The sequence below is a fragment of the Thioalkalivibrio sp. AKL19 genome (assembly GCF_000420165.1).
Lineage (GTDB): Bacteria > Pseudomonadota > Gammaproteobacteria > Ectothiorhodospirales > Ectothiorhodospiraceae > Thioalkalivibrio.
On the sequence record NZ_ATUK01000013.1, the window covers coordinates 227,914 to 323,374 of the forward strand.

Annotated in this window: 80 protein-coding genes, 1 tRNA gene, 1 other RNA gene and 3 pseudogenes (1 of these 85 cut by a window edge); 24 read left to right on the forward strand and 61 right to left on the reverse strand. The window is 65.9% G+C overall.

Annotated features, from left to right (window positions below; translation table 11 throughout):
* Together F817_RS0109275 and F817_RS0109280 are read right to left on the reverse strand one after the other, a co-directional pair.
* Positions 1–266 carry the start of an ABC transporter ATP-binding protein gene (locus F817_RS0109275; RefSeq protein ID WP_024327387.1) on the reverse strand. Its footprint begins 454 nt before the window's first position, so only the first 266 of its 720 coding nucleotides appear in the window; the start codon lies at positions 264–266; the stop codon falls past the left edge of the window.
* Positions 259–1,509: a lipoprotein-releasing ABC transporter permease subunit gene (locus F817_RS0109280; RefSeq protein ID WP_024327388.1), complete on the reverse strand. Its 1,251-nt coding sequence runs from the start codon at positions 1,507–1,509 to the stop codon at positions 259–261. Before F817_RS0109280 ends, F817_RS0109275 begins: the two co-directional genes overlap by 8 nt.
* A gap of 120 nt (positions 1,510–1,629) precedes the next feature.
* Here F817_RS0109280 and F817_RS0109285 point away from each other — a divergent pair, with 120 nt between their 5' ends.
* The 5 genes from F817_RS0109285 to F817_RS0109305 all read left to right on the forward strand — a co-directional run bounded on the left by F817_RS0109285 (position 1,630) and on the right by F817_RS0109305 (position 8,450).
* Positions 1,630–1,995, forward strand: a complete 366-nt coding sequence (locus F817_RS0109285) for a hypothetical protein (RefSeq protein WP_051132339.1) — start codon at positions 1,630–1,632, stop codon at positions 1,993–1,995.
* Entirely contained in the window at positions 1,992–3,065 is a 1,074-nt protein-coding gene (locus F817_RS0109290; RefSeq protein ID WP_024327390.1) for an agmatine/peptidylarginine deiminase, read from the forward strand. Before F817_RS0109285 ends, F817_RS0109290 begins: the two co-directional genes overlap by 4 nt.
* Before the next feature lie 21 nt (positions 3,066–3,086).
* The gene (locus F817_RS0109295; RefSeq protein ID WP_024327391.1) at positions 3,087–3,983 is read left to right on the forward strand and encodes a carbon-nitrogen hydrolase; all 897 of its coding nucleotides are present in this window, start codon (positions 3,087–3,089) and stop codon (positions 3,981–3,983) included.
* A gap of 318 nt (positions 3,984–4,301) precedes the next feature.
* Complete coding sequence (gene mfd / locus F817_RS0109300; RefSeq protein ID WP_024327392.1) at positions 4,302–7,772, forward strand: transcription-repair coupling factor; 3,471 nt, start codon at positions 4,302–4,304, stop codon at positions 7,770–7,772.
* Entirely contained in the window at positions 7,773–8,450 is a 678-nt protein-coding gene (locus F817_RS0109305; protein ID WP_024327393.1) for a CsiV family protein, read from the forward strand.
* 27 nt (positions 8,451–8,477) lie between these two features.
* Here F817_RS0109305 and F817_RS0109310 read toward each other — a convergent pair whose 3' ends face one another.
* From F817_RS0109310 to F817_RS0109320, 3 genes are read right to left on the reverse strand one after another with little or no spacing between them, the layout of a single operon-like run.
* Positions 8,478–9,443, reverse strand: a complete 966-nt coding sequence (locus tag F817_RS0109310; RefSeq protein ID WP_024327394.1) for a S49 family peptidase — start codon at positions 9,441–9,443, stop codon at positions 8,478–8,480.
* Between the two features lie 13 nt (positions 9,444–9,456).
* Positions 9,457–10,152, reverse strand: a complete 696-nt coding sequence (locus tag F817_RS0109315) for an HAD family hydrolase (RefSeq protein WP_024327395.1) — start codon at positions 10,150–10,152, stop codon at positions 9,457–9,459.
* Positions 10,149–11,129, reverse strand: a complete 981-nt coding sequence (locus tag F817_RS0109320) for an RluA family pseudouridine synthase (RefSeq protein WP_024327396.1) — start codon at positions 11,127–11,129, stop codon at positions 10,149–10,151. Before F817_RS0109320 ends, F817_RS0109315 begins: the two co-directional genes overlap by 4 nt.
* 435 nt (positions 11,130–11,564) lie before the next feature.
* Between F817_RS0109320 and F817_RS0109325 the strand changes: the two genes are divergently transcribed.
* Entirely contained in the window at positions 11,565–14,558 is a 2,994-nt protein-coding gene (locus F817_RS0109325) for an Rne/Rng family ribonuclease (protein WP_024327397.1), read from the forward strand.
* A gap of 197 nt (positions 14,559–14,755) precedes the next feature.
* Here F817_RS0109325 and F817_RS0109330 read toward each other — a convergent pair whose 3' ends face one another.
* Entirely contained in the window at positions 14,756–15,247 is a 492-nt protein-coding gene (locus F817_RS0109330; protein ID WP_024327398.1) for a low molecular weight protein-tyrosine-phosphatase, read from the reverse strand.
* 117 nt (positions 15,248–15,364) lie between these two features.
* Between F817_RS0109330 and F817_RS0109335 the strand changes: the two genes are divergently transcribed.
* Both F817_RS0109335 and F817_RS0109340 read left to right on the forward strand, forming a co-directional pair.
* A complete protein-coding gene (locus F817_RS0109335; RefSeq protein WP_024327399.1) occupies positions 15,365–16,630 on the forward strand; it encodes a flagellar hook-length control protein FliK in 1,266 nt (421 codons plus the stop codon).
* 4 nt (positions 16,631–16,634) lie between these two features.
* Positions 16,635–17,006, forward strand: coding sequence for an EscU/YscU/HrcU family type III secretion system export apparatus switch protein (locus F817_RS0109340; protein ID WP_024327400.1), 372 nt, complete (start codon positions 16,635–16,637; stop codon positions 17,004–17,006).
* Here F817_RS0109340 and F817_RS0109345 read toward each other — a convergent pair.
* The 34 genes and pseudogenes from F817_RS0109345 to purL form a co-directional block, all read right to left on the reverse strand.
* Positions 17,001–17,426 carry a DUF2802 domain-containing protein gene (locus F817_RS0109345; protein ID WP_024327401.1) on the reverse strand — a complete coding sequence of 142 codons (426 nt, stop codon included), beginning with the start codon at positions 17,424–17,426 and terminating at the stop codon, positions 17,001–17,003. The genes F817_RS0109340 and F817_RS0109345 overlap by 6 nt on opposite strands.
* Positions 17,427–17,594: 168 nt before the next feature.
* Positions 17,595–17,780 carry a hypothetical protein gene (locus tag F817_RS0109350; RefSeq protein ID WP_024327402.1) on the reverse strand — a complete coding sequence of 62 codons (186 nt, stop codon included), beginning with the start codon at positions 17,778–17,780 and terminating at the stop codon, positions 17,595–17,597.
* A 353-nt stretch (positions 17,781–18,133) separates the two neighbouring features.
* Positions 18,134–18,592, reverse strand: coding sequence for a chemotaxis protein CheW (locus F817_RS0109355; protein WP_018866270.1), 459 nt, complete (start codon positions 18,590–18,592; stop codon positions 18,134–18,136).
* 127 nt (positions 18,593–18,719) lie between these two features.
* A complete protein-coding gene (locus F817_RS0109360) occupies positions 18,720–19,424 on the reverse strand; it encodes a chemotaxis protein CheW (protein ID WP_024327404.1) in 705 nt (234 codons plus the stop codon).
* Positions 19,421–20,221: a ParA family protein gene (locus tag F817_RS0109365; protein ID WP_024327405.1), complete on the reverse strand. Its 801-nt coding sequence runs from the start codon at positions 20,219–20,221 to the stop codon at positions 19,421–19,423. The genes F817_RS0109360 and F817_RS0109365 overlap by 4 nt, the downstream gene beginning before the upstream one ends.
* A complete protein-coding gene (motD, locus tag F817_RS0109370; RefSeq protein ID WP_024327406.1) occupies positions 20,218–21,120 on the reverse strand; it encodes a flagellar motor protein MotD in 903 nt (300 codons plus the stop codon). Before motD ends, F817_RS0109365 begins: the two co-directional genes overlap by 4 nt.
* Before the next feature lie 7 nt (positions 21,121–21,127).
* Positions 21,128–21,871, reverse strand: coding sequence for a flagellar motor protein (locus F817_RS0109375; RefSeq protein WP_024327407.1), 744 nt, complete (start codon positions 21,869–21,871; stop codon positions 21,128–21,130).
* Position 21,872: 1 nt separating this feature from the next.
* The gene (locus F817_RS0109380) at positions 21,873–22,988 is read right to left on the reverse strand and encodes a chemotaxis response regulator protein-glutamate methylesterase (RefSeq protein WP_024327408.1); all 1,116 of its coding nucleotides are present in this window, start codon (positions 22,986–22,988) and stop codon (positions 21,873–21,875) included.
* A 2-nt stretch (positions 22,989–22,990) separates the two neighbouring features.
* Entirely contained in the window at positions 22,991–25,108 is a 2,118-nt protein-coding gene (locus F817_RS0109385) for a chemotaxis protein CheA (protein WP_024327409.1), read from the reverse strand.
* A 44-nt stretch (positions 25,109–25,152) separates the two neighbouring features.
* Positions 25,153–25,929, reverse strand: coding sequence for a protein phosphatase CheZ (locus F817_RS0109390; RefSeq protein ID WP_024327410.1), 777 nt, complete (start codon positions 25,927–25,929; stop codon positions 25,153–25,155).
* Positions 25,930–26,024: 95 nt separating this feature from the next.
* Entirely contained in the window at positions 26,025–26,405 is a 381-nt protein-coding gene (cheY, locus tag F817_RS0109395) for a chemotaxis response regulator CheY (protein ID WP_017942246.1), read from the reverse strand.
* A gap of 41 nt (positions 26,406–26,446) precedes the next feature.
* Entirely contained in the window at positions 26,447–27,214 is a 768-nt protein-coding gene (locus F817_RS0109400; protein WP_024327411.1) for an RNA polymerase sigma factor FliA, read from the reverse strand.
* On the reverse strand, positions 27,211–28,035 hold the full coding sequence (locus F817_RS0109405) for a MinD/ParA family protein (RefSeq protein ID WP_029681084.1): 825 nt from the start codon (positions 28,033–28,035) through the stop codon (positions 27,211–27,213). Before F817_RS0109405 ends, F817_RS0109400 begins: the two co-directional genes overlap by 4 nt.
* 168 nt (positions 28,036–28,203) lie before the next feature.
* Positions 28,204–29,311, reverse strand: a pseudogene (gene flhF, locus F817_RS0109410) (flagellar biosynthesis protein FlhF); the annotation flags it as partial.
* Between the two features lie 48 nt (positions 29,312–29,359).
* Positions 29,360–31,462: a flagellar biosynthesis protein FlhA gene (gene flhA, locus F817_RS0109415; protein ID WP_024327414.1), complete on the reverse strand. Its 2,103-nt coding sequence runs from the start codon at positions 31,460–31,462 to the stop codon at positions 29,360–29,362.
* A complete protein-coding gene (gene flhB, locus F817_RS0109420; protein WP_024327415.1) occupies positions 31,462–32,613 on the reverse strand; it encodes a flagellar biosynthesis protein FlhB in 1,152 nt (383 codons plus the stop codon). The genes flhA and flhB overlap by 1 nt, the downstream gene beginning before the upstream one ends.
* A 1-nt stretch (position 32,614) precedes the next feature.
* Positions 32,615–33,388: a flagellar biosynthetic protein FliR gene (gene fliR, locus F817_RS0109425; RefSeq protein WP_024327416.1), complete on the reverse strand. Its 774-nt coding sequence runs from the start codon at positions 33,386–33,388 to the stop codon at positions 32,615–32,617.
* 3 nt (positions 33,389–33,391) lie between these two features.
* A complete protein-coding gene (gene fliQ / locus F817_RS0109430; RefSeq protein WP_024327417.1) occupies positions 33,392–33,661 on the reverse strand; it encodes a flagellar biosynthesis protein FliQ in 270 nt (89 codons plus the stop codon).
* Between the two features lie 9 nt (positions 33,662–33,670).
* Positions 33,671–34,423: a flagellar type III secretion system pore protein FliP gene (gene fliP / locus F817_RS0109435; RefSeq protein WP_024327418.1), complete on the reverse strand. Its 753-nt coding sequence runs from the start codon at positions 34,421–34,423 to the stop codon at positions 33,671–33,673.
* A complete protein-coding gene (gene fliO / locus F817_RS0109440; protein ID WP_024327419.1) occupies positions 34,423–34,866 on the reverse strand; it encodes a flagellar biosynthetic protein FliO in 444 nt (147 codons plus the stop codon). Before fliO ends, fliP begins: the two co-directional genes overlap by 1 nt.
* A gap of 2 nt (positions 34,867–34,868) precedes the next feature.
* Positions 34,869–35,453: a flagellar motor switch protein FliN gene (gene fliN / locus F817_RS0109445; RefSeq protein ID WP_024327420.1), complete on the reverse strand. Its 585-nt coding sequence runs from the start codon at positions 35,451–35,453 to the stop codon at positions 34,869–34,871.
* An 11-nt stretch (positions 35,454–35,464) separates the two neighbouring features.
* On the reverse strand, positions 35,465–36,439 hold the full coding sequence (gene fliM / locus F817_RS0109450) for a flagellar motor switch protein FliM (RefSeq protein ID WP_024327421.1): 975 nt from the start codon (positions 36,437–36,439) through the stop codon (positions 35,465–35,467).
* A 10-nt stretch (positions 36,440–36,449) separates the two neighbouring features.
* Complete coding sequence (gene fliL, locus F817_RS0109455) at positions 36,450–36,947, reverse strand: flagellar basal body-associated protein FliL (RefSeq protein WP_024327422.1); 498 nt, start codon at positions 36,945–36,947, stop codon at positions 36,450–36,452.
* Between the two features lie 311 nt (positions 36,948–37,258).
* On the reverse strand, positions 37,259–38,356 hold the full coding sequence (locus F817_RS0109460; protein ID WP_024327423.1) for a flagellar hook-length control protein FliK: 1,098 nt from the start codon (positions 38,354–38,356) through the stop codon (positions 37,259–37,261).
* Between the two features lie 64 nt (positions 38,357–38,420).
* Positions 38,421–38,867: a flagellar export protein FliJ gene (fliJ, locus tag F817_RS0109465; protein WP_024327424.1), complete on the reverse strand. Its 447-nt coding sequence runs from the start codon at positions 38,865–38,867 to the stop codon at positions 38,421–38,423.
* On the reverse strand, positions 38,864–40,243 hold the full coding sequence (locus F817_RS0109470; protein WP_024327425.1) for a FliI/YscN family ATPase: 1,380 nt from the start codon (positions 40,241–40,243) through the stop codon (positions 38,864–38,866). Before F817_RS0109470 ends, fliJ begins: the two co-directional genes overlap by 4 nt.
* Complete coding sequence (locus F817_RS0109475; protein ID WP_024327426.1) at positions 40,240–40,962, reverse strand: FliH/SctL family protein; 723 nt, start codon at positions 40,960–40,962, stop codon at positions 40,240–40,242. The genes F817_RS0109470 and F817_RS0109475 overlap by 4 nt, the downstream gene beginning before the upstream one ends.
* On the reverse strand, positions 40,959–41,969 hold the full coding sequence (fliG, locus tag F817_RS0109480) for a flagellar motor switch protein FliG (RefSeq protein WP_024327427.1): 1,011 nt from the start codon (positions 41,967–41,969) through the stop codon (positions 40,959–40,961). The genes F817_RS0109475 and fliG overlap by 4 nt, the downstream gene beginning before the upstream one ends.
* Complete coding sequence (gene fliF / locus F817_RS0109485) at positions 41,959–43,629, reverse strand: flagellar basal-body MS-ring/collar protein FliF (protein WP_024327428.1); 1,671 nt, start codon at positions 43,627–43,629, stop codon at positions 41,959–41,961. Before fliF ends, fliG begins: the two co-directional genes overlap by 11 nt.
* A gap of 32 nt (positions 43,630–43,661) precedes the next feature.
* A complete protein-coding gene (fliE, locus tag F817_RS0109490) occupies positions 43,662–44,000 on the reverse strand; it encodes a flagellar hook-basal body complex protein FliE (protein ID WP_024327429.1) in 339 nt (112 codons plus the stop codon).
* 113 nt (positions 44,001–44,113) lie between these two features.
* Positions 44,114–45,484, reverse strand: coding sequence for a sigma-54-dependent Fis family transcriptional regulator (locus F817_RS0109495; protein ID WP_024327430.1), 1,371 nt, complete (start codon positions 45,482–45,484; stop codon positions 44,114–44,116).
* 200 nt (positions 45,485–45,684) lie between these two features.
* Positions 45,685–47,061 carry a sigma-54-dependent Fis family transcriptional regulator gene (locus F817_RS0109500; RefSeq protein ID WP_024327431.1) on the reverse strand — a complete coding sequence of 459 codons (1,377 nt, stop codon included), beginning with the start codon at positions 47,059–47,061 and terminating at the stop codon, positions 45,685–45,687.
* A 79-nt stretch (positions 47,062–47,140) separates the two neighbouring features.
* Complete coding sequence (locus F817_RS0109505) at positions 47,141–47,677, reverse strand: PilZ domain-containing protein (RefSeq protein WP_024327432.1); 537 nt, start codon at positions 47,675–47,677, stop codon at positions 47,141–47,143.
* Positions 47,678–47,743: 66 nt separating this feature from the next.
* Entirely contained in the window at positions 47,744–51,619 is a 3,876-nt protein-coding gene (gene purL / locus F817_RS0109510; RefSeq protein ID WP_024327433.1) for a phosphoribosylformylglycinamidine synthase, read from the reverse strand.
* A gap of 357 nt (positions 51,620–51,976) precedes the next feature.
* Between purL and ssrA the strand changes: the two genes are divergently transcribed.
* Positions 51,977–52,337, forward strand: a transfer-messenger RNA (tmRNA) gene (gene ssrA, locus F817_RS14250).
* 58 nt (positions 52,338–52,395) lie between these two features.
* Entirely contained in the window at positions 52,396–52,815 is a 420-nt protein-coding gene (locus tag F817_RS0109515; RefSeq protein ID WP_024327434.1) for a secondary thiamine-phosphate synthase enzyme YjbQ, read from the forward strand.
* A gap of 216 nt (positions 52,816–53,031) precedes the next feature.
* Here the strand turns inward: F817_RS0109515 and F817_RS0109520 are convergent, their stop codons facing one another.
* The 11 genes from F817_RS0109520 to cfa form a co-directional block, all read right to left on the reverse strand.
* Positions 53,032–54,441, reverse strand: coding sequence for a magnesium transporter (locus tag F817_RS0109520; RefSeq protein WP_024327435.1), 1,410 nt, complete (start codon positions 54,439–54,441; stop codon positions 53,032–53,034).
* 331 nt (positions 54,442–54,772) lie between these two features.
* Positions 54,773–55,849, reverse strand: a complete 1,077-nt coding sequence (rlmM, locus tag F817_RS0109525; protein ID WP_024327436.1) for a 23S rRNA (cytidine(2498)-2'-O)-methyltransferase RlmM — start codon at positions 55,847–55,849, stop codon at positions 54,773–54,775.
* A gap of 104 nt (positions 55,850–55,953) precedes the next feature.
* Positions 55,954–57,687 (reverse strand): thiosulfohydrolase SoxB, encoded by a 1,734-nt coding sequence (gene soxB, locus F817_RS0109530; protein WP_024327437.1) that lies wholly within the window; start codon positions 57,685–57,687, stop codon positions 55,954–55,956.
* Positions 57,688–58,148: 461 nt separating this feature from the next.
* On the reverse strand, positions 58,149–59,153 hold the full coding sequence (locus tag F817_RS0109535) for a class I fructose-bisphosphate aldolase (protein WP_024327438.1): 1,005 nt from the start codon (positions 59,151–59,153) through the stop codon (positions 58,149–58,151).
* Between the two features lie 162 nt (positions 59,154–59,315).
* Positions 59,316–60,512 carry an NAD(P)/FAD-dependent oxidoreductase gene (locus tag F817_RS0109540; RefSeq protein WP_024327439.1) on the reverse strand — a complete coding sequence of 399 codons (1,197 nt, stop codon included), beginning with the start codon at positions 60,510–60,512 and terminating at the stop codon, positions 59,316–59,318.
* Between the two features lie 55 nt (positions 60,513–60,567).
* Positions 60,568–61,125, reverse strand: a complete 558-nt coding sequence (locus tag F817_RS0109545; RefSeq protein WP_024327440.1) for an RDD family protein — start codon at positions 61,123–61,125, stop codon at positions 60,568–60,570.
* A gap of 22 nt (positions 61,126–61,147) precedes the next feature.
* Entirely contained in the window at positions 61,148–61,627 is a 480-nt protein-coding gene (locus F817_RS0109550; protein WP_024327441.1) for an SgcJ/EcaC family oxidoreductase, read from the reverse strand.
* 153 nt (positions 61,628–61,780) lie between these two features.
* Positions 61,781–63,343: a phospholipase D family protein gene (locus F817_RS0109555; RefSeq protein ID WP_024327442.1), complete on the reverse strand. Its 1,563-nt coding sequence runs from the start codon at positions 63,341–63,343 to the stop codon at positions 61,781–61,783.
* Between the two features lie 153 nt (positions 63,344–63,496).
* Positions 63,497–63,573 (reverse strand) — tRNA-Val (locus tag F817_RS0109560).
* A 212-nt stretch (positions 63,574–63,785) separates the two neighbouring features.
* Entirely contained in the window at positions 63,786–65,123 is a 1,338-nt protein-coding gene (locus tag F817_RS0109565; protein ID WP_024327443.1) for an FAD-binding oxidoreductase, read from the reverse strand.
* Positions 65,120–66,250 carry a cyclopropane fatty acyl phospholipid synthase gene (gene cfa / locus F817_RS0109570; RefSeq protein WP_029681085.1) on the reverse strand — a complete coding sequence of 377 codons (1,131 nt, stop codon included), beginning with the start codon at positions 66,248–66,250 and terminating at the stop codon, positions 65,120–65,122. Before cfa ends, F817_RS0109565 begins: the two co-directional genes overlap by 4 nt.
* A gap of 326 nt (positions 66,251–66,576) precedes the next feature.
* Between cfa and F817_RS0109575 the strand changes: the two genes are divergently transcribed.
* The gene (locus F817_RS0109575) at positions 66,577–66,945 is read left to right on the forward strand and encodes a nucleotide pyrophosphohydrolase (RefSeq protein ID WP_024327445.1); all 369 of its coding nucleotides are present in this window, start codon (positions 66,577–66,579) and stop codon (positions 66,943–66,945) included.
* 63 nt (positions 66,946–67,008) lie between these two features.
* Here the strand turns inward: F817_RS0109575 and F817_RS0109580 are convergent, their stop codons facing one another.
* Positions 67,009–69,417, reverse strand: a complete 2,409-nt coding sequence (locus F817_RS0109580; RefSeq protein ID WP_024327446.1) for a DNA/RNA helicase domain-containing protein — start codon at positions 69,415–69,417, stop codon at positions 67,009–67,011.
* A 391-nt stretch (positions 69,418–69,808) separates the two neighbouring features.
* Here F817_RS0109580 and F817_RS0109585 point away from each other — a divergent pair, with 391 nt between their 5' ends.
* The 3 genes and pseudogenes from F817_RS0109585 (at position 69,809) to F817_RS0109595 (ending at position 72,214) form a co-directional block, all read left to right on the forward strand.
* Positions 69,809–70,273 carry a hypothetical protein gene (locus F817_RS0109585; protein ID WP_029681086.1) on the forward strand — a complete coding sequence of 155 codons (465 nt, stop codon included), beginning with the start codon at positions 69,809–69,811 and terminating at the stop codon, positions 70,271–70,273.
* Positions 70,274–70,371: 98 nt separating this feature from the next.
* Positions 70,372–70,888, forward strand: a pseudogene (locus F817_RS13785) (class I SAM-dependent DNA methyltransferase); the annotation flags it as partial.
* Between the two features lie 789 nt (positions 70,889–71,677).
* Entirely contained in the window at positions 71,678–72,214 is a 537-nt protein-coding gene (locus tag F817_RS0109595) for a GNAT family N-acetyltransferase (protein WP_024327448.1), read from the forward strand.
* Between the two features lie 191 nt (positions 72,215–72,405).
* Here the strand turns inward: F817_RS0109595 and F817_RS0109600 are convergent, their stop codons facing one another.
* The 3 genes from F817_RS0109600 to F817_RS0109610 form a co-directional block, all read right to left on the reverse strand.
* Positions 72,406–73,098, reverse strand: coding sequence for a transposase (locus tag F817_RS0109600; RefSeq protein ID WP_024327449.1), 693 nt, complete (start codon positions 73,096–73,098; stop codon positions 72,406–72,408).
* An 89-nt stretch (positions 73,099–73,187) separates the two neighbouring features.
* Complete coding sequence (locus F817_RS14260; RefSeq protein WP_081644481.1) at positions 73,188–73,457, reverse strand: Txe/YoeB family addiction module toxin; 270 nt, start codon at positions 73,455–73,457, stop codon at positions 73,188–73,190.
* Positions 73,432–73,710 (reverse strand): type II toxin-antitoxin system Phd/YefM family antitoxin, encoded by a 279-nt coding sequence (locus F817_RS0109610; protein ID WP_024327451.1) that lies wholly within the window; start codon positions 73,708–73,710, stop codon positions 73,432–73,434. Before F817_RS0109610 ends, F817_RS14260 begins: the two co-directional genes overlap by 26 nt.
* A gap of 458 nt (positions 73,711–74,168) precedes the next feature.
* On the opposite strand from F817_RS0109610, the gene F817_RS13790 reads away from it, so the two are divergent.
* The 3 genes from F817_RS13790 to F817_RS0109625 all read left to right on the forward strand — a co-directional run bounded on the left by F817_RS13790 (position 74,169) and on the right by F817_RS0109625 (position 78,114).
* Positions 74,169–75,527 carry a DUF2254 domain-containing protein gene (locus F817_RS13790; RefSeq protein ID WP_051132340.1) on the forward strand — a complete coding sequence of 453 codons (1,359 nt, stop codon included), beginning with the start codon at positions 74,169–74,171 and terminating at the stop codon, positions 75,525–75,527.
* A 338-nt stretch (positions 75,528–75,865) separates the two neighbouring features.
* Complete coding sequence (locus tag F817_RS0109620) at positions 75,866–77,059, forward strand: diguanylate cyclase domain-containing protein (RefSeq protein ID WP_024327452.1); 1,194 nt, start codon at positions 75,866–75,868, stop codon at positions 77,057–77,059.
* A 590-nt stretch (positions 77,060–77,649) separates the two neighbouring features.
* Positions 77,650–78,114: a HEAT repeat domain-containing protein gene (locus F817_RS0109625; RefSeq protein ID WP_024327453.1), complete on the forward strand. Its 465-nt coding sequence runs from the start codon at positions 77,650–77,652 to the stop codon at positions 78,112–78,114.
* Here the strand turns inward: F817_RS0109625 and F817_RS14840 are convergent.
* Positions 78,111–78,293: pseudogene (locus F817_RS14840) on the reverse strand (helix-turn-helix domain-containing protein); the annotation flags it as partial. The gene F817_RS0109625 and the pseudogene F817_RS14840 sit on opposite strands and share 4 nt — an antisense overlap.
* 140 nt (positions 78,294–78,433) lie before the next feature.
* On the opposite strand from F817_RS14840, the gene F817_RS0109630 reads away from it, so the two are divergent.
* From F817_RS0109630 to F817_RS0109650, 5 genes are all read left to right on the forward strand, one after another.
* Positions 78,434–80,395, forward strand: a complete 1,962-nt coding sequence (locus F817_RS0109630; RefSeq protein ID WP_024327454.1) for an HD domain-containing phosphohydrolase — start codon at positions 78,434–78,436, stop codon at positions 80,393–80,395.
* A 145-nt stretch (positions 80,396–80,540) separates the two neighbouring features.
* Positions 80,541–83,036, forward strand: a complete 2,496-nt coding sequence (locus F817_RS0109635; RefSeq protein ID WP_024327455.1) for a PAS domain S-box protein — start codon at positions 80,541–80,543, stop codon at positions 83,034–83,036.
* A gap of 716 nt (positions 83,037–83,752) precedes the next feature.
* A complete protein-coding gene (locus F817_RS0109640) occupies positions 83,753–84,628 on the forward strand; it encodes a matrixin family metalloprotease (protein ID WP_231369402.1) in 876 nt (291 codons plus the stop codon).
* A 321-nt stretch (positions 84,629–84,949) separates the two neighbouring features.
* Positions 84,950–85,930: a sensor domain-containing diguanylate cyclase gene (locus tag F817_RS0109645; RefSeq protein WP_024327457.1), complete on the forward strand. Its 981-nt coding sequence runs from the start codon at positions 84,950–84,952 to the stop codon at positions 85,928–85,930.
* 540 nt (positions 85,931–86,470) lie between these two features.
* Entirely contained in the window at positions 86,471–87,709 is a 1,239-nt protein-coding gene (locus tag F817_RS0109650) for an MFS transporter (RefSeq protein WP_024327458.1), read from the forward strand.
* A gap of 194 nt (positions 87,710–87,903) precedes the next feature.
* On the opposite strand, the gene F817_RS0109655 is transcribed toward F817_RS0109650, so the two are convergent.
* Entirely contained in the window at positions 87,904–88,470 is a 567-nt protein-coding gene (locus F817_RS0109655; protein ID WP_029681087.1) for a DUF99 family protein, read from the reverse strand.
* A gap of 268 nt (positions 88,471–88,738) precedes the next feature.
* Here F817_RS0109655 and F817_RS0109660 point away from each other — a divergent pair, with 268 nt between their 5' ends.
* Positions 88,739–89,641, forward strand: coding sequence for a complex I NDUFA9 subunit family protein (locus F817_RS0109660; protein WP_024327460.1), 903 nt, complete (start codon positions 88,739–88,741; stop codon positions 89,639–89,641).
* 148 nt (positions 89,642–89,789) lie between these two features.
* Here the strand turns inward: F817_RS0109660 and F817_RS0109665 are convergent, their stop codons facing one another.
* The 4 genes from F817_RS0109665 to F817_RS0109680 all read right to left on the reverse strand — a co-directional run bounded on the left by F817_RS0109665 (position 89,790) and on the right by F817_RS0109680 (position 94,611).
* Positions 89,790–90,137, reverse strand: coding sequence for a hypothetical protein (locus F817_RS0109665; protein ID WP_024327461.1), 348 nt, complete (start codon positions 90,135–90,137; stop codon positions 89,790–89,792).
* A gap of 118 nt (positions 90,138–90,255) precedes the next feature.
* A complete protein-coding gene (locus tag F817_RS0109670) occupies positions 90,256–90,927 on the reverse strand; it encodes an SOS response-associated peptidase (RefSeq protein ID WP_024327462.1) in 672 nt (223 codons plus the stop codon).
* An 11-nt stretch (positions 90,928–90,938) separates the two neighbouring features.
* Positions 90,939–92,189: a ribonuclease H-like domain-containing protein gene (locus F817_RS0109675; protein WP_024327463.1), complete on the reverse strand. Its 1,251-nt coding sequence runs from the start codon at positions 92,187–92,189 to the stop codon at positions 90,939–90,941.
* A complete protein-coding gene (locus F817_RS0109680; protein WP_024327464.1) occupies positions 92,176–94,611 on the reverse strand; it encodes a DEAD/DEAH box helicase in 2,436 nt (811 codons plus the stop codon). Before F817_RS0109680 ends, F817_RS0109675 begins: the two co-directional genes overlap by 14 nt.
* Positions 94,612–94,716: 105 nt before the next feature.
* Between F817_RS0109680 and lexA the strand changes: the two genes are divergently transcribed.
* A complete protein-coding gene (gene lexA / locus F817_RS0109685) occupies positions 94,717–95,361 on the forward strand; it encodes a transcriptional repressor LexA (protein ID WP_024327465.1) in 645 nt (214 codons plus the stop codon).
* The last annotated feature ends 100 nt before the right edge of the window (positions 95,362–95,461 follow it).

Sequence of the window (95,461 nt, forward strand, 5' to 3'; positions counted from 1 at the left end):
TTGCGCAGGTGCCCGCGCCTGGCCTCGCTCATGCGTGTCCAGTCCGTGCCCAGCAGCCGGACCTCGCCCGAAGTCGGGCGATCCAGCCCCCCCAGCAGGTGCAGCAGCGTGCTCTTGCCACTGCCCGAGGCACCGATGATCGCCGTCTGGTCCCCCGGCTGCAGGGCGAAATCGACCCCGCTGAGCACGGCGACATCCAGCTTGCCGTCACGGAAGCGGCGTTCCAGCCCGATCGCTTCGAGCACCGGCGTATCGCGATCAGTCATAGCGCAGCGCCTCCGCGGGCTGGGTCCGGGCCGCGCGCCAGGCCGGGAACAGCGTGGCCACCACCGTCAGCAGGAAGCCGAGAACCCCGACTCGGAGTACATCCGACAGCTTGAGTTCCGACGGCAAGTCACTGATGTAATAAACCTCGGCGGAGAGGAATTCGACACCCGAGACACGCTCGATGAAGGGCACCACCACGTCGATATTCGCGGCCAGCGCCACGCCGGCGATCGTCCCCAGCAGGATCCCGATCGCTCCGATCACAACTCCCTGGACCATGAAGATCACCATGACCCCGGCGGGCGACAGGCCGAGCGTTCGCAGGATGGCGATATCCCCCTGCTTGTCGGTCACCAGCATGATCAGCGTCGAGACAATATTGAAGGCCGCGACCGCCACGATTAGCGAGAGGATGATGAACATGACCATCTTCTCCATCTGGATCGCGCGGAACAGGTTCGCGTGCTGACGAGTCCAGTCGGAAACCCGGAACAATCCGTCCAGCTGTGCGGCGACATCCCGCGCGACCACCCCCGCCTCCATCATGTCGGTCAGGCGCAGCCGCAGCCCGGTGACCTGCTCGCCCATCTGGAACACCGCCTGGGCGTCTTCCAGATGGATAAATGCCGTGCCGCGGTCGTATTCGTACATCCCGACCTCGAACAGTCCGGACACCTCGAATCGCCGCATGCGCGGCATCACCCCGGCCGGTGATACCGAGGCCTGCGGGGCCATCAGGATGATCGAGTCCCCGATCCGAACGCGCAGCTCGGCCGCAAGCTCGCGACCGAGCACCACGCGGTAACGCCCCGCCTCCAGGCTCCCCAGTTCACCCTGCAGCATGTGCTCGCCGATACGCGCGACGCGTTCCTCTGCCGCGGGCTCCACACCACGGATCAGGGCTCCGGAGATGTTCCCGCGGGCACTCAGCATCGCCTCGCCCTGAACGTACGGCGCGGCCGCCACGACGCGGTCATCGATTTCGGGTGCCTCGCGCTGCAGGCGCTCCCAGTCCCGCAGGCCGCCATTGGCCTCGCGGATCGTCGCGTGTGATGCCATCCCGAGGATGCGCTCGCGCAGCTCGCGCTCGAAGCCGTTCATCACCGACAACACGGTAATCAGCGCCATCACCCCAAGGACCAGCCCGATGATCGACACCACCGAGATGAACGAGATGAAGTGATTGCGCCGCTTGGCGCGCGTGTAGCGCAGACCGATGGCGAGAGTCAGAGGGCGGAACATCGCGAAATCATGCCAGAGATACGGGGTCGCGCCTATAGCCCGGGATGTCGCGCGCCGGGGGGAGGCACGGCGTCACACTTGACGCTACCATGGTGCCATCCAGCAAACGGAGAGTTGGCCATGCCAGGGAAACGCAACGCCTCGACCCCCACTCAGAACCCCCGCACACGGTGGCGCAGCCCTCTGCGCAACGCGGCGGGCGCCCTCGTGCTGGCGCTGTTGGGCGGTGCCATGGCCACCGCATCGGCCGACATCCTGCGCAGCCCGGACGGCGGCTTTACCGTGAAGGAACGTGAAGGCGTTCCGACGCGCGGGCAGAGCCAGTCCGCTGTCATCCGCCAGCATGGCGAGCCCGAAAAGCGCCATGCCACGGTGGGTGACCCGCCCATCACGCGCTGGGACTATGCCGGTTTCACCGTGGTCTTCGAGGGCGAGTACGTCCTGCACAGCGCCGTGCGCAACGGATCCAGCGCCGATCGTCCATGAGCACGGGCGAAACCGCCCCGGCATCGACGCAGCGCCGCCTTCCGGCCGAATGGGAAACGCAAGGCGCGATCCAGCTCACCTGGCCGCATGACGGCACCGACTGGGCCCCGGTCCTGAACCGGGTGCACCCGGTGTTTGCGCTCATCGCGGCCAGCATCAGCCAGTTCGAACCGGTCATCATCGTGGCGCGTGATCCCGAGCACATCGAGGAGATCTCGGGCTTTCTCGCCGAGACGGCCATCCGCCCCGACCGGCTCTGGTTCGCCCTCGCCCCCAGCAACGACACCTGGGCCCGCGACCATGGCGCAATCACCGTGTTCGACGGCGACCAGCCGCGCCTGCTGGACTTCACCTTCAATGGCTGGGGCGGCAAGTACCCGGCCGAACTGGACGACGGGATTAACCGGGCACTGGCCAGTCAGGGGGTCTTCGGCAGCTGCGTGCCGGAACCCACCGGCCTGGTTCTCGAGGGCGGTTCCATCGAATCCGATGGTGCCGGGACCCTGCTGACCACCTCGCGCTGCCTCCTCTCCGGGACGCGCAACCCCGAGCTGGGCCGTCCGGGGATCGAACGATCGCTCGGACAATGGTTGGGCGCTGAGCGCATCCTCTGGTTGAACCATGGCCAGCTGGAAGGCGACGACACCGATGCCCATATCGACACGCTGGCGCGTTTCTGCGCCCCCGATACCATCGCCTATGTCCAGTGCGACGATCCGCAGGATCCGCATTATCCCGAGCTGCTGGCGATGGAGCAGGAGCTGCAGGCCCTGCGCCAAGCCTCCGGCGAGCCCTACCGGCTGATCCCGCTGCCGTGGCCCGCCCCGATCGTCGAGGATGGACGCCGCCTGGCCGCGACCTACGCGAACTTCCTGATCCTGAACGGAGCGGTACTCCTGCCGGTCTACGACGATACCGCCGACGCGGTGGCGCGGGATCGTCTCGCCGAGGCCTTCCCGGGCCGCGAGATCGTGGAGATCGACTGCCGGGCGATCATCCGCCAGGGGGGCAGCCTGCACTGCCTGACCATGCAATACCCCGCGGCCGCCCTCGGTATACCGCAGGAATAACCACGCAAGCGAGCCAGCCCCATGTCCAGCACGACCCTGTCCGTCGCCCTCGTCCAGCACCGTGATGCCGGTAGTGTCGACGCCAACCTCGACGCCACCGCCACTGCGGTGGCCGAGGCCGCCGCGAAAGGCTCGCAACTGGTGGTGCTGGCCGAGCTGCATACCGGCCCCTACTTCTGTCAGACCGAGGACCTCGCCACCTTCGACACCGCGGAGGCAGTCCCCGGCCCCAGCTGCGAGCGCCTGGCCACCATCGCGCGGGAGAATGGCGTGGTCCTCGTCGGCTCGTTGTTCGAGCGTCGCGCCCCGGGGCTTTATCACAACACCGCGGTGGTGTTCGAGCGCGACGGCCGTCTGCTTGGCACCTACCGCAAGATGCACATCCCGGACGACCCGGGGTACTACGAGAAGTATTACTTCACCCCTGGCGATACGGGGTTCGTCCCGATCGACACCTCCGTCGGCCGACTCGGCGTGCTGGTTTGCTGGGACCAGTGGTATCCGGAGGCCGCGCGCATCATGGCCCTGTCCGGCGCCGAGGTCCTGATCTACCCGACGGCGATCGGCTGGGATCCGCAGGACACGGCGCAGGAACAGCAGCGCCAGCAGGAGGCCTGGATCACCGTCCAGCGTGGCCACGCGGTGGCCAACAATCTGCCGGTGATCGCCTGCAACCGGACGGGCCACGAACCGGACCCTTCCGGTCAGTCATCCGGCGCCACCTTCTGGGGGACCAGTTTCGTCGCCGGCCCCCAGGGCGAGATGCTGGCCCGGGCCGGCGAGGCCGAGCCCGAGATCCTCGTGGCCCGGCTGGATCGCGCGCGGACCGAGGCCGTGCGCCGCCAGTGGCCCTTCCTTCGCGACCGCCGCATCGACGCCTACGCCCCCATCCTGAATCGCTACATCGACCCCGACTGACACCGGGGCACGGCTATAGAGACCGCTTGGGACTCGGAGGAAAACGATTCACAGGAAGACGCGAAGCTCGGAAGAGGGATAATGTTGGGGCCGCGGCAAGCCCCGCACCCATGGCACGCTTCCCGGTGAGCCAACGGGCCCAGCCCTTCCCCCCCAACTCCCTTCCCGTCTTCCAAACTTCCTGTAAATCGCCCGTGACCTGGACCTCTCCGTGATCTCCGTGGTCAAGCCGCCCTTGACCCTCAAGGGACCACGCGCACCCGTCCGGCGGAATCCGTATAATCGCGGCCCTTTCCGCAGCCCCGACCGCACAGGCCCATGTCCGAACAACGGCGCAACCCGCTCAAGCCCGGTCGCTTCCCCGGATCCGGTTTCGAGGTCTGGTCGGGGCTTAATGCCTCGGCGGCCACCCTTGCCCTGTCCCGCAACGCTGGCGCATTCACCCGGCCCCTGCTGGTGATCACGGAATCCAACGAGGCCGCCGACCGCTGGCAGGAGGAGTGGGAATTCTTCGCCGGCGACCACGACCTCCCGTTGTTGCGCCTGCCGGACTGGGAAACCCTGCCGTTCGATGTCTTCTCGCCGCACGAAGACATCATCTCCGAGCGCCTGCGCACGCTCTATCACCTGCCGGGGCTGGAGCGGGGCATCGTGCTGATGCCCGTCTCTACCCTGATGCAGCGCCTTCCGCCCCGCGACTGGCTGACCACGCAGGGACTCTCGCTGCAGACCGGCCAGCGCCTGGATCGCATGACCCTGCGCGAGAACCTGGCCGAGGCCGGCTACAGTGCCGTGCAGCAGGTCATCAGCCATGGCGAGTTTGCGGCGCGCGGCGAGATCCTGGACCTGTTCCCCATGGGGGCCGACGAACCCGTCCGCATCGAGTTCCTGGACGACGAGATCGACTCCCTGCGCCGGTTTGATCCGGAATCCCAGCGCTCCACCGAAAAGGTGGAACGCCTGGAGATCCTGCCCAGCCACGAGTTCCCGCTGAACGAGACCTCCATCAGCGAGTTCCGGACCCGCTACCGGGCGCAGTTTTCCGGTGATCCGTCCAGCCACGCCGTGTACCGCGACATCAGCGAGGGTCTGGTCCCCCCGGGCATCGAGGCCTACCTCCCGCTGTTCTTCGAACACATGGATACCGTGTTCGACTACTGCCCTGGCGCACAGGTCGTGCAGGTCGGCAACATCGCCGGGGCCGCCGAGGAATTCGCGCAAGAGATTCGCGACCGCTTCGAGCAGCTTGGCCATCAATTTGACCGCCCCCTGCTCCCGCCGGAGCGCCTCTACCTCGACCTCGACGGCCTGGCCGGCGCGCTGCGCGAGCATGCCGGTATCGGCCTGGGCGATCCGGCCGCCCCGCTCCCGCAGGATCGTGGCGCGCAGATACCGTTTGCCTGCGACCCCCTGCCGGAACTGGGCATGCAGCAGGGTCGGGAAGATCCGGCCCAGCGCCTGAAAGGCTTCGTCGCGACACAACAGCGCGTCCTCCTGACGGCGGAATCCGCCGGGCGCCGCGAGGCCCTGCTGACCCTGCTGCGGGAACAGGCCGTGGCGCATCACGCGGTGGACGACTGGGACGCCTTCCTGAACGCCGAACCGGGCCTGCACGTGACCGTCGCGGCCCTCGGCGAGGGCTTCGTCCTGCCGGAGGGCGTCGCGGTTGCCCCCGAGGCCGCGCTACTCGGGGAGCGCGCCCGCCAGACCCGTGGGCGCAACCGCACCACGCGCGATGCCGATGCGATCATCCAGAACCTCAGCGACCTCACCATCGGCGCCCCGGTGGTCCACGAGGAACAGGGCGTGGGCCGGTACCTGGGCCTGCAGACCCTCGACTTCAATGGCCAGCCGTCCGAGTTCCTCACGCTGGAATATGCCGACGAGGCCAAGCTCTACGTCCCCGTGTCCTCGCTGCACCTGATCAGCCGTTACACGGGCGCGGATGCCGAGCATGCCCCCCTGCACCGCCTGGGCAGCGAGCAATGGAGCAAGGCCCGTCGCAAGGCGGCCGAAAAGGCCCGGGACGTGGCCGCCGAACTGCTCGACATCCATGCGCGCCGCGCCGCGAAGAAGGGTACGGTCTTCGATACCGACACCGCCGAGTATCACGCCTTCGCCGCCGGCTTTCCGTTCGAGGAAACCCTGGATCAGCAGCAGGCCATTGACGCGGTGCTGGCCGACATGGCCGACACCCGTCCGATGGATCGCGTGATCTGTGGCGACGTGGGCTTCGGCAAGACCGAGGTCGCGATGCGCGCGGCCTTCGTCGCGGTCCAGAACAACAAGCAGGTGGTCGTACTGGTCCCCACCACCCTCCTCGCGCAGCAACATCACCAGAACTTTACCGACCGCTTCGCCGACTGGCCCGTGCGCATCGAATCGCTGTCGCGCTTTCGCAGCGCCAAGCAGCAGGCCGGGGTGCTGGAGGGGCTCAGGGACGGCAAGGTCGACATCGTGATCGGCACCCACAAGCTGCTGCAGGCGAATCTCGATTTCTCCAACCTCGGCCTGGTGATCGTCGACGAGGAACAGCGTTTCGGCGTGCGCCACAAAGAAGCGCTGAAGAAGATGCGCGCCGAGGTGGATATGCTCACGCTGACCGCGACCCCGATCCCCCGTACGCTCAACATGGCGCTGGCCGGCCTGCGCGACCTGTCGGTGATCACCACGCCACCGCGCGAGCGGCTGGCGATCAAGACCTTCGTCAACGAGTGGAACGACGCCATCATCCAGGAGGCGTGCCTGCGCGAGATCCGGCGCGGCGGCCAGGTGTACTTCCTGCACAACGAGGTGAACACCATCGACCGCACCGCCCAGCGCCTGCAGGAACTCCTGCCCGGTGCGCGTGTGGGTATCGCCCACGGGCAGATGCGCGAGCGCGAGCTGGAACAGGTGATGCTCGATTTCTATCACCGACGCTACAACATCCTGGTGTGCACCACCATCATCGAGACCGGCATCGACGTCCCCACCGCCAATACCATCGTGATGAACCGCGCCGACAAGCTGGGCCTGGCGCAGATGCATCAACTGCGCGGCCGCGTCGGCCGCTCGCACCATCGCGCCTATGCCTACCTGATCACCCCGCCGGAAAAGGCGATGACCGCCGACGCGAAAAAGCGCCTGGAGGCGATTGCGTCGCTGGAAGACCTGGGCGTCGGCTTTACCCTGGCGAGCCACGATCTGGAGATCCGCGGCGCCGGTGAATTGCTCGGCGACGAGCAGAGCGGGCAGATCCACGAGGTCGGCTTCTCGATGTACAACGACCTGCTCAACCGCGCGGTCAACGCCCTGCGCTCCGGCAAGATGCCGGAACTGGAGGCCCCCGAGGCCACCGGGACCGAAGTCGAACTGGGCCTGCCGGCCCTGCTCCCGGGCGACTACGTACCCGACGTGCACACCCGCCTGATCCTCTACAAGCGCATCAGCAGCGCCGAATCCTCCGAAGCCCTGCGCGAGCTGGAGGTCGAACTGGTGGACCGCTTCGGTCTGCTGCCGGATCCGGCCAGGGCTCTGTTCGAGGCCGCTCGCCTGCGCCTGAAGCTGACCCCGCTGGGTATTCGCAAGCTGGAACTGGGCCCGGCCGGCGGCCGCCTCGTCTTTGGGCCGAGTCCCAATCTGGACATCGCGGCCCTGATCCAGCTGGTGCAATCCGATCCGCAGGCGTACAAACTGGATGGCCAGAAGGCCTTCCGCTTCTTCGCGCCGATGGAGACACTGGAAGCCCGCGCGCAGGCCGTCCTGCGCCTACTGAACACGATCAGCCCCGAACAACAGGCCGCCTGAATGTCCAACACCCCGTCCGAAGCCCCGAATCCTTTCCGCCGCCGCCTGCTGGCCGGCCTCGCCGCCCTGCCCGTAGCCGGAGCTGCTGGCCCGGTGCTCGCCCAGGCGGGGCGCGAATACCGGATTGAACTGGTGATCTTCGAGCACCGTACGGACGAGAGCCGGCGGCTGCAGATGGAGCTCGCGGCACCGCGTGAGGCGGTCTTCGGCGAATCCGAACTGGACGGACGGATCTATCGCAGTTCCCGCCGGGGCTTCGAGCTGCAGCGCGTGGTGCGGCGCGTGGAGGATTCCGGTGCCGGACGCATCATCGCGCGTCTGGCCTGGGACCAGACCGGCCGCGACCATGCCTCGGCACCGTGGCTGCGGGTCCAGCAGGGCCGGCGCCTGGGGGTACACGACCCGATCGGGGCCGAACGCGGTCTGTCGCCCCGTCCGCTGATGGAAGACCGGGAAGAACGCTTCGAGCTGGAGGGCCGACTACGGGTCTGGGTGGGGCGTTTCCTGCACCTGGAGACCGACCTGATCTACCACGTAGACGAACCGACGGACGACCAGCCACCCCGCGCGATCACCGTGCGGGGAAGCCAGCGCATGAACTCGGGCGAGGACCTGTTCTACCTGGATCACCCGGTGATCGGCATGATCGCCCGGGTGACACGAATCGACCGCTCCTGACCCCTTTCCCCGGAATCGCGGTCCGCCTCAGCGCCACTGGGGCGTGGACTCCCAGGTCGTCCATTGCTGAAAGGCCGCCATCCCGAGATCCTCGAACAGCAGTTGCAACGGGCTCCGACGCGGCTTGAACACCACCAGCTTCTCCACACCAATCACGTCGCGGGCCACGCTGCGATCGGTGCCCAGGCCGTCGATCAGTCCCAGCTCCACCGAGCGGTCGCCCGTCCAGATGAGACCGTTGAACAGGTCGTCCCGCTCGACCAGACGATCGCCGCGCCCGCTGCGTACGACGTCCACGAACTGCTGGTGCACGCCCTGCAAGACGCCGTCGAGGTGGTCCACATGGCCCTCGTCAAGCGGCAGGAACGGATCCAGAAACCCCTTGTTCTCGCCCGCGGTAAACAGGCGACGTTCCACGCCGATGTTGTCGATCAGGTCCACCAGTCCGAAGCTGTCCATGCGCACCCCGATCGAGCCCACCATGCTGGCCTGGCTGGCATAGATCTCGTCCGCCGCCACGGCTATGTAATACGCGGCCGAGGCGCCGACGTCCCCGATGACCGCGTAGACCGGGGTATCCGGATGCTTCTCTTTCAGCCGCAAGATCTCGTCGTGGACGTTGGCCGCCTGTACCGGGCTGCCCCCGCCGCTGTTGATGCGCAGCATCACCGCCCGGGTGCCCTCGGATTCGAAGGCCTCGTTCAGCACCTTGGAGATGTCCTCGGCGTTGGCCGCCGCACTGGAGGCAATCAGGCCCTCGACCTCGACAACCGCCACGTGGTCGCTTGGTTCGCGCTCGCTCTCGAACATCCCCGCGAGGCCCATGTCGCCGCCACGCACCAGGATCAGCAGCGCAACCAGGTAGAAGAAGAACAGCAGCTTGAAGAAGATGCCCCAGCGCCGGGCCCGGCGCTGCTCGATCACCTGCGCCTGGACCAGCTTCTCCAGGGTCTCGCGTTCCCAGCCCGGTTTGTTGTCGTTTGCCCAGCCCATCGTGGCTCCTTGATTAATTGTCGCCTTCGGCCTGCCGGAATGCCTCCAGCAGTGCGTCAAGATCGGGCAGCAGTGCCAGCGCCCCCGCGCTCTCAAGCCGCTGCGGCGGGTGCACGCCGTGGGTCACGCCCACGGCCGGCACGCCGGCATGACGTGCCATCTCGAGATCATAAACGCTATCACCGACCATGCGCGTGCGGACCGGTTCCACCCCCGCCCGGGCCATCACGTACTCGAGCATCGACGGATTCGGCTTCGACGCATGTTCATCCCCGGTGGCCGTGGCCACGAAGTAGCCACCCAGCCCGGTGGCCTCCAGCGCCTGATCCAGGCCGCGCCGCGACTTGCTGGTCGCCACGGCCAGCAGCACCTCGCGTGCCTCCAGCCAATCCAGCAGCGCGGCGACGCCCGCAAACAGGGGCGTCTCCGGGGCATCCTCCGCCTCCAGATAACACGCCCGATAGGCCGTCGCGAAGCGCTCCACGAAGTGGTCATCGGCATCCGGATACAGCTCGCGTACGGCGGCCTGCACGCCGAGTCCGATGATGTTGCGCAGGGCCGCCTCGTCGCGCACCGGGGCACCGATCTCCACGGCCGCACGCTGCAGGCAGTGGATGATACGGCGCGGCGAGTCCATCAGCGTCCCGTCCCAGTCGAACACGACCAGGCGCAGTTGTCCGTTCACCGGGGGCAACAAGGGGGGCATCATGCGTCCTCCCCGTCACCGGCATCCAGGCTGGCCAGGACGTCGGCCAGTTCCCCGGGCATGGGCGCCGAAAAGATATGCCGTTCACCGTCGGCGGATTGGTATGCCAGCGCCTGCGCGTGCAGGAACAGGCGCTTCAGGCCATGTCGTCGCAGGCTGCGGTTGGCGTCCGGAAGGCCGTAGTCGTGATCGCCCGCCACCGGGTGCCCGATGGACTGACCGTGGACGCGGATCTGATGGGTGCGTCCGGTGCCGATGCGCACCTCGGCCAGCTGGAAGGCCCCGTGTGCCTCCAGTGGCAGAAAGACACTCTGCGCCGTGCGGGCACGCCCTTCCCCAGGGTCGGCATGCCCGGCCTTCATCCGCCGGCGGCCATCGTCCTGGCGTCCACTGGCGATAGGGGCATCGCATGCGATTGGCTGATCCGTCGGGAAGCGTCCCACCAGCAGAGCCAGATAGCGCTTCTCCACCCGCCCTTCGCGCAGGGCGGTATGGAAGTCCTGCAGTGCCGCGCGGCGCTTGGCCAGCACAAGGCACCCACTGGTCTCGCGGTCCAGGCGGTGCCCCAGCTCCAGCTCGGTATCCGGCCGCAACTGGCGCATCGCCTCGATGATCCCGAAGGCCAGGCCGCTTCCGCCATGCACGGCCAGTCCGGAGGGTTTGTCCAGCACCAGCAGGTCGTCGTCCTCGTGGATGATCGCCTGGCGCAGGCGCTCAAGGACCCTGGGCGGGATCTCGATCGTCGCCACCTCCGGACGGTCCAGGTCGGGTACGCGGACCTCGTTGCCCGCGGCCAGACGCTTGTGCGCCTTGGCCCGGCGCCCGTCCACACGGACGGCGCCCTGCCGCACCAGTCGATAGATCAGCCCCTTGGGCACGCCCTTGAGTTCGCGCAGCAGGAAGTTGTCCAGCCGCTGCCCGTCGCCACGTTCGGTGACCTGGAAGCTCCGCGGGCCGGAGGGTTGTTGGCGTCCTTTCATGGCGCGGGATCCTACCCGAGCACCGCCCGCCGGGCTACTGCACCCGCCGCCTTTGCGGCCGAAAAAACTTGCCCAGACCGGGGGTTATGCCCTACATTGGCGCACGGTACGTTCCCGCGACACGCCGGCAACGCGCCTCGAATCACCTGCCACTTCGATCCACCAGCCAGCAACGGCTGCCGGTCGAAGGGCCATCGCCCGAAAGCGACACTGTGACGCTATTTCTTCTAACCCAGTCCTGTCTCCCCGGCACCGCCTCCCGCAGGCGACTGATCCCGTGGTTGCTGGTGAACACCTGGCTGGCGCGCTGGCTTCCGCTACGCGCCGCCGCGGCGAGCACGCGCGTGCAAGCGTTGCCGTGCCGCCGTTCGATCGCCGCACCCGGGTTCCCATTGATCCTTGCCGGATGCCAGGACGCCCTACCGAGTCCATTGCATGAAACGGATCCTGATCAATGCCACGCAGCCCGAAGAGCTGCGTGTCGCCATGGTCGACGGCCAGCGGCTGTACGACCTCGACATCGAACTGCCCTCGCGCGAGCGCAAGAAAGCCAACATCTACAAGGCCAAGATTACCCGTGTCGAACCCAGCCTCGAGGCCGCGTTCGTCAACTTTGGTGCTGATCGCCACGGCTTCCTCCCGTTCAAGGAGATTGCGCATACCGCCGTTGGCGCCCCGGACGACAGCGACAAGCCGATCCGCGACTTCCTGAGGGAAGGCACGGAGCTCCTGGTCCAGGTCGAGAAGGAAGAACGCGGCAACAAGGGTGCCGCGCTGACGACCTACATCAGCCTTGCGGGCCGCTATCTGGTCCTGATGCCCAACAATCCCAAGGCCGGGGGCGTCTCGCGCCGCATCGAGGGCGAGGATCGCGCGTCCCTGCGCGATGCCCTCTCCGGCCTGAATATGCCGGAGGGTATGGGCGTGATCGCCCGTACCGCCGGCGTGGGTCGCAGCACCGAAGAGCTGCAGTGGGATCTCGACTACATGACCGCCCTGTGGGCCGCCGTCACCGAGGCCGCGGACAAGGCCAAGGCCCCGGCGCTGATCCATCAGGAAAGCAACGTCATCATCCGCGCCCTGCGTGATCACATGCGCAACGACGTCGGCGAAGTCATCATCGATGACAACGACGTCTATCAGCAGGCCGAGGACTTCGTCCGCCTGGTGATGCCGAACAGCCTGCGCAAGCTCAAGCGCTACGACGACCCGGTCCCGCTGTTCAACCGCTACCAGATCGAGAGCCAGATCGAGAGCGCGTTCGACCGCGAGGTGACCCTTCCCTCCGGCGGCGCACTGGTCATCGACCATACCGAGGCCCTGATCTCCATCGACGTGAACTCCGCTCGCTCCACCAAGGGCGGCGACATCGAGGAGACCGCCTTCCACACCAATCTTGAGGCGGCCGAGGAGGTCGCCCGGCAGCTGCGCATTCGGGACCTGGGCGGCCTGATCGTGATCGATTTCATCGACATGAACGCCAACAAGCACCAGCGCGAGGTTGAAAACCGTTTGCGCGAGGCGTTGGAGATGGACCGCGCGCGGGTCCAGGTCGGGCGCATCAGCCGCTTCGGTCTGCTGGAGATGTCACGCCAGCGCCTGCGTTCCTCGCTGGGCGAGTCCTCCCAGAACACCTGCCCGCGCTGCCAGGGACATGGACAGATCCGCAGCGTGGAGTCCCTGGCCCTCTCGATCCTCCGCCTGATCGAGGAAGAGGCCATGAAGGACCGCACCGGCCTGGTCATGGCTCAGGTCCCGGTGGACGTCGGCACCTTCCTGCTGAACGAAAAACGTGAATCGATCACCGATATCGAGGACCGCCACAAGGTCGACATCAGCATCATCCCCAACCCGCAATATCTCACCCCGCGCTTCGAGGTCCGCCGCGTTCGCGGTGACGAGCGCGAGGAGACCATCAGCGACCGCGGCTCGCACGAACTCGTCGAGATCGTCGAGGACGACAGCGATCCGCACCAGGAGCGCCGGAGCAAGGTCGAGAAGCCCCTGGTCCAGGGCGTCAAGATGACGGGACCGGCCCCGGTCAGCGAAACGGCCCCCACCGCCCCCGAGACCGCCGATCCGGTACCCCAGCCGGGCTTCTTCGCCCGCATCTGGTCCTCGCTGTTCCCCAACGCCGCCCCCGCGAGCACCCAGGAAGAGGGACAGGAAGACGATCGCAAGGAAGGCGAGCGTGCGCGGCGCGGCGAAGGCAATCGCGGCGGCAAGAGCAACGGCGGCCGTGGCGGTGGCCGCAAGAAGACCGACAACGGCGGTCGCAAGGCCGCGGACAAGCGCAACGACGGGGACAAGGGCAAGAAGGCCGGCCCCGACAAGCCGGAAACCTCCAAGGAGGACACGGCCAGGGCCGATGGCGCCAAGGGGCGGACGCGTCGCGGCGGCAAGAAGGATGGCGACAGCGACAAGGCGGCGGCTCGGGAATCGGCGAAGCCCGTCGCTGAAGGCCGCAGTCCCGAGGCCCGTTCCGAAAACAAGGGCGGCGAAAAGCCCGCCGACGCCAAGCCGGCCGAAAAATCGCCACGGGGCAAGGACGACGCCCCGGCCACGGAGGCGAGCGAGGCGCCGGGCGGAAAAGGCCCGGAGAAATCCGATGAAGACGACGGCAGCAAGGCGCGCTCCCGCTCTCGGCGCTCGCGTCGCGGTGGCCGCCGCCGCGGCGGCCGTGCCCGCACCGGCGACAATGCAGGCGAAACCGGAAGCGAGGGCACGCCAAACCCCGCGAGCGAGGCCTCCACGCCGGAAGCCGGAAATGGCGACGCCACCCGGGGCACGGCCCCCGCCGCCGGAAAGGCCGGTGAAGAAAAGCCCCGTGATGAACGGCCCCAGCCCCAGGACGGCGCCCAAGGCGCGGGCCCGCAGGATGCTCCGGCAGGTGGCGATCCCGCGAATGCCTCCGCCAAGGGCGCTCCGGACGACGGCGCCCCCGCCAGGGGGCGCGGTCGCGGCGGCCGCGGGCGCAAGCCGGCCTCCGATGCCTCCGCCAACGAGGTGACCCCGGCGGCCGGCGGCGAGGCGAACGGTCCGGGGCAACCCGAAACCGCTACACCGCCCGCGAAGGAAACCGCACCGAAGGCCGAGGCGACGGAAGCCGCCCCGGGCGAAGGGAAACGCGTACAGGCCCCTGCAAAGCGCCCGGCCCGCACACGCACCGCGGCCCGTTCCACCGAGCCGGAAAGCAAGGCCGGGACACCGCCCGAGGACTCGCCGGAGAAGCCTGCCAAGCCGAAGGCGCAGCGCTCCAGGCCAGCCGGAGGGGACGACACGCCCGGCAACGAAGGTCATGAAGGGGCCGCCTCCACTGCCTCGTCAAAGCCTGCCGAGACGAAAGAGGAAAAGCCCGCGACGCCCAAGCCCGCCGCGGAGTCGACGGAGCCGGCCACCGAGAGCCCGAACCGCAAGGGTGAAGACTGACCGGAGGTTCCGGGTTTCCTCCGGCACTACGGGAAAGGGGCCCGCCATCCGGCGGGCCCCTTGTCGTTGCGGAACCGGGAACGCCGGACCATGCGACGTATGCCGGCCGGGGAATCCGGCCCGGCCAGGGATGCGCGGATCAGCCCAGCAGGCCCTTCCCGCCTCCGGCACGGAACGCGGGGCGCATCCCGTCGGTGTCAGGATGCCTTGAGTGTGTGACGTTCGCGGATGTGCTCCAGCAGCCCGTCGGCGGCCGCCTCGACCAGGTCCATCACATGCACGAACCCGTCATCCCCACCGTAGTACGGGTCGGGGACCTCGTGGTCGTCGAACTGGGGTGCGAAATCCAGGTACCGCAGCAACTCCGCGCGGCTGTCCGTCGGACGAATGCGTTCGGCGTTGCGGTAATTCGCATCGTCCATGGTGAGGATGTAGTCAAACTCGAGGAAATCCTCCGGCTCCAGCTGGCGTGCGCGCAGATGTTCCAGATCATAGCCACGGGAGCGCGCCTCCTGTCGTGCACGGGGATCGGGCTTCGCGCCCACGTGGTACCCCGCCGTTCCCGCGGAATCCACCTCGATGACGTCCTCCAGGCCCTGCGCGCGGACCCGTGCCTCGAAGACCCCGTGCGCCATCGGCGAGCGGCAGATATTGCCGAGGCAGACCATCAGTACTCGTATCTTCGACATCGAATCACCGTCCCGATCAACAGGGCATAAGGATAACAAACGCGACCGCCAGCCGGCGGCGTTTCGCCCCCTGCCCCGCGGTATGCGATGCTGAGGCTTTGCACCCAGGACCCAACGATGGTCGACCTAGGCGGACCCCGCATACCCGGCTGGACGCCGCCCGGCAACGTGTCCGGCGGCTCGGGAAGCGGCGCGCGCCCCAGCCTCCAGCCAGGGGCGCGCATCGAGGTGCGTGTTCTGGACGTGTTGCCGGATCGTAGCGTCCGCCTGCGACTCGAACCGGCCGCCGCCCGGGGCCTGACACCGGCGGCGCCGCGCGCGGCACCCCCCGCGCCGGTGGTCACCGCGCAACTGGCCGGCGCCCTGCCCGAACCGCTCCTGAACCGCGCCGGCGGCACGGCAATGCTGGCCGAGATCACCCGCACCGAGCCCCGCCTCGAAGTGCGCCTGATGCCACTAGCCCCGGACCGCACCGCGCCCCGCCCCGCGAGCCCGCCGGCCAATACGGCGCAACAATGGCTGGGACAGGAACTGCGCCACCAGCTTCCCGGTGCCCGACCTCTCGGTCCGGCCCTCCAGGGCCTCCTTACCCCCCCGGCGGGGGGCGCGCGCGGCGAGGCGGCGCCGAATCTGGCGGCGGCAACCCAGGGCGCGCCCGCCCTCCAGCGTCTAATCGCGATCCTGCCCACCCCCGGACAGCTTACGCAGCCCGACAGCCTGCGCCAGCATGTTCAGAACTCCGGGCTCTGGATGGAGGCCATGCTGGGGCTGGCCGCCCGTGGTCAGGGCCCGACGCATGCACTCGCGGCGGATCTCAAGGGCCAGCTGCTACGGGCGGCCGATCAGCTTCGACAGGGCCCCGAGCCGCGCCCCGTCGCGCAGTCCCCCGCCCCTGCCGCCACCGCGTCATCCCCGGCGCTGCCCGCGCTGACCGGCTTGCTGGAAGGGCTGCTCAAGCGGGTCACATCGCTGCAACTCCAGTCGCTGCAGTCCTTTGCCAGCGACGAACCCGGCAACAACCGCTGGTTCTTCGAGCTCCCCCTGCGCAGCGACCAGGGGATCCAGGGCATCTTCGGCGAGATCCAGCGGGAACCCGCTACCGGCGGGGATGGCGAGGCGCCCTGGTCCATCGTATTGACGCTGGACCTCGGCGATCTGGGGCCCACCCGGGTTGCGGTGGCCTCGCATCATGGCGGAGTCAGCGTCCATTTCACGGCAAGCGAGCCGGATACCGTTACGCGGCTGCGCGGCGAGATGGCGTATCTGCGTGACCGTCTCGCCGAACGCGAACTCACGGTCACCGGCCTGTCGGTCCGTCAGGGTTCCGTCGATCCGGACCCGCGACCGGCGAATGCACATCGCATGGTCGACGAACAGGCCTGATCCGATGAAACGCAAGGATACCGGGAAGCGTCTCCCGCACCGGGAATCGCCCCCCTCCAGGGCTGTTGCACTGGAATGGGACCGGCGCCGGGCGCCGAAGATTACCGCCAGCGGCGCGGGCCTGACAGCCGAGGCGATCCTGAAAATCGCCGAGGAACACGGTATCCCGCTCCACCAGGACCCGGCCCTCAGTGAAGCCCTGGCCCAGATCCCCGTCGGGAGCGAGATCCCGGAAGAGCTCTATGTCGCGGTGGCCGAGATCCTCGCCTTCGTCTTCCTGCTGGCGGGGATTACACCCGACGACCGGTCCAGCGGCTACCAGGATCCATCACGTCCACCCGGAGCAGGAGAGAGTGGACCGAAGCAGGGGTCATGAACGGCCCACGTGGCCCGCGTCCCCGGCGGTGCCCGTACCGTGCAGGCTGAACAGGAGATCGAGTTCGGTCGAGGTCAAGCCACAGCGCCGGCGAACCTCCTCTCGCCCCACGCCCTGCTGGATCAGCCGAATGGCCTGTTCGTAGGCGCCGCTGTCGCCCTCGCGGGCGCGCAACTCGCTGTGCTGATCATGGAGCCGCTCCAGCGCCCTTTGAACGGACGCCTGTGCCTGGCCGTGCGTGGCGACCCCCTCGGACAAGGCCTTCATCGCACCCTGCAGGGCCATGACCGAAGTGGCCTGGCGTTGATAGTCCTGGCGTAGCGCCGCCAGTTGGCGACGCAACAGGATCACCAGCCCGACGGCAAACCCGGCGACGATGGTCGCCAGCAGCGCGATCAACGCGGCAAGCCAGATCAACATTCCCTCTCCCATTGCTCGCCCTCTTCCGAAAACCGCGGCGGCCCGATTGTCGCGTGAATCATGGCCGCATGACCAGCGAGACACGGGTCAGCCCGATCGGCGTGAGCAGAAATTACCCCAAGCCCGCCCATCGGCCCCGGGGTTCCGGAAAAGGGTTCGCGTGAATCCTCAGGCGTAATCGTCAATCAAGCCGCGGCGCTTGCCGCGTTCTTCCTTGCGCGGGGGGCGCTGCTGGGTCGGACGCACGGCGGGCCGGAACACCGGATCGCGGTCATGGTCATCGCTCAGCTGGCGACCCGGAACGGCTGTGTGAACCGGACGCACGGTCCGGTCCGGCTGCAGCTCATCGACCATGGCTCACCTCCCGGTTAGGGAAACACTGATCACGGTACACACTCGCGCTCGAGTCGCTTTTGCGTAAGAACATGGCGCGGTGACTGCCGTGCAGTGCATTCTCTGCACAAGGGCGCCGCAACGCCGTTCCCGCGCCCGTTTTTTCAACAAAGGGGCGACCGATCCCCTTCGGGGTTGGCACCCCAGGTTCCCCGATCCTGCGTTGCCCCGCTTGCGGGTAGAACCACTACCCGCCGCACGACGCGCCTTGTCTCGGACAACCTGGGGTGCCAACGCGAGTGTGTACAGTAATCAGTGCTTCCCTACCGCCTCATGGTCCTTGTCCTTCTCGAGTGTAGACCCCGCACGAGTAATTACAGTTCGCGCAACTGGGCCCACTCCTCGTCCGACAGCAGCTTGTTCAGGTCCACGAGGATCGTCAGGCCCTCCTCGGTGCTGGTCACGCCCTGAATGAAACGACTGCTGTCGTCATTGCCCACCTCCGGGGCCGGTTCGACCGCGTCCGGGGCGATCCGCACGACCTCCGAGACCGAATCGACCAGGATCCCGACGTTCTGGTTGTCCACGTCGATGATCACGATGCGCGAGGCCTCGTCCGATTCCCGATCGTCCAGCCCCATGCGCCGCCGGGCATCGATGACCGTGACCACGTTGCCCCGCAGGTTGATGATGCCCAGGATGTAATCCGGAACACCGGGCACCGGCGCAATCTCGGTGACCTTGAGGACTTCCTGGACCTGCAGCACATCGATCGCGTAGGTCTCCTCCGCGAGGCTGAAGGTCACATACGGAGCGGTGTCGGCCTTGGCCATGGCTTCTACGTCTTGTGCGCTGCTCATGTCGTCCTCGATATTCCGTGCAGGCGGGAGCCGCCCTGTGGTGTCGTCCTGACCGGGTTATCGGCCGGTTGCCGCGATGCTTGAATGCGCGTCGAGCCCATCAGTCCCAGCCGCCTTCATCCAGCGTTCGGTCGAGCGCTTCCAGGTCCAGCAGCGTAGCCATCTTTTCGCGCTCTACCCCGGCCAGCCAGGGCAGGCGCCGACGGTGGCTGCGCCAGCGTAGCGAATCCGGCTGGATCACCCGGGTCCCGTGGATCGCCCGGCACGCCAGGGCGAACCGCGACCCCGCCAGGAAGACGACCTGCCGGGCGGTATCCGGCTCGTAGTCGCGATCTTCCGGGGTCACGACCGCGGCCAGGTCGATCAGCTGGACCCGGCCCTGCTTGGTATCGGCGAGCCCAAGGTACCAGACCGAATGATTCGGGGTCGGCCGCACCTCGAGGCTGTCCAGCGGTGCGACCCCGCCAAGGGCATGCAGCGGCGCCAGAAGCGTCAGGTTGCCCGCCTCGATCACAAGGGCGGAGAACGGCTGCTCCGGTCGCAGGTACTCCTGCTCGACGGGCGTGGCCGGCGGGGCTGGTGGGGCCTCGTCGACAATGGGCGCGGGCGTGGCTGTCCGCACCGGATGGGCTTCGCGCACCGGGGCCTGCGTTTCCTCAGCCGGCGCCGGCGGCGGGGGTTCGAGGAGATCCGGCCGCAATAGCGGTCGGGCAGGTGGCGGCTCGTCCAGCAGGCTGCCGAAGTAGTCGTCCAGCGCTTCCGGCTCCGCCTTGAGGGCCAGGTTGTCGACCGTGGACCGTTTCATCCGCGCCGCCTCCGTTCATGGGGTTCCGACAACTGCCCGCCGATAGCCTCGAGCAGGTCCGAATAGGCGAGTACGCCGCGCGCATCCGGGATCATGAAGCACAGCGGCTGTCCCGCACTTGAGGCGTCGCGGAACTTGGTGTCGACCGGGATCACGCCGGGCCAGACGTCGTCGCCGTACAACCGCCGGAGTTCCGCGAGGGCCTCGTGCGCCGCGCGCGTGCGCCGATCGAACAGTGTCGGGATGATCCGGTACTGCAGCTCGGCCTTGCGCGACTTCTGTACCATTTTCAGGGTATTGATCATCCGTTCAAGCCCCTTCAGGGCCAGGAATTCGGTCTGCACCGGCACCAGCAACTCGTCACAGGCCGCCAGGGCATTGACCATCAGCACCCCCAGCATCGGGGGGCAATCGAGCAACACGTAGTCGTATTGCCCGGCGACCTTCTCCAGGGCATGTCGCAGCACCAGCCCCATGCCGCTGCGGGTGCCCAGCTGACGATCCAGGGTGGCCAGCGCGGTACTCGCGGTCAGCAGATCCAGCCCGGGGAACCGCGTCTCGCGAATCAGCCCGTTCGGGTCCGGCTCCTCGCCCTCGGCGCACTGGCTGAACAGCTCGTACACCCCGCGCGTGGCGGTTTCCGGATCATGACCGAAGTACGCCGTGAGCGAACCATGCGGGTCCACATCCACCAGCAGAACACGCTGTTCCGGACCGGACAGCAGGCCGCCCAGTGTCACGGTGGTGGTGGTCTTGCCGACGCCGCCTTTCTGGTTCGCAACCGCCCAGACCTTCATGGTGCATCTCCATCCGTCGGGAGCGGTGCGGGCGGAAGATCCTCGCGCAGGCGCTCCGGTTCCTGCGCGCCCTCGGCGCGTGGACGTGCCCCGGGCAATACCACGATGGACACGCGCCGGTTCTCGGCACGCCCCTCGGGCGTGTCGTTGCTGGCCACCGGGCGGTGCTCGCCATAACCCAGGGCGACCAGGTTCTCCGGATCGACCCCGGCGCCCTCGAACACACTCACGACCGCCGCCGCCCGCCCGGAGGAGAGCTCCCAATTGGAAGGATAGACCGCGGTCTGGATGGGCACGTTGTCGGTATGCCCCTCGACATGGATCCGCGACACCCGTGGCGCCAGGATGCCGCCCACCTCCTGCAGAAGGTCCTCAGCCTGCGGGTTCAGGGTTGCCGAACCGGACGGAAACAGCAGACGGCTGGTGATCTCGATCTCCAGCCAGTAGGCCTCGCGGGTAACACTGAGATCGCCGTCCTCGATCCACTGGGCCATCGCCTGCTCGATCTCGCGAGCCGTCTCGGCCAGCTCGTCGAGGAACGCCTGCATTCCGTCATCATCGGGCGCATCGTCCAGCATCCCGCTCAGGGCCATGTCGATCGGCTGCGGGCCGTCTTCCACCAGGCCGGGTTGCACCTCGATGGGGACCAGGGCGCGCAGGTCCTGCGGGCTGCGCTCGCGCGCCACGGTCGGGTCGCCCACCTGAATCGGCTCGGCCTGCATCGGCGCACGGAACGCATCCACCAGCGATTCCGACAGCACGCGGTACTTGCCGTCGTCCACCGACGAGATGGCGTACATCACCACGAAGAACGCCAGCAGCAACGTGACCAGATCCCCATAGGGAATGGCCCATGCCTCGTGATTCTGGTGCTCCTCTGCCCGCTTGCGCCGCGCCATGGTGACCTCACTCGTGGATGAAGCCACTCAGCTTGCTTTCAATGTTCCGCGGGTTTTCACCCTCGGCAATGGCGATCAGACCTTCCATCAGCATTTGCTGGTGTTGGGAACGGTTCTGGATAATCGACTTCAACTTGTTTGCGACCGGCAGGAAAAGCAGGTTGGCCGAGGCAATGCCGTAGATCGTGGCGACGAACGCGGCCGCGATCCCCGCCCCGAGCTTGCTCGGATCCGCGAGGTTCTGCATCACCGCCATCAGCCCCATCACCGCGCCCACGATCCCGAGGGTTGGTGCGTAGATCCCCATGCTCTCGAACACCTTCGCGCCCTGCATGTCGAACTGCTCGCGATTGTCGAGATCCGCCTCCAGGATCTGGCGGATGGTCTGCGGTTCGCTACCGTCGACCAGCAGTTGCAGCCCCTTCCGCGCGAACCCGTCGCTCTCCTCGTCGGCAAGCGTCTCCAGCCCAAGCAGGCCTTCCTTGCGGGCCACGTGGGACCACTCGACGATCTGCTCGACCATGGCCCGGTTGTCGACCTTCGGCGGCTTGAAGGCCCAGGGCAGGATGCGCATGCCGTGCATGAACACCGACATCCGGGCCTGTACCAAGGTGGCCCCCAGTGTCCCTAGCACCACGATCACGAAGGCCGCGGCATTCCACAGCGCCCCCAGCCCACTGCCCTTGGCAATGCTCCCCCCGAGCACCGCTACCAGCCCCAGGGTCACCCCGATGAGGCTCAGGATATCCATGTCAGCAGAACCCCTTGACCAGGGCGGGCCCGATCTCGGGCAGCGGATAGACGTGGTCCGACAATCCCGCCTCGGCGACTGCGGCCGGCATCCCGTAAACCACGCAGGTGGCCGCATCCTGCGACCACACCTGGGCACCCTCGGCCTTCAGCGCCCGCGTGCCTTCGCGCCCGTCCGCACCCATGCCGGTCAGCACCACCGCCAGGACCTGGCCGCGCAGCGCGTCCACCGCCGAGGTGAATGCCGCATCCACGCTGGGCTTGTAGATGGTACCGAGCGGGCTCTCCGCGATACGCACATGGGTCTGGCTGCCGCGTTCCAGGGTCATCTGCATACCCCCGGGTGCCAGCAGGGCCACACCCGGCTTCAGCACGTCGCCGTCCTTCGCCTGGCGTACCTCGATGTTACACATGGCATTCAGGCGCTCGGCGAAGGCCGGGGTAAAGCTGGCCGGCATGTGCTGTACCAGGACGATCGGCAGCGGGAACGTGGCCGGCAGCGGCTTGAGCACCTCCTGCAGGGCCACCGGTCCGCCCGTGGAGGTACCAATGAGGACCGCGCGCAACTGACGCAGCGGGGTCGGCGGTCGCGTGCTTGCAACCGGGGCCGCCGGCTTGCGGGCATCGGCGGCGGCCTGGCGATCGGTCTCTTCCCGGCGCGCCGTCGGCCGCGCCTCGCGGGCCGGAGCGCTGCTACCCGGGGCACTGGCCGAGCGCGCCCGACTGCGCGACAGCGAGCGGACGCGACGGCGCAGCAGCATGCGTGCGCTGTCCTCGTCACCCGCCATGTCGCTGAAGCGCTTGGGCAGGAAGTCCACCGCCCCGGCCTCCAGTGCGTCCAGGGTCGCCTGCGCGCCCTCGGTCGTCAGGCTGGAGAACATCAGGATCGGCCGCGGATGTTCGGCCATGATCTTGCGCACAGCCGTGATGCCGTCCATAACCGGCATCTCGATGTCCATGGTCACGACATCGGGGTCGAGCTCCCGCACCTTCTCGATCGCCTGCTCGCCGTTCTCCGCCGAGCCGACCACCTCGATACCCGAGTCGGAGTCCAGGATCTCCGCGATGCGTCGGCGAAAAAAGCCCGAGTCGTCGACTACCAGAACCCTGATCGGCATCCTCAGCCCTCGCTCGAGCGCGATGCGCGGCGCGGCCGGCCGGACATCTGCAGCTGCCGCATCAGGATCGTCACCAGGTCGGAGACATCGAGGATCAGCGCGATTCCGCCATCCCCCGTGATGGTGGCACCCGCCAGCCCCTTCACGCCCTGCAGATTCTGGCCCAGGGGCTTGATGACGACCTCTTCCTGGCCCACCAGGTCGTCCACCACCAGACCGACCTTGCGGTCCGCGGTATGCACCACGACCACGTGGGCATCCTTGCGCGGCTCGGGCTCGTGCCCCGGCTTCAGCCAGCGCTTGAGGTAATGGATCGGGAGCGCCTGCTTGCGCACGATGATGACTTCCTGGTCATCCACGTAGTGTGTCTTGGTCAGGTCCAGATCGAGGATCTCGGATACCGAGGCCAGCGGGATGGCGAAACGCCGACCATCCAGGATCACCATCAGCGCGGGCAGGATCGCCAGGGTCAGTGGCAGCTTGACCCGCAGCGTGGTGCCCACGCCGATCTCCGAGTCGATCTCGATGGTGCCGTTGAGTTGCGAGATCTTGGTCTTGACCACGTCCATGCCGACCCCGCGGCCGGAAACGTCGGAGATCTCGGTCTTGGTGGAGAATCCGGCCATGAAGATCACGTTGAAGGCCTCGCGATCGGTCATGCGTTCGGCCATCGCGGGTTCCATCAGGCCCTTCTCCACGGCCTTTCGGCGCAGGGCCTGCGGGTCCATGCCGCCACCATCGTCCTTGATCAGCAGTGCGATGTGATCGCCTTCCTGGGCCGCCCCCAGCACGACCGTGCCCTTGCGCGGCTTGCCGGCCGCCTCGCGCACATCCGGCGTCTCGACACCGTGGTCCACCGCATTGCGCACCAGATGCACGAGCGGATCCGACAGGGCCTCGACCAGGTTCTTGTCGAGGTCGGTATCCTCGCCGAAGATCTCCAGTTCGATCTCCTTGCCCAGGTTTCGCGACAGGTCGCGGATCACCCGCGGGAAACGGTTGAAGACCTTTTTCACCGGCTGCATCCGGGTCTTCATCACCGACGTTTGCAGGTCGGAAGTTACCAGGGCCAGGGAACTGATCGCCTTGCCCAGTTCGTCATCGACATGCTGGGAACGCAGCATGCTCAGGCGATTCCGCACCAGTACCAGTTCGCCCACCAGGTTCATGATCTCGTCCAGGCGCTCGGTATCGACACGCACGGAGGTCTCGCCCTGCGGCGCGGACCGGCCTCCGGCCTCGGCCCCACCCCCGGCGCGCGCACTACCCCCGCCCTGGCCGCCGGCGGCGGAAGGCTCCGGTGCCTTTTCGGGTTCGGGCGCGGCCGCCGCGGCCGGTTCGGCCACGGGCTCGCCGGGTTCTTCGGGTTCCGGGCTGGATGCCGGGACCGCCCCGGTGGCCGCCGGACCGGCCCCCTTGGCCTGAAGTTCATCCAGGAGGTTCTCGAATTCGTCGTCGGTGATTACGTCACCCGAGCCCCCGGCCTCGGCCGCGCCGGATTCTGCGTTGGAACCTTCAGGCACCTCGTCGCCTCCGTCGGCATCCACGGCCTTCGGGGGCTGGTCACCATGCAGGCTGTCCAGCAGGGCCTCGAATTCGTCATCTGTGATTTCGTCATCGGCACCGACCATGGCGTCGCCGTCGGCCGGGGATTCCGCATCCGGCGTCGGCGGTGGCTCGGGCTCGGGTTCGGGTGCAGGCGGTGGTGCGGCCGCCTCCGCCGCCACGTCCTCGTTGTTCGCCATGCGCCGCAGGTCCTCGACCAGGTCCGCCTCGGCCGGCGTGGGATCCACGCCGGAACGCAGGTCGCCGAACATCACGTTCAGGGTGTCCAGCACGCGCAGCATGGTGTCCATCAGGTGGCTGTCGGCCCGCCGCTCACCGTTGCGCAACAGGTTGAAGACATCCTCGGCGTGGTGACACACGGTCACCAGCGGATCCAGGCTCAGGAAGCCGGCGCCGCCCTTGATGGTGTGAAAGCTGCGAAACACCGCATTGAGCAGATCCCGGTCGTCCGGGTTCTGCTCCAGGTCGATGAGTTGCTCGTTGAGCCCCTCCAGCAGTTCCCCGGCCTCGATCAGGAAGTCCTGAAGGATTTCGTCATTGGGGTCGATGGCCATTCATTCTCTCCGGTCGCGTGGCGCCATTCGCATGAGGGGATGGCCTAGAAGCCCAGGCTCGATAGAAGATCGTCCACCTCGTCCTGTCCTTGAACGACATCCGCGCCGGAATCTTGAGTCTTCGGCACGCTGGGACCGTGACCCTTGCGGTCCGCCTCGCGATCTTCCTCGTTGCGTTCCAGCGATGCCTCGGCTGCCTCGACCTGCTCCATGCGGCCGCTGGAGAGCCGGATCAGGGACACGAGGTTCTCCTCCAGGTCCGTCACCAGCTGGATCACCCGGCGGATCACCTGGCCGGTAATATCCTGGTAACTCTGGGCCATCAGGACCTCGGAGAGCAGTCGGCGCAACTCCTCGGTGTCCTCTCCCGCCTGGGCAAAAAAGCTGTCCAGTTCGCGGGCGAAGTCGCGAAACTCGTCCACCGAAAGCTGGCGGTTGCGAAAACGCGTCCACTTCGCCGTCAGGTCGGCCGCCTGCTGGCTGAACGATTCCGCGATCGGCAGGCTCGACTCGATGGCATTCATCGTGTCGTGCGCGGCCTGCTCGGTCATCGTCACCACGTAGTTCAGGCGTTCCTTTGCATCGGGGATCTCGGCCTGGGTCAGTTCGACCAGGCGTGAATCCCCGCGAAAGCTCTGCAGGGCCTCGTGGAGATCGCGGGTGAGCTTGCCCAGCTCGTCGAAGAGTTCGCGGTCATACGGTCGCGCCAGATCCTGTACCAGTGCCCGGGCACCGGCGTCATCGCCCGCCTCCAGCGTCTGCACCAGTTGCCGGGCAAGCTCGAGCTGGCCGTCGCGCGGTGGGTGTTCCTGTTCAGTCATGGGGAGCCTCTTGCTGATGCGGCGCCGAAGGAGCCGGGTCACGTCCGCCGTTGCAGGCGTAACGGGCGGCGTACGTACTCAACACCGGGGATCACTTATCCCTGTGCTTCAATACGTTCGAAGATCTTGTCGATCTTTTCCTTCAGCGTTTCGGCGGTGAACGGCTTGACCACATATCCGTTCACGCCCGCCTCCGCGGCCTCCACGATCTGGTCGCGCTTGGCTTCGGCGGTCACCATCAGCACCGGCATGGACTTCAGGTTCGGATCCGCCCGCACGGCCTTCAGCAGGTCGATACCCGGCATGTTCGGCATGTTCCAGTCGGTGATCAGGAAGTCGAAATCACCATTTTGCAGCATCGGCAGCGCGGTGCTGCCGTCGTCGGCTTCCTGCGTGTTGTTGAAGCCGAGATCGCGCAAGAGGTTCTTGATAATGCGTCGCATCGTGGAAAAGTCGTCCACGATGAGAATTTTCATTCCCTTGTCCACACGTCACTCCGGGATTCGTAGGGTGGGTTTTAGAATAACTGCAAAGCCGTGCCGTCTTCGAGCCACGAGCCCAGACGGGCCCGCAACCGGATCGTGGCCTGACTCCGGATCTGGCTCACGCGCGACTCGGTCACGCCGAGTACGGCACCGATCTCGCGCAGGTTGAGTTCCTCGATGTAATAAAGCGACAGTACCAGGCGTTCGCGCTCGGGAAGATCGTCCAGCGCCTCGGCCAGCTCCGCGCGAAACTCGCCCGCCTCCAGCGTGCCCGCGGGCGATGCCTCCTGCCCCTCGATCACGCGGTCGGCGCCATCCTCCCCGCCGCCAAGGTCGTCCAGGGCAAACAGGTGGGCCCCGGCATGGTCCTGCAACATGTCGTAGTACTGGTCGATCGGCACGTCGAGCTCTGCGGCCACTTCACTGCCTCGTGCGGACCGCCCCTCGCGCGCCTCGACGGTCTGGATCGCGGCGGCGATCCGCCGGCTGTTGCGGTGGACCGAACGCGGGGTCCAGTCGCTGCGACGCAACTCGTCGATCATGGCGCCGCGGATCCGGATACCGGCATAGGTGGCGAAGGTCGCACCCTGCCCGCCCTCGAACTGCCGCGCGGCCTCCAGCAACCCGATCATGCCCGCCTGGATCAGGTCGTCGACCTGCACCGAGGCCGGCAGCCGCGCCATCAGGTGGTGCGCAATGCGATGCACCAGCTCGACGTGATCGGCAATCAGCTGTTCGTGCCCGCCGCACGCGGAGGACGTTGCCTGATAGCCGGAAAGTCGATTACGCGTCGTCATCATGCGCTCTGCAGCATTCGTTCCACGAAAAACCCGACGCCGCCGTGGTCACCGCCACCCACCGGCCAGCGATCCACTGTGCGCGCCAGTTCCGCAAACGCCTTTCCGGCTGGACTCCCGGGGTATTGCTGCACCACCGGCGCCCGTTTCTGCACGGCCTTGCGCAGGTGATCGTCCATGGGAATATAGCCGGCCAGGTCCAGCACCACCTCCGGCAGGTAGTTGCCGCAGACGGTATTGAGCTTCTGCATCAGTCGATCGGCACCCTCGCGTCCGCTGACCATGTTGGTGACCATGCGGAAGCGGCGCAGACCGTGATCCCGGTGCAGTACCTTGATCAGGGCATAGGCGTCGGTAATCGACGCCGGTTCGTCGCACACAACCACGAGGGTTTCCTGCACCGCCCGGCAGAACGAGGTGACGGACTCCTGCAACCCCGCCGCGGTATCCACGATGAGGACATCCAGGGGCTTGCGATAGGCGCTGAAGGCGTGGATCAGGCCGGCGTGCTCGGCCGGCGTCAGGTTCGCCATGGCGGCGATCCCCGACGCCGAGGGCACGACCTTGACGCCGTCCGGGCCCTGCACGAGGACATCCTCGAGGCTCTCGACGTCTCCCGTCACCAGGTCATGCAGGGTGCGTTCCGGGCGCATGCCCAGGAGCAGGTCCACATTGGCCAGTCCCAGGTCGGCGTCAAACAGCATGACCTCACGACCCAGTCGGGCCAGGCCCACCGACAGGTTCACCGATACATTGGTCTTGCCCACCCCGCCCTTGCCCGAGGCGACCGCAATGACCTTCAAAGGCTTGTTAGTGCGTGGCATAACGCCCCTTTCCAACCGGCTGAATCAATTCCAGTGTCGCAGGCTCGGCATTGCGTACCGGGCGCGATTGCGTACCCGCCCGGCGGGGCGGGTCCAGCTCCGCCAGACGTTCGGCGGCCCAGGTCTCCCGGGCATTCCCCGCCGCACCGGCATTCCCGGCGTCATCGTCCAGCGCCAGGCGGGTCAGATGTCCGGTATCGACCCGGTGGAAGTCCTCCGCGATGCGCTGCCCATCGCTGACGAACCCCAGGCCCAGGTGCTGGTCCAGCAGCACCGAAAGCACCTCGCCCAGCTGTTCCGCCTCGTCCAGCTTGGTCAGTACCAGCGCGGAGGGCTCCGCCTTGCGAAACGCCTCCAGCACCCGCCGCAGGGCGTTGCCCTCGGTCGTGGCCGACACCACCAGCCAGCTCTCGGCGCGAATATCCGGCGGCAGATGCGCGAACAGGGATTCATCCTCCACCGCCCGCGGGGCCTGCCCCGCAGTATCCACCAGAATCAGGTGCCCATCCTCCACGCGCCGCGCCAGCTCGCGCAACTCCCGCGCGTTCTGCAGCACTCGCACAGAGATCCCCGCCATCTGGGCAAAGGCCTGCAACTGGCGAGTGGCCCCGATGCGCTGGCTGTCCAGGGTGACCAGCGTAACCGAATCCGCCCCCATGCGGCGGATCTGGCGCAACGCGATGCGCGCCAGCGTGGTGGTCTTGCCGACACCGGTCGGCCCCACCAGCGCCAGCAGCCCCCCCTCGTCGAGGATACTCGGTCGGTGCGTGGCGATTGCGCCGGACAGGCGCGCCCGCAGCCGTTCCCAGGCCTGTTCGGGGGAGCTGTCGTCGAGGATGCTGCCGGCCAGACTGCGCGCCAGGGATTCGCTGAAACCGCGATCGATCAGACGCGCCTTGCATTCCGCCGCCAGCGGGTGACGAGCCGCCCAGCGAGCCTCCTCGCTCTCGGCGTACTGGCGGGTCATCAGGCTGCGCAGGTCGCGCAGCTCCTGACGCATCGCGGTGAGCTCGGGATCCGCCGGCCACGAGGGCGCGGCCTGCCCGGTCGCGCCCTCGCGTGCAGGCTCGGCCGCCGGATGCGGCGCGCGGCCGGGGTTCGCGGTTTCCGGCTCGCAGACCGGGTCCGAAGAGGCCCCGTCCTCGAGCGCCGCGACGACCTCAAGCCAGCCATCCACCCGGCGACTGGACAGGATGACCGCATCCTCGCCCTGCTGCTCGCGCACCTGGCGCATCGCGTCACGCATGTCGCGGGCCCGATATCGTCTGACATTCATGCTTTATCTCCTGCGCCGCTCGCGCGGCGGAACCCTTCATCTTGTGGTTCAGGCGGACTGCTTCTGCGACTCTTCCTGCCCGACGGTGGCGACCACCCGGATCCGGCGATTGTCCGGAATCTCGGTGAAGGCCAGCACGGTCAGGCTGCGAACCGCGCCGCGCAGCCATCCGGCGATCCAGGACCGGATCTCCGGCGCCACCACCAGGACCGCCGGCTGTCCGGCCGTTTCCTGGCGGCGGGCCGCGTCGGCGACCGAGCGTTGCAGCCGCTCCGCCAGCCCGGGCTCCAGTCCAACCGTGCCACCCGAACTGCCCTGCAGGGACTTATGCAAGAGCTGTTCCAACGAAGGGTCCAGGGCGATCAGCGGCAGCTCGTCCTCCGGTCCCACAAGGTCCTGGACGATGGAACGCGCCAGCGCGACCCGGACCGCGGCGGTGAGAGTGCCGGGATCCTGACTCTTCACCCCCTCGTCTGCCAGCGTTTCGGCGATCGTGCGCAGGTCGCGGATCGAGACCTGCTCGGCCAGCAGGTTCTGCAGGACCTTGAGGACGATGGAAAGCGAGAGGGTCTTGGGGACCAGGTTTTCCACCAGCTTCGGCGAATGGCGCGCCAGCTGATCCAGCAGGTGCTGTGCCTCCTCGTGCCCGATCAGGCGGTGGGCGTTCTCGCGGAACACCTGCGACAGGTGCGTCGCGATAACGGTGGAGCAGTCCACCACCGTGTAGCCGGCGCCCTGGGCCTGGTCGCGGTCGGCCGGATCGATCCACAGGGCATCCAGGTTGAAGGTCGGGTCCTTGGTCGGTGTGCCCGGCACCGTCCCGAAGACCTCGCCGGGATTGATCGCCAGCTCGCGGTCGGGAAAGACCTCGGCCTCGGCGACCGTGACGCCGAGCAGGCTGATGCGGTAGGCGTTCGGGCTCAGTTCGAGATTGTCGCGGATATGCACGGGCTGCAGCAGGAAGCCCAGTTCCTGCGAGAGCTTGCGCCGCACGCCCTTGATCCGCCCCATCAGCTGGCCGTCCTGGGTGCGATCGACCAGCGGGATCAGGCGATAGCCCACCTCCAGCGAGACCAGGTCCACCGGTGGTACGTCTTCCCAGGTCAGGTCGCGGTCCTCCGAGCGCGCCCCGCCCTCGTCCTCCTGCGGGATGCGCTCGACCTCCACCGCGGCCTCGCGGGCCTGGCGCTTGAGCAGGTAGGCGCCGCCGAAGATCAGTGCCGCCAGGCCCAGGAACACCGCGTTCGGCATGCCCGGCACGATCCCCAGCGCCGCGATCACGCCACCGGCCACGTACAGCACGCGCGGGTTGGAGAACATCTGCCCGTAGACCTGCTGGCCCATGTCCTGGCTGCTGGTCACGCGGGTCACGATGATCGCGGTGGCCGAGGACAGCACCAGCGACGGGATCTGCGCGACCAGACCGTCGCCGATTGTCAGCAGCACGTAATTCGTGGCGGCATCGCCGATGGACATGCCGTGCTGGACCGCCCCAATGGTCAAGCCGCCGATGATGTTCACGAACAGGATCAGGATCCCGGCGATCGCGTCACCGCGCACGAACTTCGAGGCGCCGTCCATGGAGCCATAGAAGTCCGCCTCGCTGGCAATCTCCTCGCGCCGCTTGCGCGCCTCTTCCTGGGTCAGGATGCCGGCGTTCAGGTCGGCGTCGATCGCCATCTGCTTGCCGGGCATGGAATCGAGGGTGAAGCGGGCGCTGACCTCGGAAACACGTCCCGCGCCCTTGGTCACCACCACGAAGTTGATGATGATCAGGATGGCGAACACCACCAGGCCGACGGTGTAATTGCCCCCCACCACGAAGTCACCGAATGCCTGGATCACCTTGCCGGCGGCATCGGTTCCCGTGTGGCCCTCGAGCAGGATCACGCGGGTCGAGGCGATATTCAGGGCCAGGCGCAGCAAGGTGGCGACCAGCAGCACCGTCGGGAAGACCGCGAACTCCAGCGGGCGCGGCGTGTACACCGCGACCATGATCACGACCAGCGACAACGCGATGTTGAAGGTGAACAGCACGTCCAGCGCCAGCGGCGGCAACGGCAGCACCATCATGGAGAGCATCGCGATCAGCAGGATGGGTGCGCCCAGCCCCCACTTGCCGACATTGCCCAGGCGGTCGAGGAAGGCCATCAGCGATCCCTCCGCTTGCCGCGTTGCTTGTCGGGATCGAGGTAATCCTCCGGCACCGGCAGGTCATCCGGCATCTGCGCGTCGGCATCGGCCCGCTTGAGCTGATAGACGTAGGCCAGGATGCGTGCCACGGCGACGAACAGGCCGTTCGGGATCTCCTGGTTCAGGTCGGTGGTGAAATAGATCGCACGGGCCACGCGTGGTGCCTCGACGCGGATGATCGCGTGCTCGTCCGCCACAGCCCGGATCGACGCGGCCACCTCGTCGGCACCCTTGGCCACCACCTTGGGGGCTGCCATGCGCGAGGCCTCGTACACGATGGCCACGGCATAGTGCGTCGGGTTGGTGATGATCACGTCGGCTTTCGGGACCTCTTCCATCATCCGCCGCTGCGCCATCTCCTGCTGCAGCTGCCGGACCTTCTGCTTCACCTCGGGCTTGCCGTCCGTCTCCTTGTATTCGTCCTTGACCTCCTGCCGGGTCATGCGCAGTTGCTTCTGGTGATTCCACATCTGGAACGGCGCATCGATCGCCGCCACCACGATCAGGGCCGCCGATACCGCGATAAAGGTGCCCAGCACCAGCGTGGCGGCGTGGGCAATACCTTGATGAACGGGCTCGTAGCCAAGCATCAGCAGCCGGTCGGAGAACGTCGCGAGCACGGCCACCGCGACACTGGAGATCAGTACGAACTTGGCAAAGGTCTTGCCGAACTCCATCAGGCCCTGCCACGAGAAGATCCGCTTGAGTCCCTTGCCGGGATTCAGCTTGGAGGCCTTCGGCGCTGCCGCCTTCCAGGAAAAGTTCGCGCCCCCGATCACGATCGGCGCCATCACCGCCGCGACGATCAACACCCCGAAAAGGGGAAACAGGGTGCGCAGGGTGCGGAAGAGTTCCTGGGCCAGGTAGGGCAGCAGCAGCGAGGAGTCGTACGCCAGTTCCGGCTCGAAATCCAGACGACTGCTCATCTGTTCAGCGAGTTGCGCGCCCATATTCGGGCCGTACATCAACATAAACGCCCCCGCGGCCATCAGCACCAGGAAGGTGCTGAGTTCGCGCGATCGCGGAACCTGTCCCTTCTCCTTCGCCTCGCGCAGGCGTTTCGGAGTGGGCTCTTCGGTTTTTTCCTGTCCGCTCTCGTTCTCGGCCATGTCAGAATCCCATCCGGGTCTGCATCAGGTTGAAGCCCTCGAGCATCAGCTCGCCAAAGCGTTCCGGCAGACCCGGAAGCGTGAACATCAGCAGCACGAACCCGATCAGGATCATCATCGGGAACCCCACCGCGAAGATGTTCAGCTGCGGCGAGGCGCGGGTGATTACCCCCATGGAGATGTTCACCAGCAGCAGCGAGGCCACCGCCGGCAGCGCCACCAGCACGGCCCCGACAAACATCGTCGACCCAAACGCGACCAGCGCGTAGAACGCCTCCGCGTTCAGGCCGGTGGGCGCGATCGGCATGGTCTCGAAGCTGGTCAGCATCAGTTCCAGCGCGATCAGGTGGCCATTCATCGCCAGGAACAGCAGGGTCGAGAAGATCACGAAGATGGTCGACACCACCGGCACCTGAACCCCCTGGGCCGGATCCACGATGGAGGCGAAGCCGAGCCCCATCCCCAGGGCGATCACCTCGCCGGCCTGGGTCACGGCGGAGAACACCATTTGCAGGATGAACCCCATGAACACACCGATCGCGACCTGATGCAGCGTCACCACCACACCCTCCAGGCTCAGCGGATCGATATCCGGCACGACCGGCCCTTGCATGGCCACGAAGATCGCCAGCAGCAACGCCAGCCCCATGCGCACTCGCGCGTTGACCGTATCGGCGCCGAAGATCGGCATGGCGACGAGCATGGCGCCAATGCGCGCGAACGGCCACAGGACCGCCCCCACCCACAGCACCAGCTGTTCCGCCGCCAGGGTCATTGCCTATCCCACCATGCCCGGCGCGCCCTCGTAGAGCCGCTCGGTGTAGTCGATCAGCAGTGCCAGCATCCAGTGGCCACTGATCAGCAAGGCGGCGAACATCGCCAGCAGCTTGGGGATGAAGGACAGGGTCATTTCCTGGATCTGCGTGGCCGCCTGCAGCATGCCGATCGCCAGGCCCACGGCCAGCGCGGTCAACAGCGGCGGCGCGGCGAGCAGCACCACCACGGTCAGGGTCTCGCGCCCCACATCAACGACCAATTCGGGTGTCATCCGGACCTCCTAGACGAAGAAACTGGTGGCAAGCGTGTTCATCATCAGCGCCCATCCGTCCACCAGCACGAACAGCATCACCTTGAACGGCAGCGAGATAATCAGCGGCGAAAGCATGACCATCCCCATCGACATCAGGACCGAGGCCACCACCAGGTCGATGATCAGGAACGGAATCAGGATCAGGAAGCCGATCTGGAACGCGGTCTTGAGTTCGCTGGTGATGAACGCCGGTACCAGCAGGCTCAGCGGGATGTCGTCCGCCTCCTCGAACCCGTCGATGCCGTTGATCTCGGCGAACATCGCAATGTCGCTCTCGCGGGTATGCGCGAGCATGAACTCGCGCAGCGGCTGTACCCCGGCCTGCAGCACCTCCTCGGTGCCCATCTCCTCGTTGACATAGGGCACGAACGCGGTGTCGTAGATCTCCTCGAAGACCGGCGCCATCACGAACAGGGTCAGGAAGAAGGCCAGGCCGATCAGGATCTGATTGGAGGGGGTCTGGGTCGTCCCCAGTCCCTGGCGCAGGATCGCCAGGACCACCAGGATGCGGGTGAAGGCGGTCATCATGATCAGGATCGACGGCAGCAGGGTGAGCAGCGTCATCAGCAGGATGATCTGCAGCGTCACCGAATAGGTCTCGCCCCCGTTCCCGTCCGTCGTTACGGTCAGGGCCTCGATCCCCTGGGCCACCTGTGCCCCGGCCATCCCGGGAAGAGCCAGAAGACCGAGCGCCAGGCCGATGCGCAGCAGCCGCGACATCACGACTGCCCTCGCTCGCCCGCCGCCGGGGCGCGACGGCTCACGGCCCGCTTGAGCACGCCGGAGAAGTCCGGGGCCTCGCCGGCCGGCGCGGTCACCGGCTCGCGCAGGGTGTGCAGCGCGCGCATGCCGGAGGGTGCCACCCCGACCAGCACCTGTTCGTCGCCAACCTGGACCAGCACCAGCCGTTCCCGCGCGCCCACCGAACGCGCCGCGACGATCTCGATCACCTGAGAGCCACGGTTCAGCCCGCCCTGCGTCCGGCGCAGCACCCATCCGAGGACGACGATCGCGCCGATCACCAGCACCAGGCCGCCGATCAGCTGAGCCAGATACCCCGCGGCGCCACTGCTACCGCCCTCCGCGAACGCGGTCAGCGGCCAGAGGCTCCCCGTGACGGCCGTCAGGACGAGGGCCGATATGTGCGTATACCGTTGATTCATGGCTATTTGAGTTTGCGAATCCGTTCGCTGGGGCTAATCACATCGGTCAGCCGGATCCCGAATTTCTCGTTGACCACCACGACCTCGCCGTGCGCGATCAGGGTGCCGTTGACCAGCACGTCGAGCGGTTCGCCGGCCAGACGGTCCAGTTCCACCACGGAGCCCTGGTTCAGCTGCAGCAGGTTGCGGATCGGGATGCGCGTACGGCCGATCTCCATGGAAATGGTCACCGGTACATCCAGCACCATCTCCAGGTTCATCTCCTCGCCGTCGCCCTGCACCACGCCGGAGAGTTGTTCCGGCTGCAGCGTCTCCGCGCCCGGGTCGGGCTTGTGCTTGCGCTCCTTCTTCTCGGACTTCGGCGTCTCCTGTTCGGATTCGCCAGCGCCGCCGCCTTGCGCCTCGTTGAGCAGTGCATCCGGATCGGCGGCCTCCTCGCCGTCATCGTCCTTCTGCTCCGCCAGGGCGGCGGCCCATTCGTCGGCCAGGGCCTGGTCGTCGGAACCACCCTCGGCTTCCGAAGTCTCGGTGGCGGCTTCCTCTTCCGGGCCGGGGTTGTCCTGTTTGGGATCGTCGGTGTCTGCCATGCTGCGGCCCTCTATCGTTTGATGATGCGTTCCGAAATCTGGATCGCATTCAGCCCATTGGATACGCCGAACTTCCCGCGGAACATCGGGATGTCTTCGACTTGCAGGGAAATCTTGTCGGGGAGGTCGACCGGAATGATGTCGCCGGGCTGGATATCCAGCAGCTCGCGGACGGTGACCTCGGTCTCCGCGAGGATGGAGCTGATCTCGACCTCGGCGGTCTGGATCTCCTCCTGCAGCGCGTGCATCCAGCGCTGGTCGACGTCGGAGCGATCCGACTGGATGCCGGTATCCAGCTGCTCGCGGATCGGCTCGATCATCGAGTACGGCAGGGTGACGTGCAGGTTGCCGCCGCCCCCGTCGAGCTCGATGTGGAACTCGCTGATCACAACGATCTCGGTGGGGGAGACGATGTTCGCGAACTGCGGGTTGACCTCCGAATTCAGGAACTCGAACTGCAGTTCCATCACCGGCTGCCAGGCCTTCTGCATGTCCTCGAAGGCACCCTCCAGCACCCCGTGCACCACCTTCATCTCCATCGGCGTGAAGTCACGCCCCTCGATACGGGTGTAGTAGCGCCCGTCGCCCCCGAAGAAGTTGTCCACCAGGATGAACACCAGCTTGGGGTCGAACACGAACAGCCCGGTGCCATGCAGCGGATGCGCCCGCACCAGATTCAGACTGGTGGGCACGAACAGGGAGTGCATGTATTCGGAGAACTTGGTGATGCGGGTGCCCACCACCGAGATCTCGGCGGAGCGGCGCAGGACGTTGAACAGGCGGACCCGGAGATGGCGTGCGAAGCGCTCGTTGATCATCTCCAGCGTGGGCATCCGCCCACGCACGATCCGGTCCTGCGTGGCGAAGTTGAATTCCCGAGCCTGGCCGTCACTCGGATACGGGTCTTCGGTCTCGACATCGCCCTCGTCCACACCATGCAGGAGGGCATCGATCTCGTCCTGGCTGAGGATATCCGTCTGTGCCATGACGGGGCTCCTACTGCATCACCAGTTCGTTGAACAGCACGGCCTCGACCGCATCCGGCGCATCGCGCGAGGCCAGGATCTCGCGGATCGCCTCTTTCAGCTCCTGCGCCAGTTCCGCCTTGCCCCCACGCGTGTTCAGATCCTCGTAGCGCTGTTCCGCCAGGATGCCCAGGATGTCGTTACGGATCGCCGGCATGTGCCGCTCGAAGGCCTCCTCGACCGCCGCGTCATGGGTCACCAGGCTCAGTTCCGCCCGCAGGTAGCGGATGCGACCCGGCGCCTCGATGTTCACCGTCATCGGCTCCAGACTGGTGTAGAAGCGTTCGGGCGGGCCGGCCTCGACCTCTTCGGTCTCGTCGTCCCCCGCCACCAGGAAGAACCAAGCGGCGCCGGCACCGCCTGCCAGCAGCAGCACCGCGATCAGGATCAGGACAATCAGCTTGCCCTTGCCACCCTTCTTCGGGGTTGCGCCTTCTTCTTCCTCAAGATTGACTTCCTTCTCCGCCATGTCGCACCCGCTGTCCGGTAAACCGAGGATTTGCTCTCGGTGCAGACCATAGCAAGGCGGATGCCAGAGTTCGATTTAGTTCGCTAAAACCGATACTTAGAGAGGGATGATGCGAGGATTCGAGCGTTATTCGGGAAAAACCATGGCGGAGAACGTCAAGAATCGGCCGCCCGTGGCCAGGGAAAGACGGAATCTTGGCGGCAAGGCGGCAGCACGTGGCTCACCACGGAGAAGCGCCGCCGGGGGGCAGCGATGCCCCGATTCGCCGCCCGCATGCAAGCCACGGCCAACCGCACTCCGCCCGAGCCGGGTCAGGCAAACAGGTCCAGGCGCCGATTCAGCATCGAGAGGGTGCTGCCCTCGTTCTCGCCTTCGTCGGTCTCGCTGGCCTCGCCATCCGCCGGGGCGCTGCCGTGCGCATCCTGCTCGGCCTGTTCCTCGGCCGCCTGGTCGGAGACGGTCGCATCCTCGAGCATCAGGCCGCTCTCCGCCAGGCTGTCACGCAGACGCGGCATGGCCGCTTCGAGGACTTCCCGGGTCACCGGGTTGGCACTAATGAACTGAATACTGGTGCGATCGCCCTCCACCAGCACGCGGACATCCAGGCTGCCCAGCTGTGGCGGGTGCAACTTGAGTTCGGTGCGTCCACCCTGTGCCTGGGCCAGCATCCGCACCTGGTCCGCCAATTCGCGCGCCCCGTTGGGCTGTTGCAGCAACCGGGTGAGATCCAGCCTGGGCATGGCCCGGGCCGCCTCCCCGGCCTCGGCCTGCCCCGCACCGGCGACCGGGAGGACACCGGCAAGGGGGTCCGTGCGCCCGCGTCGCGACTCATCCCCACCCTGCGTCATCCACTGGGCAAGGATCTCCAGCACGTTGTCGCGCGCAAGCCCGCCCTGGCCGCCCTGGCCGCCCAGGACATCGGGCTTGAGCGCGGCCACCCCGTCACGCCCCCCGGAGGCCTGGCTCGCCTCCACGAACAGTCGCATAACCGCGGCGGGCAATGGCTTGACCGGTAGCCCCCGGTCCTCGGCGCCGCTCCGGCCCGGGCCCGACTCGCCCCGGGGGGCATCCGGTCGCCCGGGCTCCTGTACAGCGCCGATCAGGGCGGCGACCGGCAAGCCCTTGCCATCCCCTTCGGCACCGGCGGCGAGGCCCTGCCCGTCGAGAAGCTCCTGCAGCCGTGCAAGCATCGCCTCCAGGTCCAGCCCTTCGAGCTCGTCTTCCGCCACGCCCAGACGGGCCAGCAGGGCCTCCATTTGTGGCTCCAGCACCGCGAGGAAACCCTCGCCCTCCTGGCCCTCGAGCCCGCCCTTCAGGCCCTTCATGCCATCCAGGTCCTGCAGCGAGCCGCCGCCCAGCAGTTGCAGCAGCGGCAGCATGCCCTGGCCAGTATTCTGTGTCGCGATCATGTCCGGATCCTCGGTATGCCGGGGTGATCCCCGGGCCCTCGCCTCAATCGATAGTCACGGTCATTCAAGAACCCTGCCAACGCGCGTCTTCGTCGCGCGCATGGGCCTGTCGAGTTGCCCACATGTCCTGCTCGGTCTGCTGACGCCGGGCGTCATGCTGGGCCGTCTCGGCCCGCCGGCGTTCAAGCAGCTTCTCCAGCGAAAGGCTGTTGCGATGGCGTTCCAGCCATTCCTGGCGCGCCGTCTCTACCTGCGACTCCGCTGCCTGGATACGCAGATCCTGCTGCTCCAGCGCGGAGCGCAACTGGTCGCGCATCCCCGCCAGCCACTTCAGGGCATTCGCATCGTCCGGCAGAGTCGCCTGCAGGTATTCGCGCTGATACGTCTCCAGCCGCTCGCGTTGACCCGCGATGGCATCCAGCTGCTGCAAGCGCTCACCCAGCTGGCGCGTCGCCTCGCTCTCCTCGATCCGGCGCAGGCGCAACAGCCGTTCCAGGCGTTTCGGGTTCATGCCGCCGCGCCCACCAGAGCCAGGAGATCATCCCGTGCGCGGTCGAAGCCGATGGCCTCATCGCGACCCTGTGCCAGATAGGCCTCCAGGCGTTCATGCATCACCACCGCCTCGTCCAGATGAGGGTCGGCGCCCTTGCGATAGGCGCCCACGGCGATCAGGTCACGATTGCGCATGTAGGTTGCCGCGAGGTCGCGGAAACGCCGTGCGGCGCGCTCGTGTTCCGGCGTGATCAGCGAGGACATCACGCGCGAGACCGACGCACCCACATCGATGGCCGGATAGCGCCCGGTCTCCGCCACCTCGCGTGACAGGACCACATGGCCGTCGAGGATCGCGCGTGCCGCGTCCACGATGGGATCATTCTGGTCATCGCCTTCGGCCAGCACCGTATAGAAGGCCGTGATCGAGCCGCCCCCGACATCGCCATTGCCGGCGCGCTCCACCAGCTGCGGCAGGCGCGCGAACACCGAGGCCGCATAGCCTTTGGAGGCCGGCGGTTCCCCGATCGCCATCGCGATCTCGCGGGCCCCCTGGGCAAAACGGGTCAGGGAATCCATCAGCAGCAGCACATGCAGGCCCTGATCGCGGAAATGCTCCGCCACCGCTGTGGCCACCCAGGCGCCATGCTGGCGCAGCAGCGGCGACTGGTCGGCCGGCACCGCAACCACCACCGTGCGGGTGCGCGATTCCTCGTCCAGGATCTCGTGGATGAATTCGTTGACTTCCCGGCCGCGTTCGCCGATCAGGCCCACCACGATCACGTCCGCCGTGGTGTTGCGGGTCATCATCCCCAGCAACACGCTCTTGCCGACCCCCGAGCCCGCGAAGAGACCGAGACGCTGGCCGCGCCCCACCGACAACAGTCCATTGATCGCGCGGATCCCGACATCCAGCGGCTCGCGCACGGGTGCGCGCTGCAACGGGTTGATCGGCCGCCCGGCCAGCGGCCCGAAGTCATGGGTGCGGATCGGGCCCTGCCCGTCCAGTGGCCGGCCGTTGGCGTCGATCACCCGGCCGAGAAGCCCCTCGCCAACCGGGATCTGGCGCTGGTTGTCCAGCGGTTCGATACGCGCCCCGGGTGTCAGGCCGGTGGCCAGTTCCTCCGGCATCAGGAAGGTGCGTTCGTTCTGGAAGCCGACCACCTCGGCCGGCACCGGGTCCCCGGTCTCGCCATGGATCAGGGCACGCCCGCCAATCGGCAGACGCAAGCCCTCGGCCTCCAGCGTGAGCCCGGTCAGGCGCGACAGGTGGCCTTCCGACTGCGGCGGGTTGACCCGTTCCACCCGCCCCCGGGTCTGCTGCAGGCGATCCAGAAGACCGGTGCTCAGGCGTTCGCGTCCCCTGCGGCGCAGGTCGTCGATCGGGGTGCTCATGAATCCTCCGGGTTCGGGCCCGTTTCAGGGCGCGTTGCCGCCGGGCCCTGTGAGGGCGCGTCGTCGTCCGCCATCGGGGCTTCGCCGTTCCATAGCGCCTCCACGGCGTGTTGCAGCCGCCGTTCCAGGCTGGCGTCCACACTCGCCGCGCCCGCCTCGACCCGGCAGCCGCCGCGCGCCAGCGTTGGGTCCGGTACCCAGGTAATCCGCGTGTCCGAGCGTTCCCCGTAGGTCTCGACCAGTCCCTGATCATCCGGGTTCAAGTGAACGCGCACCTCCTGGTTGCGCCCCGGCAGCTGGGCCAGCGCCCCGTCCAGGACCGCCCGGATCTGTTCCGGCCGGGATTCCAGTTCGCTCTGCACTACCTTCCGGGCCAGCACGGTCACCAGCGCGAGCAGCTCCGGCTCCAGGGCGTCCGTGGCGTCGGCCAGCGGGTCGGCCAGTCCGCCGGCAACGGCCTCCAGGGCCGCCACGGTCTCGCGCAGCTTCTTGTCCTCGCGCGCGCGGGCGGCCTTCTCGGCCTCCTTCTGCCCCAGTTCATGGCCTTCGGCATACCCCGCCTCGAAGCCGTTCTTGCGCGCCTCTTCCTCGATCGCCTCGATCTCGGCGGCGGTGGGCAGCCGACGCGGGGGGTGTACGCCATCCTCGCCGATCTCCGGCGGCTCCCACAGCGACGCCGAGGCGTCGGTATACAGCCTGGCCGCCGGGCTGTCGGTCACAACATGGCCTCGCTACCGCCACCACCCAGCACGATGTCGCCGTTCTCCGCCAGGCGCCGGGCCACCGACAGGATCTCCTTCTGCGCGGCTTCCACTTCGCTGACGCGGACCGGGCCCTTGGCCTCGAGGTCCTCGCGCAGCATCTCGCCGGCGCGCTTGGACATGTTGCGGAAAATCTTGTCCTTCAGGTCGTCGTCGGCGCCCTTCAACGCGAGCACCAGGGATTCGGTCTGGATCTCGCGCATCAGCGTCTGGATCCCGCGGTCGTCGATGTCCACCAGGTTCTCGAAGACGAACATCTCTTCCTCGATCCGCGAGCCCAGGTCGGAGTCGGACTCCTTGATCGTATCCATGATCTCGGCCTCCCGCGAGCCCTCCATCAGGTTCATGATGTTGGCCGCCGAACGCACCCCGCCCAGCATGGAGGTCTTGCTCGCTGCATTGCCAGAGAGTTGCCGGTCGAGGATCTCGTCCAGCTCCTGCAGCGCCTGGGGCTGGACCCCGTCCATGGTGGCGATGCGCATCACGATGTCGGACTGCACCCGGCCGGGCAGATACTGCAGGGTGTCCGAGGCCTGGTCGGAATCCAGGTGCGACAGCACGATGGCCACGATCTGCGGATGCTCGTTGCGCAGCATGTCCGCGATCGCACGCGGGTCCAGCCACTTCAGCGCCTCGATCCCCTTGGAATTGCGCCCGAGGAGGATGCGGTCGATCAGGCCCGAGGCCTTGTCGCCGAGCGCATTCTCCATGACGCTGCGCACGTACTCGTCGGCCCCCACACCCAGCGCGGTTTGTTCCTGCACATGGGTGGAAAACTCGTGCAGCGCGGCGTTCACGTCACTACGGGAGATGCGGTCCATCGAGGCCATCGCGGTGCCGATCTTCTGCACCTCCTTGGGCCCCATGTGGCGCATGACCTCGGCGGCGGCATCTTCGCCGAGGCTCATCATGAACACGGCGGCGCGTTCGGCGCCTTCCAGATTGGAGTTCTTGTCAGCGGCCATCGTCACCCAACCACGTCTTCATCACCTGTGCCACGCGCTTGGGATCCTCGCGGACCATCTCGCGCACGGCCTCCAGATCCATCTCCTGCTGGTCCGGTCCCTTGGGCCCGGTCAGCGCGGCCACGGCCGATCCTTCGCTCTGCCCCTGCCCCATACCGGCCTCTCCGCCGGACTCGTCGGTCAAGGCCTCGCGCTCATCCTCGCGACGGGGCGGGGCCGGCGGGCGCTTCATCAGATGTTTCATCGCGGGTCGCACCACCGTCAGCAAGATAATCAGGGCCAGCAACAGCGCCGCCACAATCTTGACAACCTCGATGAACCAGGGCTGCTCCCAGAAGGCGATCTCTTCCGCCGGAAGTTCCTCGACCGGTGCCTCGAACGGGGCCGTCACCACGTTGATCGTATCGCCACGCTCGGCATTGAAGCCAACCGCCTCGCGCACCAGCGCCTCGATGCGGTCCAGTTCTTCCGCATCTCGCGCCACCTGCACGGTCTCGCCGTCCTCGTTCACTTCCTGCCGGAAGTCCACCACGACCGCGGTGGACACCCGCTGCACGCCGCCGGGCATCTCGCGGATGTGATTGATCCGGCGGTCCACCTCGTAGTTGCGGGTCACGTTGGTACTGCGACTGCCCGGGAGCGGCGCCGGCTGGACACCGCCCTCATCGTCTTCGGCACCCACCGCCCCACCCTCGGGCGGCTGGTTAGTCAGGGCCCCTGGAACGCCCCCCATGCCGCCCTCGGAGCCCGTGCGTTCTTCCTCGCGGGTCTGCTCGGAGCGCAGCGCGATCGTCTCGGGATCGTACAGCTCCTCGGTGCGCTCGGTGCGCGAAAAATCGATGTCCGCGTTCACCTGCACCCGGACCTTGTCGCGACCCACGATCGGAATCAGCAGGTCGCGGATCCGGTCGGTGTAACGGTTTTCCACATCCCGGGTGAAGCTGAGGCGATCGCCACTGCCGCCCATGCCCGACTCGGCCCCGTCCTGGGTCAGCAGGTTCCCGCGCTGATCCACTACGGTCACGCGCTCGGGATCCAGGTCCGACGTGCTGGACGCTACCAGGTGCACGATCGCACCCACCTGCGACTCGCTCAGGGAGCGATTCCCCCGCAGGTGCACCACGACGGAGGCACTGGCCGGGCGCCGGTCGCGCACGAACACCGACTGCTCGGCCTCGGCGATATGCACCCGCGCCCGCTCGACAGCGTCCAGCGAGGCGACCGTGCGGCCGAGTTCGCCCTCCATCGCGCGATGGTGGCGTGCCCCCTCGATCATGCGGCTGGTGCCCAGGCCGGTGTCTTCCTGCAGGAGTTCGAAGCCCAGGTCCCCGGAGCGCGGCAGCCCCTCGCTCGCCAGCTGCAAGCGCGCATCGGCCACATCCCCTTGAGGCACCTTCACCTGCCCGGTCGTGGAATCCACCTGGTACTGGATCCCGGCCTGGGACAGCACCTGCACCACCTCCGCCGCGTCCTCCGCATCCATGCGCGGAAACAGCGGCACATAGGTCGGCCGCATCGCCCAGTACAGCAGCGCCACGATCACCACGATCGCACCCGCCAGCATCCCGATCAGGGCCAGCTGACGCCCCGCGGGCATCCCGTTGAACTCCTTGATGCCCCCGGTTACCACCGCCGGCAGGGTTTGTGCATTCTCGGCCATCGTCCGTTTTCTCCCTCAGCCCGTCCGGCCGATCAGACCTGCATCCGCATGATTTCCTGGTACGCGGTCAGCAGCCGGTTGCGTACCTGGTTGGTCGCCTCAAAGGCAATACTGGACTTGCTCATGGCTGTCATCACCTGTGGCAGGCTCACGCTGTCGTCGCCCAGCTCGAAACGGGTCTGCAGGTCGGAGGCCGTTTGTTGCGTCTCGTTCACGCCGCGCAGCGACTCGGTCAGCACGTTCTGGAAGTCCGCGCCGCCCACGCGCTGGGGGTCGCGCACCTGCTGGGCCGGATTCGTACCCTCGATCCCGTTCGTCTGCGTCAACTGACGCATCTGCTGCAGGACGTTCTGGATCTGCATCTCGCTCATGGTCATTACCCCCGGGGCTTCTCGTCACGCCGGACCGTCCCGCAGGACGGACCCGGCGTGTTGCGGTTCTGTCTGGAAATCATCAAGCAATCGACATGCCAGGCCACTCGGCGTCAGCCGGATGCGGGCACCGCAAAGCCGTGCTCGCGCAGGCGCGCCAGCTTGTAACGCAATGTTCTCGGGCTGATTCCCAGGCGATCCGCCGCCTCCTTGCGGCGCCCGCCCGACTCCCGCAGGACGTTCAGGATCACCCGGCCCTCCTGGGTCTGAAGGGTCTGCTCCAGCATGGGTGTCGGGTTTTCGTCGATGCCCTCTGCCGCGTGCCCCGGCGCGTGCGGGGCGACTCCGGCGGCATTCGGCGAGGCCCAAGGGCCCAACATGTCGGCGTCCAGCCAGACCGCCTCTGCCGTCACCCGTGGGGTCTCGTCCTCGTGGAGCGTGATCGCGCGTTCCATCACGTTGGCAAGCTCGCGCACGTTGCCGGGCCAGTCATGCGCCTGCAGGCGTCGCTGCGCGCCCGCGTCGAGATCCTGCAGCCGTCCTCCGCTCAGGCGGCGCAGCAGGGCCTGCGCGAGCGGCACGATATCCTCGGGCCGTTCGCGCAGCGGCGGAATGCAGAGGGGGAAAACGTTCAGACGGTAGTAGAGGTCCTCGCGCAGCTCGCCCTCGGCCACCGCCGCGCGCAAGTCACGGTTGGAGGTCGCGATCACCCGCACGTCCACGCGTTGCGCCTGTCGCCCCCCGAGCGGCTCGACCTCCCGCTCCTGCAGGGCGCGCAGCAGCTTGGCCTGCAGATGCACGGGGATCTCGGTCACTTCGTCGAGCAACAGGGTCCCGCCATGGGCGCGCTGGAACTTGCCCGGCCGCGCCTCCACCGCACCGGTAAACGCGCCCTTGGCGTGTCCGAACAGCATGGCCTCGAGCATCGCCTCGGGGAGCGCCGCACAGTTGATTGCCTCGAACGGGCCCCGCTTGCGCGGCGAACGCGCATGCAGTTGCCGCGCCAGCACTTCCTTGCCCACTCCCGACTCCCCGGTGACGAATACGGTCGCGGCGCTGGACGCGATGCGCGAGACAAACCGGTCGATCCCCTGCATCGCGGCACTCCGGGCGACCAGCGCGGGAGCTTCGAAGTCGCGCCCGGATGCCAGCAGTGGGCGCAGCCACTGAGCCAGGGATTCCCCCATCTCCGGCAGCGCAAAGTGCGCATCGACCCCGGCCCGCATGGCAGCCAGCTCGCGCTCGTGGCTGGCATCCAGGCTCACGGCGGCAAACGCAGAGCGTGGTTGCGGCAGGGGTCCGGCGGGAACCGCCGCGGCGTCCGCCAGAAGCACCGCCGCAGCACCGGTCCCCTCAAGGGTCTGCGGCAACGCCGCGGCGGTGCAGGTCTGCAATCGCACCCGCGGAATCGTGGCCAGCACTCGGACCACGGCCTCGCGCAGGGCCGGTTCGGCATCCACCAACAGGATTGTGGCTCGCGACATGGACGTCTTCCCTCAGAGATTCGGGAGACATCCAGCAAAAAACGCGCCATCAATGCAAGTCATTGACTAGTCGGGGTAATAAAGGGACACCGGGCTAAAACCGTCAATCCCCCGGCGGCGGAAGGAACCCGGTTCGCGGATCCGGGTGACGGGATTCCGACCCCTGCCGCACGTCGCTGGGGGCTGCCCCCGGCGTCGGGTCAGGCCTTGCCCAGGCCGAACTTGCGCATGCGCTCGACCAGGGTGGTCCGGCGCATGCCCAGACGCCGCGCGGCCCGCGCGACCACGTGCCCGGTCTCGTCCAGGGCGCGCGTAATCATGTCGCGCTCGAGGTCATTCAGGAAGCTGCGAAGGTCCACTCCTTCCGGCGGGAGGCCTCCAGCCAGCAGGTTCGCTCCCGAGGCGCCCGGCTCGGACGCACCCGGGGCGGTGGGCGCCAGGTTCAGGTCCTCGATCCCGTCGGGGCGAACCCGCGGCGGTAGCTGAGCGAGGTCGACCGGAAGGTCGGGATACATGATGGCGAGTTGCTCCAGTAGATTCGCCAGTTCCCGAATATTGCCCGGCCACTCCAACTGCGACAGATGCGCGATAACGGCCGGTGTCAGGTGAGCCGGAGTCATGCCCTGCTCCCGCAACCGGTCCTCCAAGGCCACAATCAACTGTGGCAGGTCACTGGTACGTTCGCGCAGGGGTGGCAGTTCGATGGGAAAGACGCTCAGGCGAAAGAAAAGATCCTGCCGGAAACTGCCATCCGCCACCGCATCATCCAGATTCCGGTGGGTGGCCGCGATGATCCGTGCGCGCGCCGGCATCGACTTGTTGGAACCCACCCGCTCGAAAACCCGTTCCTGCAGCACGCGCAGGAGCTTCACCTGCATCGGCAGCGGCATGTCGCCGATCTCGTCCAGGAACAGCGTACCGTCCTCGGCCAGCTCAAAGCGCCCGGCACGGGCGGTGAACGCACCGGTAAACGCTCCTTTCTCGTGGCCGAACAGCTCGCTCTCCAGAAGATCGCCCGGGATCGCGCCACAGTTCACGGCCACGAACGGCTTGTCCGCGCGATCCGATGCGTTATGGATGGCGCGAGCCACGACTTCCTTGCCAGAGCCGGTCTCGCCCAGGATCAACGCCGTGGCATCGGTGCGCGCGACCTGCCCCACCAGACGCTTCACCGCCTGCATAGTGGGATGTACCCCCACCAGCCCGGGCATATCGTCGTACCCCGGTTCGCGCCCGAAGCGCAACCACTGCAGTACCTGTGAAACCCCTCCGATCGACAGCGGATGTTCCACAACACAATCCACCCCGGGGGCTTGAACCCTGCCCCCATCGGTGGGCTGGACCACGACTGGAGCAGCATCACCCGCCCGCTCTTGCAGGCGGGCATCGAGCTCGGCCGCCGGGCCGCAAAGCCACACGGCCGCGGCCGGCGTGCCATCCGTCAGATCGTTGGGATTATCGTGGGTCTCGGCCTGGAACCCGAGGCAGTTAAGGATGGCCCGGGTGGCGTCCGTGGCGCCCGCATCGCCGCTGAGCGCAATACGCATCGTCTCCTGCTTGTCACCAGAATCCTGCATACCGCTTTTCCCGATTGATGCGCCCGGATGAAACGGCTTGTTCTCATCCGGTGATGTGATCGAGTTCGCAGTATCCGGTCTATTTGCGACTGCCGTCAACTTTCTGGCGTTTCTCGGCGATGTCACGGCGGTGCAGCCGGAAAATCCAGCGGCCGATGGCTTCCCCCAGCGGCCCATCGACACCCACCCAGCGAGTCAATTGCTGGCCTCCACGGGTTGTCGGAGTCTCGACACCGAACACGCAGGGCTGCGGAAGCAGGCGACTGAGATAGACCTCCACGCGGTCGCAATCCTCCGGCAGTGTGCCCGCGGGCAATACGATCCCGTGGCCGCTGATCGTCACCGCCACCGGGTCCGGGCGCTCCGGGTGCAGCGACTCGGCGACCAGATGCAGCAACAGGTCCAGCTTGTGCTCCAGGCGCTGCACCTCGGGCGCGGCCTCGTCCTCGTGCGGCATCGAGCCGCGCGAGTGCGTATCGTCGAACAGGTCGAGGCTTTCGATCAGACGCTGCGCCAGCACCGGATCGGTGGTCGGGCGACTGGACGGGCCGATCATCAGGTCCGTGTTTACGCGCAGGTCCTCTCCGAGGAACTCGTCCTGACCGGCTTCATCCATGTCCGCACCCGCCTCCCGCGTCATCCGTGCAAATGCCTTCGTTATAGACCATCGATCCGCTGTACTTCAGCCCACGAACACCCGTGCGTTGCGGAACAGCCGCAACCACGGACCGTCCTCGCCCCAGTCCTTCGGATGCCAGCTGTGCTGCAGCGTGCGGAATACGCGCTCCGGGTGCGGCATCATGATCAGCGCCCGTCCGTCCTGGCTGGCGAAGCCGGTGGCCCCGCCCACCGACCCGTTCGGGTTGGCCGGATACTGCGTGGCCGGGGTGTCATCGCCCTCGACGTAGCGCAGTGCGGCCTGGTCGTGGACCGGCGCCCCATCGGCGTAGCGCGTGCGTCCTTCGCCATGCGAGACCACCACCGGCAGCACGGAGCCGGCCATGCCGTCCAGCAGCACCGCCGGCCCGGGCTCGATGCGAACCTGCGACAGGCGCGCCTCGAACTGCTCGGAGCGGTTGCGCACGAAGCGCGGCCAGTGGTCGGCCCCGGGAATCAGCGGGGCGAGATGCGACAGCATCTGGCAGCCGTTGCAGACGCCCAGCGTGAAGGTTTCGTCGCGCTCGAAGAAGCCCTGGAAGGCATCGCGCAGGGCCGGATGATTCAGGATGGTCTGCGCCCAGCCACCACCGGCACCCAGCACATCGCCATAGGAAAAGCCGCCACAGACGGCCATCCCCTGCATCGAGCCCAGATCCTGGCGTCCGTCGAGCAGATCGGTCATGTGTACGTCCACCGGCGCAAATCCGGCGCGTTCGAACGCCGCCGCCATCTCCAGCTGCCCGTTGACCCCCTGTTCGCGCAGGACCGCAATGCGCGGACGTTCGCCACGCGCGATCATCGGCGCCGCCACATCCTCGGCCGGATCAAAGGTCACCCGCGGCTGCAGGCCGCCATCGACATCCACTCGGGCGAGCTCTTCGTCGGCGCACTCTGGATCGTCACGGAGGCGCTGCATTTGCGCCGAGGTCTCCTGCCAGGTTCGCTGCAGCTCCGCCCGGGTAGCCACATGCCGCTCGCTCCCGTCCTGCCGGATCACGACACGCTCGTCGTCCCTCAGACGGGCCACGGGGTGCAGGTGGGCCTCCAGCCCGACTTCCGCCATGGCATCGCGCAGGGCCGACTCGGCCCCCGCCGCCACCTGGACGACCGCGCCCAGTTCTTCGTTGAACAGCCACGCCGCGAGGGCATGGCCGCCCGGGACCTCGATGTCCAGCCCGCAGCGTCCGGCAAAGGCCATCTCCAGCAGCGTGGTCACCAGCCCACCGTCGGAACGATCGTGATAGGCGCACAGCAGGCCGTTGCGGCGCAACGTGGCGATGGCATCAAAAAAGGCTCGCAGGCGGCCGGCATCCACTACATCGGGCGGGGTGTCGCCGACATGCCCCCAGGCCTGCGCAAGGGCCGATCCGCCCATGCGCGCGCTCCCCTCGCCCAGGTCGATCAGCCACAGCCGATCGTCCGCCTCCGGGTCCGGCTGGGGCGTCAGGGTCCGGCGCGCATCCGCCACCGGGGCGAAACCCGATACGATCAACGAGACGGGCGCGTGCATGTGGCGCGCCTGCCCCGCCGCGGTCTCCCATACCGTGCGCATGGACAGCGAGTCCTTGCCCACCGGGATCGAGATCCCCAGCGCCGGACACAGGTCCTCCGCGATCGTCCGCACAGTGTCGAACAGGTTGGCATCCTCGCCCGGCACGCCGGCGGCCGCCATCCAGTTCGCCGACAGGCGAATCGCCTGCGTGCCCTCGATATCCGCGGCCGCCAGATTGGTCACCACCTCGCCGATCGCCATGCGCCCGGAGGCCGGGGCCGACAGGATCGCGAGCGGTGTGCGCTCGCCCATCGCCATCGCCTCACCGGTGTAGCCATCGAAATCCGTCAGCGTGACGGCGCAGTCCGCCACCGGCACCTGCCAGGGACCGACCATCTGATCGCGCGCGACCAGCCCCCCCACACTGCGATCCCCGATCGTGATCAGGAAGTGCTTGGCCGCGACCGAAGGCATGTGCAGCACACGCTCCAGCGCCTCCGCGAGCGGACAGGCCTCGGGGTCAAAAGCCGTCTCCGGCGGCGGCAGGCGCCGATCCTCGCGCGTCATCCGCGGCGTCTTGCCCAGCAGCATCCCCATGGGCATGTCCACCGGCGGTTCATGGAACAGACTGTCCTCGACCTTCAGGTGCCCCTCGTCGGTCGCCTCGCCCACCACGGCAAACGGGGCGCGTTCACGCGCGGCCAGGGTGCGGAAGGTCTCCAGCTGCTCGGCGGCGATCGCCAGGACGTAGCGTTCCTGGGCCTCGTTGCACCACAGCTCCATCGGCGAAAGCCCTGGTTCCGCCGTCGGCAGGTCACGCAGCTGGATCACCCCGCCGCGCCCGGCATCGTCCAGGATCTCCGGGATCGCATTGGAAAGCCCGCCCGCGCCCACGTCGTGGATCGACAGGATGGGGTTGCCGGCCCCCAGGGCCGTGCAACGGTCGATCACCTCCTGGCAGCGGCGTTCCATCTCCGGGTTGCCGCGCTGAACCGAGGCGAAATCCAGCTGTTCCGAACTCGCCCCGCTCGCCATCGAGGAGGCCGCCCCGCCGCCCAGGCCGATCAGCATCGCCGGGCCACCCAGCACCACGATCGGGGTACCGGCCGGCACATCCTGCTTGTGTACATGCTCGCCGCGGATCGACCCGACCCCGCCGGCCAGCATGATCGGCTTGTGATAGCCGTACAGGGTCTCGCCGCCCGCGGCATCCGGCAGCGCCATCTCCAGCGTGCGGAAGTAGCCAGCCAGCGCCGGCCGCCCGAACTCATTATTGAACGCGGCCGCGCCGATCGGGCCGTCCAGCATGATCTGGCGCGCGCTCTCGATCCGGCCGGGGCGGCCAAAATCGTGTTCCCAGGGCTGCTCGAAGCCCGGGATCCGCAGGTTGGACACGGAGAACCCGGTCAACCCCGCCTTGGGCTTCGACCCCTGCCCGGTTGCCCCCTCGTCACGGATCTCCCCGCCCGAGCCCGTCGCGGCGCCCGGGAACGGCGAGATCGCGGTCGGGTGGTTATGCGTCTCCACCTTCATCAGGATCGGCAGGTCCAGCGATTCACGACGGTATTCACCGGTGATCGCATCCGGCATCAGCCGCGTACCCTCGTGCCCCGCGATCACCGAGGCGTTGTCGCTGTAGGCGGACAGCACCCCCTCGGGATGGCGCGCATGGGTCTGGCGGATCATCCCGAACAGCGTGCGTTCATCGGCCTCGCCGTCCAGCACCCAGGCGGCGTTGAAGATCTTGTGCCGGCAGTGTTCCGAGTTCGCCTGCGCGAACATCATCAGCTCGGCATCGGTCGGCGCGCGACCGAGTGCGGAGTAGCCCTCAGCCAGGTAGTCGATCTCGTCCGGCGACAACGCCAGGCCCAGCTCGCCATTGGCGCATTCCAGCGCCGCCCGGGCGTCCTCGCCCAGTTCCACGCGCGCCAGTGAGCGCGGCGTCTCGCTGTGAAAGAGTTGCGCGGCGGCCGCGGGGTCCTCGATCACGGCCTCGGTCATCCGGTCGTGCAGCAGGTCGGCAAGCGCCTCCAGATCCGCGCCGGCCGTCGCTTCGCCTCCGATCTGCCAGTGGATGCCACGCTCGATGCGCTCGACCGCGTCCTCCAGCCCGGCGTGATGGGCAATCTCGGTGGCCTTGGACGACCACGGGCTGATCGTGCCGAAACGCGGGATCACGACCAGTTCGCGCTCTACCGCGAACCCGGGCGCCACCCAGTCCTCGCCCTCGCGCAGCAGGCGCGCCAGCACGGCCTCTTCGTCCGGAGTCAGCCGGCGGCGCGTCTCCACGAAATAGACAAAACGGGCCACGACCGGGCCCGCGCCCGGTACGCTTGTCCGCAGCCCTGCCTCCAGGGCCCGCAGCCGAAACGGCGAGACTGCCGCGCCTCCTTCCACAACCCGCATTGCGCTTCCTCGCACCGGACGTCCCAAAAGCCGCGCATTGTACCGGACCCGCCCCCCGCGCGGGACCTGTTAGACCGATCTCACCACGGAGTCCACAGAGGGCACGGAGAACGTCAAGGTCAAGGGCCCGTCTACAGGAAGACAGGAAGGCAAGAAGGTTTTGGGGGATGTCGAGACTCGTCCTGGAGAGTGCCAGTCGTCCCATCGTAAATCTTCCTGCCTTCCTATCTTCCTGTGAATGGACCTGCTCTGTGTCCTCAGTGTTCTCCGTGGTGAACCCGCTTTTGACCTTCACCCCGCCGAAGAATCACATGACCGGGGAACTTCGGATGCGCTACCATGTCCATGACAGTACTTGGGGGCGACATGGCTTCGACGCGGGTCGCGAAACCTGAGGTGCATGCCGAGGCTGTAGTGGACCTCGTAAAAACCGCTGCAAAAAAATAGTTGCCAACGACGACAACTACGCACTCGCCGCTTAAAAACCGGTAGATGCCGTCCGACTGGAGCCGTGCTTATGCGTCCAGTATCGGGCGTCGACTCTCATAAGCTCGTGGTGAAGCGCGCCCGGCGTGGATCCATTAAAACTCAACCGGGATCGCCAGCTGCATTCCCTGCCTGTCGGGTAGTAGCTGGTTAAACTCAAAGACAGAATAAGCATGTAGAGCCGAAGGCGGAGGTCCTGCGGACGCGGGTTCGATTCCCGCCGCCTCCACCAAATTAGCAGTACGATCAAGCGCCTACGGGCGCTTTTTTGTTTGTATTCGAGGAAACGCATGGCCGTCTATCAGGACACCCTGACCGAGCAGACCCGCGGACGCGGCACCCTGAACATCACCCAGGCGGTCGAGCACATCGTGCGCGCCTCCGGCATCACCACCGGCACCTGTCATATCTTCCAGCACCACACCAGCGCCTCCCTGCTCGTGACCGAGAACGCCGATCCCGACGTCCGCCACGACCTGGAGACCCTGATCGCACGCATGGCCCCGGACGGCGACCCCGCCTACCGCCACGACATGGAAGGCGACGACGACATGGCCGCCCACGCCCGCGCCATGCTCACGCACAACGACCTGACCGTCCCGGTCGGCCAGGGCCGCCTGATCCTCGGCACCTGGCAGGGCCTCTTCCTCTGGGAGCATCGCTACGCCGCCCAAACCCGCAGGCTCACGATCACGGTCCAGGGCGAGTAGCACCCCGCTCAGCCCCGCTCCACGTGCACCGTGATCTCCTCGCGGTCGTGATAGAGCTGGCGCGCCCGCATCCAGCAGGTGTTCGGGGCTTCGATCTGCGGCCAGAAACCGAGGATCGTACGGCGTCGTTATTCGCTGCGCCGCAAACGGGGCCCCATGAACGCGTACCCGGATCGGCGACTGCCGCGAGGCCCGGGAAGGGTTCAAACACGAAACTCAGGCCAGAATCAGCAGCGTCGCCAGCCCCAGAAAGGACAGAAATCCGACCACGTCGGTGACGGTGGTCAGGATGACTGCTCCGGAAAGTGCGGGGTCCATGCCGAGGCGCTTCAAGGTCAGCGGTATGGTGATCCCGGCCACGTTGGCCACCGTCATGTTGATGATGATCGCCAGCGTGATGATGAGGCTGATCGCCAGGTCCTGGAACCACAAATGGGCCACCAGGCCGACAACCAATGCCCAGATAATCCCGTTGGCCAGGCCGACCCACAGCTCCTTGTTCAAGAGCCACCAACGATTCGTACCGGCGATTTGACCCATGGCCAGGCCACGGATGACCACGGTCAGGGTCTGGCTCCCGGCAATACCCCCCATGCTGGCCACCACGGGCATGAGTACCGCCAGGGCGACGACCTGCGAGAGCACGGCCTCGAACTGGCCAATGACGTAGGCGGCCAGAAAGGCCGTTGCCAGATTGATGCCAAGCCAGATACCGCGACTGCGAATACTGAACCGGATCGGTGCGAACAGCTCGCCTTCTTCCTTGACCCCGGCCATCCCGAGCAGGGTCGCGTCCGCATCCTCGCGCACGATCTCCATGATGTGGCTCATGTTCAGCTGACCGACGAGGACGCCTTCGGCGTCTACCACGGGCGCAAACGGCAGTTCCCGGGCACGCAGGATGGTTGCCGCCTTGCGGATATCCATGGTGTCGAGCAGGCACGTCGGCATGTACATGAAATCGGCAACCGTCCTTTTTTGATGGTTGCGCACGAGGTCGACCAGACGTAGCGAGCCAACGAGGCGGGCATCCTTGTCCGTGACCAGCAATTCCTGCGACTCGCTGTCCAGCGAGTGACTAATGCGTACAAACCGTTGAACGGCCTCGAGTGTTACATCCGGTTTCACATTGGTGGTTTCGGGATCCATGTAACGCCCGACCGCATCGTCATCGTAGCCATGAAGCGTCGCGACATGGTGTCGCACTCCCGCGGCCAGCGTTTCGATCACGGATTCGCGGATCGGATCGTCGATCGTGTCCAGGAGCTCCGCCACCGTTTCCGGTGGAAGATCCTGCGCCAGGGCCGTGACCTCCTCGACCGGCATGTCCGCCATCAAATGCTCGCGGGCATCCACGCCGACTTCGGCCAATACCTCCCCGCGCTGGTCTTGAGGTATGCAGGACCAGATGCGTTCCCGCTCACGGAATGGAAACGATTCCAGCAACAAGGCGATGGCCTGTTCATCCAGGCCTTGCAGGAAATCGCAGACAGCGGCTTGGGAGTCGGATTCGGCGAGCTGCGCCTGCAGGCCAAGCAACAACTCTTCGATCGTGGCGGAACCGTCACTGGCCGGAACCGAAGTCTCCCGTTGCGGATCAGGGGCGTCTTCGGTGGCGGGAGTCATTAGCAGGCCTCTTCAGTCCAGGTGCAGTGGTCCGACCGCAACCCTCTCCTGCGGTCCTGGCATATGGTACATGGCCACCGCCCGGCCCGACGGGTGACCGCCAGGGTCGGACCACGGTAACCACCGGACTCCACGTCTTTTTTTCCCACAAAACCGCCCAGTGGGACGCTTATTCGTGCAATTTCGGACGCAAAACGACGGGTGACCGCCAGGGTCGGACCACGGTAACCACCGGACTCCACGTCTTTTTTTCCCACAAAACCGCCCAGTGGGACGCTTATTCGTGCAATTTCGGACGCAAAACGGCCGCGTCAGGGCGAGTACATCCAACTCAGCCCCGCTCGACATGCACGGTGATCTCCTCGCGGTCGTGATAGAGCTGGCGCGCCCGCATCCGGTGGGTGATTCGGGCATCCAGCAGGCGTTCCTCGATGTGGTCGAGGCAGTCGTATACGGTCTGCCAGCGCTGTTTCATCGGCAGCTTCAGGTTGAAGATCGCCTCACGGCACCAGCCTGCCTCCAGCCAGTCCGCCATGCGCGCGGCCACCCGTGACGGCTTGTCCACGATGTCGCAGACCAGCCAGGTAACCGATTTCGGTGGTACCCAGGAGAAGGCGTCCTCGCGGTGGTGCTCCACCTGGGTGGTTGCCATCAGCGCGGCATCCATCGGCCCGTTGTCCACTGCGTGCACGTACATGCCGCGGCGCACCAGCTGCCAGGTCCAGCCACCCGGGGCCGCGCCCAGGTCCACGGCCTGCATGCCCTGCGCCAGGCGCGTGTCCCAGGCATCCCGCGGGATGAAAGTGTGCCAGGCCTCCTCCAGCTTCAGGGTCGACCGGCTGGGCGCCTCGCGCGGGGAGCGCAAATGCAGGATGCCCCCGGGCCACTCGCTGCGTTCACCGGGGCGGCTGATACCCAGCTGGACGCAATCGCCCGCATGCCAGAAGACGTGCAGGCGTTGTCCGTCCGCCTGGGGGCACAGCACTCCGCGCTTGCGCAGCACCGCCGCGAGCGGCCGTTCCACGGCCTTGATCAGGCGGCGCAGGCCCTTGCCATCGTTGGTATCCGGCATCTCGTGCCAGATGGACTCGACCGCCAGGCCCGAGGCGACCGCTTGCTCGATGATCGGAGTCAGGCGGTCCACCCGGTCCAGGCTCTCGAGGGCCGGAAACGCGGGGAACACCTGTCGCGCGAAGATCAGCTCCTCGAAGGGCAGCGCGCCCGCCAGCGCCTCCACAGTGCAGCCCGCCGGTTCGAAATGGACGTACCCGGTGCCTGGCTGCACGCGCGCAAAACCGCCCAGGCCGGCCCGCGCTGCACGATCCGTCAGCTCCGCTGTCAGGTCCGCCTCGAAGCCGGCGCGGCAATACAGCAGCAGGCCGGAAAAGCCTGATCCGCTCGCTTCCATCCCGGAACCCCTCTCCCCAAACAAAAAAGCCGCCGGACACCCGAATGGTGCACGGCGGCTGCGAGACTACCCGGCCCGCTTGCGCGGGCCAAGCGAAACGCCGATCAGCGGTCCAGGCCAGGGTTGTCCCCGACGTTCTTCAGCTTCGGCAGGTAGGGCTTGCCGGGGCTGATGGTTTCGCGATCACGCAGATACCCGGCGACCACCTCCCAGACCGGATCGGTATCCAGCGGCTCGTGGACATTGGCCCAGCCGGCCACCACGTAGTTCTTGTCCGGATCCAGCGGCTCACCGTTGATGTGCATGTCGCTGATACGACTACCCATCGACTCGTGCGGATCGATGGTGTATTCGATGCCGGAGGTTCGCACCATGTCCCCGCCGCGGTGATGGTAGGGATTGGCATTGAAGATCGAGTTGGCCACGTCCTCCAGGGCATTCTTCAGCTGCGCACCGGTCATCTCGTTGCGCTGCGTCTCCGAATAGGTGGTCGCGGTTTGCGTCATCAACTCCTCGAAGGTGATGGGCGAACCCGGCAGGACGCTAATGCCCCAGCGGAAGCCGGGCGACAGGGCCACCTCGGCATCCATCTCCTTGATCATCGCATCCATGATGACCTCGTCGAAGGTGCCGTTGAAGTTGCCCCGGCGGTAGAGAACACCGTCGGTTACGGCCAGTTCTTCATTCAATTTGTCCTCATAGGGCTCGCGCACCGTGCGGATGTGCTCCTCCATCTCGGCGTCCGGCTCGATCAGGTTGGAGAACACCGGCAGCAGCGTGAACTTGTAGTCACGGATACCGCTGTCGGTCACGTCCAGATCCATCACCCCGACAAATTTGCCGTTCGAACCGGCGTTGGTGACCAGCGTGGTCTCGCCACCGGCATTTTCGATCTCCATCGCGCCCGGCACCGCGTCATGCGTATGCCCGCCCATGATGATGTCCACATCGCGCAGGCGACGGGCCATCTCCATGTCGGTGACCATCCCGTTGTGCGACAGGATCGCCACGACCTTGGCGCCCTTCTCGCGGCACTCGTCAATCATGCGCTGCATGTTCTCGTCGCGGATGCCGAAGCTCCAGTCCGGGAACATGTAGTCGGGGTTGGCCACGGATGTATAGGGAAACGCCTGGCCGATCACGGCGACCGGCACGCCATTCATCTCGCGGATGGTATAGGGCTCGAAGACCGGGTCGCCCCAGTCGCGATCCTCGATGTTCTGTGCCAGGAACTCGATGTTGTTGGGTTTAAAATCGTTCTCGATGATTTCCTTCACCCGGTCGTCACCGAAGGTGAACTCCCAGTGGCCGACCATGATGTCCACGCCCAGCAGTTTCTGCGCATCGACCATGTCCTGCCCGTTCGTCCACAGCGACGTCGCCGAACCCTGCCAGGTGTCGCCACCATCCAGCAGCAGGGAATTCGGGCGCTCCGCGCGCAGCTTCTGGATCAGCGTGGACAGGTGGGAGAACCCACCCAGACGACCGTATTTCTCGGCCGCGTACTTGAAGTCCATGTGGGTGACGGCATGCGCCAGCGGCGTGCCCGGCTGGATGTCGAAGTACTCGAGCATGTCCTTGCCGGCGAGCACCGGCGGCTTGCCCTGCATGTCGCCCACGCCGATGTTGACGTCCGGCTCGCGGAAGTAAACCGGCTTCAGCTGTGCGTGACAGTCGGTGTAGTGCAGCAGGGAGACGTTGCCGAACTTCGGCAGGTCGTACATATCCGCCTCCGCCGGTCGCCAGGACCCCTTCTCCCCGGCCCAGGCATTCATCGAGAAGCCAGCGGCACTCGCGGCAACCATGGCCTCCAGAAATTCTCTGCGCGTCAGACTCATGTGGTTCTCCTTGGTGGCTTGGTCTTGTCCGGGGTGCCCATCGCACCCCCTACCAAGCCCCCGACGTCTACCAGCCTCAAATGTTCCCCCGGGCGGACGCGGAAACACCCACGTCGACAGCGCGTTTGCGTTCGTTTAGACCGAGATCGAAAGAGAAAGGCCCCACTTCCCCGGCGTTGGCGAAATTCTGGATTTTTGCGAATAGGTTCACATTTGGTCCTGGTCCTGGTCCGGGCACAAAAAAGCCTGCTATCCGCAGATAGCAGGCCAAGACGCGACATACACCGTCGGAAGCTAACGGCCCGCATCGCACGTTGGGGGTACGTGCATTCCCTGCTGGCCGCACATCGGATCCGACGACGTCAGGCTAATCAGACACCGGCCGGTCTTTGTTGATCCAGATCAACAGATACGTCGATCCAGATAAAGCATCCCTCCGTGCGGACTTGTGCACCGCCGCATCACGCGGCGTACTTGCCCTGCGCTGCCAGCCCGTTGTCGCGGGCACGTTCGTACACCGTCTCCTGTGCCTTCTCGAAATTGCTGGCCATATCCTTGCCCCACAGCTCCATGGCGGCTTGCTGCATGCCCCGGCCGTAGGAGAACGACAATGGCCAGGGAGCACCGCCGATCCGGTTCATCGCATCCAGGTGATTGGTGGCATCGGCATCGCTTTGGCCCCCGGAGAGGAACACGATTCCCGGCAGGATCGCGGGCACCGCGGACTCCAGGCAGCGCAGTGTCGCGTGCGCAACGTCCTCCACACTGGCCCGTTCGGGGCAGTCCTTGCCCGGCAGTACCATGCTGGCCTTGAGGATGGTGCCCTCGAGCAGGACGTGGTGCTCGTACAGCGCCTTGAACACGGCCCGCTGGGTCGCCTCGGTCACGCCGTAGCAGGTTTCGATGTCGTGGCTTCCGTCCATCAGGACCTCCGGCTCCACGATCGGCACAATGCCCTGCTCCTGGCACAGCGCGGCATACCGCGCGAGGGCATGCGCATTCGCCTCGATGCAGGTGTCGGTGGGCATCGTCTCGCCGATGGTGATCACCGCGCGCCACTTGGCGAAGCGCGCGCCCATCTTGGCGTATTCCTCCAGCCGTTCACGAAGGCCATCCAGCCCCTCGGTCACCTTCTCGCCCGGGAAGCCCGCCAGGTCCTTCGCCCCGGTATCAACCTTGATACCCGGCAGGATGCCGGCCTCGTTCATCACGTCCACGAACGGCTTGCCGTCGCGGGTGGACTGGCGGATGGTCTCGTCGTACAGGATCGCGCCCGAGATGTACTCGTTCAGCTGCGGCGTGGTCAGCAGCAGCTCGCGATAGGTGCGGCGGTTCTCCTCGGTATTCTCGACGCCCACCGCACCCAGGCGCTTGCCGATCGTGCCAGTGGATTCATCGATGGCAATGATGCCCTTGCCGGGTGCCACCATCGCTTCGGCCGTCTCTACCAACTGATCGATCTTCATGCCTGCTCCTTGCATTTCTGCGTGGGACTGCGCATTACTTCTGCTTGGGACTGAATAGGGAGAGTAGTCACCCTCCGCGGGTTCTTCCAACCCGACAAGGAAAACCCCACCACAGTTTCCGGAACAGCACGAAAGGCCGTGTCCACGGCGCATGAAAACGGTTCAGGCGTATTCGCCCGCCGCGTGCCCGGAGGCCCACGCCCACTGGAAGTTGTGGCCGCCAAGGTGCCCGGTCACGTCCACCACCTCGCCAATGAAGTAAAGCCCCGGGATCGACCGGCATTCCATCGTCTTGGATGACAGCGCAGCGGTATCCACCCCGCCCAGTGTCACCTCCGCGGTGCGGTAGCCCTCGGTCCCGGATGGCCACACCGTCCACGGCTGGCACACGGCCACCACCTGCTCGATATCCGCATTGCTCAGGCGCTCCACTGGCCGGTTTTCCACCCAGAGCTCGCACCAGCGCTGCGCGACCCGGCGCGTGAGCTGCTCGCCCAGCACGCTCTTCAGTTCCAGCTTCGGCCGTTGCTCGCGCAGGTCGCGCAGATGTGCCGCCAGATCCACCCCCGGGAACAGGTCGATCGCGACCGCCTGCCCCTCTTCCCAGTAGGACGACGCCTGCAACACCGCCGGCCCGCTCAGCCCGCGATGCGTAAACAAAAGGTTCTCGCGAAACCCCATGCCCCCGGTCGTCGTCACCGTATCCAGCGCCACACCCGACAGCCCGTCCAGCTCCTCCAGTGGTCGCCCGCTCAGGGTGAACGGCACCAGGGCCGGTCGGGTCGGCTGCACCGGTAGCCCCAGCGAGCGCGCCAGGTCCACCCCGAAGCCAGTGGCCCCCATGCGCGGGATGGAATAGCCGCCCGTGGCGATCACCAGCGACTCGCAGGCAATGGCCTCCGAGCCGGCCTTCAGGCGGTGCGGCGTGCCCGTTTCCACATCCGTCACCGGCGTGTCCGTGCGCACCGTGACACCGGCCGCCGCGCACTCGTCCAGCAGCATCCGCACGATGTCCTTCGACGAATGGTCGCAGAACAGCTGGCCCAGCTTCTTCTCGTGGTAGGGAATGCCGTGCTTTTCCACCAGGGCGATGAAGTCCCACTGGCTGTAGCGGCTCAGGGCGGATTTCACGAAATGCGGGTTCGCGGAGATGAAGTTCTCCGGCTCGCAATACATGTTGGTGAAGTTGCAGCGGCCGCCGCCGGACATCAGGATCTTCTTTCCCACGCGGTTGGCGTGGTCCAGCACCAAGACCCGCCGCCCGCGTCCGCCCGCCGTCAGGGCGCACATCAGCCCCGCCGCGCCGCCACCGATCACCACCACGTCAAAGGACGCTGCTGTACGCTCCGCCTCGCTCATGGCGGGCGATTCTACCCGAAGCGCCGGCCCCACCCGTCGGCGGGGCGCCACCCCGTCAGCGGAGCCACTCCTTGCGCACCACCAGGGTCTGGGCGATCAGGTCATGCAGGGCCTGACGGCGCCGGGTAAACGCCACCATGATGTAACCGATCATGAGGATCATGGCCGAAAGGGTGGTGGCAAAGTGCCGGGCCGTCGCGCGCAAGAACGAGATCCGCTCGCCGTCGTAGTCCACCACTCGCAGCCCGAACACCCGCTTGCCCAGGGTCGCCTGATACCGAGAGCTGTGCATGCCGGCCCAGTACAGCCACCCGACCACCACGTTCACCAGGAGCCACGCCACCTCGGCCGGTGGTATCGGATCCCCCGGCTCGCGCGGCACCATCGTCTCGGGGCTGATCACCGTCTGTGCCAGCACCTGCGGCAGGCCGATAATCAGCGCATCCAGAAGATACGCCCCCGCGCGCACCCAGAATCCACCGTAGGCGTTGCGATCCTGCGGCGGCCCCGACTCCGCCATCTCGCCCGCGGGGACGGAATCCATACGGCTGCCACAGCTCAGGCAGTAGCGGGCATCGTCCGGATTCGCTTGACCGCATTCCCTGCAGTTCATCATTGACCTCCTTGTAATCCGTTCAGTAGGGCGAAACGGCCGTGTTCTGGGCAAACCGGATCTGCCAGCCGTGGTCGGCGTCCTGCTCCAGCAGGAAACTCATCCGGGTGCGCAGGATACCGTCACCCCCATCCGGCAGCCCCGCGGGCATCGTCTCGATATCCGAGACGGTCAGCTTGGCCACGGCCAGCGCTCGATTCTCGTCCAGCATCTCGATGTGTTCCACCGCGATGTCCAGTGCCGTGCCGGCCAATGGCCCGGCGAACACCGCATCATGCCGCCGCGCATTCGCCTCGCGCCCGAGCAACCGACTTCCCGCCAGGTTCACCACCACCGAATCCGTCTGGTAGTCCCGCGCCCATGCGTCGCCATCCGCGGCCGCCCAGGCGCTCTGCTTCGCTTCCAGAAGGGTCTCGATCGCGGCTTCATCGCCAGCCGCCACCGGGCCGGAACAGGCCAGCAGCCCGACCACACCCGCCATCCACACCATCTTTCGCGTCATACCAGACTCTCCACCGTTGAACGAATCCCCTGTGTACAGGAGAGCTCCAACCCATGCCAGCCGAATGGCAGCGGTGCCCGCCCATCTCGTCACGCCGGCAATGCTTGCACCCCCGGCGGTGCCCTCCGCCCGGAAGGGCTGCAGGCACATCCCCTACAGCAACGGTTCCACCGGCAAAATCCGCGTCACGCCCGCGATAAAGCGCCGCCACACCCCCGCCTTCGGTTCGTACTGATACACATTCCCGTCCCCGTCTCGCCACTCCAGGCCACCCGTGGCATCGCGGCCCACCCGGAACGCCACCTGTGGCCGGATGCCCTGCTGGTGCAGGGCCTGCAGACGGTCGACCAGCACCGGATCTCGGAGGAACACCCCGGACTCGCTGTTGGTATGCGCCGAGCGCGGGTCCAGGTTGAACGAGCCGACAAAGGCCTCCTCGCGATCGAAAACCAGCAGCTTGGAATGCAAGCTCGCCTGCGAGGTATCAATACCGCGATCGCGCTCCAGGCGCGCCCAGCGCGGCGGACCGGTCGGGCGCAGCTCGAACAGCTCCACCCCCGCATCCAGCAATGCATGTCGACGCCGGGCATAGCCCGCATGGGTAAAGGCCACATCGTTGGCCGCCAGCGAATTCGTCAGCACCTGAACCCGCACCCCCGACTCGCTCATCTGCGCCAGCTGGGCGGTCCCGTCGCGCCCCGGCACAAAGTACGGCGAGACAATCAGCAGTTCCCGCTGCACGCCCCGCAGCCGCTCCCCCAGCGCGTCCGCCACGCGCGAGCCCGTACCCCGGCCCCGCGCCTTGGCCTCGTCGTCCACCACGAACTCCGCCCGTGTGGTCCACACATACGCCGCCGGATCATCGATCGGCTGCGGGACCGGTTGCCCATTCAGGGGTTCCATCTGCATCAGGGGATGGGTGTGATTCTGCGCCAGCCAGGCCCGCAAGGCGCCTTGCTGCATCGCGAGTCGGTCCGTTGCTCCCGCCTCGCGCGCCAGACGCTCGACCTCGATCGCCCCGGGGCTGTTCCAGAACTCAACGAACGAGCGGTCGATCTCCCGCACCAGCGGCCCCACCGCCACCAGATCCAGGTCCGCAAAGTTGTAGTCCGGGCTCGCCTCGAAGTACTCGTCCCCTACATTGCGCCCGCCGGTAATCGCCAGGCGCCCGTCCACCACCCAGGCCTTGTTGTGCATCCGGTGGTTCAGGTCGCTGCCACGAAAGAAGAACTCGGCGCTCGCCCGAAACAGACCCTCGCGCGTACGAAACGGATTGAAGACCCGCACCTCGATGTTCGAATGCTGGGCGATCGCGGCCAGCGTCGCGTCACGTCCGCGCGCGTCGATGTCATCCAGCAGCAGGGAGACCCGCACCCCACGATCGGCCGCCCCGAGCAACTCGCCCATCAACACCCGTCCGGCGGCATCGTCCCGCCAGATATACGACTGCACCTGGATCCGCTCGCGCGCCATGCGCACGCTCATCACCCGCCAGCGAAACGCCTCCGCGCCCTCGTCCAGCAACCGGAAGCCCGTCTTCGCGTCATCCCGGGCCGGCTCGAACCCCTCCAGCCACTCCGCCAGCGGTCCCTCCGACGCGGGGGGCTCCAGCGCCTGCCATGCGCGTTCCGGCGCCGGCTGCAACGGCGCACAGCCGGCCGCGAGTGCCAGAAAGAGCACCGCGAGAACCCACGAAAACCCAACCGGATAGCGCATCAACAAGCAATCGCCGGACGCGAAGCCCCCTTTCAAACCGCAAAACGGGTATCAGCCTGACGCCGCGCCGCCGCCCTGTCGACACAGCCCCCCCGAACCCCGGACACAAAAAAAGCGAGCCGGGCGGACCCTGACTCGCTTTTTTCAACAAACTGGTAGGCGCGATTGGACTCGAACCAACGACCCCCACCATGTCAAGGTGGTGCTCTAACCAGCTGAGCTACGCGCCTGTCGTCTTCGAGCCGCGTATTCTACCGACTCCCCGCCCCCTGTCAAAGCATCCGTTAAGTCATTTTACGGGCCGCGTTATGGCGGCCGGAACACGGCACCCGGGACGCCCGACATTTCACAGGCGATTGGGCGCTTGCCGGTCGGCGCGCGTTCCCGCCGCGCAACGCACGGGGATGCGGACAGCCGTTTCCCGCCCGGGGCCCAACCGGCCTCAGCCCCGTTTCACCGCCTTTTCATAGAGCCCCGGAAAGCGCCCTTCTGGATCGCACTCGCGCTTGAGGGCCTCGTAGGCCGGGCGGTCGTAGTTCTGCCAGAAGGTGGCTTCGTCGTAGGTGCTGCGCGAATACAGGCTCTTCTTGCCGCCGTGTTTCGCGACCAGTTCCTCGACCCGAGCGTTGTAATAACCGTCGGGCTCGCTGGAACGGACGATGTCCCAGAAGCCGAAGTTGATGTACGCCGTATCGGGACGCAGCTCGAACAACGAGAACCCGGCCTCTGGCACGACAAACGGGCAGATCCACACCGGACGGATCCCGATTTCGGCCTCGAAATCGGCCAGAAACGCCGCGGCGTTGGCGATCGGGATGTCGACGTCCTGGATCACCGCCTCGCTGCGCGGCCGTACGGCGTGGAGCAGGCTCAGCGGCCAGCGGCGGCTGGCGCGCATGATCTTCTGGTAGGTCACGCTCGACAGGCGCTTGCGCCCGAGCAGCAGGCGCACCGGCTTGAGGTGGGCGCCAACATTCCTGCTGCACCAGAACCAGTCGGTGTCCCAGCGCCAGAGGTAATCGTGGATGCTCAGATAGTCCTCGCGCCGCTCGCGGAGGCTCCGCCAGTACTGGCGCATCCAGGTGTAGTCGCTGGCCTCGGTGCCCGCCGGCGGCGATTCCACGCAATGCGCGCGGGTCAGCACGAAATCGCCGGGTGCGAAGTACACGCCATCGAGAAACGCGCAGGTCGGGTGCGCGCATTCCTCGGCGATTGCGGAAAACAGCGCCTCGGGGTCGCGGAAGCGGGTGTGCTCGAGCCGCACATAAGGCTCCACCCGAATCAGCCGCAGCCGGACCCGCGTGGCGTACCCGAGGCTGCCGTAGGAGTTCGGAAAGCCGTGGAACAGTTCCGGGCGCTGCTCGCGCGAGCAGGTCAACACGCGCCCGTCGGCGACCATGACGTCGAGCTCGTCCACCGTGTCGTGCACCAGGCCGTAGCGGAACGCGCCCGACTCGATGCCGATCCCGGTGGTCGCGCCGCCGACCGTAATGCTCCTGAGCTCCGGCACGATGGCCGGTGCCAGCCCGTACGGCAGGGTTGCGTCGACCACGTCGGCATAGGTCGTCATGCCCTCCACCTCGGCAATGCAGGCCTCGGCGTCGATCTCGATCACGTGGTTGAGCGAAGCCACGTCGATCTCCGTCCGGCGGGCCTCCTCGCGCGGCCTGAACAGGTTGCTGGTGGACTTTCTGAGGCGCACCGGGCCGTCGGACCCGGCCAGCGCGGCGGCCATCGCCTCCACACGATTGCGGTGGGCGGCCCAGGCGGCGCTGCTCATCGGATCGGCTCGTAACGCGGCAGATCCCCGTGACTGAGCACGAGCTGCCATAGATTCAGATGACGGGCCCGGAACGCGCCGGCACAGCTGAGCAGGTAATAGCGCCACATCCGATAGAAGCGTTCGTCCAGGCCTTCGCTTTGTTTCAGCTCCGGCCAGGCGGCGACGAAATTGTCATCCCAGGCCATCAGGGTGCGGTCGTAGTCCGGGCCGAAGTTGTGCCAGTCCTCCAGCACGAACACCCCCTCCTTGGCCCGGGTGAGCTGCGCCTCGGACGGGATCACGCCACCGGGAAAGATGTATTTGGCGATCCAGCGGTCGGTACTCCTGCGGCTGACGTTGCCGCCAATGGTGTGCAGCAGCATCAGGCCACCGGGCTTCAGACGGGAGCGCGCGAGTTCGAAGAAAGCGCGAAAATTCTTCGGCCCGACGTGCTCCATCAGCCCGATGCTCACAACACGATCGTATTGCCGGGATTCCCTGGCCGCCTCGCGGTAGTCCTGCTGCCGGACATCGACCGGAAGGCCCTCGCAGAGCCCTCTCGCGTACTCCACCTGCTGGCTGCTGATGTTGTAGCTGTCCACCTCGCAGCCGTGCTCGGCGGCCAGATACCGGGCCAGTTCGCCGAACCCGCCGCCCAGCTCGAGCACGCGCATGCCCGGCTCCAGATGCAGCTTGCGCGCGATCAGGTCCAGCTTCGCGCGCTGGGCTTCGTCCAGGGTCGCCTCGGCCCCGTCGGGGCCGTAATAGGCGCAGGTGTACTGCATGGTCGGCCCGAGCATGGCCTCGTAGAGCCGGTTCGAGAGGTCGTAGTGCTGCTCCGCGACCCGCCGCGAGCGCCGGCGACTCTGCTCATTGGCGAGCCAGCTTAGCAGCACCCGGCCGAGTACCGCGGGGCTGCGCACCTTGTGCTCCAGGTGCGCCCGGAGGATCCGGAAGAACAACTCGTCGAGCCGCTCGACGTCCCACCAGCCGTCCATATAGGCCTCGCCGGTGCCGAGCGACCCCTCGGCCAGAATCCGCTGATACAGCCCCTCTTCGTGGACCTGGATATCCCAGGGCCGCTCGCCGCCGACCTCGATGTCAGCGCTGCGCAAGAGTTCCGTAACTTGTTGTCTTGCCGACATGCTCGTGCTCCGTGCAGCAATCGGATTGCCGGTTTGCGCCACCGGACTAAGCGAAGAGCCTGCCACTCAAGAAGACAAAGGCCATGACCCCTCTCAAGCCCAAGGGTACTGTGGATGGCTTGCCACTGCGACCGTTCTCGGACCGGTACTGCTCACTACTCTAACCTCACCTCGTCATCCTGGGTGCACCGAGGTCTCCTCTCCTTGCAAGAAGTCTTCACACGCCCCGCGACGGACACCCAATCGGCACCGAGTAGCTCGTAAGGAACAGCGGGAGTGAATCCGTTACGATGCCGGGAGCAGAGCAATCACGCCGAGGGGTAAACATGAGCGAAGGATCGAACGGTACACAGGCACTGGAAGAACTGGCTTCTCGTGTAGAAGCGTTCGTAACGGAACGCGACTGGGCCCAGTTCCACTCGCCCAAGAACCTGTCGATGGCGCTGGCCGGCGAGGTCGGCGAACTGATCGAGCACTTCCAGTGGTTAACTCAGGAACAATCGCGAGCGCTATCCGGCGAGGCCCGTGAGTCGGTCCGGCAAGAGATCGCAGATGTGCAGATCTACCTGCTGCTCCTCGCGCGCAAGCTCGATATCGATCTGGTGGAAGCCGCCAGCGACAAATTGGAGATGAACGCCCGCAAGTACCCGGTGGAAAAGGCCCACGGCAACGCACGTAAGTACTCCGAGCTTTAACAGCCGTCATCACGAGAACGCAGGCGACCGTACGGCACGATTGAGCGACCTGGACGAACTCCCTCAACCCTCAAGCTGACCGACGTATTCGCCCACGACCACTAACTCGGAAAGCGCATCCTCCTCCAGCATGATCGGCTGATAGCCCGGCAGACTGGACTCCGGCTCGAGGATGATCCGAGCATGGCGCCACTCCGTGTCCGAATCGGCGATTTTCTCACTGTGGTAACGCTTGATGGTGAAACTGGCACCCGTATCCGGGTCGTCGATGTCGCGGTGCTGCACCAGTACGATCTTGCCCTCGCGCGTGCCGCCCCCAGGCGGCGCGAACAGGCACCACGCCCCATCCGGAATCCGGCGATTCATCGATCCCCCGACTACCTGGGCGATGAACATGCCGGGCTTTGGTGCGATGAAGTCGGGCGGTGTCACCCAATCGAAAGCCTCCGGATTCTGTTCAACATTTTGCAGGTCGCTGAAACCGCCAGCAGCCGCCTTGAACGAAACCACCGGCAACGCATTTTCGAAAGGCTCGACCTCCTCCAGTGCTAGTTTCGGGAACGGCAGGGTATTCGTATCGACGTCGCCGGCGTCCGCCACATCAGGCTCTCCAGCGTCTCGATTTACAAGCGCGCGGAAGTATTCGTTGGTCTCCGGGTCCGCCGACCAAATCAGGCACCCTTTCATCCCGCGGCTCATCAGCGTGCGGTAGGTGTTCTTGATGATCTGGTCGGCCTTCTTGCGCGCCTGATCCGGGTTTTCCTTCAGTGCCTTCTTGTAGCCCTTGATGGAGGCATCGTTCTTTGAACGCGCCTCCGGGACCGTGATCACTTCGCCATCGCGTACGATCAGGTCCGGCCCGATGATCACGCCCACATAATCCAGCTCCAGCCCCTGGCTGGTATGGATACAGCCGATCTGGTGCACCGAATTCGGCTGAATCATCCAAGTGGAACCGTCCTTGTCCAGGTTCCACTGCATCGCGAAGTTGTGCTCCGCGAACCGGATATCCATCGCCTCCGCGTTCTTCTTGCTGTCCCAGTCCCAGCAGTAGCCAGCCAGCAGCCGCGCCCGGTTGGCCTCCACGTTCCGCGCGAAGATGCGATCACGCAGCTCGATGGGCGAATTGACGACCTCGACCGAGTAATCCAGCTCGTCCAGGTTCTCGTTCGCGGTCTCCCGGATCTGCAGCGCCTGATCCAGCCAGGCCAGGTAGCCGTCAGAACCGGCACAGCGAAACTGCGAGCGCAACTCAGCGTAGTGGATAGTCGCCCCGGCGGCCTTCGCCCACCGTTCGATCTCCTCGCGCGAGCCAATATCCTTCCAGTGGATCCGCTGCTCCTCGTCCAGAAAGAACACCGCCGTGCGTGCGGCGCGGATGATCTCCTTGGCCTGGTTCTCCCCCAGGTTCTGATACATGCCCGACTTCTCGTTCAGCCGGTGGGCCTCGTCCACGATCAGGGTGTCGAACGTGTCCGGCTCCGTCTCGTGATAGGAACCGGAACCTCGGAACAGGTTGCTGATCCGGCTCTTCTTCATCGTGCCGGTCAGTCGGGCCTCGTATACCGCCCTGGGCGCCGCATTACGCGTCACGTACTGGGCCACCTTGCCCTGCCGGGTTAGCTCCCCGAGCAGGTTCACAGCCACCACCGACTTCCCGGTCCCCGGTCCGCCCTGCACGATGAACACCTGTTTCCCGTGCTCTTCGGCGATCGCGGAAAGATCCAGCGCGCTCTCGAAAACCAGCTTCTGGTCATCGATCATCAGGAACTCGGCATTGCCCTCCAGAAGTGACGCCAGATGATCCGCCAACGACTTCGACGGACGGATCCGACCGTGCTCGACCCGATAGAGGATGTCGTTGGCATCCCCCTCGCGCACATGCTGGCTCAGGAACCGGGCGAGCTTTTCGGTATCCGCCTTCAGGAAGGCCGGGGCGCGTTCCAGGTGCTCGTGATAACGCTCATCCCCGATGGCTGGTGACAAGCTGTTGTGCAGGTAGGCGCAGGGATGTAACCCGATATTGTCGGTCTGCACCGTCTCGTTGTAGTCCTCCAGCAGCGCCGCATAGGACCACGCCTGGTAGGACGGATGCGTGACTTCCCGTTCCCGTCCGCCGACGAAGGTGCGCACGAGCGCATCCTTCTCGGTCGCCTCCACATGCTCCCACTGCTTAAGCTCGACGATCACTGCTGTGTCACGCCCGTCGCTGTTGCGCCCCGTCAGAATGAAGTCCACCCGCTTCGAGGTCTGCGGGATCATGTATTCGATCGCCACGCCCGCATCATCCGGGATCCTGGATGCGCTGAGCACGTTTTCCATGTACTGCATCGAGTTGCGCCAGGACGTGATCTCGTTGGGAGAGGGCTTGCCCTTCCCGCTTCCCAGCATCCTTGCCAGAATGCGATCCTCGATCTCGTTGCCGCGCACATGCTCGATGAACCGGCGCTTATCGGCCGTGTAGATCAGCATCGTGACGCCCCCTGCCCCCGCCTAAAACTCTGCCTCCTAACGCGCACTACAACACTCCTTGTCTGCCGAATATGTAAACCGTTCGGAGACAACCGCTCGACCAGCCCCGCCAGTCCCTGCGCGCTCCCTCGTCATCCCATCCCTTGGCATCAATGCCGTCGTTCCCTGGCATCGTACCGAACTCCGCCCTGCTCCAGTAATTGCGGCTACGCCTGCATGCACACGCGCCATTTGCTCAAGATTGATATGGTCTCCCCGAAGGAGCCGACGAACAACTTGGACAACCAACGAGAGAGCTGCACGGATGGGGCTATCAGACCGAGATTACGACCGCGACGGGCCGCCCCGTCGTAAACGGGGACGGCAACCTCGTCACTCGGAAGAGCCGGCGATGGACCGGAGCACCAAGCAACTCCTCATGATCGTGCTAATCCTGGCGCTCGTGCTCGCCCTAGCCTACCTGTTGCACTACCACATGCAGATCCGGGCCGTGAACAACATGCTGGAGCGACTGGGAGTCGTTCAGAACGAAGCAGCAGAGCAGCTCGTCAAACCGGCGATCGACGGTCTGCGCAGTCAACAGGAACGCCTGCAACAGCAACACCGGCATCAAGAGGCGGCCCGTCAGCGCGAAGAGGCGATCCGTCAGCGCGAAGCCGCCGAGGCCCGAACGGAACGAGCGTTTGAACGCGCGTTCATCGCCCAGTATGAGGTCCCGGCAGGCTGCGACAGCTGGGACTCCGAAGCGCAGATGGTCGAGTGCACAAACCACCGCATCCGCGCGCGCCGCGAGTTCCGGGGCGAATTCTTCCGCGAACCCGCGCCCAACCAGCTCCTGCTGGAGGGTACTCGGTGATGACGGCGCAGACATCCATCCGCCTGCACCTGTCGTCCGTTCCGCCTCACCCAAACAAAAGTTACAGCCTGAACCCGGTGTCGCCCACCGCAACCCGCCTTGGCTCACCCCTACACGAACTGCGCGACGACCTCGACCGCGCCGTCTTCGACGCCTACGGTTGGAACGACCTCGCCGACCGCCTCGTCGGCCGCCCCGGCGCCACCACCCTGCTGCCGGACAAACGGCGCCGACCAGGCCGAAGCCGAAGAAGAACTCCTCAGCCGCCTTGTCACACTCAACACGGCACGCGCCGCCGAAGAAGCCCAGGGCCACATCCGCTGGCTGCGCCCCGACTACCAGGCCCCCGAAGCCACCCAGACCACCGCCACGCTGGAAGCCAAACCCGAGGCCGCCGCCGACACCCCGACCGAACCGGCCAAAAAGCCCACCTGGCCCAAATCCATGCCCGACCAGGTCGAAGCCGTCCGCCGCCTCCTCGCCATCGGCCCCCAAACCCCGGAAGCCCTGGCCAGCCACTTCAAGCGCAAACCCACGAAGTCGATCCTCCAGGTCCTCGCCGCCCTCCAAATCCTCGGCCAGGCCGCGACGGACAACGACCACTGGCGCCTGACATGGCAATCGACCAGCAGCATCAAGGGTTCACCGCCCGGCCATGGCCCCAACCCGCATCGACAGCCGCGCGAGATAACACGCTGCTAAAAACCACCGCGGCGACACATCCGCCTGATTTAACGACGGTTTCTGACGCCACGCGCCCGGTTCAATATCCAATCAAACACGCGCGCACGTTCATCCAATATCCGTGCGCGCTACCCAATCACTGTTAAGACGCAGAGAGAGGTAATGTGAAGCTAGAGACACAGGTCACTGGTAATATTGGTTTGTATTATGTGTGCTATCACCTGTCCCGATTGGGCTGGAATGTGATGCCAACTGCTCGAAACGCACGCGGAATCGACCTTATTGCCTATGACAAGACGGGGACTGAGTTCATTGGTGTCCAGGTGAAGGCGTTAACAAAGCGGGCTCCCGTACCGCTGGGTTCGAGCCTCGACAAGATCATGGGTGACTGGTGGGTAGTGGTCAATAATATTGGGAAGGAGCCATCGACGTATATTCTTCGACCTAGCGAAGTGCGCGATTTGGCTCATAGGGGCGAGAAGGACCGCCGGGTCAGTTATTGGCTCCAGCCGAGATCATATTGTGTGGACGAATTCAGTGAAGCTTGGGGGAGAATCGGCAATGGCCACTAGCGTCTCAACCAGTGGCTCGAGTTCGCCCCGGCCCTGTCCGGGCCTCCGCCGGACGGGCTTTCCGCGTTCGCTTCACGCCCGCCGCTCAGCTTGGCGTTATGTGTGAGCGCGAGCGATTCCTGAACGATCTTCATAGGGCTCCCAAGACATGAAAGTTTCGGCGTATAGCCAGTCTGATCGACAGGAAATAGAGGCCCTCTTTACCCGGACGTTCTCTGATTCAGAAGGTGAGTTCGAGGGAAAGCGGATCGGACATTTGGTGCATGAGTTGATGAATGGAACGGAGACCGATGACATGTTCGGGTTCATCGCTACCGAGCAAGGGCGGATAGTCGGCTGTATCTTTTTCACGAGATTGTCATTCAGCGCCCACGTAAAAGCGTTTATGTTGTCACCGGTTGCCGTTGATCCAGGCCATCAGCGCATAGGCGTTGGCCAAAAACTGATTAATCTTGGCATTCAGCACTTGCGTGAACAGGGTGTCGGACTCATTTTTACCTATGGTAATCCGAACTTCTATTCGAAAGTGGGTTTCGAGCACGTACCTCAGGAGGTTGCTAAAGCGCCGTTTAAACTAACCCATCCAGAGGGGTGGCTGGGGCAGTCGTTGGATGGAGGCAGTCTTGAACTCCCGCTGGGCCAGGCTTATTGCGTTGAGGCATTCAATGATCCTCAGTATTGGTAACCTTTTCTACCGGACCGACAATCACATAACAATTCGCGTAAGGTGGACGTCCCTGACGGGCCGCCGCTTCGCTCCGCGTTATAAGCCATAGGCGACTCTCGTGATGAAAAACGGGGACAGATTTATTTTCTCACGTCGGACGTGACGGAGGAAAAACGGGGACAGGGAAAAACGGGGACAGATTTATTTTCTCACGTCGGACGTGACGGCGGACGGCCAGGACGCCGCCGCTCAACGCGACAACCGATGATCTGCTCCACCTCATCCACAAAACGCTGGTTGCCGGTGAGTTGGCCGCGCTGCAATGCCTCGCGCATCAGCGACAGCTCCTGCTCCGGGACGCCCTGCTCCACGAACCGCGCATAGCGGACACGCCGTTCGGCGTTGTCAGCCGCGAGCTCGCGATACGCCGGGTCGAAATCGATCCAGCACTCCGCCTCGCCCATGCGCTGGCGGTAGCTGGACCAGGGGTACGCTCCGGCGGCCGGCACCATTCGCGCTCGTACCGGGTTCAACTCGATGTAGCGCGTACACGCAAGAAGATACGTCTCTGTCTGCACCGGGCTGGACTTGTAGCGCCCTTCCCACAACGTACCGGAGCGCCCTTCCAGTCGATTGCGATACCGCGTGGCACGCGCCGCCAATGCCTTCATCAAGCGGCCCATTGCAGCCACTTCTTCGCCTGGCCCCAGCAACAGGTGCACGTGGTTGCTCATCAGGCAGTACGCGTACACCCGAATATCCAGCGCACTACTCAGCTCCCGCAGGTCCTCCAGGTACCGCTCGTAATCCTCGTCCTCCGCAAACACGACCTGCCGATTGTGCCCGCGCTGCACCACATGGTGCGGCATATGCGGCAACACCACTCGCGCCATCCTTGGCATACCTCTCCTCCTGCATCACCGCCGCATCCTTGCGGCCGAAAAGAAATCTGTCCCCGTTTAAGTCCGTTTAAGTCCCGGACGCCAGAGGTTCAGAGCCTGTCGTAATGGCCACCGATGGCGAAGATGTAGATCGCCTGGTCGTCGAAGCGGTAGATCAGGCGATCCCGGGCGGAGAGACGCCGGGACCAGAAGCCCGACAGCGAATGCCGAAGGGGCTCCGGCTTACCCGTACCTGTGGCCGGGTCGTTTCGGAGCATTTCCTTGAGGGTTCGGCGCAGGGCTCGATGTAGCTTTGGGTCGCGCTCCCGGAGCGTTTCGTAGGCGGCCCAGGTATTACCCTCGAATACCAGTGATCTCATCCATCTCCCCTTCCGTGGGACGGTAGCCTTCTCCCTTCCGATGGGTAACGGCCGAATCGGCGATTTGCTGCATCAGGCTGGAGTTCTGCAGGACGTAGAGCGTTTCCTGCTCCCGCTCCCAGTCATCCGCACTCATCACCACAAAGGCCTCACCCGCTCGGCGCGTGACCTTGAGCGGCGTGTGCGTAGTGACGGCCTCTTCCACGAAGGCCTTCAGGTTCTCGCGAAACCGGTTCACGCTGACTGTTTCCATGCCGGACCTCAAACGTACGGGAGTACCGTACCAATATAGACATCCTTCAGGTTCGGTTCAATTGCGTCTTCCGGCCCATCGAGAGGACTTTGGGGTCAGACCTTGCCTTTTGCCCTCGCATCAAGGGCCTACGGGGTCAGATCTTGCCTTTTGCCCATTCAGCCAACGCTGGCCGCACCGAGCAAGGGGCAAGATCTAGCAAGAAAAACGGGGACAGATTTATTTTCTCAGGCAAAAGGCAAGGCCTGACCCCGAAGTCCCGTGGGGACAGACAGGCAAAAGGCAAGGCCTGACCCCGAAGTCCCCACTCTGACGACACGCGGCGTACTCTTCTGTAGAAACACGGCCTTGTTCTTCCTCCACGGAAGATAGGATCTCCCGGGGTCGGGAGAATCGAGGAAGACGGGGTCAGACCACGGTAAGCCGGCGGACAGCATGTGAGTGAATGAGGCGTCATAGTGAAAACACTGACTTTCAGGTATTGGGACCGCATTCGATCCAGCTTATGGTTCATCCCCACCATGATGGCCCTGGGCGCGGTGTTTTTGGCCTTCATAAGCGTCGCCCTGGATAGGCCGGTGACGAACTGGTTGTTGCGTTCGTGGGGCTGGACATTCACCGCTGGAGCCGAGGGGGCCAGCGCCGTGCTGGGGATCATCGCCGGATCGATGATCACCATCGCTGGAGTTGTGTTTTCGATGACGCTGGTCGCCCTGTCGCTGGCGACGTCGCAGTTGGGGCCGCGCTTGCTCCGCAATTTCCTGCGCGATACGACGACTCAGGTCGTGCTGGGCACGTTCGTCGCCACCTTCCTGTATTGCTTGCTCGTCCTCCTTACCATCCGGCGCGCGGAGGAGGTTGCTTTCGTTCCTCATGTATCAATCACGCTCGGCGTGCTCTTTGCGGTCGCGAGCGTGGGGGTGCTGATCTATTTCATTCACCACGTGTCTGTTTCGATGCAGGCCAACGAAATCGTGGCGCGCGTGAGCGAGGAGTTGATCGCCGGGGTGGACCGCCTGTTTCCGGAACACATCGGGCGGGCGAAGCCACGGACGTCGGCAACACCACCCGAGTCGGCATTTCTGGACGCATTTGACCGGGAGGCTCGTCCCATTCCAGCGAGCGCGGACGGATACATTCAGTTCATCGACACGGACGCCTTGATCGAGTTGGCGATGCAAAAGGATGTGGTCATTCGACTGGAGCGGGTACCCGGCGACTATGTGGTCTCCGGCGGCCCGCTTATGCTGGTCTGGCCGGGAGAGAGGGCGGCCGATGTGCCCGCGGATCAGGTCAACAACACCTTTGCCCTGGGTAACCAGCGGACTTCGGGCCAGGACATCGAGTTCGCGGTTACCCAACTCGTGGAGGTCGCTCTGCGTGCCCTCTCCTCGGGAGTGAATGACCCGTTCACGGCCATTACGTGCGTAGACCACCTGGCGTCCGCGTTGAGTCGTTTGGCTACGCGAGACATGCCATCGCCCTATCGTTATGACAGTACGGATCAGCTGAGGGTGATTGCCCCAGGGTCTACTTTTGTGGACGTCACAGATGCGGCCTTCAACCAGATCCGACAAATGTCCCGCTCTAACACCGCGGTTACTGTCCGCCTGCTGGAAACGATCGCCGAGGTCGCGAGATTCGCACAGCGGCCAGAGGATCGCGCTGCGCTATTACGGCACGCTGAAATGATTGCCCGTGGGGCTCGCGAGGGACAGCCCGAAGTTGAGGACCGCCAGAAGGTAGAGGAACGCCTTCAATTTGCGAAAGAATTGTTGAGCGTGTCGCCAGGGTCTAAACAGACACCCGAACCATGACGGGGTCGGAACACGGTAACCCTCTGTAGGCACGAGATTTTCCTGCTCTCAAGGGCGGTTTCTGAGCCTGAAATGCTAACATCGGGGGTCAAACCTTGCCTTTTGCCCCCTGACAGCCGGTTGGAGCCCAGGCAGTTCCAACCGATTGCCACGGCCTCTGCGAGGCCTGGCAATGACCGCGGCCAATAGCGGGGGCAGACCTCACCTCTTGCCCTCCGCCTCACCTTCGAGTCAGAAACCACCGTTTGATCCGATAATGTCGGGAATCCGGGCGACTGTCCGGGTGCTTGACCCACGGGAGGGTGCTTTTCATGCTCGCCTCCTGAAAGGAGGAGTCGATGCAGTTCTCGCAAAAGGTGCAGCGGATCAGCGGGCGGTTGTTGAACGCCATCACGGTCGCTTTCGTGGTCCTGCTGGCGGGCATGATTGTGATTGTGGGCAACAGCCTGTGGCAGAACCAGCGCCTGCTGGACGAGCTGCATCACATCACGGAGGAGCGAGGACAGCGCATCCAGCTGGCGTCCGATCTGCTGGAGGCCGCCTACAATCGCCACCAGACCATGGTGAATCAGGTCATCACCGACGACCCCTTCGAGCGTGATGACCTGATGATGGAGTACCACCGCTGGGGGCACCGGGTCGGCGAGGTGCGCGCAGCCCTCGATGAGCGCGTGACCGAGGATTCGGCGCGGGCAAAGCTCCAGGAACAGGATGCCCTGATCCCGCAGATCGTGAAGCTGCAAGACCAGGTGGTGAACCTGGCGGCCCGCGAGGAGCTCGAGCCGGCCATGGCGATCCTGAGCGAGCGTCTGTTTGATCTTGATCGCGAGTTCGACAGCTCCATCGAGGCGTTGCGAGCACATGAACGCGCACAGATGGAAGCGGCAGCCGAGCGCGCAGGCGAAGTCGGGGCGCACACGCAGCGCTTCATGCTGGTGTTCGGTGGCGGCGGCGTGGTGTTCGCGTTGGCTCTGATTCTGCTCACCCGGCGGACCCTGGTGACCATGCACCATGATTTGCGCGAGCAGGCGTCACAGCTCGACGAGGCCGGACGCCAGCTGCAGCACGAGGCTAGCCATGACCCGCTGACCGGTCTACCCAACCGGCGGGCTTTCTATAAGCGCCTGCAGGACGCAATCGCCTGGTCCCAACGGACCGGCGAAGCGTTCTCCGTAGGCTTCATCGATCTCGACCAGTTCAAGCCGGTGAACGATCGGTTCGGACACGCGGCGGGTGACGAGCTGCTGGGAGTCGTCGCCCGCCGGCTGGAGGAGGCGCTCAGCGAGCCGGCCTGTGTGGCCCGGGTCGGGGGTGACGAGTTTGCGGTGCTACTGTTTGGCGAGGATTCAACCGAAGCCGAGGGGAAGCGACTGCAGGCGGCGGTGTCCCGGCCGGTCCAGCTTGCTGCGGGCGAGATCACCCTGGCGATGACTCTAGGCTGGGCCTCCGGCCCGGGAGACGGCGATCCGGACGCACTGCTGGGGCAAGCCGACCGCGCGATGTATGGCCTCAAGGCGGGGCGCGGGACGTAGCCGTGAGATGCCCGGGGTCGACCTTCGGATTTAGCCCTCCATGACAGCCGATCGGCCGCCGTGCCGCCCCAGCCGATTGCCGCGGCCCCTTCGAGGCCCGGCAAGGACAGGTACTGGCTTGCAGGATTACGGACGTCGAACCCTGCCTTTTACCCCTACCGGGCCCGTAATGCCGTGCGGGATGAACGATCTTCAGTGCCGGAGCACACAACAAACAATCGCCGAAAGGGAAACGGCCATCAATGGCCGCGGCCGGTCTGCGTCACCGCCCCCGCAACGTGCCGGCCGTGCGCATGCTGCTCGAGGAGAGTTACGACGCGCGCCCACTCGCGTCCGGCATTCGGGCCTGGTGGTCTCTCGGATTCGCCTGCGACAATGGCCAACGCACGGCCTCGACGGATGCATTCGCATCCCGGGAAAAGGGAGCAGAGTGAATCCCGAGCCGGTGGAGCCCTATGAATATGATCCCTTCCTGCTGTCCCCTTCGCAGGGCGCGCCGCCCGGAAACCCGCACGAACCCGGCGGACCGCGCGCTGCGCCGCCGGGAGGCCGCGTCTCCCTGGCGGCTGGCGGCGTGGCTGGCCAGCGGGATGCTGTTGGGTGCCTGCACCGGTGCACCACAGCCTGAGCCGTCCACCACCGAAGACGCCGTGGCGCAAGAACAGCCGGCCGCCGAGGCGGATGTCCCCGTGGAGGGGTTCGCCAGTCCCGGGGACGAGATGCACTACTACCTCGACCGCTCGTCGGATCGCGACTTTGTCGAGACCTACGGGGGCGAGGAGCATCCGCGCATCTGGTACACCGCGGCCGAGGCGCTCGGGCGGATCGGGGCGCCCGCCGTGCCGCATCTGGTGCCATACCTCGATTCCGATGATCCGTGGGAACTGAAACTCGCGCTGTACGCCCTGATGCTGGCCACGCAGGATCCGGCGGTGACCTCGCGCACCGGCGGCGAGTACATCCGCCTGGGGACCGTCCTCGACGAACGCGAGAACGCAGCTAACCGGGCCATCGCCCGCGACTGGTGGGAACGCTGGGGTCACCTCTGGGATTAGAGACACGCTGATGGAGCAGTGTTTCCCGGTGGCACATCCGTTTCCCACAACACTGCGGGATGGCGGTCGGCGATGCTCAAGAGGGTCCGCGCAGCGTCCGACAGCTTGCGCCGGCCCTGATCCCGGGCCTGGAGCGTACGGGGGGATACACCGAGCAATTGCGCAAAACGGGTCTGGGTGAGGCTGAACCAGGCCCGGGGAAAGCGTAGCTACCTTTGCGTTGAGGACCAGCACCGCCCAAATCCGGGGGCTGCTAGCATGGCTTTTTCTATCCGTACCGGGTCCTTCTTGATCCGGTCTTGTTGCAGGGATCTCGAGCATGCGCAACTCGTATTTCGAAAGGACGGCGGATTTCACTCGGCTACTATTCGAATGCCCCCGGATCGAACAGGCCCATCAGCAGTGGCTCCAGGCGCTGGACGCCATTCCGGACCCCATCCTGCTGCACGACAGCGAAGGGCGGATCCTGCGCGTCAACCAGGCCTACGCCGAAAAGGCGGGCGCGTCCTATAGCGAGCTGATCGGCTCACCCTACTGGCACTTCTTCCCGCGTCAGGACGCCCCCCTGCCCGAGTGCCAGGCGATCGCCGAAGGGGCGGATTACCGCAGCCGGGAACTGCATCTGGCCAAGGGGGAGGCCTACCAGCTCTTCGCGTATGCCGTCCGGGATCCGGAATCGGATCAGCGCTTCGCATTCAACCTCTTCCGTGATATCACCGACGAGGTCCGCCATCGGCAACAGCGGCAGAAGCAGGAGGCCTTCTTTACCACCCTGGCGGAGACCGCCCGGGATGCTGTCGTGGTCATGGACCCGGAAGGCCAGGTGGCGTACTGGAATCGGGCGGCCGAGAAGGTTTTCGGCTATTCCTCCGGGGAGGTGCTGGGGAAGCCCCTGCATCCGCTGATTGCCGCACCCCGGCACCAAAGGAAATACGAGACGGGCCTGCGCCACTTTGTGGAGACCGGGGAGGGGCCCGTCGTCGGGGACACCCTGGAGCTGGAGGCTCAGCACAAGGACGGAACGGTCTTCCTGGTGGAACTGTCGGTTTCGGCTGTTCAGTTCGAGGGGGGCTGGCACGCCCTCGGGATTTTGCGGGATATCACCCGGCGCAAGACCCGCGAACGCCGGCTCGCACGCACGACCGAGTACCTGCGAGCCCTGATCCAGGCCCATTCCGCCCTGGTCACGGCCGAAGACGAGGGCCAGTTGTTCCAGGATGTCTGCCAGGCCCTGGCCGATGCCCGGGAGTACCCCCTGGTCTGGGTGGGGATGGCTCGTGAAGGAGCCGACCACCCGGTAGAAGTAGTGGGGTCGGCAGGCCCTCGCACGGATTATCTGGACACCGTGGTGGTGACCTGGGACAGCAGCGAGTCCACGGGCCAGGGCCCTACCGGCCGGGCAATCCGGGAGGGCAAGCCCCAAATGACCCGCAACATGGCCACCGACCCCAGCTTTACGCCCTGGCGGGAGCCCGCCAGGGAACGAGGATTCGCCTCTTCCATTGCCCTGCCTCTCCAGGTGGACGGCGAGACCATCGGGGCCCTCAATGTGTATGCCACCGAACCCGAGGCCTTTGACGACGAGGAACAGTCCCTGCTGGAAGGATTGGCAAGGGACCTCTCGCGCGGTCTCAAGGCCCTGCGGACGCAGAAGGAACGCGACGAAAGCCAGACCGCCCTGCAGGAGGCCCTGGTCGATACCGTCGAGGCCATCGCCCGCCTGGTGGACAAGCGCGACCCCTACACGGCCGGCCACCAGAAGCGCGTGGCCGAACTGAGCCAGGCGATCGGCCGCAAGCTCGGATTGCCCGAGGACCGGATCAAGGGTCTCTACCTGGCCGGCCTGATCCACGACCTGGGCAAGATCAGCATTCCCGCCGAGATCCTGAACCGCCCAGGTACGCTGTCGCCCAAGGAGTTCGAGCTCATCAAGGACCATGCCCGGGCCGGTTACGACATCATCCGGGATATCGCCTTCCCGTGGCCGGTGGCGGACGCCGTCCTTCAGCACCACGAGCGACTGGATGGGTCCGGCTACCCAGACGGGCTGAGCGGTGACGAGATCCTTCTCGAGGGACAAATCCTGGCCGTAGCGGATGTGGTGGAGGCCGTGTGTTCACACCGCCCCTACCGACCGGCCTTCGGCATCGAGGCGGCCCTGGACGTCATCCAGAACGGGCGCGGGACCCAGTTCAGCCCCGAGATCGTGGATACCTGCCTGGCACTGTTCCGGGACGATGGTTTCCTGTGGGAGGATACCGAAGCAAGGTCGGCCCCCTGAGTTCCATTCGGCAGGGCCAACGGAAGGCGCACGCGCTACGTTGCTTCCCGGATACCGGAGAGTGGTCCATTGTATGGGTCGGGGGCGCGACACGGGCTATCGCGAGGGAGTGGGGAGTGAATCTGACAAGGGGGGGACATCCAACGTGAGCGAGGAAGCGGATGGGGAAAGCTCGCCGCTCGAGGCTAATCGGCAGTACTGGAAATATCAGCTGGCCTTCGAGCAGTCCCGCGACGCAATCATGTTTCTCAACGGTGATCGCTTCGAGGATTGCAATCCGGCCTCATTGGCGCTGTTCCGGGTTCCCGATGTTGCGACCTTTGCGACGCTCCATCCCGGCGAGCTTTCACCGCCGTTCCAGCCCGACGGCTGCCCCAGCCGGCCGGCGGCAGCCGATTACATCGACCAGGCCCTGCGCGAGGGCCAGGCCTTCTTCGAGTGGAGCCACACCACGTGGGATGGAAGCGAATTCCCCGCCGAGGTCCTGCTAAGCCGTATCGATCTGGAACAGGGTCCCCTCCTCCAGGCGGTGGTGCGCGATATCAGTGATCGCAAGCAGGCCGAGCTCGCCCTGCAAGAGCGCGAGAAGGACCTGGCCGAGGCACAGAATATCGCCCAGGTAGGGAGCTGGGTCTCGGATTTCCACACCAACGAGATACGCTGGTCCGACGAGGTTTACCGCATCTTTGGTATGGCCCGCGAGGAATGGGGTGCCAGCCACGAGTCGTTCATGGCAGCGGTCCACCCAGCGGATCGGAGCAAGGTGCAGTCGGCGCTCGAGGCTTCGTTTCAGGGCGATCCCTACGACGTGGTCCACCGAGTCATCCACCCTGACGGTGAGGTGCGTACCGTCCGCGAGCGGGGTTATACGGAGTTCGACACCGACGGCGACCCCGTACGCATGGTCGGCACGGTCCAGGACATCACCTCGCAGTACCAGCTGGAGGACAACCTGCGGCGCCTGGTAGCGATCCTGGAAGGAACTCCCGACATCGTCAGCATGCACGGCCCCGACGGCACGCTGCTTTACCTTAACGCCCCCGGGCGGCGCCACATGGGGCTTCCCGAACGCTCCAGTGGGGAGGTCTGGCAGCCGGACACAGGCTGGGACCGATCGGACTTCCCTCCGGAGACAGAGGACCTGGAATCGACGCTGCGGTGGGGCCACCCGCCCTGGGCGCTCAAGAAGGTGCTCGACGAAGGGCTTCCGACAGCCTGCAAGGAGGGGGCCTGGCAGGGCGAAACAGCCCTTCTGGACAGCTCGGGGAACGAGATACCGGTCTCACAGGCGATCATCATCCACCGGGACGACTCTGGCGGGATCCTTCAGATCTCCACGATTTTCCGCGATATCTCCGAGCGACGCGCCCTTGAGTCTCAACTGCGCAAGGAAAAGGCGCTCTCGGAATCCATTCTGGCGAGCCTGCCGGGGGTCTTCTACATGCTCGACGAGCAAGGTCGATTGACCCAGTGGAATGATCGGCTGGCCGCGGTGACGGGACACACCGCCGAGGAGCTGCAAGGGGCCGATGCACGGAAGTTTGTCCCGGAGGAGGAACAGGACGGTATTACGAAGGCCATCGCCGAAACCTTCGCGGACGGCAGCACTCTGGTGGAGAGCAGGCTGCGCACCGCGGAGGGGGACCGGCCCTATCTGTTTCACGGTTATCGAGTCGAGTTGGAGGGAGCCCCTTACATTCTGGGCGTTGCGCTGGATATGTCCACACGCCATGCCCTGGAAGATCAGCTCCGACGCGAGAAGGCGGTCTCCGAATCCATCCTTGACGGCCTGCCCGGGGTCTTCTACATGCTCGACCGGGAAGGTCGCCTCGTTCAATGGAACGAACGGATGGAAACGGTTACAGGCCGCACCCCCGAGGAGCTGGACGGGATTGATGCCCTGGCGCTCGTCCCGACTGCCGAGCAGGAGCGGATTGTCGAAAGTATCCGCGAAGTCTTCTCCCGTGGCAGCACGCTGGTTGAAAGCAAACTGTTGACCGTCGAGGGCGAGGCGACTTACCTGTTCAATGGGCTGCGAATCAAGATCGATAGCCAGCATTACCTGCTGGGTGTCGGACTGGACATAACCAGGCAAAAGCGCCTGGAGGCCGCCCTGGAACACGAGGCCTCGACGGACCCCCTTACCGGGGTCGCGAACCGCCAGCGCTTCGATTCGGAGCTGGAGCGCGCGTTGGCTCGCTACAATCGCTACGGCAGCCCGCTCGCTCTGGCGATCATCGACCTGGACCATTTCAAACGCGTCAATGACGTCTACGGACACGACATCGGTGACCACGTCCTGGTGGAACTGACCGAACGGCTGGCCGGAGAGATCCGAGAGCCCGATTTTCTCGCCCGCTGGGGGGGCGAGGAATTCGTGGTGCTCCTGCAGGAAACCGGCGCCTCCGACGCCTACTCGATGGCGGAGCGATTGCGCCAACGCGTCGCGGCCGAACCATTCCCCGATGTGGGACCCATTACCGTCAGCGCGGGCCTTGCCAGCGTCCGTGCCGGAGACAACGCGGACACACTGCTGAAACGAGCGGACGACGCACTCTACGAAGCCAAGCGCAACGGTCGTAATCAGGTGGTGGTCCATGCTAATGCCCCGGAATCCGAGGAAGGCGGGGCCAGGTCCTAGTAACGAACTGACTTCGACTTTCGAATCGTAAGGGCCGCAAGGGCTCGAAAGAGGACAGCCACGTTTCTACGGACATCCGGGCTCAGGTCTTGCCTGTTGCCCCGCTCCACGGCCGGCTGGCCACATTCCATAGCACCTCTGCCGATTCCCACGGTTTCTTCGAGTCCTCGCAATACAAGCACCCGGCGCACCAACGTGGCCCTGGAGCGCAGCGGTACGCGCCCCGGGGCTCCACGCGCCTCCGCCTCCGTGATCCCGGACACCGCGTAGCGGGTATCCGGGGTCTCGGTGGTCGGGGGTGCACTGACGGGTGGGAGATCTCGGCGCTTCGCTCCGGCCGGGATGTCAGTGCAGGGGCAAGGGCCGGGGATGGTGACATTCCCAAGAGGCCCCGGAAAAAAGCGACCTGCGACGGGCCCTTTGTGTCCCCGGATGGTCCCCGTGCCCGGCTGACCCTCGTGGCTGATCAGGACGGGATATATCCCTGCGGTCGATTCTCGCCTCGCCCTCGCCGCCCGGAATTCGGTGAGCCGGGCTGCAGATGCACTTGTTGAGAGCTCGCATGCCGCAGCGGCCGATCGTGGGCATTTGGGATGGACGCAATGATTCGTCGGTGCGGCATCCCACCCAAGCGTTAGTCGGGCGTTATGTTACTCTTCGGCAGAGTCCCCGCTCGCCTTCAACTCGTTCTCGCGGGGTCCGATCAGGAGACTGCGGTGCGATCTCTCCCCCAAGCACACCTCCCAATCCTGGCGTTGGTCGCGGCCGGCCTTCTGGCGTTGCCGCTGCCTGCCCTCGCCGACGAGGACGGGTATCGGCTGCTCAAGCTGGATGGCTACAAGGTGAAGTGGGGAGACCAGCGCTTAGGGGTGGGAGCCCGCATCAGCTATGCCTTTGCCGGCGAGGCGCTGCGGTTTGATGACGCGTACAACTGCCGTGACCTGGCGCCGGTCGAACAGTTACTCGGGGACGATCTCTCCATGGAGACGTTCGAGCGCGAGACGGCGGCGGCGTTTCGGGTCTGGGAGCGCGCAGCCGGTGTGTCATTCCACAAGGTAAGCGATGCCCGGGAAGCGGATATCGTTCTCGGCGCCCAGGGCAAGCCCTCCGGACGGGCTTTCGCTAATGTCGCCTACGCGCAGGACTCGGAAGAATTCACCAACGTATCCTACGGGCCCAATTCGGAACCGGGTGTGCGCGCCATCGAGCAGTCGCTGGTATGCCTGAATCCCGACTACGAGTGGAAGGTTGGGTTCGACGGCAACACGGACGTGTACGACATCCGCTATACGCTGACGCACGAAATCGGTCACGCCATCGGCCTCGACCATCCCGGGCCCTCCGGCCAGTTGATGGGGTTCAAGTACACCGAGGATTTCGCCGATCTGCAGCCCGGCGATCTGCGCGGAGTCCAGCGGCTCTACGGGCAGGCCACCGATGGCGCACCGACCGATGACTTCGGCACACAATTGGCCGAGAGGCCGGCCGACGAACGGCAAATGGAATTTGCCGGCGATCTTTTCCTTGACCAGGACGGCGGCGTCGTGCCCGTGATCGGTGTCGGCGGCGCCCTTGCCATCGGCGACCAGTAGCTCGCCGAGGAAACTCAGGGGCGGTCGCGCCCCTTCCCCCGCTCCCCCGAGCAGCCCAGCCCCTGGGTATTTCAACCGACAACCGTGGCCCTTCCCTGCTGGAGTCAAGTGGGCACCCACGTTTCTGCAGGCGGCACGGCGACGTCGAGCCCGCTCCGGTTAAGCCAACTTCCAAACCGCCAAAATGGTTTCGATGTAGTCCCTTGTTCGTTCGGCTTGAGCGGCAATCGGGCGCAATTGATGGGTGGGGGATGAAACCATATTAAGTTTCCCTTATATTCCCGCCCCTCATGGACGCACAGCCCCAGGAGAATGACCTCCGTGGAACATGACCCCTCGCCCGTCTCCCGGGCTGCCTATGACGCCGTGTGTGCGGAACGGGATCAGCTCCTCACGCTTTTGCGCGCGTTGCCGGACATCTCGTTCGTACTCGACGAGCATGGTGTCTATGTCAACGTGATTGGCGGGACCAACGAGGCCATGTACGTCAGTGGGCAAAACCTGCTGGGACACTCCCTGCACGATGCCCTGCCGACACCGCTCGCGGATGAGTGCCTTCACCTGGTTCGTACCGCGATCGAGTGCGGTGAGCTGCAAACCATCGAGTACTGCCTGCGGGTGGCCGATGTGCCCGTGTTGCCCGAGGAGGCGCGCACGGGCGCTCGCGCCACGGCACACCACTGGTTCGAGGGGCGCGTCCTTCCCCTGCCCGCGTACGACCACCACAACCGGGTCGCGCTATGGGTTGCAGTCAACATCACTCCGCGCAAACAGCTCGAGCATTACTGGCAGGAGGTCGCCCATACCGACCCCCTGACGGGACTGGCCAACCGTCAGCGCCTGTTCGAACGGGCTCATCAGGAGGTCGAGCGCGCGCATCGACACCAGCACCCGCTTGCCCTTCTGCAAATCGATTTCGATTACTTCAAGCGGCTGAATAACGAATACGGCCACGCGGCGGGTGATGAAGCCCTGCGACGCATTACGCAGGCGTGCGCGGGCATCCTGCGCGATGCCGACTTGATGGCGCGGACCGGCGGCGAAGAGTTCGCGATCCTGTTGCCGGATACGGGCCCCGATGGGGCGCTGGATCTCTCCCGGCGACTGCTCGAGACCGTCCGGGAGATCAGTCTGCCGGATTTCGCACCCGGGGTCCGGCTGACCGTCTCCATCGGCTGTGCGACGCTGAGGGTCGAAGAATCCTTTGACCGGCTCATGCGCCGGGCCGACGAGGCCCTGTACGAGGCCAAGGCGAGCGGCCGCGACCGGGTGTGCGCGAGTCAGGGGTCGCGAGAACCGTAGGGCCTGTGTCCAGCACCAGCGATGCAAACGCGGGTGGCTTCATGTCCGCACTTCTCGCCGGTCCGGAGACCTTGTCAGTCCTTGGGGGGCCAGACCTTGCCTTTTCCCTTGCTCCATCGGGTAGACAAGAAGCAAGATCAGATCCAGCGGTCACAACCGTGTGCGTTGATTGAAGTTTCCCGGGACCTGCCCCCTAGGAAAACACTGATCAATGTACACACTCGCGTTGGCACCCCAGGTTTTCCGAGACAAGCCGCGTCGGGCAGCGGGTAGTGGTTCTACCCGCCCGTTGTTGATGGATTCGGGGCGCATCGCAGGATCGGGCAACCTGGGGTGCCAACCCCACAAGCCATCGCAAAGCAGGGGCTCGGCCGCCCGTGCTTATCAAAAAACGGGCGCGCACACGGCGTTGCAACTCCCTTGTGCAGAATGCTGCACGGCCGTCACCGCGCCTTGTTCGCACGCACAAGCGACTCGAGCGCGAGCGTGTACATTGATCAGTGTTTCCCTAGTGTTTCCGGACCCCGGGCGGCAGATCGCATGAGCGAGACTTCGGACATCCGCAGGAAGAGCTTTGTCGCCCACATGGCGACGGTCTTTATCAACGCGCTCAACGACAACTTCTTCCGGCTGGTGGTCATCTTCGTCGCCCTCCGTGAATTTGTCGCGGAGGGCGAAGGCACCTTCTATTACAGCCTGGTCGGTTTCGTGTTCCTGCTACCGTTCGTGCTGTTCTCGCCCTGGGCAGGCTACATTGCCGACCGCTACAGCAAGAAGATCGTGATCGTCTGCACCCGCATGGCCGAGGCCGCGGTGCTGCTGGCCGCGGCGCTGATGCTGATCACCGACAACTTCGCCGGCCTGCTGGTGACGACGTTCCTGATGGGCCTGCAAAGCACGTTCTTCAGCCCGGCGAAGTTCGGCATCCTGCCGGAACTGGTGCGCTACCAGCAGCTTTCGCGTGCCAACGGCCACATCCAGCTATGGACCTTTCTGGCCATCATCCTTGGCACTGCGCTCGCTGGCTTTGTAATGGAGTTCGCCGGCGAGGCGCTTTGGGTCCCGGCCGCCCTGATTGTGGGGCTCTCCGTCGCCGGCGTGCTGACCAGCTTTTTTATCGCCCCGACGCTGGCAACCGAGCACCCGGCGCCCTTTCGGCTGAACCCGTTTGCAACCGTCATGCAGTCCGTCGGGGAAATCCGGCCCCACCGGGTCCTGTTCATGGTGATCCTCGGCATCGCATGGTTCTGGGCCCTGGGCACGCTGTACCAACTCAACGTCCCACTGTTCGCCGAGATCCATCTGGAGCTGGGCGAGCTCGCGACCGGCATCATCCTGACCACGCTGGCGCTGGGCATCGGAACGGGCAGCATCCTGGCCGGCTACCTGTCGCGCGGCGCCATCGCCATGCACCATGCGCCGGCCGGCATGATCGCGGCGGCCCTGATCAGCGCATTGCTGTACTTCGCCACCGAGAGCTACCCCGCGACGCTGGTGCTGATCGCCCTGCTGGGCATTGCCTCCGGGTTCTTCATCGTACCGATCACCGCCTACCTGCAGGGTCACAGTCCCGCCGACCGGCGCGGCCGCTTCATTGCCGCGAGCAACTTCCTGGCGTTCTCCGCGATGCTGGTGGCGCCGGTCCTGTTCTGGCTGTTCACCGGGCCCGCCGGTGCCACGCCGGCTCACGTGTTCGTGATCGGTGGGCTGGCCTCGCTGCTGGTCGGGATGACGGCCCTCCGGCTGTACCGGCGCCACCGCGCGGAGGCGGATGCCTGAGCCCTCAGTCCGCATCCCTCAACCGTTCGATCAGACACTGGGCGTCCCGGGGCGCGGCCCCCTCGGCATTGTATGTAGCGACCCGCCCGACGCGGCACCCCGGGTGCCACGACGTGCCCGTACTCCTGCCGTGGCCACCCGTCCACGAAGCGGGCCCCTGCACGCCCCTTGACGCGCCACTGTGGCGCACCGGGTCATGGCCGGTGACGACTCGCCCCCGTAGTCACGCCTCCCGCAATGATGTGCGCTACCCGCAGCGGCTCCGGGAGTCGACTGTGGAGTCGCTGGTCTTCCAGGAGGCGCTGCGCCGCCGCGGGACTGAGCCCGCAGCGCTGCACGTACAAGCCCTCCAGCGGCTCCATGACCCCGGCGGCCTCGATCAGTCGCCACTTGCGTGCGCCCCCCGGGACGTGATCGAGCAGCGCACGACGAATCGCGGGCAAATCGGGGGCATGGCGCGCCACCGCGAGAACCGGCAACCCGGTGCGCGCGTGCAGCGCATGCAGGTCCACCACGTTGAATCCGGCCAGCGTGATCCCCTGCAACAGGATCGCGTGCAGCTGCGGTGCAAACGGACTGCCCAGCACGCACTCGGCCAGACGCGCTGTGGCGTTGGCTCCGTCGCGGCGCACCCGCGTCGAAAGCACGCCGTCCAGCCGCTTCGCGGCGAATACGGCACCAATGACCCGCACGTCGCCCCGATACTGCCGCGCGAACGGCGCATCATCGAAACCCACCACGTGTGAAAGTCGTTCGTGCATCCGCTTCCCGGTCGGCCGCCGCCCGTAGCACGGGGGCGCTTCAAAAGACCACCAGGGGTACACCCGCAAAGACCGCGCCTGCTCCGGCGGCCCCGCCCAGGAGGGCCACCGGTTGCACGCGCGCCCCCAGTCCCCTGCATCATGGCAGATACAGGCTTCGATCCAGAGCAGACCGGACAAGACCCGCCGCTTCCTACCCTTAGAGTGAAGCGCTGATCGTGGGTTGCCGCGTCCGGCTTCCGCACCCATCATCCAAAGGGGGCTCGCCATGCGCCCGAACCTGATCACCGTATTCGGCGGCACCGGGTTCCTCGGCAGCCGGATCGTGCACGAACTGATCAATGCCGATCACGCCGTGCGCATTGCATCACGCCGACCGGCGGTACCCTCCGCACTGGAACAACAGGCCCGGGTGGAACATTGCCGCGCCGATATCCGCGACGATGCCGATATCGCCCGCGCCGTGGAGGGTGCCCACGGCGTCGTCAACGCCGTCAGCCTGTACGTGGAGCAACGTGATCTGCGCTTCACCACCATTCACGTGGACGCTGCGGCCCGGCTCGCACGCGCCGCACACCAGGCCGGCCTCGAGCGCGTGGTACAGATCTCCGGCATCGGCGCCGACCGCCGGTCACCTTCCCCGTATATCCGCGCCCGCGCCGAAGGCGAAGCCACTGTGCAACGCGAATTTCCGAACGCCGTGATCGTGCGCCCCAGCGTCCTCTTCGGGCCGGGCGACGCCTTCCTGCGCAACCTGGCCGGGCTCGCATCCCTGCCGGTGATCCCCCTGTTTGGCCGCGGCCTCACCCGCCTGCAGCCCGTACATGTAACCGACATCGCCCGCGCCATCGCCAAACTGTGCGGAAACGAAGCACCCGCACAACTCGTCTACGAACTCGGCGGCCCCGAGGTCCTGACCTACCGCCAAATCCTGACCCTGGTACTGACCCACGTGGGCCGCAAACGCCCCTTGCTCCCCGTGCCATTCGGCGTCTGGCACGCGCTCGCCGGGCTGGCCTCCGTGCTACCAAACCCACCTCTGACCCGCGACCAGATCTACCTGATGCAGCAAGACAACGTCGCGAGCAACAGCACCGGAAGCTTCGCCGACCTCGGGATCACACCCCGCTCGTTCGAGACATTGCTGCCCGACTGCCTCCCGGCCCAATGACTCCGTTCTGCACCGGCTGACGGCGCGGCCTCCATTGTGACGGACATCGGCAGGCCGGCGCGAGCAAGGCGCCGGCGGAACCACACCTTGCCGTTTCCCCGTGGTCGGTCGCCGGCGCAGGCAGCAAGGTCGCTCCAGGGATCCCGGATTATCGCGTATCGGACGGGAGTCCGATGATGCACTCGCGCATCAGGTCGAGCAGGCCATCGACACTCGACGGATCTTCGGTTTCGAACATGGCTCCCGCCCCATGCTCATCGAGCCGCATGACGATGCATTGCCAAACATAGGTCCGGGCGTCTGCACCCTCTTCCGGGGTCACGGTCAACATCAGTCTTGAATGCTCGGAGAGACCTGACACCGGCATTTCCAGATACAGTCCACTGAGGCTGACATCCCGGACCCAGCCACTGGCCCGAAATTCGGGGGCACCGTGCAGATTCTGCACCTCGGCCGTCATACGGATGACCCTGCGTCGTCCTTCCCGAAGCTCCATCGACCAGTCTCCCGCCACGCACCTGCAAGCCGCGCCACTTCACATGTCGTCTCCCCCTGACTGTAGCGCATCCGAATGCGCGCCCGGGGTTCATACGGGTCGGGTCCTGATCGCTTCATCAGGACGCGTCGCCGGTGCGATCGAGGACAGAGGGATCGTCGTTCTGCGGCCGGTTCACTCGTGGCGAAACGGCGTATGCCTGCAAGGCGGAGGACGGCAAGCGCCGGGTGATGAGACGGACTTGCTCGCGGTCGGTGATGGCGGGGTCGAGCCAATCCCATCGGCATTCGGCGTCGAGCGCGAGCGGCTGTCGGTCGTGGATATGCGCCAGGTGTTCGGACGCAGGCTCGGTGATGATTGTGCAGCAGGCCCCTCCGTCCGCGGTCGGCGCCCAGATGCCCGCCAGGAACAGCACGTCCTGCGTCGCGTCGTCGGTCAACGTGATGAAATGCGGCTGCTTGCCCTGTCCGGTCTTCTGCCACTCGAACCAGCCATCCGCCGGGACGATGCAACGCCGATGCGCGAAGGCACTGCGGAAATACGGGCTGCTCGCTACCTTCTCGGCGCGGGCGTTGATGGGCTGCGGCCCATCCGTTACCCGTTTGGGCCGGAACCCCCAGTGCATCGGCTGAAACGCGGCCGGCGTTTCCTCCCCCGCCCGAAAGGCCTCGATGTCGGTGCCCGGGGCAACGTTGTACCGAGGGGCGTCGAATCCCTCGTCCACCGGCACCTGGAAGTACCGCATGGCCAGCTCGCTGGTCGCGCTGTAGCGCGCAAATCGTCCGCACATTCGGTATCGCCTTACCGGGTAGCCGCCTCATGTCGCATTCGAAGTCTTTCTAGACGCCCATCGGCGCGAGGTCCAGGTTCCAGTTGCTCGGCGTACCGGAGCGCCCGCTCCCAGTCCCGACGCTGGTGTTCGTGGTACTTGGCCAGCGCCTCCAGTGCCTCCTGAACGCCCCGCTCGGCCAGCGCTTCCCAAATGGGCACCGCCTGGTCGTATCGCCCCTCTCGCCGCCATTCGCGAGCGAGCCACAGCAGGCCCGGCACCGACAGGCTCTTTTGGTGGCCTTCCAGCAGCCGGCGAGCGGCCGCGGGTCCATCGAGGCGCTCCATCAGGCGTGCCGCGCCCTCGACCGACGCCTCATGGGCGACGGGCTGCGCCAGGACGCTGGCCAGCGCCGGTCCCAGCAGCGTGAGGGAGAGGATGTCATCGGTGTTGTGCTGGACCACGCGCTCGAGATCCTCACTGCGCCCGAAGCTGAGATAGGCCTTCCAGGCCCACGGGGCCTCGGACCCCGGCAAGTCGTCCTGCCGGTCGAGCCCGAGCAGGCGTTCCTCGACGGTGCGCAGGCGACAGTCCGGCCAGGCGTGCCCGTACAGGCTACGCACCGGGTGAAGGAAGTCGGTGTGCGCGGTCTCGGGGGCATCGGGTCGGCGCTGCATACGGCGGCGATCCCGCAATAACGGCAGATCGAAGGTCTTGCCGTTGTAGCTGACCAGATGGTCACAGTCGCAAAGGGCCGCGTCCACGGCGGCCAGCAGCGCCCCCTCCCCCGCGAACGCGGTCATCAACCACTGGCGCAGGCGGACCTGGCCACCCTCGAGCGTCGCCAATCCCACCATGAAGGCGACGGTGCCGGCACCGCCGGCGAGACCCGTGGTCTCGGTGTCGATGAAACCGACCCGCTGGTCGGATGACCAGAAAGGGCTCGCCGGTTCGCGGGCGAGTTCGAGCGTGTGGCGTCCATGGGCGTGGCTCGCCGCGATGATGCGATCGACCCGGACCAGATGCTCGTCGATGAGCTCGCCGTCCAGGCGCTTCGCCAGTTCATCGGGTCGAACGACGGCACTGGAGGGTGGCGGGTTTGCGCGGGTACGCCCCGTTCCCGCGACGCCCATCCGGTCCAGGCGTGCCCGGATCTCGTCCAGCACGTTGCCGGATGCCGGTTCGGACCCCGGGGCGTGGGCCCCGGCTGAAGTTCGGCCGGGCGCCGGCGGTTCGCTACCGGACTGGCGGCGCAGGGTGTTCAGGCGGTCATGCAGCCCCATGGGATTCCAGGCCCTCCAGGACCGTGATCGCGGCCTGCTTCGGCGAGAAGCCGCGCACCTCGTCGCTCGCCAGGATCGGACCGATGCATCCCGGACAGCCATGGGCGCAGTCGCACTGCCGGATCAGGCTCAGTGCATCGCGAATGACCCGGCCCCGGTTGTCGAACAGCGGTGCCGACAGCCCGACGCCGCCGGGATAGTGGTCGTACAGGAACACGGCCGGGCGGAACCGGCCTTCCTGCTCCGGATCGCACTCGCCCCCATCGAGGGTGCGCAGCTGGCCGCGGCCGTTCGATCCCACGGTCGCAAACCAGCGCGCATCGCCATCGCCGACCGCCCGGCCCAGATCCTGCGGCTCGGACATCACCACCAGGGCCGCCACGTGGTGCATGGCGTAAGCCGCACCGAGAAACCCGTCCAGGGCCTCGTGGCGGGATGCGAAGCGCTGCTCCAGGGCCTCCGGGGCCATCTGCCACCAGACGGCGGTGGTATGCATCTCCTGGTCCGGCAGATGGATGTTGCCGTAGCCGATGTTCTCGTGGGTGTAGTAGCGGATCTTCTTGTAGCCCGGGATGCGCCGGACGATGTGGACCTCGCCACGGGCCGCCTCGCCCTGCCCGGCCGGGCTGCGCTCGAAGTCGTCGAGGATCTTGAGACGCGTGTAGTCGATGGCGTCGGTGTAGTAGTCGGCGCGGGTGCGCGTGACGAACGCCTTGCGCCCGGTCCAGTCGAGGCGTTCGACCTGATAGGGCACGGCCTGCACCAGGTAGATCGCGCCCTCGTACAGCGTCTCGGCCGCACTGGAGAAGTCCACCTCGGCGATGATCTGCTGCTGGCCTTCGGTGGTATCCACCACCACGAAGTTGCCCTCGGCGACGGAACGCAGGCTGACGCTCTGGGCGGGATAGCTGTCCTCGGTCCAGTGCCAGGTGTCGGACTCGCGGTGCAGCACGCCCTGCTCTTCCAGGTAGGCGAGCAGCGACTCCAGGTCCTCGCCGCCGAAGGCCTCGCCCTTCCGGAATGGCAGTTCGAAGGCGGCGCAACGCACATGATCCAGCAGGATCAGAAGCTGGTCCGGCGCGATCCGCGCCTGCTCCGGGGACTGCCCCAAGAAGAACTCCGGGTTGCGGATGATGTACTGATCCAGCGGATCGGAACTGGCGACCAGCACACCCAGCGACGGGCGGTTGCGCCGGCCCGCGCGGCCCAGGCGCTGCCAGGTGCTGGCGATGGTTCCGGGGTACCCGGTCAGCAGGCAGACATCCAGGCTGCCGATGTCCACGCCCAGCTCCAGCGCGGAGGTGGCGATCACGCAGTCCACGTTGCCGCTGCGCAGGGCCTTCTCCGTCTGGCGCCGCTCGTTGGGCAGATAGCCGCCCCGATACGCGGCGACCCGCGAGGCCTTGCGCGGGTCGTTGTCGAACACGTCCTTCATGTAGCGGGTAATCACCTCGACCATCAGCCGCGTGCGCGCAAAGATGATGGTGGTGAGCTTGCCGCGCAGGGCCATGCGCGCGATCCGCGTGACTTGGGATCGGGCCGAGGCGCGGATGCCGAGATCCGCGTTGACCACCGGCGGGTTCCACAGCAGAAGATGGCGCTCCCCCGCCGGCGCCCCGCTCTCGGTGATCGCCGTGACCGGATCGCCGATCAGGCCCGAGGCCAGTTCCTCCGGGTTGGCGATGGTCGCCGAGCTCATGATGAACACCGGGTCCGCGCCATAGAAGCGACAGATCCGGCGCAGCCGCCGCATGACGTTCGCCACGTGCGAACCGAACACGCCCCGATAGGTGTGGGTCTCGTCGATCACCACGTACTGCAGGCTCTCGAAAAACTGGGCCCACTTGGTGTGGTGCGGCAGCACGCCCTGGTGGAGCATGTCGGGGTTGGTGACGACGATATCGCCACGGGTGCGCACCGCCTTGCGGGCATCCCCGGGGGTATCCCCGTCGAACGTGTAGGCGCGGACTCCCAGGTCCCCGGCCTCGTTGAGCTCCATAAGCTCCGCGACCTGGTCCTGCGACAGCGCCTTCGTGGGAAACAGGTACAACGCCTTGGCCTTGTTCTCGCGGGCCGCTTGAAGGACCGGAAGGTTGTAACAAAGCGTCTTGCCGGACGCGGTCGGGGTCACGACCACCGTGTGTTGTCCGGCGCGGATCTGGTCCCAGGCGGCGCGCTGATGGCTGTAGAGCTGCTCGACGCCCCGGGATCGGAGCGCGCCGGCAATGGCCGGGTCAAGATCGGCGGGCAGATCGGCGTACTGGGCGGGGCGCGCCGGCAGGACCAACTCACCGGTAATCCGCTTGGCGTAACGTTCCTTGATGCGCTCGACCAGGCGCCGCGCACCCGCTTCTCCGCCCGGGCCTTCCGCGCGCAACTCGGGTTCGGGGACTTCGGGGAGGACGCGCGCCGGTTCGGTCATGGCAATCTTCTCACGGGAGCCGTACAGTGGCGATCATAGCCCGGAGAACAAGCGGAGAACAATGTTCTCTTCCCTGCGCGATCACGATCCTGGAGAACGGATGCCATGGAGGCACTGACCCCGCACCAGCGTCGCGTGCTCGAGGCCCTGCAGCGCTTGGCGGCCGAGGGGCACGCACCGAGCCTGGATGAACTGGCGCAGGCACTGGGCCTGCGCTCGCGCGGGTCCCTGCACAAGCACATTCGCGCCCTGGAGGCCGCGGGCTACGTAAAGCCCGCCCAGGGACGCCATCGAGGCATCCGGTTGGCCGATGACGTACTGGATTCGCCTGTCGCCGAAGGCACGACGGGACCCGGCTCATGGGGCTCCAAAACCCTGCCTCTTCTGGGCCGCATCGCGGCGGGCCAGCCAATCGAGGCGCTCGCGCGCCCCGAACCCGTGGAGGTACCCCCGGCCCTGCGCGGGCATGGCGAGTGCTATGTCCTCGAGGTAAAGGGCGACTCCATGCAGAACGCCGGCATCCTCGACGGCGACTGGGTGATGATCGAGTCGCGCAGCCACGCGCGCAACGGCGAGATCGTCGTCGCCCTGATCGATGGCGAAGAAGCCACCCTAAAGCGCATCGAGCAAACGCCAGAACAGGTCCTGCTGCACGCAGCGAACCCAGCGTATCCTCCGCTCACCCTCGTCCCTGAACAGCTGCAAATCCAAGGGGTACTCGTCGGACTAATGCGGCGTTACTCGGCCTAATTTGTAGTTCATCGAAGGATACCGGGGAGGTGTTCGACCGCTGAAGGGCATCGTAGTCTCGCGTGGAGCCAGGAAGGACACGGGAGGGAGCGATGCTGGA

Coding starts and splice junctions, on each gene's coding strand:
- F817_RS0109280 (WP_024327388.1), bottom strand. CDS start 1,509: ATGTTCCGCCCTCTGACTCTCGCCATCGGTCTGCGCTACACGCGCGCC.
- F817_RS0109285 (WP_051132339.1), top strand. CDS start 1,630: ATGCCAGGGAAACGCAACGCCTCGACCCCCACTCAGAACCCCCGCACA.
- F817_RS0109290 (WP_024327390.1), top strand. CDS start 1,992: ATGAGCACGGGCGAAACCGCCCCGGCATCGACGCAGCGCCGCCTTCCG.
- F817_RS0109295 (WP_024327391.1), top strand. CDS start 3,087: ATGTCCAGCACGACCCTGTCCGTCGCCCTCGTCCAGCACCGTGATGCC.
- mfd (WP_024327392.1), top strand. CDS start 4,302: ATGTCCGAACAACGGCGCAACCCGCTCAAGCCCGGTCGCTTCCCCGGA.
- F817_RS0109305 (WP_024327393.1), top strand. CDS start 7,773: ATGTCCAACACCCCGTCCGAAGCCCCGAATCCTTTCCGCCGCCGCCTG.
- F817_RS0109310 (WP_024327394.1), bottom strand. CDS start 9,443: ATGGGCTGGGCAAACGACAACAAACCGGGCTGGGAACGCGAGACCCTG.
- F817_RS0109315 (WP_024327395.1), bottom strand. CDS start 10,152: ATGATGCCCCCCTTGTTGCCCCCGGTGAACGGACAACTGCGCCTGGTC.
- F817_RS0109320 (WP_024327396.1), bottom strand. CDS start 11,129: ATGAAAGGACGCCAACAACCCTCCGGCCCGCGGAGCTTCCAGGTCACC.
- F817_RS0109325 (WP_024327397.1), top strand. CDS start 11,565: ATGAAACGGATCCTGATCAATGCCACGCAGCCCGAAGAGCTGCGTGTC.
- F817_RS0109330 (WP_024327398.1), bottom strand. CDS start 15,247: ATGTCGAAGATACGAGTACTGATGGTCTGCCTCGGCAATATCTGCCGC.
- F817_RS0109335 (WP_024327399.1), top strand. CDS start 15,365: ATGGTCGACCTAGGCGGACCCCGCATACCCGGCTGGACGCCGCCCGGC.
- F817_RS0109340 (WP_024327400.1), top strand. CDS start 16,635: ATGAAACGCAAGGATACCGGGAAGCGTCTCCCGCACCGGGAATCGCCC.
- F817_RS0109345 (WP_024327401.1), bottom strand. CDS start 17,426: ATGTTGATCTGGCTTGCCGCGTTGATCGCGCTGCTGGCGACCATCGTC.
- F817_RS0109350 (WP_024327402.1), bottom strand. CDS start 17,780: ATGGTCGATGAGCTGCAGCCGGACCGGACCGTGCGTCCGGTTCACACA.
- F817_RS0109355 (WP_018866270.1), bottom strand. CDS start 18,592: ATGGCCAAGGCCGACACCGCTCCGTATGTGACCTTCAGCCTCGCGGAG.
- F817_RS0109360 (WP_024327404.1), bottom strand. CDS start 19,424: ATGAAACGGTCCACGGTCGACAACCTGGCCCTCAAGGCGGAGCCGGAA.
- F817_RS0109365 (WP_024327405.1), bottom strand. CDS start 20,221: ATGAAGGTCTGGGCGGTTGCGAACCAGAAAGGCGGCGTCGGCAAGACC.
- motD (WP_024327406.1), bottom strand. CDS start 21,120: ATGGCGCGGCGCAAGCGGGCAGAGGAGCACCAGAATCACGAGGCATGG.
- F817_RS0109375 (WP_024327407.1), bottom strand. CDS start 21,871: ATGGATATCCTGAGCCTCATCGGGGTGACCCTGGGGCTGGTAGCGGTG.
- F817_RS0109380 (WP_024327408.1), bottom strand. CDS start 22,988: ATGCCGATCAGGGTTCTGGTAGTCGACGACTCGGGCTTTTTTCGCCGA.
- F817_RS0109385 (WP_024327409.1), bottom strand. CDS start 25,108: ATGGCCATCGACCCCAATGACGAAATCCTTCAGGACTTCCTGATCGAG.
- F817_RS0109390 (WP_024327410.1), bottom strand. CDS start 25,929: ATGACTGAACAGGAACACCCACCGCGCGACGGCCAGCTCGAGCTTGCC.
- cheY (WP_017942246.1), bottom strand. CDS start 26,405: ATGAAAATTCTCATCGTGGACGACTTTTCCACGATGCGACGCATTATC.
- F817_RS0109400 (WP_024327411.1), bottom strand. CDS start 27,214: ATGATGACGACGCGTAATCGACTTTCCGGCTATCAGGCAACGTCCTCC.
- F817_RS0109405 (WP_029681084.1), bottom strand. CDS start 28,035: ATGCCACGCACTAACAAGCCTTTGAAGGTCATTGCGGTCGCCTCGGGC.
- flhA (WP_024327414.1), bottom strand. CDS start 31,462: ATGGCCTTCCTCGACCGCCTGGGCAATGTCGGCAAGTGGGGGCTGGGC.
- flhB (WP_024327415.1), bottom strand. CDS start 32,613: ATGGCCGAGAACGAGAGCGGACAGGAAAAAACCGAAGAGCCCACTCCG.
- fliR (WP_024327416.1), bottom strand. CDS start 33,388: ATGACCCTGGCGGCGGAACAGCTGGTGCTGTGGGTGGGGGCGGTCCTG.
- fliQ (WP_024327417.1), bottom strand. CDS start 33,661: ATGACACCCGAATTGGTCGTTGATGTGGGGCGCGAGACCCTGACCGTG.
- fliP (WP_024327418.1), bottom strand. CDS start 34,423: ATGTCGCGGCTGCTGCGCATCGGCCTGGCGCTCGGTCTTCTGGCTCTT.
- fliO (WP_024327419.1), bottom strand. CDS start 34,866: ATGAATCAACGGTATACGCACATATCGGCCCTCGTCCTGACGGCCGTC.
- fliN (WP_024327420.1), bottom strand. CDS start 35,453: ATGGCAGACACCGACGATCCCAAACAGGACAACCCCGGCCCGGAAGAG.
- fliM (WP_024327421.1), bottom strand. CDS start 36,439: ATGGCACAGACGGATATCCTCAGCCAGGACGAGATCGATGCCCTCCTG.
- fliL (WP_024327422.1), bottom strand. CDS start 36,947: ATGGCGGAGAAGGAAGTCAATCTTGAGGAAGAAGAAGGCGCAACCCCG.
- F817_RS0109460 (WP_024327423.1), bottom strand. CDS start 38,356: ATGATCGCGACACAGAATACTGGCCAGGGCATGCTGCCGCTGCTGCAA.
- fliJ (WP_024327424.1), bottom strand. CDS start 38,867: ATGAACCCGAAACGCCTGGAACGGCTGTTGCGCCTGCGCCGGATCGAG.
- F817_RS0109470 (WP_024327425.1), bottom strand. CDS start 40,243: ATGAGCACCCCGATCGACGACCTGCGCCGCAGGGGACGCGAACGCCTG.
- fliG (WP_024327427.1), bottom strand. CDS start 41,969: ATGGCCGCTGACAAGAACTCCAATCTGGAAGGCGCCGAACGCGCCGCC.
- fliF (WP_024327428.1), bottom strand. CDS start 43,629: ATGGCCGAGAATGCACAAACCCTGCCGGCGGTGGTAACCGGGGGCATC.
- fliE (WP_024327429.1), bottom strand. CDS start 44,000: ATGAGCGAGATGCAGATCCAGAACGTCCTGCAGCAGATGCGTCAGTTG.
- F817_RS0109495 (WP_024327430.1), bottom strand. CDS start 45,484: ATGTCGCGAGCCACAATCCTGTTGGTGGATGCCGAACCGGCCCTGCGC.
- F817_RS0109500 (WP_024327431.1), bottom strand. CDS start 47,061: ATGCAGGATTCTGGTGACAAGCAGGAGACGATGCGTATTGCGCTCAGC.
- F817_RS0109505 (WP_024327432.1), bottom strand. CDS start 47,677: ATGGATGAAGCCGGTCAGGACGAGTTCCTCGGAGAGGACCTGCGCGTA.
- purL (WP_024327433.1), bottom strand. CDS start 51,619: ATGCGGGTTGTGGAAGGAGGCGCGGCAGTCTCGCCGTTTCGGCTGCGG.
- F817_RS0109515 (WP_024327434.1), top strand. CDS start 52,396: ATGGCCGTCTATCAGGACACCCTGACCGAGCAGACCCGCGGACGCGGC.
- F817_RS0109520 (WP_024327435.1), bottom strand. CDS start 54,441: ATGACTCCCGCCACCGAAGACGCCCCTGATCCGCAACGGGAGACTTCG.
- rlmM (WP_024327436.1), bottom strand. CDS start 55,849: ATGGAAGCGAGCGGATCAGGCTTTTCCGGCCTGCTGCTGTATTGCCGC.
- soxB (WP_024327437.1), bottom strand. CDS start 57,687: ATGAGTCTGACGCGCAGAGAATTTCTGGAGGCCATGGTTGCCGCGAGT.
- F817_RS0109535 (WP_024327438.1), bottom strand. CDS start 59,153: ATGAAGATCGATCAGTTGGTAGAGACGGCCGAAGCGATGGTGGCACCC.
- F817_RS0109540 (WP_024327439.1), bottom strand. CDS start 60,512: ATGAGCGAGGCGGAGCGTACAGCAGCGTCCTTTGACGTGGTGGTGATC.
- F817_RS0109545 (WP_024327440.1), bottom strand. CDS start 61,125: ATGAACTGCAGGGAATGCGGTCAAGCGAATCCGGACGATGCCCGCTAC.
- F817_RS0109550 (WP_024327441.1), bottom strand. CDS start 61,627: ATGACGCGAAAGATGGTGTGGATGGCGGGTGTGGTCGGGCTGCTGGCC.
- F817_RS0109555 (WP_024327442.1), bottom strand. CDS start 63,343: ATGCGCTATCCGGTTGGGTTTTCGTGGGTTCTCGCGGTGCTCTTTCTG.
- F817_RS0109565 (WP_024327443.1), bottom strand. CDS start 65,123: ATGAGCAGCGCCGCCTGGGCCGCCCACCGCAATCGTGTGGAGGCGATG.
- cfa (WP_029681085.1), bottom strand. CDS start 66,250: ATGTCGGCAAGACAACAAGTTACGGAACTCTTGCGCAGCGCTGACATC.
- F817_RS0109575 (WP_024327445.1), top strand. CDS start 66,577: ATGAGCGAAGGATCGAACGGTACACAGGCACTGGAAGAACTGGCTTCT.
- F817_RS0109580 (WP_024327446.1), bottom strand. CDS start 69,417: ATGCTGATCTACACGGCCGATAAGCGCCGGTTCATCGAGCATGTGCGC.
- F817_RS0109585 (WP_029681086.1), top strand. CDS start 69,809: ATGGACCGGAGCACCAAGCAACTCCTCATGATCGTGCTAATCCTGGCG.
- F817_RS0109595 (WP_024327448.1), top strand. CDS start 71,678: ATGAAAGTTTCGGCGTATAGCCAGTCTGATCGACAGGAAATAGAGGCC.
- F817_RS0109600 (WP_024327449.1), bottom strand. CDS start 73,098: ATGCCAAGGATGGCGCGAGTGGTGTTGCCGCATATGCCGCACCATGTG.
- F817_RS14260 (WP_081644481.1), bottom strand. CDS start 73,457: ATGAGATCACTGGTATTCGAGGGTAATACCTGGGCCGCCTACGAAACG.
- F817_RS0109610 (WP_024327451.1), bottom strand. CDS start 73,710: ATGGAAACAGTCAGCGTGAACCGGTTTCGCGAGAACCTGAAGGCCTTC.
- F817_RS0109620 (WP_024327452.1), top strand. CDS start 75,866: ATGCAGTTCTCGCAAAAGGTGCAGCGGATCAGCGGGCGGTTGTTGAAC.
- F817_RS0109625 (WP_024327453.1), top strand. CDS start 77,650: ATGCTGTTGGGTGCCTGCACCGGTGCACCACAGCCTGAGCCGTCCACC.
- F817_RS0109630 (WP_024327454.1), top strand. CDS start 78,434: ATGCGCAACTCGTATTTCGAAAGGACGGCGGATTTCACTCGGCTACTA.
- F817_RS0109650 (WP_024327458.1), top strand. CDS start 86,471: ATGAGCGAGACTTCGGACATCCGCAGGAAGAGCTTTGTCGCCCACATG.
- F817_RS0109655 (WP_029681087.1), bottom strand. CDS start 88,470: ATGCACGAACGACTTTCACACGTGGTGGGTTTCGATGATGCGCCGTTC.
- F817_RS0109660 (WP_024327460.1), top strand. CDS start 88,739: ATGCGCCCGAACCTGATCACCGTATTCGGCGGCACCGGGTTCCTCGGC.
- F817_RS0109665 (WP_024327461.1), bottom strand. CDS start 90,137: ATGGAGCTTCGGGAAGGACGACGCAGGGTCATCCGTATGACGGCCGAG.
- F817_RS0109670 (WP_024327462.1), bottom strand. CDS start 90,927: ATGTGCGGACGATTTGCGCGCTACAGCGCGACCAGCGAGCTGGCCATG.
- F817_RS0109675 (WP_024327463.1), bottom strand. CDS start 92,189: ATGGGGCTGCATGACCGCCTGAACACCCTGCGCCGCCAGTCCGGTAGC.
- F817_RS0109680 (WP_024327464.1), bottom strand. CDS start 94,611: ATGACCGAACCGGCGCGCGTCCTCCCCGAAGTCCCCGAACCCGAGTTG.
- lexA (WP_024327465.1), top strand. CDS start 94,717: ATGGAGGCACTGACCCCGCACCAGCGTCGCGTGCTCGAGGCCCTGCAG.